This is a genomic window from Melghirimyces profundicolus (assembly GCF_003054245.1).
GTDB classification, from domain to species: Bacteria; Bacillota; Bacilli; order Thermoactinomycetales; family DSM-45169; genus Melghirimyces; species Melghirimyces profundicolus.
In genome coordinates, this window is the sequence record NZ_QBKR01000010.1 from 1 (window position 1) to 112,206 (window position 112,206).

Consider the following 112,206-nt stretch of genomic DNA (forward strand, 5'->3'; position numbering starts at 1 on the left):
GCTTGGCGCTGGAGGTTGCAGCGGGTTCAGCGAATGGTGATCTTGGTCCTCACCTGTTCTTCCGACTTTCTTCGACAACTTTTTGCGACTTAGCTATAAATCTCAAAGCAGTACTAGAAGCGTTGTGAAAAAGTGAGCGGCAGCATTTACCCAAAACCGCTCCGGCTGCATACACAGAGCACAAGACTCGCCTGGGTCGCTTCGCTCCCCGGTTTCGCTATGCACTCACAGAGCACAAGTCTCGCCTGGGGTCGCTTCGCTCCCCGGTCTCGCTATGCTGTCCTGCTGAGATGGAGACACTGTCCGCTCCGAATCATCCTGCTGCGGGCAGGGGCAAATGCCTTCGGATGCAACACAGAGAAGCTTTTGCCCCTGAACGCCCTTGCGGGCTGATTCTCCGCCGGGCAGAACAGCAAAGTCGCTATTTTGGGTAAACGCTTCCCCATTTCTCGAAACGAACATTCAATCACAACGCTTCTAGTCTTGCCTGGGTCGCTCCGCTCCCGGTCTCTCGTTCGCCGCCGGGGGTTTTTCTTTTTGGTGAAGAATCGGGTCCGCTGCTTGTATCGCCAGCGCCGGATGGATAAGATGTCAATGAGGTGAAAACATGGAACGGTTGCAAAAAGTGATGGCCCGGGCGGGTGTGGCCTCCCGACGCAAATGCGAGGATCTGATCCGGACAGGAAAGGTTCGCGTGAACGGGGAGACCGTGACGGAGCTGGGTTTCAAGGTGGATCCGGATTGGGACCGGATCGAGGTGGAAGGCCGCTCTGTGCATCCCGAGCGAAAACGGTATTTCCTTTTCCATAAACCCCAAGGGGTGATCACCAGCATGTCCGACCCCCAAGGAAGGCCCACGGTGGCGGATTATTTCCGGGAAGTAAAGGAGCGGGTTTATCCGGTGGGGCGTCTCGATTACGACACCGGGGGGGTGTTGCTTTTGACCAATGACGGGGACATGGCCAACCGTCTGGCCCATCCCCGGCATGAGGTGGATAAAGTGTACCGGGCCCGGGTGAAAGGGGTTCCCGGGTCCGAAGCCTTGGAACAGTTGAGGAAAGGCGTCATGCTCTCCGACGGCCGGACCGCTCCCGCCAAGGCGAGGCTCGTCCGGATTTTCCGTGGACAGGCCCTCCTGGAATTGATCCTTCATGAAGGGCGCAACCGCCAGGTCCGACGCATGTGCGAGGCGGTGGGTCATCCGGTGATCCAGCTCACCCGAATCCGGCTGGCCTTTCTGACGTTGGAACGATTGAAACCGGGACAATACCGGGAGTTGACCGCGGAGGAAGTCGTCCGGCTGAAGAAGCTTTTCCCACGCTGATTCTCCCCACCTTTCAAACAATCTTCATACAGCGGCTCTGACGGGCGTGGACCGTGGCGTTATAATAGAACGAAGAGATTGCGCCTCTTACAGCCAAGACGGAACCTTGCTGGAGTCGGTTACCGAGACGGGGGTGAAACGATGGAAAATACCAAATGCGATTGCGGACACAATAACCCCGTGGGTACGGTTTTATGCGAGTACTGCGGGAAGCCCCTGGACGAAAGCGGCCGCTCCGACCCACCTTTGGAGATGCGTTACGAGGGAAGGGCCCGGCGTTCCCAGACGCGGAACACCACCCTGTTTGACCGGGTATGGAATTTCTTTTCCTCGGTGAAAGTCGCCATATGGATGATCCTGATCACGCTGGTGATCTCCATTTTGGGCACGCTTCTTCCCCAGGAACAATCCATTCCTTCCAACCGGCCGGAAATTTATTATGCTCAGAAGTACGGTGTTTGGGGGGACTTATTTTACCGTTTCGGTCTGTCAAACCTTTACGAGTCGCCGGTGTATATTGCGCTATTGGCTGCCATCGGCATTTCGCTGGTGGTTTGCAGTCTGGACCGGGTGGTTCCCCTGTACCATGCGTTGAAGAACCAAAAAGTAACCAAAAGCCCGGTCTTCATCACACGCCAGCGGGTGACCCGGACGGAACCGGTTTCCGTTGGAGAAAAGGAGGCCCTCCTGGATCGCCTGGCGGAGAATCTGAGTGCGAAGCAATACCGCATTCGCCGGGAAGGGGATTCCATCCTGGCGGAGAAAGGGCGTTTCAGCCGTTGGGGGCCTTACATCAATCATATCGGTCTGATCCTTTTTCTTTTCGGTGTGCTGATGCGTCACCTGATTCCGGGCTGGTATCTGGACGAATCGGTGTTCGTCCGGGAGGGGGAGACCGAAAAGCTTCCCGGATTGAACTACTACGTCAAAAACGAGAAGGCCTCCATGGAACTGTACGATCCCGGGGAAATGCCCCCGTCCTCGGAGAACCGTCAGCCTGTGGTGAAAAAGTACGAAACGCGGGCAGTACTCTATGAAAAGGACAGGGAAACCGGAACGTTGAAGGAGGTTACCCGGGGGTCCATCAGGGTCAACCACCCCCTGGAACACGAAGATCTCCAACTGTTTCAGGCCGACTTCAACACCGAAACCCGGGCCATCCTTCTCAACGTGAAGGACAAGAAGAAAGACCGGGTGGTGGACACGATCCGGGTGGATCTCTTCGACCCCAAACCGGAGTACAAACTGAACGGCGGGGTGAAGGTCAACATTTTGAATTACTTTCCCGACTTTGTGATGGAAGGGAACCGGCCCGCGACCAAGTCCGAAAACCCCAACCGGCCCGCCTTCATCTTCTCGGTGGATGCCCCCGGACTCAAACAACCCGAAAAGTCGTGGTTGATCTCGGGAGCCAACCTGGATGACATCAACCGGGAAAACCGGTATGAGATGGAGCTGAAAAAACTGGAAACGGTCAATGTCTCCGGGTTGATGGTTCGCATCGACAAAAGCCTGCCGGTGATCTTTCTGGGCGGGATCATTTCCATGATCGGGCTCGTGATGGGCTTTTTCTGGCACCATCGCAGGGTCTGGGTCCGCTGGAAGGAAGGAAACCTTTACATCGGTGCTCATACCAACAAGAACTGGTTCGGCTTGAGAAGAGAGCTGGAGCAGGCTGCCGAAAAGGCGGAGCTGCCACTTTCCTTCAGTCTGGAGAAACGTTAGGAGGATCAATATGATCAAGGTCATGGAATATTCCCTCCTGGCCACCTTTTTCTTTTACCTCTTGTCCACTGTCGCCTTTGTGATGGCGGTGACCGGGAAGGGATCCCGTGCGGGTAAAGAAGTGCACACCCGTCTCTGGGGACGCCGGGGGATCGCTCTGGCAATCGGAGGGGTGGCGCTTCACGTGCTGTTTATCGTGAGCCGGGTGCTGGTGGGAGGGCATTTCACCAGCAACCTGTTTGAGTTCACGGCATTTTTGTGCTTTGCGATCGTTTCCTCCTTCATCATCCTTTATTTGATCTACCGGACGATCACGCTGGGGGCCTTCGTCATGCCCCTGGGCGTGATCATGCTGGCTTATGCTTCGGTTTTTCCCCGCGATGTGGAGCCATTGATTCCGGCCCTGCAAAGTTACTGGCTTCATATCCATGTCACCACCGTGGCGCTGGGGGAAGGGGCCCTTGCCGTCGGGTTTGTGGCCGGATTGATCTATCTGATCCGCTGGGTCGGGGAAAACCCGCATTCGGCCACCGCCACCTGGCTGGAAGTGATCCTGGCCATCATCTTGATGGTGGTCGGTTTTGTCCTGAGCTCCTTCATCTTTGGAGCCATGGATTACCAGGCCGCCTTCCAGCATAATTTTGAAGGACGGATGGTGGTACAGGAATACCGGATGCCCGCGTTCGTGGGGCCTCATGAAGGAGTCACTCTGCAAGCGGATTCTTTTCTCGGGTGGAAAGAACCTCTCATGGAAGCCCCCTCCTGGATGAAAGGGGAGGAGGCGGCCAAGAAGCTGAACTCGGTCATTTGGTCCGTTTTATCCGGCCTTCTTCTGTATGGGCTCCTTCGGGGGATCCTCCGTAAACGGGTGTATGAAATCCTCCACCCGTTGGTGAAATCCCTCCATCTGGAAACGGTGGATGAGATCAGCTACCGGGCCATCGCCATCGGATATCCCATTTTCACCCTGGGCGGGCTGATCTTTGCCATGATCTGGGCCCATGAAGCCTGGGGCCGTTTCTGGGGTTGGGACCCCAAAGAGACCTGGGCGCTCATCACCTGGCTGTTCTACAGCGCTTATCTCCATCTCAGGCTCTCCCGTGGATGGCACGGTCTGAAATCTTCCTGGATGGCGGTGGGCGGTTTCGTGGTGATCCTCATCAACCTGATCGCCATCAACCTCGTGATTGCGGGTCTGCATTCGTACGCGTGATGTACGCGTGATTAAGAACCATGCAGAATATGGTATGATATAGGTAAGGACTACCCATCTTCGGTTTCGCCAGAGAGGTGAATCGCGTGGAAAAACAGGAACGAATCCTGGTTGTGGATGACGAAGCCCGGATTCGCCGCCTGCTCCGAATGTATCTGGAACGGGAAGGTTACGAGATCGACGAAGCGGAAGACGGCGATATCGCGTTGAGAAAAGCGATGGAAGAGGACTATGATCTCATTCTTTTGGATTTGATGCTTCCAGGCATGGACGGCTTGGATGTATGCCGGGAGATCCGCAACCACAAGGCCACTCCGGTGATTATGCTGACGGCCCGGGGGGAAGAAGGAAATCGGGTGGAAGGCTTTGAAGCCGGAACGGACGATTATGTCACCAAACCTTTCAGCCCCCGGGAACTGGTTCACCGGGTGAAGGCGGTTCTGAGGCGGGCGTCCGCCACGGCGTTTTTGTCGACGGAGACGGATACCCACAACGTGATTGTTTTTCCCGACCTCACCATCGATCACGATGCCCATGAAGTGAGGGCCGGAGGGGTGGAAGTGTCACTCACGCCCAAGGAATACGAACTCCTTTATTACTTGGCCTCTTCTCCGGATAAGGTGTTCACCCGGGAGCAACTTCTGAAGGACGTATGGAACTACGAGTTCTTCGGGGATCTGCGCACGGTGGACACCCACATCAAACGGCTCCGGGAAAAACTGAACCGGGCTTCCCCGAAAGCGGCGGCGATGATCCATACCGTATGGGGAGTGGGTTACAAACTCGAGGTGCCGAAAGAGTGATCTGGCGGAGTGTCGTCGGCAAGCTGTGGTTGACGATCATCGGTTTGGTCACCCTCGTGTTGCTGGTGCTGAGCCTGTTTTTGATGGATCAGATCATCTCGGCCTATTATCAGGCGGAACTGGACAATATGAAAGAGCTGGCCGGCCAGGTCCGGGAAGTCCTGGAGCAGCCGGAAAGCAAGGACCGGGCGGAATACCTCCGCTCGGTTTTAAAGGTGGCGGAACTGTATGAAACCTATACCATCGTGCTGGGACCCGACGGCTCGGTTAAGCCGATGGGGACTTCCCCCAACGTTCCCGATATTCCCTGGCAGGATATTCTGGAACAAACGGAGATGAAACGGGTCTTCCAGGGCACCCCCCAGTCCCTCCGAACCCGGGTGATTGTGGAGGATGAGGGGAAAGCGTCCTTTCCCCTGTTCAAGGATGAAGTGATGATGGTGGCCCTTCCCATCCAAAAAGGGGAAAAAGTCACCGGAGCGGTGGTGATGTATCGGACTCAGGGGCAGCTCTCCGAAAAGGAAATCAAAAAGCTGATCTTTTTCTCGGCCCTCATCGGTATCTTTCTGACGACGATTTTTGCTTTCTTCCTGTCGACACGGATTACCCAACCCCTGATCCAGATGAAACGGGCAGCCGAACGGATGGCGAAGGGTCAGTTTTCTGCACGGGTCCCCGTCCGCTCCCATGAACGGGATGAAATCGGTGATCTGTCCGCAGCCTTCAATCGGATGGCCGCCCAGTTGGAGGGGTCGGTCCACGCCCTTTCCCAGGAAAAAGAACAGCTGGCCAGCATCCTCCGGAGCATGGCCGACGGAGTGATCACCATGAACGCCGAAGGGCAGGTGATCGTCACCAACCCTCCCGCGGAAAAATTGCTGAAAGAGTGGCGGGAAGAAGAGGGCGACCCGGATCTCCCTCCCCAGCTGGACCGGTATCTCCCTCAAGTGTTGAAAGAGGAGAAAGAGGTGTTCGGTGACATCAACGTCCACGGTCGCACCTGGGCTCTGGTCATGGCTCCCCTTTACGCCCGGAATCAGGTGCGGGGAGCGGTGGCCGTCCTCCGGGATGTGACCGAAGAACGCCGGATGGACAAACTGCGCAAGGACTTCGTGGCCAATGTTTCCCATGAACTGCGGACACCGCTGTCCATGCTGCAGGGATACTCGGAGGCCTTGGTGGATGATATCGCCTCCTCTCCGGAAGACCAGCGGGAATTGGCCCGGGTCATTCATGATGAATCCCTCCGGATGGGCCGACTGGTCCGGGAACTGTTGGACCTGGCCCGGATGGAAGCAGGACACATCCGTCTCGAACCCGCGCGGGTGAACATTGCCGAACTGGTTCGCCGGGTGGGACGTAAATTTCATGCCATCGCCCGGGAACAGGGGGTGGAGATGGTTCTCGATATTTCCGACGACCTGGACAGCGCCTGGTGGGACGAAGACAAAGTGGAACAGGTGCTGACCAACCTGACGGACAACGCGATCCGGCACACCCCGGAAGGGGGTCGAGTGATGATCTCAGCAGCCCCGGGGGATCAATCGGTGCTGCTGACCGTGGAGGATACCGGCAGTGGGATTCCTGAAGAAGACCTTCCCTTCATCTTCGAGCGGTTCTACAAGGCGGACAAAGCCCGCACCCGGGGCCAGAGCGGAACCGGGCTGGGACTTGCGATTGTCCGCCACATTGTGGAAGCTCACAACGGTTCCGTCACCGCCAAAAGTAAAGAAGGGGAAGGCACCCGCTTCCTGGTGCAACTTCCCCTGGAAGGACCCGCCGACCGGCAGGAACCGGAATGAAATAAGCGTCTCCCGGGAGAGGGAGACGCTTTGTTATTTATTTCTGCATCCCGGGCGGGACTTGGGGCCGGAGGATCACTTGGTTGTAGATGACACCTTCGGGGGCCGTGACCATGTTCCAGATGGCCTGGGTCACCTGTTCCGCGGTAAGGGCGTAGGATTTGGGATTCTCGAAGAATTCCGTTTGGATGGAGCCGGGACAGATGGTGTTCACCTTGACTTCATCTTTTTTCAACTCCTGGGTCAGAACGTCGGCCAGGGCCATCATTCCAAATTTGGAGGCGCAGTATCCACCTCCGCCGGGAAAAGTCACGGTTCCGGCGACACTGGAGACGTTGACGATGTGCCCTTTGGTCTTTACCAAGTGGGGGATGGCGTATTTGGAGGCGAGGAAGGCGCCCCTCAGGTTGACGTCCATCATCCGGTCCCAGTCCTCCACCGACAGGTCCCGGACAGGGTCGAACCGCCCCACTCCGGCATTGTTCACCAAAATGTCCAGGCGTCCGAACCGGTCGACGGATCGATCCACCAGCTCTTTCACTTGATCGGCCTGGGTGATGTCACAGGGAACGGGGAGGATGTGACCGGGGTATTCTTTCGCCAACGCTTCCAGCTTATCCCCGCTTCGGGCCCCGATGGCCACCTTGGCTCCGCCCTCGGCAAAACGCCGGGCCACAGCGGCGCCCAGTCCTTTGCTGGCTCCGGTGACAATGGCCGTTTTTCCCTTCAGATCCGCCATGAACCAACCTCCTTTGATATGCAAACTTCCCCTGTCACTTTACCCGAAAAGGCCGGGGGTCAACCTTCGGTCCCGTGATGAAAAATCCACCGGTGAGGCCGGCAGGCGGCGTTTACAGATCGATCGCCGTCACATTTTGGATTTCGTCCAGTTCCTCCAAGGTTTTCAGCAATTCCTCGGAGATCGGTTTGTCCACATGGAGCATCATGATGGCCCGGCCGCCGATATCTTTCCGTCCCACCTGCATGGTGGCGATATTGACATCGTGGTTGCCCAGAATGGTGCCCACCCGGCCGATGGCGCCAGGGCGGTCGTGGTGATGGATCAGGAGCAGATGACCGTCGGGCTGGACATCCACCGAATATTGGTCGATTTTGACGATCCGGGGTCCCAGGCCGTTCAACAGAGTGCCGGAGACCAGGGTCTCTTTCGCGTCGGTCCGGATTCCCACATGGATCAGGTGGGTGAAGCCGTGACTGCGGGAGACTTTCTGTTCGGTCACTTTCACGCCCCGTTCCCGTGCCAGATAGGGGGCGCTGACATAGTTGACGTCGGACAGGTAGTGGGAAAGAGCGCCCTTGAGGATGATCCGGCTGAGGGGGGCGGTATCCATTTCGGTCAGCTCGCCGGAAACGGTGATTGTGATCTCTTCCAAAGCTCCCTCGGCCGTCTGAATGGCGAACCGGCCCAGTTTTTCCGCCAGTGTTTGATAGGGGCGCAGCTTTTCCTGGAGTTCCGCCGGAATGGACGGGAGATTGACCGCGTTTTTAAAGGGTTCATCTCTCAGGATATGAAGAATTTCTTCGGATACGTCCACGGCTACATTCTGCTGGGCTTCCCGGGTGGAAGCGCCCAGGTGAGGGGTGGCGATCACCTGGGGCAGCGAGAAGAGCGGGTGTTGACCCGGCGGTTCCGTCTCGAATACATCGAGGGCGGCCCCGGCGACTTTTCCGGTTTGGATGGCGTCATAGAGCGCCCTTTCGTCAATGATTCCTCCCCGGGCGCAGTTGAGCACGCGAACTCCGTCCTTCATTCGGGCGAAAGCGCCGGCATCGATCAGGTGCCGCGTTTCCTTGGTGAGCGGGGTATGGACCGTGATGAAGTCGGAGCTGCGGATCACTTCGTCCATGGTGGCTTTACGGACCCCGACCTTCTCCGCCCGTTCTTCGGTCAGGTAGGGATCAAAGGCCACCACGTTCATGTGGAATGCCCGGGCCCGCTTGGCCAGCTCTGCCCCGATTCGGCCGAGACCGAGGATGCCCAGGGTTTTGTTGTTCAGCTCCACGCCGACGTAGTCTTTTCGTTTCCATTCTCCCCGGATGATCGACTGGTAGCTTTGAGGAATGTTCCGGGCGAGGGAGATCAGCATGGCAAAGGTATGCTCCGCGGTGGAGATCGTGTTGCCGTCGGGGGCGTTGACCACGACGATCCCGCGGGCTGTGGCAGCGGGGACATCGATGTTGTCCACGCCGACTCCGGCCCGGCCGATCGCTTTCAGCTTGCGGGCCGCCTGGATCACATCCGCAGTCACCTGGGTCTGACTGCGGACGATCAAGGCATCGGCGTCGGCGACTTCAACCAGCAGTTCTTCTTTTTTCAGATCCGTTTTTTGGACCACTTCCACATCCGGGGCATTTAACAATTGTTCAGTTCCCTGTCTGCTTAACGGATCGGTGATCAGCACGCGAAACACGAATCCATTCCTCCTCCGCTGCTTGGGTTCCGGCTCCGGTCTCCACCGGAGCACCGATGCGGGCCAGCGCCACTTCCAATGCCGACAGGGTGGTCAGCACATCCAAGGGATCGGCGTAGCCCATGTGTCCGATCCGGAAGATCTTTCCCTTCAGGTGCTGTTGTCCGCCGGCGACCCGAAGACCCAGACGGCGCAATTCTTTCCGGAGGTCTTCGGAGGACCAGGTCTTTCCGCCCTTCACGGCGGTCACGGTGGGAGAGGCATCCCGGTCTTCGGTCAGGAGTTCCAGGTCGAGAGCCCGGATGCCGGCCCGGGTCATTTCCATCATCAGACGGTGACGGGAAAAGACGGTTTCCATCCCTTCTTCATCCAGCATGTCGAGAACTTCTTTCAGACCGAACAACAGGGAAACCGCCGGCGTGTTGGGGGTGGTGTCCTTCTCCAGGCTCTTTCGATAGTTGGAAAGGTCCAGGTAGAAGCGGGGGTGCGGATTGGTTTCCATCGCATTCCAGGCCCGGTCGCTCACCGCCGCGAAGGCGAGTCCGGGAGGGAGCATAAGGGCTTTTTGCGAGCCGGCTACGAGGATATCGATCCCCCATCTGTCGGCTTCGGCGGGGACGCCACCCACGCAACTGACCCCGTCCACGACGGTGAGCGCCTGTGTCCGTTCCCGCACCCGCCCGACCAATTCGCGGATGGGGTTGAGCACGCCGGTCGACGTTTCGCAAAACGTGAGGAAGACGGCTTTCACCCGGGGATGTTGTTCCAGAAATGCGTCCAGTTGCTCCGGATGGCAGGCCTTTCCCCATTCGACATCCAACCGGTGAACCTTCACCCGCATGGAATTCAAGATGTTGGCGAAGCGGTCGCCGAAGGCGCCGGTGACCACCACCGCTGCTTCTTCTCCCTCGGCAAGAAGATTGGCGGCGGCCGCTTCCAGGGCGGAGGTGCCGCTTCCCGTCAAGAGCAGAACGGGGTTTTGGGTGCCGAAGACGGGACCGAGGCGGCGGCTGACTTCCCGAACCAGTCGGGAACAGTCGGGATCACGGTGACCGATCATCGGGCGGGACATGGCGAGCTGCACCCGGGGCGGGATGGGGGTCGGCCCCGGGATCTGAAGACGGTATTTGTCTTTTAGCATGGTTTCTGTCCTCCTTTTCTCCTCTTCCTATGAAGAAAGGCCTTTCATCCGCACACTGCCGCCAAGACAGCGAGGGACGAAAGGCCGTGTTGCCACCCTCATTTACCCCGACCTCACGGTTCGGGGCCTCAACGGGTCGAATCGACCCGGGGGATAACGGTCCGCCGATCCGGCCTACTTCAGGGTTCAGCCGGATGACTCGGGAGTGCTCCGTCACGGCAGGAACACCGATTCGCAGCGACCATCGGTTCTCTGCAGTTCCTTTTTTCCGCAACTTGGCTCCGTCATTGTCCGTGATTTAGGAGTATTTCCGCAAAAGATGTAATTACTCTAACACGGTGAAGCAAGAGTGTCAACAGGTGGAATCCAAAAACAAGTCCAAAAGATCAACCGGTTGTGATACCATGGCCATGTGCCGAAACCGGGATCGAGGGGAGAAAGGAGGGTGTGGATGCCAACGGTGAAGGACGTGGATTTATCCCGTCTCAACCGGGAGCAGCGGGAGGCGGTTACCGCGGAAGGGAAGGCCGTGGCGGTTTTCGCGGGCCCTGGAAGCGGGAAAACCACGGTGTTGACGAGCCGGGCGGCCTGGCTTCTTCAGCAGGGGGTGACAGGCGGGCGGATTCTGGTGGTGACCTTCACCCGGGCGGCGGCTCGGGAAATGAAAGAGAGACTGGCCTTTCATACCGCCGCGGCCCGCGACCTGACCATCGGAACATTTCACTCCGTCTTTCTCCGCCTCCTCCGTGAGTCAGGAATTCCGGTTCCCCGACTCATCGGGGAAGGGGAGCAGGCCGGCATGTTGCGGGAACTGTTGGCGGAAAAAAAGCGGCCGTGGGATGAAGATGCGGTTTCCGGCTTTCTCGGACAGATCGGATATTGCAAGAACCATCTGATGTTGCCGGAGCGGATGAACGTCCGGAAGGAGAAGAACATCGCGTTTCGGGACTTGTTCCATGCCTACGAGCGTCTGAAGGAAGATCGGCGGGTGTGGGATTACGACGATATTTTGATTCAGTTTTACCGACTTTTGCGGCGACCGGGATCCCATTCGTTCCGGAATCGATACTTACATATTTTGGTCGATGAATTCCAGGACATCAACCGGGTTCAGTGGGAATGCATCCGTCTTCTCCTCCCCCCGGAAGGCCGGCTTTTCGTGGTGGGAGACGATGATCAGTCCATTTACGGGTTTCGGGGGAGCGATCCCGGCTACATGCTGGAGCTGGTCCGTTCGTTTCCCGATGCCCGCCGGATCGTCCTGAAGACGAACTACCGGTCGACGGAGGAAATCATCCGGGCGGGACAGCACCTGATTGCCCACAACCGACATCGCCAACCGAAAGAGCTCACAGGGGTCGGGGTGCGGGGATCGGAGTCCCCCGTTTGGATGGAACCTGCCGACGAAGAAGAGGAGGCCCGCTGCATCCTGGAAGCGTTGCGGGACGGGAAGGAGACCGCGGTGCTGTATCGGACCTCCACTCAGGCACGCGCCATGATCGACGCCCTGGTACAGGAGAACGTCCCCTTCAGCGTAGCTGCCGGGGATGCCGCCTTTTATCGGCGCTGGCAGGTGGTCGACGTGCTCAGTTACTTGAAGCTGGCGGAAAATCCCGATGACCTGGATGCCCTTGTCCGGGTGATCAACCGGCCGAAACGGTACCTGTTCGGGGATGAATGGATGGACGGTTTGTGGTTTCTCTCCCGGAAGACCGGCCGGTCCCTTCTGGAATGCCTGCCGGAACTGGAAGGACTGGAAGGGTATCAAAAAAAACACCTGTCACGGATGGTTCGGGAAGTCGCCATGCTTCGGGAACTTTCTTTGACCGAGGCGGTGGAGCGGATCCGGCGGAACATCGGGTACGACGATTTCCTCTCCTCCATGGCCCGGGATCTCGGCCAAGATCCGGCGAGCCTGAGGGAACCGGTGGAGGAACTTTCCGTGGCGGTTCGGAGGCACCCCGACGCCGCCTCGCTTCTTTCCCATATTCAAACCGTGGAGCAGCGGGTTCGGGAAAAACCGGAACATCCGCAGGTCCGACTGATGACGTTTCATCGGTCCAAGGGGTTGGAATTCGACCGGGTCTTTCTGATCGGGCTCCATGCCATGGTGATCCCCCACCGCCGGAGCCTTCAGGTTCCGGAAAAATGGAAAAGCCGGGCATGGGAAGAGGAGAGGCGGCTTCTCTATGTCGGGATGACGAGGGCACGCCGGGAACTGCACCTGTCTGTCAGTCAGACTCGACAAGGCAGACGGGTTGGACCTTCCCCGTTCCTGAAGGAACTGGGTTACCGGGGAGGAGAACCGCCCCCCGAAAGAACGGAGCCTTCACAAATCCCCCGGAACCGCCCGAACCCGGAACAGCCTCAGTTGCGTCACCGAAAGGAGCCGGTCAGGATCGGCGACGAACTGATACACACCCGCTGGGGAGAAGGGCGGGTGACCGGGATCATCCCTCTCGATGGAACGGCTCCCGGTCGGAAGGTGGCTCTCCGCTTTGAAACGGAAACGCGCACACTCCATTACGAGCTGTCCCGCCATCTGGGCCTCCTCAAAAGGACGGAGGAATCATGAGAAAAGCCCTTTCAGCACAACAAACAACCCCGGCCCAACCAGAGGGGATCCGGGGTTGTTTTTTTCGGTGGCGACCCGAAAGCGCGGCTGAATTTCCGTTCAGCCGTTGTAACGTTTCAAGCTGGCTTCATACAGTTCGCGAGCCACTTCAATGCCCTTCCAGCCTTCAATCCGGGTTTCTTTGTTTTCGAGGTCTTTGTAGACCTGGAAGAAGTGTTCGATTTCTTTCAGGGTGTGAGCCGGCACATCCTCCAAGGACTTCACGCCGTTCCAGCGGGGATCTTCCACAGGGACGCCCAGGAGTTTTTCATCTTTTCCTTTGTCGTCGGACATCAGAAGAACGCCGATGACACGGGTTTCGATGACGCAACCCGGAAAGGTGGGAAAGGTGGTCAGTACCAAGATATCAAGAGGGTCCCCGTCTTCCGCCAGGGTTTTTTCCAGGTAGCCGTATTCGGTGGGATAATGCATCGGGGAGTAAAGCACCCGGTCCAGCCGAAATACCCCTTCTTTCTTGTCATACTCGTATTTGTTCTGGCTTCCGGTGGGAATTTCGATAAAGGCGTCCACAACCAGTTCGTTTTGCGCCATCTGTCACTACCTCCTTGGCTCTCCGATATATGTAATGACCTTTCAGGTTCCATTCTCCATTGTATTCTCTTTTTTTAGCGGAATCAATTCTGTGTTAAAATGGGGGAAGTCACACACGGAGAAACGGAGAGGGATTTATGTCGGAAGAAGAATCGGAGCATCGGATCGGAGCCCGGGTCTTTGCGGAGCGGTATCGCCGGAGAAAACTGGGTGACGCTCAGCTCGTGGATGTTCGGGAGCCGGAGGAATGGGAGGTGTACCACTTGGAGGGGGCCCGGCTGATCCCCCTTCAAACCCTTCCCCGGGCGCTGGACCGGTTGGATCCAAAGCGGAAAATCTATGTGTTCTGTGCTCACGGGGTGCGCAGTGTCCACGCTGTGAATGTTTTGTACGGCCTCGGTTTCCGAAATGTCGTCCATGTGGACGGGGGGCTGGCGGAAGTCATGCTTCATCTGGAGGGAAAATAAAGAAGGCTGTCCGGTGTTCCGGCAGCCTTCTTTTGGGAATCTATGATTATTCTTCCACTTTGATCGAATCCGTGGGGCAACCTTCCATGGCATCGTGAACATCTTCATGCAATTCTTCGGGAACTTCGGCGGTTCCCGTATTGTCGTCGAGAATCACGTAGGCGATCCCGTCCTCGTCGTAGTCGTATACATCGGGGGCCGCTGCCCCGCATGCCCCACAGGCGATACAAGTGTCTTTGTCAACCCAAGTGCGCATGAAAATCCCCTTCCATATAATAAGTCCCGTTGGCCTCCCACCCAGACATTGTAGAACGGTTTTCGCGGTTTGTAAAGAAGGGGAGCGGGAGAGCATGAATGCGGAAAAGGGGGAAACCGGTGGACTCACGGGATGAAAGGCTGTTGTTTTGGAACCTTTGTCTCACTCAGGTTCTGGTGACATTGGCGGCTTTGGGTCTGCTGGCCTATCAGGGTCGTCTCGGTTGGGAATTATGGATGCCGGCGGGTTGGGATATGTGGTTCGCAGGTCTGGCGGCCGGGCTGACGGTGGTGGCGGCGGATCTGTTTCTGTACCGATCCGTTCTCCGGAAATGGCTGGATGACGGTGGGTTGAACAAGCTCTTGTTTGGGAAGATGTCGCCAGGGGGCATCGTGTGGGTCTCGGCCGGGGTGGCGGTGTCGGAAGAGATGTTGTTTCGGGGGGCTCTTCAGTATTGGTTGGGAATCCTTTTAACCAGCCTTCTTTTTACCCTGATCCACTTCCGTTATCTGAGAAGTTGGCTGATGACCGCGCTGTTGTTCGCGGTGAGTTTGTTTCTCGGATGGGTCACGGAAGTCAGTGGCAGCCTGGTTCCCGCGACGATGGCCCACTTTACGCTGAATCTGGTTCTCGGGCTGTTGCTTCGCTTCGGAAAAGTCCGGTAAGCATGTGGACAAGGGGTGGGGGATATATTGTAATGAAAGGAGGGGGTTGGCTCTGACCGGGATCCTGATTCGGACGGCCTTCGGGTGGGTGGCGTCGGCTTTGGCTGTGCTGTCTTTTCCGGACCTCCCGATGGAGGCCCCCGCGATTTGGCGATATTTCAATCTGAACTTCCTGATTGCCCTGGGACTGTCGGTCGTGGCTGCGTGGCAGTCAGTCAAGGCGGGAAGGAAGGCGGTCTCGCGCTGGCTGTACCTTCCGTTGCCCCGGAAGTCCCTGTCCCGTCTGAAATTTTTGCTCCCCCTGCCCCTGGTTCTGTCGGCGGCCCTTTATCTTTCGGTGGAGCTTCCCCTGACGGGAGCGGCGACGGTGATGTTTTTTGCGTTCCGGGAGATCCGGGACTGGAGGAAAAAACAGAAGGCGATTGAACAACCCCGAAAAAGTCGGGCAGGCTGACTGAAACCGAAGCCCCCCCTTGACAAGCCTGGGATTCTGTAATAAAATCCTAAAGTGTCTCTTCTGCGGAGAGGTGTCCGAGAGGCCGAAGGAGCACGATTGGAAATCGTGTAGGCGGTTACCACCGTCTCGAGGGTTCGAATCCCTCCCTCTCCGCCATGTTTTTGACAGACGGAGAGATACCCAAGTGGCCGAAGGGGACGGTTTGCTAAACCGTTAGGGGGCCGTTTGGCCCCGCGCGGGTTCGAATCCCGCTCTCTCCGCCATCTATTTTTGTGGCGGCGTGGCTCAACTGGTTAGAGCGTACGGTTCATACCCGTAAGGTTGGGGGTTCGAGACCCTCCGCCGCCACCATCTCCGTTACGGGAGGAAACCTGATGGGGATTTTGCCACTTTCACAGGGGGATGAATGAAACGGGAATCCGGCTGGAAAGCCCAGGGTTCTTTTTTTATATAACCTCTGTGCCCCTGATGATGGAGAGATGCACGGAACGGGAAGTTTGTGTATGATGAAGTGGGAGAAGACAAAGAAAAGGGGACCTGACCGCGTAACGATCGATGCCTCACCCTCATACGTTGTATTGTGCGGGTCTCCAGCGAGGGAGGGTAAACCATGCGTGTCGAGCGACTCAGCCGAGACAAAATCCGCTTTTACTTATCCATGGACGATTTGATGGAGCGGGGAATCGAAAAAGAGGACATGTGGCGGGACATCCCGAAAGTACATGAGCTGTTTAACGATATGATGGATCAGGCTTATCAGGAGCTTGGTTTTGAAATTTCCGGCCCCGTGGCCGTGGAGGTCTTTGCTCTGCCGGCGCAGGGAATGGTGGTCGTTGTCACGCGGGGCAGAACGCCTTCCCCCAGCGACTTGGATGAGCTGGATGGGGATGATATGTACGAATTGGAAGTAACTTTGGAAGAGAGCGACCAAGTTATTTTTCAGTTTCAGGATTTCGAGTATCTGGTGCAGGCTGCAAGGGATGTACAGCCTCTGATGGGCAACGCCGGCAGGGTGTACGCCTATCGTGACCGGTACTTTCTGGTCCTCGACACCGATATGGAAACCGAGACCTTGCAACAGGGGATCGCTGTTCTGTCCGAGTTCGGAGAAGCTTCCACTGTGACCGAACATGTCCTTCAAGAATACGGGAAAACCATTTGGGACCAGGAAGCAGTCGGCGAAATTATCCGCTATTTTTCCTGATCCCGTTTGAGACGATCGCGGCTGAAAACCCGCGATCGTTTTATATTTATATCAACTCCGTTGACGATATGACGTTTGCCTTTCCGGCGGACTGATAAAATTCCGTTGTCCGCAAAAGTTGCCAGTCTCCGTCCAAAACCCCGGGAAACACGCGCTCAACGGAGAGGTGTTGAGTCCGGTGACATCGCAGGGCTTCCATGATTTCCCGCCTCCAGGGAGCCACCGGGATGCGATGAGTGATCTCCCGGTCGGGGGTGGTGTGGGCGGCCCGGATGATTCCGGTGGATTGGGGGATGACAATATAGTACAGGAAGGGTTGGTGAACATTTCCCAACCGGGCGACCGCTTCCCGGGTGGCGTGTTGAATCACTTGATGATCGGGGTGTCCCGAAATGCCGTGAGGGGGAAATGTGACCACCGCATCGGGTTTTTCCCGACGGATGCGCGCTTCCACATCACCCACCAGTTGATCAAAAGGAGCTTCCCGAAGTCGTCCGTCCCCGTAATCACGCAGGATCACCCGGTCAATCCCCAATACGTCCGCCGCTTCCGCCAGCTCCTTTTCGCGAACCTCTCCGAGCTGTTCCTTCGGGCAGAGGGCCGGGGTGCCGGGGTGGCCCGCTTCCCCTCGTGTGGCGCAAAAGAGTACCGTTTCGCAGTCAGGCCGGCGGGCGTACCGGACGATGGTGCCGCCGGTTGCGAAGGTTTCGTCGTCAGGGTGGGCGAAGACGAACATCAGCTTTTTTGTCATGAGAAAACCTCCTTTTAATCCCATCCATTATACCGGATGGGAAGGCACTCCTCCAGTTTCCGAGAGCCGGCAAGAAAAAGAAAAAGTCCGACAGGAATTGGTGTTCTCTTCGCAGAGCCAACTGGTGTATACTTGATTATGAATTTATGGGAATCATTCTTTTTGAGGTGGTCAGGGATGGAACAACAGTCGGAAGCTTCCAATCATGAACGGATGGAAGAGAATTTGGATGTCCTCATCTCCACGCAAACCGTGATTAAACGCGCCCTGGATAAGTTGGGTTATCCGGGTCAGGTCTTCGAACTCCTGAAAGAACCTCTCCGTGTCATGCACGTACGGATCCCCGTGCGGATGGATGACGGAACCGTTCAGGTCTTCACCGGTTACCGGGCCCAGCATAACGATGCGGTGGGGCCGACAAAAGGAGGGGTGCGGTTTCATCCGGATGTTACCGAAAGTGAAGTGAAGGCGCTTTCCATCTGGATGAGCCTGAAAGCCGGGATCGTGGACCTGCCCTACGGAGGCGGAAAAGGCGGGATCATCTGCGACCCCCGGAAGATGTCCTTCCGGGAACTGGAACGCCTTTCCCGGGGTTACGTCCGTGCCATCAGCCAGATCGTCGGACCCACGAAAGACATCCCGGCACCGGATGTTTTTACCAATTCCCAGATTATGGCCTGGATGATGGATGAGTACAGCCGGATTCGTGAGTTTGATTCCCCGGGATTCATTACCGGAAAACCGTTGGTGCTGGGAGGGTCCCGTGGCCGGGAGACCGCCACCGCCAAGGGTGTGACGATCATGATCCGGGAAGCGGCCAAAAAGAGAAACCTGTCCATGAAGGATGCCCGGGTGGTTATCCAGGGGTTCGGAAACGCGGGAAGCTTTCTGGCGAAGTTCATGAGCGATTCCGGAGCCAAGGTGATCGCGATCTCTGACGCCTACGGTGCCTTGTACGATGAGAACGGGTTGGATATCGATTATCTGCTGGATCGCCGCGACTCTTTCGGCACGGTGACCAACCTGTTCAAGAATACGATCACCAATCAGGAGCTCTTGGAGCTCGATTGCGACATCTTGGTGCCCGCCGCGGTGGAAAACCAGATCACGGCGGCCAATGCCCACCGGATCAAGGCCGACATCGTGGTGGAGGCGGCCAATGGTCCGACCACCCTGGAGGCGACACGAATCCTCAGCGAACGGGGAATTCTGCTGGTCCCCGACGTCCTGGCCAGTGCAGGGGGAGTGACGGTCTCGTATTTTGAATGGGTGCAGAACAATCAGGGGTATTACTGGTCGGATCAAGAAGTGGAACAAAAGCTGGAAGAGATTATGGTGAAGGCTTTTGAAACCGTCTACCAAACGTCCCAAACGCGGAAAGTTGACATGCGGCTTGCCGCCTACATGGTGGGTGTACGCAAAATGGCGGAGGCGTCACGGTTCCGCGGTTGGGTATAAATATAAGAGTGAAAAAGGACAGAAAGGCACCGTTCACAGAAGGTGTTTTTCTGTTTTCCTGTTCAGCGAGGAGGATGAGTCTTGAGAGATCTGATCGTGATCGGGGCGGGCCCTTGCGGATTGTCCGCCGCCACTGAAGCCAAAAAGCGGGGACTGGAACCCCTGGTGATCGAGAAGGGTTGCATCGTCAATTCGGTTTATCACTACCCCACCCACATGCAGTTTTTCAGCACTCCGGAACTGTTGGAGATCGGGGGTCTGCCGTTTGTGACGGCGGGGGAAAAACCGAGTCGGCAGGAAGCTCTCAAATACTACCGTGCGGTGGTGAAAGCTTACGATCTGGACGTCCGCACCTATGAGAAAGTGACCGGGGTGGAGAAAGGAGACGGAACCTTCACCGTCCGAACGGAGAAGCAAGGGAAGGGGCGCACCTACACTTCCCCTCATGTGGTCTTGGCCACCGGGTACTACGATTCGCCCAACAAGCTGAACATCCCCGGAGAGGAACTTCCCAAGGTTCATCACTACTATACGGAAGGTCATCCATACTCCGGCCTGAACGTGTTGGTGATCGGCGGGAAAAACTCCGCCGTTGACGCCGCCATGGATCTTTACCAGGCAGGGGCCAACGTGACGATGGCCTACCGGCGCGAAGCTTTTACGGACAGTGTGAAAGCCTGGGTGAAACCGGTGATCGAGAGCGCGATCAGGAAGGGTTGGATCACCATGCACTGGAACACCGTGGTGAAGGAGGTCCGGGAGCATGAAGCGGTTCTGGAAAAAGAAGGCGAAACCTTCACCATTCCCAACGATGTCGTTTTTGCCATGACCGGTTATCATCCCAGAACGGAAATGCTGAAGAAACTCGGGGTGGGGTTTCATCCGGACAGCGGAGCCCCTGTCCATGATCCGGAGACGATGGAGACGACAGTACCCGGACTCTACATCGCCGGAGTGATCGCAGCCGGATTCGATGCCAATTCCATCTTCATCGAAAACGGGCGGTATCACGGCGAAAAAATCGCCGCCCACATCAGCCGGAAAAGGCAGGTGGCGGCGACCTGATCCTCTATTGCTCATCGTAGTGCTCACTGAAAAAGGACTGGAGGACAGCCGGTTCCCGGCTGACATGAAGCGCGACCATCAATTGGATTCGCGCTTTTTGTCCGTTCAGCCCGTTGGAAAAAATCATGCCCCAATCCTTCAGCTGCTTGCCTCCTCCCTTATACCCGTAACTGTCTTCCACGAATCCGTTGTAGCAGCGGGACACCAGCACAGCGGGAATGCCCCGGTCAAGGGCTTCCTTCAGGGCGGGAAGCATCGCCGGTGGCAGGTTGCCCTGTCCCAGTGCCTCCAGGACCAGGCCGTTGGTTCCCGAATCCAGTGCGGCGCGGATGAACAGGTCATCGGTGCCGGCTGCGGCCTTGATCAGATGGATGCGGTCCGTGGGGGGAAGCTGGGGAAACAGCCGGCTTCGTTTCAGGGACTGGTGGAACACCAGGTCTTTTTTGGTCAGGCTCCCGATCGGTCCCTGGGCGGGGGAGCGGAATGTGGCCACATTGCTGGTGTGGGTTTTGGTGACTTGGCGGGCGGCGTGAATTTCATCGTTGAACACGACCAAGGTTCCTTTGCCCCACGCTCCCGGGTGGGCGGCGGTACGGACCGCATTCACCAGGTTGAGGGGTCCGTCCGCTCCCAATTCATTCTGGCTCCGCATGGCTCCGGTCACCACCACGGGTTTTTCACCGGGGACGGTTAAATCCAGAAAAAAAGCGGTTTCTTCCAAGGTGTCGGTTCCATGGGTCACCACCACCCCGTCGATTTCGTCGCGCTGAAGATGGGAAGTGACCCGTTCCCCGATCCGATACATCCATTCGGGGGTGATATGGGGACTCGGCAAGTTGCAGAAATGGTCCATTTCCACTTGGGCGTGGCGGGAAACCACCGGAAGGACGGACTGCAACGCTTCCGATCCTTTGGGTTTAAGGCTGTGGGTTTTTTCGTCTTCTGCCATGGCGATGGTTCCGCCGGTGGTGATGACTGCGATTCGTTTCATGTCTCTCCTCCGGTTGGTTTTACGAAGTCCATTGTTTTTATCATATTACATACGGTGGCAAAACCCAAGAAGCGGTTAATAGAGGCGGTTTCCGTCCATAATGGAGGGAAACGGCATCAACATATCTGGAAAACGGCCGGAAAACGGAGGGACACGATGGGAGAACGTCGATATCTGGTCCGAATCCGTTGTAAACAATGCGGTGAACGTTTTGTTCTGAAAGGCAGCATGAAGAAGGGAAAATTGGATACGGGATTTAAACAGTGCCTCTGTGAGAACAATGATCCCGCCGGGTTCGAAATTACATCAGAGAGGCTGTGAAGAGCCGACCGCCCAAGGTCGGCTCTTTTGATTGCATAAAGGTGGGAATCGACGCTCAAACTATCTTCGAAGAATCAAAGGGAAGGAGGTCGAACAACCAATGGGCCAAGGTCCTGCAAGGATGTCTCATCATCTGCCTCCTACTGTACCTTCGCCGCGGTGGCGGACGCCAGATCTGGCTGTCTCCCGATCCCCCTCCGAGCGAATGCGGGATGCCATGAACGGCTGGGATCCGGCCCGCGGAAAGGTTGATGATTTCGACTCCGATACCGCCACTGCCGGATGGATGGAGTCTGTCCGCGAAACACATTTTTTTGAGAATAAGGAGTGATTCAGTCGTGTACAGACGAATCGCCGCCGTGCTCTTTCCTGTGACCGCGCTGGCTTTGATCGGGGCAGCGGTCTGGGGATACCAGGAAAACCAGGAAAAGAACAGCTTGTTAATCAAAGCGGAAAACCAATATCAACGGGCTTTTCACGACCTGAATTTCCATATGGACAAACTGCAGGATGAACTCGGGAAAGCCCTTGCGCTCAATACCCGAAAGCAGTTGTCCAATTGCATGACCGATGTATGGCGGCTTTCATTCGCCGCACAAAACGATGTGGGTCAGTTGCCGCTTTCGATGATGCCTTTTGACAAAACCGAAGCGTTCCTTTCCCGGATCGGGAATTTCACCCACCGGGTAGGGGTTCGGGATTTGGATAAGAAGCCCCTCACCGATCGGGAGTACAATACGCTTCGCACCCTCTACAAGCGGGCGGGCGCCATTCAGAAGGATCTGCAAAACGTACAGTCCCAGGTATTGTCCAAAAATCTCCGCTGGATGGATGTCGAACTGGAGATGGCGGCCGAAGACAAAGCAATGGACAACACCATCATCAACGGGTTCAAAAAGGTGGATAAACTGTCCGAAGGCTATGAAGAAGTGGACTGGGGCCCCAGCGTCAACAACTTGGAGTCCAATCAACGGAAAAAGACGGCCCGATTGAAAGGAAAGCCTGTAACCCCGGCGGAAGTGAAAGAAAAAATGGCAGACATCCTGGATCGTCCTGACACCCGGGGGATGGAAGTGGTCCGGAATCGAAAAAACGACACGCCGACCTACAGTGTTCGGGTCAAAGCCAAGAACGGCCGGGAGGTATTCGCCGACGTGACCCGAAAAGGGGGGCATGTTCTCTGGCTGAACTACGACCGGCCCGTCAAAAACCGAAAACTGAATTTGGAACAAGCTCAGGCCGAAGCCATCCGGTTCCTGGACCGGCTGGGTTATCCGGAGATGGAAGCGATCCACTATGACGAAACCGGGAACATGGCGGGGATCACATTCGTCCGAAAGCAGGGCAATGTCTTGATCTATCCCGAATCGCTCGTGGTCAAAGTGGCTCTTGACAACGGAGAGATCACCGGTTATCAGGGGGATAACTACGTTTTCAATTACAAGGCGAACCGAAACCTGAAACCCAAATTGACCTTGGCGGAGGCCCGGAAGTCGGTCAACCCCAGGTTGAAGGTGAAGGAATCCAGGCTGGCCGTGATTTTCGGGGAAAACGGAAAGGAAACCCTTTGCTACGAATTCTTGGGCCAATTGGGGAAAAGTCGGTACCGTCTCTTCATTAACGCCCAAAACGGGGACGAAGAGGCCGTTGAGAAAATCAAGGACCAGAATCTGAATACCCTGTAGATCAAAGAAAGGGGCCGGCCCGGGAGCCGGCCCCGGCCTTTTGACAAAATCGCCTGAAAAAATGGTTTCAGTCGTTGCAAGCCTTTTACCTTTATGGTATCCTAAAGAAGAACTCATACAAGGGAATACATAGCGAACCAACCATTCGCGTCGTCGCTGGCCTAATGGATTTCCAACAGGAAATTTACCATTCAATCGAGATGAATCAAATACCGTTCATCCGCTCTGAGCAGGCCATGTCCTGCTCTTTCTATTTTTTTATCCCTTCTGTTGTAGGAGGACCTGTCGCATGAGTCGTCTGTCGATCGCGATCGACGGCCCCGCGGGAGCCGGAAAAAGCACGGTGGCCCGCCAGGTGGCCGGGAGACTGGGCTTGACCTATGTGGATACCGGCGCCATGTACCGCGCCATCACGTGGAAAGCCCTGAAAGAACAAGTGGACCTCAGAGATGAACAAACCGTCTCCCGCCTAGCACGGGAGACTGAGATCCGGTTGACCCCGGGAAAGGATGGAATGGAGGTCTGGGTGGACGGGGAAAGGGTGACCCGGGCCATCCGGACTCCGGAAGTCACCTCCCATGTTTCCCTCATCGCCGGACAGCAGAGGGTCCGGGAAGTGCTGGTCGATAAGCAGCGGGAGATGGCCAGCCGCGGAGGCGTTGTGATGGACGGCCGGGACATCGGGACCCACGTTCTGCCCGATGCCGATGTGAAGGTATTTCTGACAGCCTCCATCGAGGAGAGGGCAAAACGGCGTTACCGCGAGCTGGTTCGCCGCGGTTACAAAGTGGACTGGGAAGAGTTGAAGGAAGAGATCCGGATCCGGGACGAAAAGGACCGGAACCGGGAACATTCACCCTTACGTCCGGCGGAGGATGCCGTTCACCTGGATACAACAGGGCTGTCGATTGAAGAAGTGATTCGGGCGATCCTGGATCTCTCCCGAAGCAAAGTGGGCGGTGTGGAGTAAAACATGTGGTACCGATGCTTTCATTTTTTATTCCGGGTCCTGTTCTCCACCTTATACCGGGTGGAAATTCGGGGGGCGGAAAATATTCCTTCCTCGGGTCCCGTGGTTGTCTGTTGCAATCATATCAATACTCTGGATCCTCCCCTTCTCGGCTCGGCGATGGAGCGCCCTGTCCGTTTCATGGCCAAAAGGGAACTCTTCGATATTCCGGTCCTTTCTTTTCTCATCCGGCGTTTCGGTGCATTCCCCGTAAACCGGGGTGCCACGGATAAGCGGGCACTGAAGCAAGCCCTGGAGGTTTTGAAACAGGGGGAGGTTCTCGGGGTGTTTCCCGAGGGAACGCGATCCAAAAGTGGCAAACTGGGTAAGGCCCACACCGGCGCCGCGTTCATCGCTCTGAAAGGCGGGGCCCGGTTGGTTCCCGCCGCCATCATCGGCCCATACCGCCTTTTCCGCCCGATCCGGGTTCACTTCGGTTCTCCGATGGATCTGGAAGATTACCGGGGAGAACGGCTGACTTCAGAGACCCTTCGGAGGGTGACCGAAAAAATGATGGAAGAGATTCAGGACCTTCTTTCGGGGGCCTGTCGGAAATGAAGGCGTTGTTTCTTTGCCTTCCGGCTGTTGCTTTGGTGTTCTTCTACCGCAGCATCATCACCTCGAGCGGATTCCGCAGAGGAGTCGGGAGGTCGGAGGTTCGGCGGCGGTCCCGTCGCTTCACCTTTTGGGTCGTGAGCTTCGCGGCCGGTCTCACGCTTTTCGCCGCCGGGGTCAGGGTGGGATTGATCGGCGGGGCGGTTGCCTTGGGCGGCGGCTTAATTCTGGCCGGTGCACTGACCACAGGATTAATGAAATTAAGGGACTGGCTTTCTTAATTTCATTGTTCATCTCTCCGTACCGGGGAGATCATAAATCTTCGTTGATTTTTTGTAGGTAAATGAGGAGGTTGTCGTTCATGGTGGAAGAAATGAAATCCGAGATGGCGGAAGTGACTCCTTTGAACCGCGGGGACATTGTCAAGGGGAAAGTGACCAAGGTGGAAGACAATCAGGTGTTGGTGGATGTCAATTACAAGTTTGACGGCGTCATCCCGATCTCCGAACTCTCCAGTCTGCATGTGGATAAAGCTTCCGATGTGCTGTCCGAAGGAGATGAAGTGGAGGTAAAAGTGATCCGCATCAACGATGAAGAAGACAAACTGATCCTTTCCAAAAAAGCGGTGGATTCCGATCGCGCTTGGGAAGAACTGCAGCAAAAATACGAAAGCGGGGAAACCCTGGAAGCGGAAGTGGCCGACGTTGTGAAGGGCGGTCTGGTGGTGGACCTGGGTGTTCGCGGATTCATTCCGGCCTCCCTGGTGGAACGCCACTACGTCGAAGATTTCTCCGACTACAAAGGCCGGACCCTCAGCCTGAAAGTGGTTGAAATCGATCCGGCCAAAAACAAGCTGATCCTTTCCCGGAAAGCGGTTCTTGACGAAGAAGCCGAGCGGAAAAAACAGGAGACCCTGGACAGCCTGGAGCCGGGCCAGATTCTGGAAGGAACCGTCCAACGTCTGACCGATTTCGGTGCTTTTGTGGACATCGGGGGCGTGGACGGCTTGGTGCACGTTTCGGAGTTGGCCTGGACCCGTGTGGAGCATCCTTCCGAAGTGCTTTCCGAAGGTGACCGGGTGAAAGTGAAAGTGCTGAAAGTGGATAAGGACAATGAACGAATCAGTCTCAGCATTAAAGAAACCCAACCGGGCCCCTGGGACAAAGTCTCCGATGCCATTCAGACAGGGGATGTCGTCAAAGGCACGGTGAAACGCCTCGTCTCCTTCGGCGCTTTCGTCGAGGTGTACGACGGGGTGGAGGGTCTGGTTCACATCTCCCAGATCTCCCGCCGCCATATTGCCTCTCCTTCCGAGGTTTTGGAAGAAGGACAGGAAGTCCGGGTGAAGGTACTGGATATGCAACCGGAACAAAAACGGATCAGCCTCAGCATCAAAGAGGTGGAACAGGAAGAAGCCCGGGAAGAGCTGAAGAACCTGGATCGCAACAACAACGGGATGAACGTCACCCTGGGCGACGTCTTCGGAGATCAGCTCCGTCGTCTGAAGTAAGGAACTTACGGACGAACCTCCGGCCATATGCCGGGGGTTTTTTTATGGCTGAAACCGGTCAACAACAGACATACTAAGGGGGAAAACCTTGAGGAGGAAGGGAAGATGGTCGCGGGAACCCTGACCGTACTGATCTGTCTGTCCATGGCCGTCCTGATTCAGACGGGCTGGTTTCCTTTTTTGGAAGAGGAGTGGGGCACCAAAAAAGAATGGTTGGCCTTGGGTCTGTTCCTGGAAGCCTTATTTCTCCGGGTACTGATCCCGCCGGCCGGGCCGGTTCAGGTGCACGTTGGAATACTGATGTTGCTCCCCTTGTTGAACCGGTGGTGGAAACGGAGAAAAGAGAACGGTCTGATGCTCACTTCATCCGCTTTTTTTGCCGGAGCGATTCTTTTTCTTCTTCGGGAGCTTTACTGGATCGAACCGGTTGCTCAATGGGGCGGTCCGCGGGGAGGTGGATTGCTGATCACTCTGGCGGTGGCCCTTCTTTCTTCCTCATCCTTGTCAGACCGGTTGATGGTGACCGTGGGGGGGATGTGGGCCGGGGAAGGCATGTTTTTGTCCTTCCACCGGAGAGAGCTGAACCCGGTCTCCTTCGGGGAAGCCGATTTTCTCGACTTTCTGTGGTCTGCAATGGTGCTCACTCTTCTCCTTCACGTGGGATTCAAGCACGCCCTGCATTGGGTTCGGAATGTGAAAGGACTGACATGAGAGAGGATGGAAATCGATGACCCACAGCTATACGATGGCGGTCGTGTTCGGGTTGATAGCCGGTTTCCTGTGTCGGATCCGGATGCTTCGGACCGACTTCCGGCAATACCCCACATACCCGCACGGAAGGGTCATCCATCTCTCCTTGGGACTGATCGCCGCGGGACTCGGGGCCGTGGCTGTCCCGGCCCTGTTTGAAAAGAACTACACGGCAATCACGTTTCTGGCCCTTGCGGCCCAACAATTCCGGGAAGTCCGGAACATGGAAAGGGAAACGCTGTCCAAATTGGACGAGATGGAACTGGTAAAGCGGGGAGCGACCTATATCGAAGGGATCGCCATGGTATTCGAAGGAAGGAACTTCCTGGTGATCCTTTCCGCTTTTCTCACCTCCCTGGCTGTAATGATCGGCCGTTGGCCCTGGGGGATCTTGGTCGGACTGGTTGTGGTGGGATTAACCGGGTGGCTTCGTTCGGGAAAATCCCTTGATCAGATTGCGGATGTCCAAATTGCTTCCGTAAGGTTGAAAGGCCCCAACTTGTATGTGGATGACATTTACATCATGAACATCGGACTGGAAGACAACCGCCGGCGGATTCGGGAGCACGGAGTGGGGGTCGTGGTGGTTCCCAAGGATCGTCACAGCCGGTTTACGTTGGCCAACACGGGGCAGCGGCAGGCCATCCTTCACGATGTTTCCGTGGTGCTCGGGGTATTCCGGGACACGGGTGAACCCTCCCTGGTTCCCCTGATCAAACGGGACCTGAATGACGGCCGGTTGGGAGTCTTTCTTTTGCCGGAAGAGAAGGATCCTGAAGCGGTCCTCGAAGTGGTCCGTCGTGTGCCGGTGTTGGAAAGTGCGGTCCGCATGCCGTTGACACCATCCCGGAATCAGCGATCAACCTGAAAAGGAGGGTTGGGGAATGGGTACCACCTTCGAAAAAACGATCTTGGCCGTCGTTTCCAGCAACCGGGAACAAGTGGCGGGGGGGGCTCCTCTTTTTTATGAGAAAGATCGGAAACAGGTTCAGGAAACCGCGTTTCTTCTGGAAAAAATCCTGGACGGGATGGCTCACGAACTGAACGACCACACCATGATCATTGTGCGCCACGGATCGTGACCGCGGGGAGAGAGAAGTGACTCCTTTACTCAGAAATGGGGGGATGAAAGACTCTCCTCCCTGAACATCATGAAGGGGGAAGTGTGGGCTTTAAACCCCTTCTGTGATAGAATCATACTGGTCGGCCTGAAAAACCTGAGGGATCGGATTTTGCGGACGGCCCCTGAAAATGTCGAGGAGAGGAAATCACCCATGAGTTTGCCTGTCGTTGCCATTGTCGGCCGCCCCAATGTAGGCAAGTCGACGCTGTTCAACCGAATTGCAGGAGAACGGATTGCCATCGTGGAAGATAAACCGGGGATCACCCGGGATCGGATATACAGCCGTGCCGAATGGAACGGCCGAGCCTTCCATCTGATCGATACCGGCGGCCTGGAGTTCGAGGAAAAAGATGAAGTGTTGGAGCATATCCGTCACCAAGCCGAACTGGCCATCGAAGAAGCGGATGTCATTCTGTTCGCGGTGGATGGACGTGTGGGCGTGACCGCCACCGATGAGGAGGTGGCCCGCCTGCTCCGCCGGTCTGGAAAGCCCGTGGTGCTCGCTGTGAATAAACTGGACCATTTCAAGCACCAGGACCAGGCATATGAGTTTTATCAACTCGGCTTCGAGGAGGTAGTCGCCGTCTCCTCTCTTCACGGGATCGGGACGGGAGATCTTCTGGATGCGGTGGTGAGCCGTTTTCCGGAACGGGAAGAGGAAGAATACGACAAAGATACCATTCGCGTAGCCATCATCGGCCGCCCCAATGTGGGCAAATCGTCTTTGGTCAACCGGATTCTCGGGGAGGAACGGGTCATCGTGAGTCCCGTGGCGGGTACCACCCGGGATGCCGTCGACACCCCTTTCACCTATGAAGAACAGGACTATGTCATCATTGACACCGCAGGAATGAGAAAACGGGGGAAGGTTTACGAATCAACGGAAAAGTACAGTGTCCTTCGGGCCGTCCGGGCGATTGAACGCTCCGATGTGGTGATCGTCGTGCTGGATGGAAGCGAAGGTGTGACGGAACAGGACAAACGGGTGGCCGGAATCGCTCATGAAGCAGGCCGGGGAGCCGTTTTGGTTGTCAATAAATGGGATGCGGTGGAAAAAGATCATCAAACGATGCAGCGTTTCACCCGGACCATCCGGGAGGAATTCGCCTTTATGGATTACGCGCCGATTCTGTTTATCTCCGCCAAGACCGGACAACGCGTCACGCGGGTTCTCCCGGCGGTGAAGGAGGCCGCGGACCAACACGCGATGAGGATCCCCACCGCGGTGTTAAACCAGGTCCTTCGGGATGCCGCCATGTCCACCCCTCCATCCACGGTTCACGGGAGGAGGGCCCGTATTCAGTACGGGACTCAGGTATCCGTCAAACCACCGGTGTTCGTGCTGTTTGTCAACGATCCCGAGCTGGTGCATTTCAGTTACATAAGGTATCTGGAGAACCAGCTCCGGGAAGCCTTCGGTTTTGTCGGAACGCCGATCCGGATCTTGTTGCGAAAGAAAAAGAAAGACTGAAAAACAACGGGAGAGGAGGGGTTCACATGGGTGTCTCCATCCTTGTGGTGGTACTCTCATACCTGATCGGCTCCATCAGTTTCAGCTACTGGATCACCCGCCTGCTCAAAGGAATCGATATCCGGATGCACGGAAGCGGCAACGCGGGCGCGACCAACATGTTGCGAGTGGTCGGCAAAGGTCCGGCGATTGCGGTTTTCCTCTTGGATGCGCTGAAAGGGGTGGCCGCCGTCGGGCTGGCAGCCGGACTTTCGGAAAATGCCGCTCTCATGTTTTTGGCGGGCATCATGGCGATTATCGGCCATAATTGGCCCGTATTTCTCGGGTTTCGGGGCGGAAAAGGGATTGCGACCACGATTGGGGTGACGGCGACTCTGACGTTTTTGGCTGCCTTGATCTCGGGGGCGGCGGCCATCCTGGCCATTATCCTTACCCGTTATGTCTCGTTGGGCTCCCTGATTTTCGCCGCTGGTCTGCCCCTGATGATCATGCTCTTAAATTATCCGGACTCTTATTTTTATCTCAGCCTGATCATCACGGTAATGGCTTTTATCCGCCATTTCGCCAACATCCGACGGTTGCTGAAGGGGACGGAAAGCAAACTGGGCGCAAGCGGGGGACAACAGAGATAGCAGACGGAGGGCAAAGGTCATGACCAAAAAGAAAGCGGCCGTCCTCGGGGCGGGCAGTTGGGGAACCGTCCTGGCGGCGGTATTGGAAGACAACGGACTGGATGTGACACTGTGGGCGCGCCGGAAGGAGCTTGCCGCCGAAATCAACCGGCAGCGGACGAACAGCCGGTATCTTCCGGATATCCACCTTCCGGAGGCCTTGAAAGCCGTGGATTCCATCGAAGAGGCCGTGGCGGGGAAAGATCTGGTTTTATTCGTGGTTCCCTCCCATTCGATGCGGGCGGTGGCCAAAATGGCCGCGCCTCATTTGGGGGAAGAGACTGCGGTGATTCATGCCGCCAAGGGGTTTGAGCTGGGTTCCCTCAAACGGATGTCCGAAGTATTGGAAGAAGAGCTCCCTGCTTCCAACTCGGAGCGGATCGCTGTTCTCTCCGGTCCGAGCCATGCCGAAGAGGTGATCCGGAAGTCCCCCACCGCCGTGGTGGTGGCCTCCAACCATCCGTCCGCCGCGGAAGAGGCTCAGTCTTATCTTATCAACTCGTATTTCCGGGTTTACACACATCCCGATGTGACGGGGGTGGAAGTCGGCGGCTCCCTGAAGAACATCATCGCCCTGGGGGCCGGACTGACAGATGGACTGGGGTTTGGCGACAATGCCAAAGCGGCCCTGGTCACCCGGGGGTTGGCTGAAATGGCCCGCTTGGGGATGGCGATGGGAGCCAAGCCGATCACCTTTGCCGGCTTATCCGGCGTGGGGGATCTCGTGGTGACTTGCACCAGCCGTCACAGCAGGAATTGGCGGGCCGGACATCTTTTAAGCAAAGGCATCGGTCTGGAAGAAGTATTAAAGAGAATGGGAATGGTGGTCGAAGGGGTGAAGACCACACAGGCCGCGATCGGGCTGGCGGAGAAGAACCGGGTGGAGATGCCGATTGCCCGGGAGTTGTACGCGGTTCTCTTCGACGGGAAGCATCCCCGGCAGGCCGTGGAAGATTTGATGGCCCGGGGGAAGACGGATGAGATGGAGGAGATGATCCGGGGGGAGCGGGAATGAGCCTATTATCCGCCGCATTGTTGCAAAGCGGGTCTTTTTCACATACGCTGTAGTACATCCGGTTTCATCCGCCAACGACAGCGCAGGCTCTTAGCTAAGGGGAACAGGGACCAGCAGGTGCTCGGGCGGAATCCGGAAATAAAACAGGGGTAACGCCGAAAGCGTTACCCCTGTTTTCTTTTTCGTCCCCGTTCGTCGGCCTCATATCCGGAGGTTTTTGCTTGCGTGAATTCGGTCATCATCTGCCTGAAAAAAGGAGATTGCAAAAATTTCAGCATTTGGGGAATGTCGATATTCTGCAGGAGGGTGGAAAGAGAGCCTCCTTGGCCCGCTTCTTCATCGGGGCCCGGGAGGTTCAGGCGCGGAATCTCCTCTTCTTCGTGGCGGTTGGGTTTCACCAACCGGAGGGGCGGACGGAACCGCCGGCGCGGAAAGGCACGACCCTGCCCGACAAAATGGTTGGCGATTTCGAACATTTGATATGCATTGTCCATGATTTTTTCGATCCGTTGAAGGGATGAACTCAAGTCCTTCAAAGTGGAACGAAGGGTATAGAAACCGTTGATCATTTTGCTCAGGTCGATCGAGGACAGATCCAATGGTTTTTCCGGTGGCGGGGTCGACCGGGTCTGTCGTCGGGTCCGTCTCGGCTGGCGGCGTTTGGACGGCCTCGGGGACCGCTCTGTTCGCATTTTTTGATTCGGCAAGGCTGATCTCCTCCACTTCGGGCTGTTGTCTCCCTATCCTATGCGTTTATCCCGGGCGGAGATATGGACAGGAGCCCGGAAGATTGGTGGGCGGGTGTGGATTTGCTATACTGGGTTTAGCATGAAAGAAGGAAGATGATGCACTTGGATGCCATGATCAGTATCATCCTGCTGTTGGTTGCCAATTTCATGATCGCTTGGACGCGTCAATTAAGCACCGGCTGGGTGCGTGTCGTATTGTCCATCATCGCCGTGCTGCTTTTGGTGCCCGCATTCCTGTTCGGGATCCGGGCCATTATCTGAAAAGCAAGGGACGAAAGCAGGAGGGACTCTGATGAGCCGATGGAAGAAGGTGGCTGTATTTTTGACCGGCCTGCTGTTGTTGGCCGGCTGTGTCCGAACCGAGGAGTTTAACCGACAGGTTTCGGAGAAACTGCCCGAAGAGGTGCAGGAGGTCCAGACCGCTGTCGATTTATACAGGGCGGAGAATAACGACGTGCTTCCGCTTAAACCCCCGCAGGGACCGACTCTGTACCAGAAGTACATTGTCGATTTCTCCAAACTGGAGCCCTATCTGGGGAGCGTACCCTCCAATTCCTTTCAGAAAGGCGGAAACTTCGTTTTTGTCGTCGTCGACCCCGGCAAGAAGCCGAAGGTGAAAGTGATGGACCTCCGGGTGACCGAGAAGCTTCGGGAACTTCAGGGGCGGGTGAATGTCTACCGCGAGGAACATGGAAATCCGCCAACGGGGAAGAAGGAAGGGGAAGGGCTTTACGCCCTCGACTTTGAAAAGCTGAAGACCGACCCCGTCACCATTCCCAGCCCGTACCATTCCCAGCTTTCTCTGCCGCTGCTGGTGGACCGGAAAGGCGTAGTCCACGTGGATTACCGCATGGATGTGGTGCGGATGATGGAGGAATCAGGGAAAGAGCCGGGTAAAGGGGAAGACCTGAGGCGGTTGTTGGTCCGCGATTCTCTCATTGTGCCCGCATACTCGCCCCGGATGGAACTGAAAAAGGGAGATCCGGTGCTGAAGATGGAAGAATAAACCGCCGCGGCCGGTCATAAACAAGTAGACAAAGGATATGGAAAAGCGGGGAGATTGGTCGTGGGAACATTGGAAAATCTTTTGATCCACCTTATTGCCGTTCCGGCGATTTTCCTCCTGGGACGGTTGTCCGCTGTCAAAGTCACCGGGTTTCGCATCCGGAAGCATCGGGCCGGCGACCCCCCCGAATGGGGAAATGACCGGATCCCGCGTTGAAAGACTGTCCGTTCTCGGACAGTCTTTTTGTTTTTTGCCCGGGAACGTTCATAACCGGGAAACCCCTTCATATATTTATAGTGTCCAAATTCCATTGGAGCGTATAGAGGAGGCGGTTCTCCTTCGCACCGACGACACGAAGGTGGGAGCCGGAACACTTGAGGGAGGGGTTCTGAGTGAAGAGAGTCGATATCTTCAAAGATATTGCCGAACGAACGGGAGGAGATATTTATTTGGGTGTGGTCGGTGCGGTTCGCACCGGCAAGTCCACCTTTATCAAACGTTTCATGGAACAAGTGGTGATTCCCAATATCAGCGAGGAAGCCGACCGCGCCCGGGCCACGGACGAATTGCCCCAGAGCGGGGCGGGTAAAACCATCACCACCATCGAGCCGAAATTCATTCCCAACCAGGCCGTGAAGATCCAGGTGAGCGAAGGCATCGACATCAATGTTCGGTTGGTTGATTGCGTCGGATACGCGATCAACGGGGCCAAAGGATATGAGGATGAATCCGGGCCCCGGATGATCAACACCCCCTGGTACGAAGAGCCGATCCCGTTCCAAGAAGCAGCGGAGATCGGTACCCGGAAGGTGATTCAAGAGCATTCCACATTGGGGGTGGTGATGACCACCGATGGATCGATTACGGACATCCCCCGCGAGGATTATGAGGAAGCGGAGGAGCGGATTGTCGAAGAAATGAAGGAAGTCGGCAAGCCCTTCATCCTTGTCCTCAACTCCACCCGTCCCTACAATGAAGAAGTTCAGGCGTTAAGGGATGAACTCGCGGAAAAATACGACATTCCCGTACTGGCCATCAGCGTGGCCACCATGGGGGAAGAGGAAGTATACAGTATATTGAAGGAAGTGCTGTTCGAATTCCCCGTGCACGAAGTGAACGTGAACCTTCCCAGCTGGGTGATGGTGCTGGACGAAGAGCACTGGCTGAGACAGGATTTTGAAACCTCCGTGCGGGAGACGGTGAAAGATATCCGGCGTCTCCGTGATGTGGACCAGGTGGTGGGCCACTTCTCCCAGTACGAATTCATCGATCGGGCCGCCCTTTCCGGAATGGATATGGGTCAGGGAGTGGCGGAAATTGATCTCTTTGCGCCGGATGAGCTGTATGACCGGATTCTCACGGAGGTTGTGGGTGTCTCCATTCGCGGAAAAGATCATCTTCTGCAGTTGATGCAGGAATTCTCCAAAGCAAAGCGGGAATACGACAAGGTTTCCGAAGCCATTCAGATGGTCCGGACCACCGGCTACGGGGTAGCGGCACCCACATTGGAGGAAATGGAGTTGGATGAGCCGGAATTGATCAAACAGGGGTCCCGTTTCGGTGTGCGCATGAAGGCGACCGCCCCTTCGATTCATATGATCCGGGTGAGCGTTCATTCGGAGTTCGCACCCATTATCGGCTCCGAGCGACAAAGTGAAGAACTGGTCAATTACCTGATGCGGGACTTCGAATCGGATCCTTTGAGCATCTGGGAATCCGACATCTTCGGACGGTCCCTCCATTCCATCGTCCGGGAAGGGATCCAGGCCAAACTGTCGATGATGCCGGAGAATGCCCGTTACAAACTCCAGGAAACGTTGGAGAGGATCATCAACGAAGGTTCCGGCGGATTGATCGCCATCATCCTATAACTCCTCCCCAATTCCAACTCCCTTGAAAAGCGCTCTGAAATGGAGTGCTTTTTTGCTTTTTTGGGCTGAAACCCGCGTAAACACTTGATATCGCACGGTTGAGTGTATTACTATAGGTTTGTCCCGCCCGGGAGACGGGCTTGGGATGTATAGGTTCGGCAGGAACGGTGAAACATGGGTTTAGAACCGAATCACCCGGAGGGGAGGTGAGGGTTTTGAACAAGACGGAACTGATTTCCCAAGTTGCTGAAAAAACCAACATGACCAAAAAAGACGCGACTCAGGCGGTGGATGCCGTGTTGGATGCGATCACCGAAGCGCTGAAAAACGGTGACAAGGTGCAGCTGATCGGGTTTGGTAACTTTGAAGTGCGTGAACGTGCCGCCCGCAAAGGCCGCAACCCGCAAACCGGCAAGGAAATCGATATCCCCGCCAGCAAGGTGCCCGCTTTCAAACCGGGTAAAGCGCTGAAAGACGACGTCAACAAGTAAGCGGAAGGGATGGGTACATACTTCTCACCCGGGGGGGCGGTTGTGTGCCGCTCCCCCTGCACTGGGTACAGTCGGGTGTGGAAGGTGTTTCCTTTTCGCGGACTGTACCAGAAGGCCCCGCGGGGCCTTTATTTTTTCACGGACCGGATTTGCCCGTCACTGCCGGGTGAGATAAAATAGGATCCCGTGGCAGACCATGCACTTGAAGCGTTGTGAAAAAGTGAGCGGCAGCATTTACCCAAAGCCGTTCCGGCTGCACTCACAGAGCACAAGTCTCGCCTGGGTCGCTTGCGCTCCTTGGTTTCGCTATGCACTCACAGAGCACAAGTCTCACCTGGGTCGCTTGCGCTCCCTGGTCTCGCTATGCTGTCCTGCAGAGATGGTTGCACTGTCCGCTCCGAATCATCCTGCTGCGGGCAGGGGCAAATGCCTTCGGATGCAACACAGAGAAGCTTTTGCCCCTGAACGCCCTTGCTGGCTGATTCTCTGCCGGGCAGGACAGCAAAGTCGCTATTTTGGGTAAACGCTTCCCCTTTTCTCGAAACGAACATGAAATCACAACGCTTCTTGATAATACAGAAAGAGTTCCAGGATGGAGGCGAAGGGGATGGAAGTCAACCACGAAAAGATTCAGAAGGCAGTCCGCATGATCCTGGAGGCGGTGGGGGAGGATCCCGACCGGGAGGGACTGAGAGATACACCTGCCCGCGTGGCACGGATGTATGAAGAGGTTTTTTCCGGTATGAATGAAAAGCCGGAGGAGTATTTCTCCACTCTGTTCAGTGAAGATCACGAGGAAATGGTATTGGTCAAAGACATTCCGTTTTTCTCGATGTGCGAGCATCACCTGGTTCCCTTTTACGGGAAAGCCCATGTGGGTTACATTCCCAAAAGGGGCAGGGTGACGGGCTTAAGCAAACTGGCCCGGGCGGTGGATGCGATTGCCCGTCGTCCCCAGCTTCAGGAGCGGATTACTTACACTGTCGCGGATTCAATCGAGAAAACCCTTCAACCCCATGGGGTGATCGTGGTGGTGGAAGCGGAGCATATGTGCATGACCATGCGCGGGGTGAAAAAACCGGGTTCCCAAACGGTCACCTCCGCCGTGCGCGGCGTTTTTGCAAAAGATCCGGCCGCCCGCGCGGAAGCGTTCAGTTTGATCGGCACCGGAAAAAAATGATTCAAAAAACCCGACATAAACCCTTGACACTTATCCGGAACCGGGATATACTAATCAATGTCGCTTCGATGAAGCAAACATCGACAGGACATGACGGGAATATGTCGGGCTATGGCGCAGCTTGGTAGCGCGCTTGCATGGGGCGCAAGAGGTCGTCGGTTCAAATCCGGCTAGCCCGACCAATCAGAAAGCTCTCCAGGCAAGGAGAGCTTTTTTCTTTCTCCCGCATCACTCTTGCAAAGGAGGCTCTTTTCATGGGTGGTCCAAATGGGGAATTTTTCCTCGTGAAGGCAAAAGAAAACGGCGTGAGCGTGATCGGTCTGACTCGCGGCAAAGACACCCGGTTTCATCATTCGGAGAAGTTGGATAAGGGGGAAGTGATGGTGGCCCAGTTCACCGAACACACTTCCGCTGTCAAAGTCCGGGGAAAGGCGCTGATCATGACCCCCTTCGGAACGATGGACACGGAAGAAGAGGATTGACCGGCTGAGGCATGTTCTCCCTCCCTCCCACCATACAATGGTAATGAGAGACAAGGAGGGGATCGGGTGGCGAACGTGGCCCAGAGGTTGTTTGCTTCGATCTTCATTTCCCTGATGGCCGCCGGTCTTTTGTCCCTGTTACCTGCATTGGACGGGCAGGATGGCCGAAGCGGGGGCATTCCGGTGTTTGGTTCGCATAAACCGCGGGTGCTCACGGAGGACACTTTGGTGGATGTTCTCCTGCATCAGCCGGCCGGGTTTCGGGTGGTTCATGCAGATTGGGACGGGAGCCGGCTTTTGTTGAAGCTTCGCCAGACCGAGGGCGCGGAGGAAACGCTGTACCGGACCATGGTGGAGTGGCTTCGCGGCACCTTGGTTTATACCTCCAACGTGAAAGCCGTCGTGATGGAGGTGTTCCCCACGGAAGGGGAGACCAAGGTCATTGTCCGTGCCCGGAGGGGAGATCTGGCCTCCGATCCGTCGATGGAAGGTGCGGAAAAAATGCCGGCCTCAAGATACCTGAAGCGGATGTTTCACCTTTCGAGGGAGCGGATCGACCGGTAGAAAGTGCCGTGTCGCTCATGAGAAAGTGTGTTATACTGAATGGGAATGTTCTCATTTGACTGCAGTTGAGCGGGGGGCTCATCATGACCACGATCTCCGAGGAAGTGGACCGGATCGCGGCGGAAATCGACCGTCAGGTCCGTCATCCTTTTTTGGAACGATATATTCACCGGCAGGAAGTGCCGGTCCCTTTTGTGAGAGTGCTGTATCTCATGATGCGTGCACGGGGGCTCCCCGAGGACCGGATCCGGCTGTACTGCGTCACGACGACGCTTCTCCAGATGGGCCTTTCGATCCATGAAACCGTCACCACGGAGAGGGAAACGGAGGCCGATCGCTTGCGTTCCCGTCAACTCACCGTGCTGGCCGGTGATTACATGAGCAGCCTGTTTTATAAAAATCTGTCCGAAGCGGGGGAAATCGAAGGGGTGGCCCGCCTGTCCAGAGCCATTTGCGACATCAACGAAGCCAAGATGGAGCTGTACGGTTTCAGGAATCAGTCCGAGATTTTTCCGTCCGTGTTCCTCCGTCTCGCCAAGAGGATCACCGGGGGCTTGGTGACGCATCTTTCCCATTTTTTTTGGGAGGATCCCGGAAGGGACAATCCGTGGGATCCGTTGGCGGAGAATCTGCTCCTTCTCTCCGGATGGACCGGGCTGAAGGTGCCGGCGGCGGAGACAGCCGGCGGGGTTCCCGAAACCCTTCTGCGTTCGTTGGCGGCGGAGACCGTCCGGCAGCTCCGGAAGGTACGCCCGCTGGAGATCCGCCATGAGCTGATGGACTGGTTCCGGGGGACGTTAACCCTTCGGTTGGGCGAATCCCTGGTCCGGGAGGGCTGAGACACGTGCACAGAGAAGAAACAAAAACCCAGTTTGTTCACCGGGTGTTTGAGGACATTGCCAAGAATTACGACCGGATGAACACGTTACTCAGCTTCCGCCGGCACAAAAGCTGGCGGAAATTTGCCATGAAAGAAATGGACGTTCAACCGGGGGATTCGGCGATCGACGTCTGTTGCGGGACTTGTGACTGGGCCATCTCCCTGGCCGTTTCCTCCGGGAGCGGAAAGGTTGTCGGCCTGGATTTCAGCCGGAATATGCTCCGGGTCGGGGAGGAGAAGCTGCGGAAGCGGGGATTGGACAAGCAGGTGGAGTTGGTTCATGGAGATGCGATGGAACTGCCTTTCCCCGACAACCATTTTGACCATGCCACCATCGGTTTTGCCCTGCGCAACGTCCCGGATTACCGTCATGTTCTCCGCGAGATGGCCCGGGTGGTCAAACCCGGGGGCCAAGTGGTCTCCCTGGAACTTTCCAAGCCCACCTGGCCCCCTTTCCGTTCGGTCTATTATCTTTATTTTCAACGGGTCCTTCCCTTTTTGGGGAAACTGTTCGCCAACCGTTACGAGCAGTATAAATGGCTTCCCGAGTCCCTCCTGGATTTTCCCGATTACAAGGAATTGGCCCGAATCATGGAAGAACAAGGGTGCTTTGACCGGGTCCAGGTGCATCCGTTGACCGGGGGAATCGCCGCGCTTCACATCGGGACCGTGAAATCCTGAAGGTGGGAAGCCGGGGAGGGATGGAGGTAAGTTTTGTGCAAACCAAGGTGAATAGTATGAAGCTGGCAGACATCTATAAAAATCTGAGAAGCGATTTACGGGAAATCGAGCGGGAGTTGGAATCCTCCATTCAAGCGGAGCACCCGGACCTGAACCGTTCCGCCATCCATCTGTTGGAAGCCGGCGGGAAGCGGATGCGGCCGGTTTTCGTTTTGTTGGCGGGCAAGTTCGGCCACTACGAAGTGAGTCGGTTGAAACAGGTGGCCGTCCCTCTGGAACTGATCCATATGGCCACTCTGGTCCACGATGACGTGATCGATGATGCGGCGACCCGGCGGGGACGGGCCACCGTCAAGGCGAAGTGGGACAACCGGGTGGCCATGTATGCCGGAGATTACCTTCTCGCACGGTCCCTCGACATTGTCAGTCGGGTCGGGGACCCCCGGGCCCACCGGGTGTTGTCCCGGGCGATCTTTCAAATGTGCAAAGGGGAGATTGAACAAATCCGGGACTTTTACAATCCCGACCAGTCTCTCATCCGCTATTTCCACCGTATCCGCAGGAAAACAGCGTTGTTGATGGCCATCAGCTGCGAGCTGGGTGCTTTGGTCAGCGGGGCGGAATCCCCGACGGTCCGCCGGTTGCGCCTGTACGGATACTTTGTGGGGATGGCTTTCCAGATCACGGACGACGTGCTGGATCTGACGGGAGATGAAAAGACTCTGGGTAAGCCCGCCGGCAGCGACCTCCGGCAGGGGAACCTCACCCTGCCCGTGATTTATGTTTTGAAGCGGGGGCCCAAGGCGGAGCGGGAACAAATCTTGGCGTATCTCCGTTCCCGGGGGACCGACGGATCCCTTCCCGTCATCCTGGAAGGGATCCGTCGGTCGGAAGGGATCGATTGTGCCCACCGACTGGCCCGCCGTTATCTGGATAAGGCTTTGTCCATGCTGGAGGACTTGCCGGAAGGGGAGCCGAAGGAATCCCTCCGTCTCATCGCCGAATTTGTGGCCCGGCGTTCTTATTGAACCTTCGGGTTTGATTCGGCTGTTTCTTTTTGTTAACATTTTGATGGGTTTTTCCGGCTTCGGGATCGGCCCGTTTATGGTGTTATTTTACATCTTACATATTGGAGGATCAGCAAACATGGAAAAAACGTTTATCATGGTGAAGCCTGACGGAGTCCAACGGGGTCTCGTCGGGGAGATCATCGCCCGTTTTGAACGGAAAGGATTCCGGATGGAAGGCGGCAAGCTGATGACGGTCCCCCGGGAACTGGCGGAAAAGCATTACGCCGAACATAAAGATAAGCCGTTCTTCGGAGAGCTGGTGGACTTTATCACCTCCGGTCCGGTATTTGCCATGGTGTGGTCCGGTGAAGACGTGATTGCCACCGCCCGACAAATGATGGGCAAGACGAAACCTTCGGAAGCGGCCCCGGGTACCATTCGCGGCGATTTCGGTCTCACGGTGGGCAAAAACATCATCCATGGTTCCGACTCGCCGGAGAGCGCCGAGCGGGAGATCGGGCTTTGGTTCAAGGAAGAAGAGATCTCTTCCTATGAAAAAACGATCGAGACTTGGGTCTATTAAGATTTTCCACCCCCTCTTCACGGGAAGGGGGTTTTTCTTTTTCATGAAATAAATTTAAACTTGTTTGCACCACAAACAAAACCCCGGGGAAAATCCCCTTTTTCCCCTTAAGGTCCTGTGTTATCATACTTCTAACTTTACCGAAATACAGTATGCACTGAACATTTGCACCATCCAAACTGAGAGAGGACGGGAGTCACAGCATGCGTTATCTGACGGCGGGGGAATCCCATGGACCCCAATTGACCTTGATCGTGGAAGGGCTGCCCAGCCGGTTGCCTTTTTCGAAGGAAAAAGTGGACGAACAGCTCGCCCGGCGGCAGAAAGGGTACGGACGCGGACGGCGGATGAAAATCGAATCCGATGAAATTCGAATCTTGTCCGGTGTCCGGTTCGGCAGGACAACGGGGGCGCCGGTGGCGCTTTCCATCGAAAACAAGGACTGGAACAAGTGGTCGGATGTGATGGGCGTTCATCCCGACAGGGAGAAAGCGGCGAAACGGCGGGTTTCCCGTCCCCGGCCCGGTCACGCGGACTTGAACGGGGCGATCAAATACCATCACCGGGACATGCGGGACGTGCTGGAGCGTTCCAGCGCCCGGGAGACGGCGGCCCGGACGGCCGCGGGAGCGGTGGCCCGGCAGCTTCTGGAGTATTGCGGGATCCGTGTGGCCGGTCACGTGGTCCGAATCGGTTCCGTCGGCACCCGCCGTCTGGAAGAGTGGAAGGCGGAGGAGATCGCGAAAAAGTCGGAGGAATCTCCGGTTCGTTGCCTGGATCCGGAAGCGGAGAAAGCCATGATCCAACGGATCGATGAAGCCAAGCAGGAAGGGGACAGCCTGGGCGGCGTGGTGGAAGTCATCGTGGAAAACGTCCCCGTCGGCCTTGGCAGCCATGTGCACTGGGACCGAAAGCTGGACGCCCGGATTGCCCAGGCCATCGTCAGCATTAACGCCTTCAAGGGGGCGGAAATCGGAATCGGCTTCGAGGCGGGAGAGCGGAAGGGATCCGAGGTCCACGATGAAATTCTGTGGTCGGAGGAGAAGGGCTTTCACCGGGCCACCAACCGCCTCGGCGGCTTTGAAGGCGGGATGACCACCGGGGAGCCGATCGTGGTGCGCGGCGTCATGAAGCCGATTCCCACCCTTTACAAACCGCTGAAAAGCGTGGACATCGACACCAAGGCTCCCTTTGAAGCCAGCATCGAGCGTTCGGATAACTGCGCGGTTCCAGCCGCCAGCGTGGTGGCGGAAAACGTGGTGGCCTGGGAGGTGGCCCGGGCCCTTCTGGAAACCTTCACCGCCGACACCGCGGAAAATCTCTTACGGGAAGTGAACCGGCGACGGGAGGAGGCACGGAATTTTTGAGATGAAAACCCTGATGGTACGCACGAAGGAACGGGAGTATCCCATCCATATCGGCCCGGGTTTGCTTTCTTCCCTGCCCCGGTTCCTGGAAGACATCGGCTGGACCGTTGAGAAGCGCCTTATGCTGGTGACCGATGACCAGGTCGGACCTCTGTACGCGAATCGGGTCCGGACCACGCTTGCCTCAAAGGGTTACCGCGTCCACGTGGCCACAGTGGAAGCGGGGGAGGGGGCCAAAACCCTCCGCCGGTTGGAGGAGCTGACCACGGTGTGCCTCCGGGCCGGACTGGACCGGACCGGAGGGATTCTGGCTCTGGGTGGCGGTGTGGTGGGGGACCTGGCGGGATTCCTTGCCGCCGCCTACATGCGGGGCATTCCTTTCGTTCAATTGCCGACCACGCTTCTCGCCCACGACAGCAGTGTGGGGGGGAAGGTGGGCGTCAATCATCCGTTGGGAAAAAACATGATCGGCGCTTTTCACCAACCTTCACTGGTGGTCTTTGACGTGGACACGCTGAAGACCCTGCCGCGCCGGGAAGTTTCCAACGGTTTTGCTGAAGTGGTGAAACACGCCTTGATCCGGGATCCGAAGTTTGTGCGTTGGCTGGAGGAGAACAGCGGTTCCCTGATGGAACTCCGACCGGAACCCCTTACGGAGGCGGTGCTGCGCGGGTGTTCCATCAAGGCGGAAGTTGTCTCAAAGGATGAAAAGGAAGCGGGCTTGCGTGCGGTGCTGAACTATGGTCACACGCTGGGTCACGCACTGGAAGCGGCGGCCGGCTATGGAACTTGGTCCCACGGAGAAGCCGTGGCGGTCGGAATGGTCGGTGCGGCCATGCTCGGGGAAGAATTGGGACTCTGTCCTCCCCTGGCGGAACGAACCCGCCGGATCCTGAAGGCGTTCGGACTTCCCACCCGCCTGGACGGGGATTTTGACGACGACGATCTGCTGGAACGGATGCGGCGGGACAAAAAAGCGGAACGAGGATCTTACACCTTTATCCTCCCTCGGGATCTCGGGCGGGTGGAGATCGTCCGGGGAGTGGAAGAGGAACCGGTCCGTCGGGTTTTGCGCCGGCTGAGAGGTGGAGAGCGATGAGTGTTCGCGGAATCCGTGGAGCGACGACCGTGTCCGCGAACGAGGAGCAATCGGTTTTGGACGCGACCCGGGAATTGTTGGAAGCCATCGTGGCCAAAAACCGGATCCAACCGGATGATATTGCCAGTGTCTTTATTACCATGAGCCCGGATCTGAACGCCACTTTTCCGGCACGGGCGATTCGGGCGATGACCGGGTGGGAGGCGGTTCCCCTGATGTGTGCCTCGGAGATCGATGTTCCCGGCGCTCTGAGCCGCTGCATCCGGCTGATGGTGCTGGTGAACACAGACCGGACCCCCTCCGAGATCCGCCACGTCTATCTCGGGAAAGCGCGTCGGTTGCGTCCCGACCTGGCGGAAAAAGGGCCGGATGATTGTTGACAGAAAAATGGTTCTCCAGTAAAGTATGGGTTAAGCCGAGAGCTGAGTGGAGACAAGAGATGAGCGGAGACAGTCGAGCAGAGGAGAGCGGAGTTGGAATCGTACGGATGATCCGACCAAAGCCTCTGTGCTTTGGTCTTTTTTATTTCCCCCGCATGCCGTCCTCTGTCGCGGTCTCCCGTCTCCGAAGGGAATCACCTGAGGAGGGAGAACTCGTGTATACCCCCCCGTTTGACGAAGTGCGGGAATACGCCCGCCATTATACCACCATTCCCATCATGAAAACGCTGTTTGCCGATACGGAAACCCCGATCCGGTTGTATCAGCGACTGAAGAAAAAATCCGGCGCTTTTCTGTTGGAAAGTGCGGAAAGGCGGGGCCGGTGGGGAAGATATTCCTTTATCGGAACGGATCCCTTTTTGATCTTCCGGTGCACCGGAAACCGGGCAGAGATCATGGAAAGGGGGGGGATCCGAACCTTTCACACAGAGAACCCCTTCGATACCCTGGAGGGGTTGCTGGCTGAATATCGGTCCCCCCGTTATGACGGAGCGCCGCCCTTCCTCGGGGGAGCCGTCGGCTATGTGGGCTTCGATGCCGTCACCCACTTGGAGCCGACCGTGCCCCGCGGCGGAAGCCCGTACTCCCGCGATCTTCATCTCATGTTTTGCGACCGCCTGGCCGTTGTGGACCACCTGAAACAGGAGTGGATGCTGGTGGCCAACCTCCATGTTCCGCCGGGTACCGGCGAAGAAGATCTCTCCCGGGCTTATGAGGCCGTCTTGCGGGAACTGGACCGCTGGACGGAGGAGCTCCTTACCGGGGAACCTTCACCGGCGGTTTTTCCCCCGGTCCATTCCGACGAAGGGGAGGCCGATTTCGACCGGGCCGTCCCCAACATGACGAAAGAAGGGTACTTAAACCGGGTCAAGCAGGCGAAGGAGCACATCGCGAGAGGGGATGTGTTCCAAATCGTACCCTCCCAGCGGTGGGAATGGAAAGAGCCGCCTTCTCCGCTGGAGGTTTACCGGGTTCTCCGGGTGATGAATCCTTCTCCCTACATGTACTGCCTCTCCATGGGGGACGAAGAGGTGGTCGGCGCATCGCCGGAGTTGTTGGTCCGGGTGGACGACGGAGAGATCGAAACCCGTCCCATCGCCGGGACCCGGCCCCGGGGGAAAAACGCCCGGGAAGATGCGGAGTTGGGCGAGGAGCTTTTGGCGGATGAAAAAGAGCGGGCGGAACATGTGATGTTGCTGGACCTGGGCCGGAACGACCTGGGGAGAGTCTCCCGGTACGGGACCGTTCGGGTGACGGAAGAGATGGAGGTGGAGCATTATTCCCACGTGATGCATCTGGTTTCCCACGTCAAAGGACAACTGGCAAAGGGGATATCCCCTTTGAAAGGCTTCACTTCCTGTTTTCCCGCCGGAACGGTTTCCGGAGCTCCCAAGGTGAGGGCGATGCAACTTTTGTCCGGGCTGGAACCGGAGAGCCGGGGGATCTACGCCGGAGCGATCGGTTACTTCAGTTTCACCGGCAACCTGGACACTTGCATTACGATCCGGACGATCCACTTCCGGGAAGGTTCCGCCTGGATTCAGGCCGGCGGAGGGGTGGTCGCCGACTCCGACCCGGAACGGGAATACGAGGAATCGCGGAACAAAGCACGGGGGTTGATCCGGGCTTTGACACTCGCGGAACGGATGTTCAGCCCCGTCCTTCGATGACCGATCGAACCAGAAAGGAGAGCCGAGCATGGTACAGCAGAGCATAGCCAAGTTGATCGAACGAAAGGATTTGAGTCGCCGGGAATCCGAAACGCTGATGTCCGCAATGATGGAGGGACGGCTTTCCTCCGCCCAAGCCGCCGCGGCGCTGACCGCCCTCCGCATGAAGGGGGAGACCGTGGAGGAACTGGCCGGGCTGGCCTCGTCCATGCGTTCCCAGGCGCTCCGTTTTCCCCGTCCCTTGACGGATGCAGTGGATACTTGCGGAACCGGCGGCGATGGAGGGAAGACCTTCAACATCTCCACCGCGGCAGCCATCGTTGCTGCCGCCGCCGGCGTTCCGGTGGCCAAGCACGGTAACCGGGCCGCTTCCGGCAAAAGCGGGAGCGCCGATGTGCTGGAGGCACTCGGGGTGGGAATCCAGCTGACCCCCGAGGAAGCGGAACGGGCCTTGGAACGAACCCGCATCTGCTTTCTCTTTGCCCCCCTGTTCCATCGGGCCATGAAAAACGTGATGCCCACCCGCAAGGAATTGGGATTCCGCACCTGCTTCAATCTGCTGGGCCCCCTGGCCAACCCGGCGGGGGTGAAAAAGCAGCTGGTGGGGGTGTTTGATCCAACCCTGACGGAGACCCTGGCCCGCGTACTTCTCTCCCTGGGAGCGGAACGGGCCATGGTGGTGGCGGGTCTGGACGGCATCGACGAGATCACGCTGACGGGGGAGACCCAGATCAGTGAAGTCCGGGACGGGTCGGTTCGCACCTACCGCATCACACCGGAAGAGCTGGGGCTTCAACGGGTTCCGCTGAAGGCGTTGGGCGGAGGGGATCCTTCGGAGAATGCCGGGATCATCCGTTCCGTTCTTCAGGGGGAAAAGGGTCCGAGAAGGGACGTGGTCTGTGCCAATGCCGGAGCGGTTCTCACCATTGCCGGCCACGCAAGCTGTCTGCAGGAAGGCATCCACCTGGTTTCCGAGGCGATCGACGACGGCCGGGCGGAGGCCAAACTGAAGGAGATGGCCCGGAGCGGGAAGGAGGTTTCCCATGTTTCTTGAGAAGATCGTGGAAACCAAACGGGAAGAGATCCGCCGATTGGAAATCAGCCTGAGCCGGCAAGATCGGGAACGAGCCCGAGGTTTACCGCCTGTGCGCTCCCTGAAAGGCGCCCTGACGGACGGGAAGGCGAAACCCGGCTTGATTGCAGAGGTGAAGCCCGCTTCTCCGTCCAAAGGGGAGATCCGCCCGGATACCGACCCCGTGGCTACCGCCCGGGGTTACGAGGAAGGAGGGGCGGCGGCGGTTTCGGTATTGACGGAAAAAACCTTCTTCAAAGGGCGGCTGGAATCGCTTCAAAAGGTGAAGGAAGCGGTTCGTCTGCCCGTATTGAGGAAGGATTTCATCCTGGAGCCCATCCAGCTCTGGGAGAGCCGCCTGGCCGGCGCCGACGCCGTTCTGCTGATCGCTTCGCTCCTGGAGGAAGACCGCCTCCGCACCTTGGTGAGGGAAGCGAAGGCAACGGGGCTGGAGGTGCTGCTGGAGGTCCACGAAGAAGAGGAGCTGTCCAAGGCGCTGGCGGCGGAACCGGATGTGTTGGGAATCAATAACCGGGACCTCCGAACGTTTGTGACGGACCTGGCGGTGACGGAACGGCTTCTGCCACGGATTCCCGGGGGAATTCCGGTGATCGGGGAAAGCGGGGTTCATTCCCGGAAGGACTTTGACCGCTTGGTCCGGGCCGGAGTGCACGGCGTCTTGATCGGGGAATACCTGATGCGTCAGGAGTCTCCGAGGAAGGCGGCGGAGAGCCTGACGGTGGGGGGTTCCTCATGAGAACCTTTGTCAAGCTCTGCGGCCTTCAAACCCCGGAAGATGCGGAAAAACTGGAGGGGATCGATGCGGATGCCGCCGGCATGATTTTCGTTCCCGGACGGAAACGGACGGTAAGCCCGGAACGGGCGGCGTCGATCGTTTCCCGGCTGCCTGCCGGGATCCGGTCGGCAGGGGTGTTCCTGAATCCGACCCGCGACGAAGTTCTCCGAGTGTGGGACCGGGTGGAGCTGGATCTCATTCAGCTCCATGGATTGGAAGAGCCTGAGTTTTGTCGGTGGCTGAAAGAAAATCTGGGTGGGCGGATCGTGAAAGTTTTTTTCGCCGGCAAAAAATCGGCCTTCCCTCCCGAAGCTTACGCCCGCTGGATTGATGCGGTTCTGATCGATTCGGTTGCCGGGACGGACAGGGGGGGGACCGGGAAGACGTTTGCGTGGAATCTCCTCCCGGAAGAACAGAAACGGTGGGAGGCTTGGGGCATTCCTGTCTGGGTGGCCGGCGGGCTTCATCCGGACAATGTGAACCGCCTGCTGACGGAGCATCTCCCGCACGGGGTGGATACCTCGAGCGGGGTGGAGACGAACGGAGAAAAAGATCGGGACAAAATGAAGCGATTTGTGGAGAGGGTGAGACGGCATGACCGTAGAGTCCATTGACCATCTTCAGGCCGGTGCCCCCGGTCGCTTCGGCAACTTCGGGGGTCGCTTCGTCCCCGAAACGCTGATGACGGCTCTGGACGAGCTGGAGGAAGCTTACCGGGAGGCCTGTTCGGACGGGGAATTTCAGGGAGAACTGAAGGCGCTTTTGAGCGAGTATTCCGGAAGGCCGACTCCCCTCAGCCTGGCGGAGAGGCTGACGAAACAGGTTGGCGGTTCCCGGATCTATCTGAAGCGGGAAGATCTCAATCATACCGGAGCCCATAAGATCAACAATACGCTGGGTCAGGGGTTGCTGGCCAAGCGGATGGGCAAGAGAAAACTGATCGCCGAGACCGGGGCCGGACAGCACGGCGTGGCCTCGGCGACGGTGGCCGCCCTTTTGGGGATGGAGTGCAAAGTCTTCATGGGGGAAGAGGACGTCCGAAGGCAGAAGCTGAACGTGTTTCGGATGGAGCTTCTCGGGGCGGATGTGATCCCGGTCACTTCGGGCAGCCGCACGTTAAAGGACGCCACCAATGAAGCGATCCGCCACTGGGTCTCCCATGTGGAGGACACCTTTTATCTGATCGGTTCAGTGGTGGGTCCTCATCCCTATCCGGAGATGGTGCGCAACTTCCAGCGTGTGATTGGGGATGAGACCCGGGCCCAGCTGCTGGAAAGGGAAGGGAGACTGCCTGACGACGTGGTGGCCTGCGTGGGGGGCGGTTCCAACGCCATCGGGATGTTCACGGCCTTTCTCGGAGACTCCGGAGTTCGCCTTCACGGCGTGGAAGCGGCGGGGGAAGGGCTGGACACGGAAAAACACGCAGCGACCCTGACGAAGGGGAGCCCCGGGGTCATCCACGGGTCGCTCACCTATCTCCTGCAGGACCCTCACGGCCAGGTGCTCCCCGCCCATTCGATCTCGGCGGGTTTGGATTATCCGGGGGTCGGTCCGGAACATTCCCACCTGAAAGAGACGGGACGGGTACGCTACACGACCGCAGAGGATCGGGAAGCACTGGAAGCCATCCGGCTGCTTTCCCGGACCGAAGGGATCTTGCCCGCGCTGGAATCGGCCCATGCGGTGGCGGAAGGGGTTAAAATCGCCGCAAAGGGAAAACCGGAGTCCATCGTGGTCATCTGCCTCTCCGGTCGGGGAGACAAGGATGTGGAATCGATCCGCCAAGGATTGGAGGGAGAAGGCCATGCGGTTGGATGAAGCGTTCCGGGCGGCCGGCCGGCGTCCCTTGATTCCTTTTATCACCGCGGGGGACCCGGATCTTGGCACGACCCTGGAGCTGATCCGAATTCTGGATGAAGAGAAGATGACGGCGATCGAACTGGGGGTCCCCTACTCCGACCCCCTGGCCGACGGTCCCGTGATCCAGGCTGCATCCGGACGGGCTTTGGTCCACGGAGTCACCCTGTCCACGGTGCTTGAGCTGGCCTGTGAAGCGAGGAGAAACGGGGTGAAGACGCCGCTGGTTCTGTTTTCCTATTACAATCCGATCCTGCAGTACGGACCGCAAGCCTTGATCACCACTGCTGCGGAGGCGGGGGTAAACGGGATGATTATCCCGGATCTCCCATGGGAAGAGGGGCGGGAAATCGCCGAGTCCGCCCGGGTCCACGGGGTGGACCTGATCCCGCTGGTGGCTCCCACTTCCCGGGAGCGGATCCGCCGGATCGTCTCCGATGCTCAGGGGTTCGTCTACTGTGTCTCCAGCCTGGGGACCACCGGAGTTCGCAGCCGGTTTGACCTCGGAGTGGACGATTTTCTCGATACCGTGCGAGAGTGGAGTCCGGTGCCGACGGCGGTGGGATTCGGCATATCCAAAGCGGAACATGTCCGCCGGTTTCTGAAACATGCTGATGCGGCTGTCGTGGGAAGTGCCCTGGTTCGGGAAGTGGAACGGGCGGGAGAGGCCTTTTTCGATCCCGCACGCCGGGAGGAAGCGTTGGAAGGAATCCGGCGCTTTGTCCGGGAGTTGGCAGAACCCCGATCCACCGTGGCCTCACGGACCTGAGACCCTGCCCGTCCTGTTGGACGGGCATCGACGTTTTTTCCGTTGGGCTTTTGGACGAACGTATTGTAAGATAGAGAGAAAATGAAGAGTGGGGAGGAACCGATCGATGAAACCGAAACGGACCTTGGTGGGATTGCCCGTCTATCAGCCGGGAAAACCGCTGGAAGAAGTGAAACGGGAACTGGGGCTTTCCGAAGTGATCAAGCTGGCTTCCAACGAGAACCCCTTCGGTTGTTCTCCGAAGGTTTGGGAGAGCCTCAAGGAAGAGGAATCTTTTACGGCGATGTATCCGGAAGGCCTGGCCCCGGAGCTTCGGGAGGAACTGGCCGGACATCTCGGGGTGGCTCCTTCGAAGCTGATTTTCGGCAACGGGTCCGACGAAGTGGTCCAGATGATCGCCCGGACGTTTATGGAACCCGGTGATGAGGCGGTCATGGCGGATATCACGTTTCCCCGGTACAAAACCCAGACGGTGATTGAAGGGGGAACTCCCGTGGAGGTGCCTCTTAAAAACGGGGTTCACGACTTGAAGGGAATGGCCCGTGCGATCACGGAACGGACCCGGATCGTCTGGATCTGCAATCCGAACAACCCCACCGGCACGATCATCCGCCGGGAGGAGCTGGAGTCTTTCCTGGCCGAGGTGCCGGAGGATGTCCTGGTGGTGATGGATGAAGCCTACCATGAATATGTGGACGATCCCTCTTATCCTGACACGGTGTCCCTTCTCGACCGGGATCCCCGGCTGATCGTGCTTCGCACGTTCTCCAAGATCTACGGCTTGGCCGCCTTCCGGATCGGTTACGGGGTGGCCGCGGAAGCGGTGGTGACGGAGTTGAACAAAGTGCGGGAACCCTTTAACGCCAACCGGCTCGCCCAGCGGGCCGCCCTTGCCGCACTGGGGGATCAAGACTTTGTCCGTCGCTGTTTTGAGGCCAACCGGGATGGAATGAAACAAATCCAGTCCCAGCTGGACGAATGGGGGCTTCCCCACTTCCCCTCCCAAGGGAACTTCCTTCTGCTGGATACCGGCCGTCCGGCCGAAGAGGTCTTTCAATGCCTGCTCAGGAAAGGCGTGATCGTTCGGTCCGGAGCGGCCCTGGGTTACCCGACCCACCTTCGGGTGACGATCGGAAATGAGAAGCAGAATGAACGCTTCTTGGATGAGTTGGCCCAATGCCTGGGGAAACGGCGGGATTAAGATGAAAAAAGCAGCCGTATTGGGGACGGGTCTGATCGGCGGCTCCCTTGCCCTCTGCCTGAAGGAACGGACGGACATGGAAGTTCACGGTTATGATTCTTCGGCGGAGTCGGTTCGGTTGGCCGAAGCCTCCGGGGTGGTTCACCGGGGACACACAGAACTGGAGCCGGCCGTGGAGGGAGCGGACGTGATCTTTCTGGCGGTTCCCGTAGGGAGTGCCCCGGGGCTATTGGAATGGCTGGCGGGGCTTCCCCTGAAGCCTTCCTGCATTGTCAGCGATGTGGGGAGTACCAAGGGAAAAATCGTGGAACACGCCGGCCGGCTTTCCCGTCTCGGGGCCACTTTCATCGGAGGGCATCCCATGGCCGGGTCCCATCGTTCCGGTGTGCAGGCGGCCAGTTCCCTCCTGTTTGAAAACGCCTATTATGTGCTCACCCCGATTCCAGCCACGCCGTTGTCCGAGGTTCAGAAACTGAGCCGCCTGCTGGAGAAGGCCACCCGTGCCCGACTGGTCATCATGGATCCGGCACATCATGACCGGGTGGTGGGAGCGATCAGTCACCTGCCCCATATTTTGGCGGCAGCCCTGGTCAATCAGGTGGCTGACTACAATGCTTCCAACGAATGGTTCCATCGCCTGGCGGCGGGAGGTTTCCGGGATCTGACCCGGGTGGCGGCAAGCGATCCGGTGATGTGGAGGGATATCCTTCTCAGCAACCGGGAGGCGGTGCTGGACCTGTTGGAGGACTGGACCGAGGGGATGCGCCGGATCCGGGAAGCGGTTCACAACAGCGATGCCGGGCGGATCGAAGGGTTTTTCCGCCGGGCGAAGGAAGCCAGGGAAGGACTTCCGGAACGCCGGAAACCGGGAATGATCCCGCCCGCCCACGAAATTTACGTCGACGTTCCCGACATTCCCGGAGAGATCGCCGGGGTGGCGCATCTTTTGGGGGAAGAGGGCATCAATCTGCGCAATATCGGGGTGATGGAAAATCGGGAGGACCGGGCCGGTGTATTGCGGTTGGTTTTGAATACCGAAGAGGAGAGGGAAAAAGCGGAAAAACGGTTGAAAGCCGGAGGGTACCAGGTGTTCACCTCTGAATGATCCAATCGATTGAACCCAAGAAGCGTTGTGAAAAAGTGAGCGGCAGCAGTTACCCAAAGCCGCTCCGGCTGCACTCACAGAGCACAAGTCGCGCCTGGGGTCGCTGCACTCCCGGTCGCGCTATGCACTCACAGAGCACAAGTCGCGCCTGGGGTCGCTGCACTCCCGGTCGCGCTATGCACTCACAGAGCACAAGTCTCGCCTGGGTCGCTTGCACTCCCGGTCGCGCTATGCACTCACAGAGCACAAGTCTCGCCTGGGTCGCTTGCACTCCCCGGTCTCGCTATGCTGTCCTGCAGAGGTGGTTGCACTGTCCGCTCCGAATCATCCTGTTGCGGGCAGGGGCAAACGCCTTCGGATGCAACACAGAGAAGCTTTTATCCCTGAACGCCCATGCAGGCTGATTCTCCGCTGGGCAGGACAGCAAAGTCGCTATTTTGGGTAAACGCTTCCCCTTTTCTCGAAACGAACATGAAATCACATCACTTCAAGGGAGGACCGGGAATGGGCTTGTTGCGGATGAAAGAGAGAAGCAGGTTGTCCGGGACGATCAGTGTCCCGGGGGACAAATCGATATCCCACCGCGCCGTCATGTTCGGTTCCGTCGCCCGGGGGACGACCCGGGTCGACGGATTTCTTCCCGGTGCGGATTGTTTAAGCACGATGGAATGTTTCCGAAAGATGGGGGTGGAGATCCGACAGGAGGGCCCCACTTCCCTGGTGATCACGGGAAAAGGCTGGGAAGGGCTGAAGGAGCCCCGCGAGGTGCTGGATGTGGGAAATTCCGGAACCACGATTCGCCTGATGCTCGGGATCCTGGCCGGTCGCCCCTTTCACGCCGCAGTGACGGGGGACGAGTCGATTGCCCGTCGTCCGATGGACCGGGTGGTGCGGCCGCTCCGTTTGATGGGTGCGAGGGTGGAGGGACGTGCCGAAGGCTCCTTCACCCCTCTTTCGGTACGGGGGGGAGGGTTGAAGGGAATCCACCATCAAAGCCCCGTCGCCAGCGCTCAGGTCAAGTCCTGTCTCCTTCTGGCCGGATTGCAGGCGGAAGGGATCACCCGGGTGGAAGAGCCTGCCCTTTCCCGGGATCATACCGAACGGATGCTGACCGCCTTCGGCGTGAAGGTGAAGCGGGATGAGAAGGGAGTTGCCGTGGAAGGGAGGCAAACCCTCTTCGCCCGGGACGTCCGGGTGCCGGGGGACATCTCGTCGGCTGCTTTCCCCATTGCAGCGGCGTTGATCACACCGGACAGCCGCCTCAGGATCCGGAACGTGGGCCTCAATCCGACACGGACGGGGATCCTGGATGTGTTTCGTCAGATGGGCGGTGAGATTGAGATCCGTCACTCGGGGGAATGGTGCGGGGAACCCGTAGGCGATATTATCGTCTCCCACAGCTCTTTGAAAGGGATGGAGGTGGGGGGAGAGATGATTCCCCGGCTCATCGACGAGATCCCGGTTCTCGCGGTGGTTGCGACCCAGGCTCAAGGAGAGACGGTCATCCGGGATGCGGCTGAGCTGAAGGTAAAGGAAACCGATCGGATTGCGGTGACGGCTGCTTTGCTTCGAAATCTGGGGGCCCGGGTGGAAGAGACCGATGACGGGATGATCATCCGGGGAGGGACCCGACTGAAGGGGAACCGATGCGACAGCCACGGAGATCACCGGATCGGCATGGCCGCGGCGGTGGCCGGTCTGGTGGCCGAAGGAGGCGTTACCGTCGAACGGGCGGAGGCGATCAATGTCTCGTTCCCCGGATTTGAAGAATTGTTTTCGCGACTGTGAAAGAAGACAGTTGAATCAGAATATTGTAAATATGCTGTTGACACCAGCGGTTTGCTTGCTTATACTAAATGCATAGTATGGTTTCTCTCCACTCCTATCCATTATGGCACATTGGTGCAACCGCCCGGAACGGGCGGTTCTTTTTTTGTCCAACCTGTCATAAGCGTAACAACAGGGGGGAGGATTATGAGGGGAAGAGCCGCAAGATTGGCCATGGAGATGGGTTTCGTGTTGGCGTCGGTCGCCGCACTGAAAGAGTGGGTGTTTCCCTTCTTCATCTGGCAGTGGTTTCCCGCTGCAGATACCGCTTCTGCGATGTTGGAGTGGATCCTGATCGTGGTGGGAGTGATCACCTGTTTTCTGTATCTCGGCTTGGGGTCTTCCTCCAAATACATATACGGGCTTGCGCCGGTGTCTTCACTGGGGGTGTTTTTGGCTGTCCATCTTCCCCTGCTTCTGCCGCTTCTTCTGAGGGAGAATTCCCATGCCTGGTGGTGGCATCGAATCCCGGCCGCCTGGGGAGCGTTGATCGGGGACGGGGTGGAGCTGTTCACCCCCGACCGGTGGGAAATGGATCCTCTGTCCGTCTCCGCTTTTTCCTGCCTGTTGTTCCTGATGGGAAGGTGGGTCAAGGTGGAGGGGGAAGAACGGGTCCGAAGAATCGGAACGCCCCGGGGCGGTTGGCCGGATCCGGACCGGAAAACCTTTGGGAAGGATTCGGCCCCGTGATTGTCCGGCGGGGTTCCCGGCGATCAAGCACTTCAATCGAACCGGTCAACCCGCTCTGGGAATGGATTACGGTTCATCAGCGGGTCACGTGGCGACTCAGGCCTTTGTCGAATCTTTTATTCCAAATTCCGAATATCAGGGACATGCCGGGATGACCCGGGGTTGACGATTCCGTCGAAATGGTCGGAAGTGAGCCGGGAACACCGCTTCAAAATGGATAAGGCTAAGGCTCCGCGAAGGAGTTTTTTTTTGGTTAAAACCCAACGTAAATTGTAAACAAGTTTGCAAAGCAAACATAGTGCGATTGCATGTATGCAAAGCTTACCAATCAGCCATGCTAAGGACAGGAAAAGGTTTGGAGCGGAAAATGAGGGGCTTTTCGAAATGAATTTTGCCGATCTGCTTACCTATGCGGACATTGATCATTTAAAACGAATGGCGTTTCATTACGGATGCGGGGGAGATGATCACTCCAAGAACGGGCTGATCACCTCGCTCCTGTATCACCTGGGAGGCTCTTCCCGGCTGAAAGGGGAGATGGAATGCCTTGACTCCGCCGAATTTCGATTCCTTCAGCAGCTCTTTTTCGATTCCCGCAGCGTATTCAGCCGGGAAGAGTTGCTGGGCAAAGGGCGGGTATCCTTGACCTGCGACGATGAAGAGTCTCCCCGGGACCTGGTGATTCTCGGTCTCCGGAAGGGTTGGCTTTTTCCCGGGGTTTCCGGGAAAAACAAAACGTTTTTCGAGATTCCCGATGATCTCCGGCGCCGATTCCTGAAGCTTTTCGCCGAGAAATACGGCGGCGGATCGGAAGAGCCGGTGCCCGCCGCCTATCGGAACGAAGAAGGCCTGTTGGCAGAAGACTTGGGTCTTTTTCTCCGTTTTCTTGCCCGGCAGGATGTATCCTTGACCATGGACGGGGCCATTTACCGTCAGCAGCAAAAACAGATCCTCAAGTGTTTTCACGTGTCGGAGGAACCCGTTTCCGGCAAGGGGTGGCGTTTCGGCTTTGGGAGACGCTACCATCAGTACCCCGACCGGTTTTCACTGTTGTATGACTATGCCTTTTACCAGGGGTACATCGTGGAAGACCAAATGGAGGGGTCTTTGCGTTTAAGCGAGGCGGGAGCGGGGAAAGTGGGTGAGCAAAAGCGGGAAAAGGAGGGAGAAATCTATCGTTTCTGGCTCCGGTTGTACCGCCGGCCGATCCCCCATCTCACCATCATTGTCAAGTGGATCGATCTCTTGTGCCATCAGCGGTGGCAACGGGCAGAAACCGTGGAAAAAGTGGTGCGTCACTGGATCCAACCTTTTTACTATGAATCCGGGGCAGACCTCTTCCGTCGCATCCTCCGCATGCTGATGCATCTGGGTTTTTTGTGCATCGGAGAAACGGAATCCAGGGACGTTCTCATCCGGATGAACCCGTCGGGGCATGCCCGGATTGCCGGCATTTCCGGTTTCACCGAGGACAACCTCTCTTCCGAGTACACGGATGTTTACGGGGTTCAATAAATTTGTCCCACAGGCAGGAAAAGCCCCCGATTCTGTGGAATAAAAATAAAAACCGCAAACATAGTTATTAGATACGATAACATCCACCGAATCACACTCATCGCACAAAGTTCAAAATATTCTCTATCCGGGATGGGGGGATGAGGATGGGCGAATGTGTCACGGTCTCGGAAAAAAAAGAGTTCATTCAGTGGTTTTTGAATCGATATGAGCTCGCGAGGCGTGAGGCAGCTTGGCTTCTGAATTACCTTTGTTCCGATGATCAACTGCTCAAACGAACCCATTTTGTGGATAGTTTGCGCCATTTGTCGAAAACGCTTCTGATTTCCACCCGTTGCGTACGGATGACGCCCTTTCGGTTCACCAAAAACAAGCGGGTCAGTGCCGACGTCGAAACGGCTTTCTACGATCTCCGATCCAACAAGAAAGAGGATCTTTATATCAGCCTCAGTTTCAAAGATAAGTCAACGTGTCCCGAATATGCCGCCGTATTGGAGGTTAATCCCATGGAAAGACAAGATCTTGTTCAGGACACCCTGCTTGGTTTGCTGGCGGAGATGATCCTCGATGAATCGGTTCGCGACTTCAGGAAGAAGGAACTGTATCGGCGCATTGACGCGGCGTTGGAAAACGGGGACGAGGAGCAATTCTTACAATTAACCGAACAATGGTTGGAGATTGTGGAAAACAGGTATTAAATCCGATATAATGTCCGGCAGGCGCCGGGCTTTTTTTCATTTTTCGGGGAGGGATGCAGATGCGGCTTTCCAGCCTGAACCAAGCGGATTGGTACCGATGGGCTCCCTATGTGGATTCCCTTTTGATCCCTCTGTACAGCGTGCGGATTCCCGGCAAACAACCGGACTTGGGGGAAGCCGAGCAAATCCGGGAAGTGGCCGACCGGACGGAACGGTCACTGACCGGGCGACTGCTCCTGCTGCCGGCGATTCCCTACGGGGTGGAGGATATCGGACTTCTTCGCAGATATGTGGAAGCGATCATGCAGGACTTGCACAAGAGCGGTTTCCATCATCTCTTTCTGCTCGCGCCGGATTTTTACCGCGATGGGTTAAAGGCCGAAAGGGAAGATCCGTGGGAGCTTCTCACTCTTCCGCCGGAAGGTCGGATCCCGGCGGAAGAGCTGGCCGAGTCGGTTGTCCAACAGATCGTCACTCATTGGGAACAAAACTCGCGGAATGAAGAAAGGGATTTCAGGAAAAAGTAGTACCGATCGCGCAAGAGGAGTTCCGGCCCGTTCTTGACATTGCTTTGACGGGTTGGCTATCATGAGTATGTCCTAGTAATCCTTATGGTTCCGGTCCGGTTGGACGTTATGTCGCATAGAGGGAGGTCGGAAGAGTCTTGAGCGAAAAAGAAAGCCAGCGGAAGCCGGGGATGTCACGCCGTCGGTTTTTGACTTACACCATCGCGAGTACCGGCGGTTTTCTCGCGTCCGGCGTGCTGTACCCGATGATCCGCTTTGCTGTCGACCCGCTCCTGCAAAAGGGAACAGAAACCGAGTTTGAAGACGTCGGACCGGTGGAGGAATTCGGGAAAGAACCGAAGAAAGTCGAATTCTTCATTAAACGGAAAGACGGCTGGTACCAGAAAGAAGGCGGGGAAAAGGCGACAGCCTGGGTCCTGAAAATCGGTGGAGAGATCCTGGCGCTTTCCCCCATCTGCAAGCACCTCGGGTGCACCGTCAAATGGGAGGGGGGCGGCTTTCAAAATCAGTTTTACTGCCCCTGCCACGGAGGTCTTTACACCAAAGACGGGATCAATGTTCCCGGTACCCCGCCCAACGCTCCGCTCGATACTTACGAAACCAAAGTGGAAGGCGGGAGACTCCTTTTGGGTCCCATTAAGCAACGCGGGGGAGGTGCCTGATCATGTTGAAAGCGGCTTACGAGTGGTTGGACAAACGATTGGACATCACCCCCATGTGGCGTGACATTGCCGACCATGAAGTTCCGGAACACGTCAACCCGGCTCACCATTTCTCGGCATTCATTTACTGCTTTGGTGGGTTAACCTTTTTTATTGTGGTCATCCAGATCCTGTCCGGCATGTTTCTGACGATGTATTACGTTCCGGACATCGAAAATGCGTGGAAGAGCGTCGATTACCTTCAAAATGAAATCGCGTTCGGCCAAATCGTCCGGGGGATGCACCACTGGGGGGCCAGCGTATCGATCGTGATGCTGTTCCTGCATACCCTTCGGGTTTTTTTCACGGGGTCATACAAACATCCCCGCGAGTTCAACTGGGTGATCGGGATGCTTCTCTTCTTCACCATGTTGGGGCTGGGCTTTACGGGGTATCTGTTGCCCTGGGACAACAAAGCCTATTTCGCCACCAAGGTGGGCATTGAGATTGCGGCCAGCGTCCCGGTGATCGGCAGCGCCCTCGCCACGTTTCTTCAGGGGGGAGAGGTCGTCGGGGCGCAGACGCTGGCGCGGTTCTTTGCCTTGCACGTCTTTTTCCTCCCCGCCGCCCTGTTGGGATTGATGGGCGCCCACTTCTTCCTGATTCGGAAGCAAGGGATTTCGGGGCCGTTATAAGCCGAGGTTAGGGGGGAAAACAAACAGATGGCACACAATCATGACGGCAAGGATAAACAGGTCCACTTTGTCGGTGACTCCCGGGTGGCCAGACGGAACGAAAAGATGGTCCCCAAGGATTATTCCGAGTTTCCCGGTAAGACGGAAGCTTTCTTTCCGAATTTCCTCCTGAAGGAATGGATGGTGGCCGTCGTCGTTCTCGTCGGTTTCATGGCGCTGGTGATGGCCCATGAACCGCCGCTGGGGGAACAGGCCGATCCGACCAATACCGGCTTCCTTCCGGTTCCGGACTGGTACTTTCTGTTCCTGTATGAACTGCTGAAGTTTAAGTGGGCTTCCGGTCCCTTTGTGGTCATAGGGACGGTGGTGGTTCCCGGTCTCCTGTTCGGCGGATTGCTCCTCGCTCCCTGGTTGGACCGCGGGAAAGAGCGCCGTCCGGTCAAACGGCCGGTGAGCACCGGGATTGCGCTGTTGTCCCTTTTGGCGATCGTCGTGCTGACCTGGGTTGCCTGGGATGAGCACGAAAAGCAATTGGCTTCCCAACCGAAAGGGGACAGTGAAGACGCGAAAATCGTCCATCCAGAGGATCCCGCTTATGAGATCTACAAGAACAACGCCTGCGTCAACTGTCACGGTCAAAAGCTGGAAGGCCTGCAGGGCCCTTCGCTCCGCGGAATCGGCGATGCCTACACCACGGAAGATATCCTCAAGATCATAAACGAAGGGAAAGGGCAGATGCCCGCGGGCATGTTCCAGGGGACCGAAGAAGAAAAACGACAGCTGGCGGAGTGGTTGGCCAACCAGGATCCGCCGGAGGAAAAGGAATCGCAACAGTAAAGGCGAAAATCTCCCGGGCCCGGTCCCTTTCGGGATCGGGTCTTTTTTACATCGAGCAAAAGAGAGGGGGGAGTCCATGCCCATCCCCTGGTGGTGGAACCGTCTGACGGGGGAACTGGACCGCAAACGATTCCTGTGGCTTTTGCTGATGGCCAACTTTCTGGGAAGCATCTACGGTTTCTACTGGTACAAGAATCAATTGGCGGCCACGCCCGGTTGGTGGAAATGTTTCGTTCCGGACAGCCCCACGGCGAGTGCGGTGTTCACGGTGGTGCTCCTTTTGTATGTGTTCCGGAGACGAAGCCCGTTTTGGGAAGCCTTCGGTGCGGTCACCCTGTTCAAGTACGGGATTTGGGCGGTCGTGATGATCCTGGCGGGTGCTCTTCGTTCTCCGGATCCTTTCCTCGAATCCCTGACCTGGACGGACTGGATGCTGATGGGCTCCCATCTGGGAATGGCTTTTGAAGGGATTCTTTACAGCCGCTTTTTCACCTTTGGCGCCAGGGAGCTTTTTCTGGTCGGCGCTTGGACGCTGCTGAATGACGCGGTGGACTACGGCCTGGACCTCCATCCCTGGCTTCCCGCGTCCCTGGCGGGGACGGAAGCCGTTGTCGCCGTTTTCACGGTGGGGATGAGCCTGACCAGTCTCCTCCTTTTCGCCGCTTTGGTCCTGCCGGACCGGGAAGAGCGGAAACGGGAATATCCGTATTGGTTGGGAGTAAGAAGGAAGCGAAATATATAAACAAGTTTGCATCGCAAACAGAAGTCCGGGAAACAGAAACGGACCCGCAAGGGTCCGTTTCTGTTTCAACGGGGGAAAGATCGGCTCTTTCTCATGTTTGTACAGGCCCTGCATAGGATCTATATAAACGGGTTCTGTCCGGAGGGAGGGGATGTTGTGTCTCGGATTCTGTTGGCCGGTGTCGTCCTGGTGCATTTCATTCTTTTCACACCGGCGGCGGTCTTGGGCAAAGAAGAAAGTCCGGTGCAGCATTGGGCGGATGAGGCGGTGGAAATTCACCGTCTTGTGGAAAAGGGGGAGCTGGAACGGGCGAAGGGGAAACTCGAAAATTTGGCGGATCGCTTTTCCAACGGCGATTTCTCCCGTATCCGTCTGTCGGTGGAGGGAATGGAGGCGCTGTCGGATACATTGGTGGAGCTGGACCGGGAACTGGTGAGGGTGATGCCCCGCCCCGACCGGCTTTTGGTCGCCTCGAAACGGATGATGCTGGCATTCGATGCCCTGGCCCACCCCCGTCAACCGCTGTGGCACCAATACGAGTCGGTGTGGAAGGATGATGTGACGTCGGTGAAACAAAGGATGAAAAAAAACCGCCCGGAGACGGTTCGTTCCGCGGTCGGAACATTGGTGCGTCATTACCGGACGGTGGAACCGGCCCTGTATGTTTCCAGAAACCCCGAAACGGTGGGTGCGGTGAGCACCCTTGTTCATTCCCTTGAACGTCAGGCCGGCCGAAAACCGATGAAACCGGCCCTCCTGACGTCCACCCTGAAACAGTGGGAGCGGATGATCCGTCCGCTGATTGACGGGAAGGAACAGGATGTGTTGGCTTTGGCCCATACGGGAATGCCCGCCTGGCCCAAGGCAGCGTTGACTCTCGGAGGGATCATCGCCTGTGCTCTGACCTATGTCAGCTGGCAAAAATACCGGCAGTCACGGGTTTTTGTTCACCGAAGGAGCTAACTTTTGTCGAAGGTGAATCCTTCTCCCAGCACATCCCGGACATCATGGACCACAACAAAGGCGTAAGGGTCGACGGAATGGACGAGTTGTTTCATCCGTGTCAATTCGTTCCGGCCGACCACCACATAAAGGACCTCTTTGTCGGAACCGGTGTAGCCTCCCCTTCCTTTCAACAGAGTCACCCCGCGATCCATCTCCCGGGTGATTTTGTCGGAGATGGAGACGGCGGAGTTGGAGATGATGGTGGCGGCTTTGGCCGTGTCCAATCCTTCCACCACAAAGTCGATCACCCGGGCCCCCACAAAAACGGCCACCACGGTGTACATCGCTTTTTCCCGACCGATAAAGAAAGCAGAGACGGAGATCACCACCAGGTCAAACAGGAACATGGTCCGGCCGATACTCCAGTCGAGGTATTTGTTTCCGAGGCGGGCAATGATATCGACGCCGCCGGTGGTGCCCCCCGTTCGGAAGATGAGGCCGAGCCCACTTCCGACCAACACGCCGGTGTAGAGAGCGGCGAGCAACGGGTCGTTTACGGGTTTATAGTTCCCTTCGGTCAGCCAGAGAGTGAGAGAGACGGCGACCGTACCGAAGATCGTATAAATGAGCGTCCGTTTGCCGAACACTTTGTACCCCACGACGAAGAGGGGGATGTTAAGAACGAGAATCACGGCCCCGGGAGAGAATCCGAACAAATAATACAGAATGAGAGAGATTCCGGTGAAGCCGCCTTCGGAGAGTTTGTTGGGGATGGCGAAGTAATTCACCCCCAGAGCGAATATGAAGGATCCGAGGATGATCAACAGGACGGGTTTGACGTGTTTCTCCATCTCTGAACCTCCTTAGTGTACGGGAGCGATTCTTATGTAAATCAATCACACCTCTGAATTCCCGCTTTATTATAACACCCTCCGGGGTTCCGGCGATGAGTCGCGTTGAACCCCGGCTTTTTTATTATCGGTCAAGGGAGCACATGTCACCCGTCCTCTTGATAAGTTTGTCTTCCCCGACCGGATCGGTTACCATGGAGGGGGATTGAGAGGGGGGGGAAGATGGACGATACAACGATGAAAGAGATGCAGCGGCAAGTGGATCGCTATATATCCCAGTTCAAAGAAGGGTATTTTCATCCTCTGTCCATGCTCGCACGGATGACAGAAGAAGTGGGGGAACTGGCCCGTGAAGTGAACCACCGCTTCGGGGAGAAACCCAAAAAGGCGACGGAGCCGGATCGCAGCATGGAGATGGAGTTGGGAGATCTGCTGTTCATCCTCATCTGTTTCGCCAACTCACTGGAGATCGACCTGGATGAATCTTTCCGGTTGGTCATGGAAAAGTATCAAACCCGGGATGCCGACCGTTGGACCCCGGTTGATCCGGAGGACGCTACATAAACCATATCATGGCATAAGGGAGGGAGGTGCATTCGGCGGACATTCCGCCGGATGCGCGGCAAGATGAATCCAATTCACATCGTCGTCGCCGGTGCCACCGGCCGGATGGGCCGGGAGACGGTCAAGATGATCACGCGGGAAAAACATCTGAAGTTGACGGGAGCCGTCGCCCGCAGCCGGAAAGGAGAAGATGTGGGCACGGTGATCGGTCTGGGCGAACTGGGGGTGACACTGACGGACTCCCTGGAAAGCGCCCTGGAAGCGGGACAGCCCCATGTGCTGATTGACCTGACCACTCCGGAAACGGTAAAACGCCACATGGAACTGGCGATCGATGCCGGAGTCCGGCCCGTGGTCGGCACCACGGGCCTGACCGAAGAGGAAATCAAGGACTTGGACCGAAAATGCCGTGAGCGGGACTTGGGCGGGATCATTGCCCCCAATTTTGCCGTGGGAGCCGTCCTGATGATGGCTTTCGCCTCCAAAGCGGCCAAGTACCTGCCCGATGTGGAAATCATTGAAATGCATCACGATCAAAAGCTGGATGCCCCCTCCGGCACGGCGATGAAAACGGCGGAATTGATCTCCCGGGAACGGGAGGAGAAAAAGCAGGGGCATCCCGAAGAGAAAGAAATTCTGGATGGGGCCCGGGGCGGATACCGACAGGGTTTCCGCATTCACAGTGTGCGGCTTCCGGGACTGGTGGCTCACCAGGAAGTCTTGTTCGGGGGTCCGGGGCAGCTCTTGACCCTCCGCCACGACTCGATGAACCGGGAATCCTTCATGCCGGGGGTCAAGCTGGCCGTAGAAGAAGTGATGAACCGGACCGGTCTCATCTATGGTCTGGAAAACCTCATGGAGCTTTAGGATGACAGCCGATGGGTAATTCCATTCCCCGCTTTCCCCTGCTGTGGGGAGAGACGCCCCTGGAGCCTCTCCCGAGGTTGGCCGCCCGGATCGGGGTGAAAGCGCTCTGGATCAAGCGGGATGATCTGACCGGCGTGGCCCTCGGCGGGAACAAACTGCGGAAGTTGGAATATCTCCTCGGGGAAGCGAAATCCGGAGACTGCGATCTGATCATAACCGGGGGAAGCCCCCAGTCCAACCACGCCCGTTTAACCGCCGGCGCGGCAAGAAAAGCTGGTCTGGAGACTTGGTTGTGTTTTGCGGGCCGGCACCGGGGAAAAGAACAGGGAAATCTCTTCCTGGACCGGTTGTTCGGTGCGACCACGTTTCTCACCGGGGTTTACGGCTCCCGAAACCTGCTGGTCGAGATGGAAAAAAAGGCGGCCATTGCCCGTGACCGTGGCCGAAAGCCTTACGTGATCCCTGTGGGAGGATCCACTCCGACAGGAGATTACGGGTACGTGGAAGCCTGGAGAGAATGGCGCTCTCAAGTCTCTCGCCGGAACCTGCCTTCCATCGACACGGTGGTGTTGGCGGCGGGCAGCGGCGGCACCCTGGCAGGCCTTCTCGCCGGAAAAACGATTCTCCCCGCTCCCGTTCACCTGATCGGGGTCAGTGTCTGGCAAAAGGAGCCGGTGCTCCGGGAGGAAGTGATCGGACTGGCCAACGGGGTCCTGAAACGGATGGATCGTCCGGAACGGGTGAACGAGGGGGAGGTGCACGTGACCGACCGCTATATCGGTCCCAAATACGGCGTGCCTTCGGAAGGAGGGATCCGGGCGATCCGTCTGTTGGCGGAGACGGAGGGTTTGCTGGCCGACCCGGTCTACACCGGAAAGGCGCTTCACGGATTGATCGATCTGGCCCGACGGGAGAACTGGACGGACAAGTCCGTCCTCTTCTGGCACACCGGGGGATCGCCGGCCCTTTTCACCCACGCGTCCGCCTTTACCCAGGACGGATCCCAAAGATAAAAAGGAGTGTCAAATAAACCCCCGCAGGGGTTTATTTTTTTTTGCCCGAATCGACGGTTTCAAGGTAAACAAGTTTGCGAAACAAACAATAATCACGTTGGAGTACATACCAAGCGCAGAAAATCGGCCTTTGAATACGAAAACCAGTTTGTATCACAAACAATTTGACATCCAGAGTCCGCAACTTCCAAAAGCCGCGGTTTCTTGATTTCGCCTCTCGAAATCGAATATAATGAAATCGATTCACAAATAGGTGATTCAACGGACGCAGTTGTTCCCGCGCGGTAGGCGATTCACTACTGGGTGGGTTTTTTCACGCATCTTTCACCTCGGAGAGATCGGGAGGGGACGGGATGAAGATCGCACTGATTGCCCATGACAAAAAGAAGGAGCAAATGATTCGATTCACGATCGCTTACCGGGAATTGTTGAAAAGCCATACGTTGTATGCGACGGGAACAACGGGAATGAAGATCGCTGAGGCCACCGGCCTTTCCGTTTACCGCTTTCTCTCGGGACCGCTGGGCGGGGATCAGCAGATCGGCGCTTTGATGGCGGAAAACCGTCTGGATTGCGTCATCTTCCTGCGGGATCCCTTGACGGCCCAACCCCATGAGCCGGACATCCTGGCCTTGTTGCGCCTGGCCGATGTGCACAACGTTCCGGTGGCGACCAATCTGGCGGCGGCGGAAGTGCTGATCCGTTCGATCCAACAAGGAGATTTTGAATGGAGAACCTTGATCCAAGAACGGTAAGATAAAGGAGATCAATCATGGAACAAGTGAAAATTCTGGCTTTTGGAGCTCATCCCGATGATGTGGAAATCGGGGCGGGGGGGATCCTTGCCCGTCACACCGCCCAGGGTATTCGGGTTGCGATCTGCGATCTGACCGACGGGGAGCTTTCTTCCAACGGCGATGTCCCCACCCGCCGGCAGGAGGCCGACCGGGCGGCGGAAATTTTGGGGCTGGCCGGCCGATATCGGCTGGGATTTCCCGACAGGGGGCTTACCGGCACACGGGAGCAGATCGACGAAATGGTCCGGTTGATTCGCCGGCTCCGCCCTCAGGTGGTGCTGGCTCCCCACTGGGATGACCGTCATCCCGATCACACCGCCTGCAGCCGGTTGGTGAAGGAGGCGGTTTTCGATGCCGCCGTGGGGAAGAAAGCGGCGGAAGACGGACAGGAACCCCACCGGGTGCAGCAACTGTTTTATTATTTTATCAACCAAACGGGGAAGGCCGATGTCATCGTTGACATCACTGAGGAATACCCCCGTAAAAAAGAGGCGATCCTGGCTTTTGAGAGCCAGTTTGTGCCGGGTCCCGGAAGAACGGAGACGCCGTTGAACCGCCCCACGTATCTCGCAATGGTGGAGGGACGCGACCAGATCTGGGGACATCAAATCGGCACCACCCACGGGGAAGGACTGGTCACTGCCCAGCCGATTCCCCTGAATGGTTTGGTTTAAAGCAAGGGAGGAGACCCATGCGCATCGGAATCACTTGCTATCCCAGTCACGGCGGATCCGGGGTGGTGGCGACGGAGTTGGGCAAGCTGATGGCGGAACGGGGCCATCAAGTCCATTTTATCTCTTATGACATGCCCTTCCGCTTGGGTCGGTTTTACCACAACGTTCATTACCACGAGGTGGAAGCCAACCGGTATGCGGTTTTTCGTTTTCCCCCTTACGACCTGGCGTTGGCCAACCGGATGGCTCAAGTGGCCAAAATCCATCAGCTTGACCTTATCCACGTTCATTATGCCGTCCCCCATGCCCTCTGTGCCTACCTTGCCAAAAAGATGGTCGGTGACTCCCTGAAGGTGGTGACCACCCTTCACGGGACGGATATTACCGTCCTCGGGGAAGATCCGTCGCTCAAAGACATCATCTGTTTCGGAATCAACCACAGCGATGCCGTTACCGCCGTGTCGGACGACCTGGTCCGGCAGACCCGGGAACTGTTCTGCGTCGACAAACAACTGACCCGGATCTACAACTTTGTGGATCCCCGGGTATATCAGCCGCTGGATGTTTCCGACATCCGCTCCGAGTACGCGGCAACGGAGGAAAAACTGCTCCTGCATATTTCCAACTTCCGGGCGGTGAAGCGGACCACGGATGTGATCCGGATCTTTGAAAAAGTACAACAGGAAGTGGCCGCCCGTCTCATCCTGGTGGGCGAGGGTCCGGAATGGTCCCGGACCGTCCAGATGGTTAAGGAGTTGGGGCTGGAATCCCGGGTGATGTTTCTGGGCAAACAGGACGAAGTGGCCCGGCTGATCTCTCTGGCTGACCTTCTCCTGCTTCCCTCCTCCAAAGAGAGTTTCGGCCTGGTTGCCCTCGAAGCCATGGCCTGCGGGGTGCCCACCGTGGGTTCCAATGCCGGGGGCCTTCCGGAGGTGGTGGTTCACGGGGAGACCGGATACCTGGCGGAGATCGGGGACACTGAGGCCATGGCTGCCCAGGCGGTCCGTTTGCTGTCCGATCCCGTGTTGTACCGCCGTTTTTCGGAAAACGGAGTGAGGTTGGCGAGGGAACGGTTTTCCGCTGAAAAAATCGCCGGTCAATACGAAGATCTATACCGCCAGGTGATCGGGAAATGACCGAGGTCCGGGAAGCCGCCTTCAAGGTGTTGGCCCGGTTGGAGAAAGCCGGCCATCAGGCCTACTTGGTCGGGGGATGTGTCCGGGACCGGCTCCTGGGGATGGAACCGGCGGATTACGATATCGCCACCGACGCCCGTCCGGAAAGGGTGCAGGCGCTGTTTCCCAAAACGGTGGCCACCGGATTGAAGCACGGCACCGTGACCGTTCTGATGGACGGGCAAAGCGTGGAAGTCACCACCTTCCGCAGGGAAACCGGCTACCGGGACCACCGTCGCCCCGACCGCGTCAGGTTTGTAACGGAACTCCGCCAGGATCTGTCCCGCCGGGATTTCACCGTCAATGCGATGGCGGAAGATCGCCGGGGCCGCCTCCATGATCCCTTCAACGGAGCGGCGGATCTGAAGCAAGGAGTGATCCGGACGGTGGGGAGAGCGGAGGATCGCTTTGCCGAAGATGCATTGAGAATGATCCGGGCCCTTCGCTTCTCCGCGCAGCTCGGGTTCCGACTGGAAAAGAAGACCCGGACGGCCCTGGAGCGGCAAAAACCACTTCTCCGCCACCTGGCGGTGGAACGGGTGACGGGGGAGCTGGAGAAAGTGTGGAAGGCGGAGGAACCTTCACGGGCCTTGCGTCCGCTTTGGGAAATGGAACTCTTTCCTCATCTTCCGCCCTTTGCCGCCTGGGGGGTTCCCGTACCCGCTCCCCGGATTCCGTTCATTCGGGTGGATACGGCAAAAACCCGCCGAGCCCGCTGGTCCCTGTTTCTCCACCTGTGCGGAGTGAAAGGGGAAGAGGCGGAACGCCGGTTATCCAGTTTCCGTCTTTCGGCCAACGAGGTCCGGGCGATCAGCACCATACACCGGCTGGCAGTGAACTGGGACCTTTCCCCCCAAGATGTGGTCACGGGAAAGAAGCGGCTGCTCCGTCACGGGTTCGAGCCCTTGGAAGCGGCACTCACCGCCGCCGCCCGGATACGGGGGTGGGAATCCGCCGAAGAAGCGGTTCTCCGGTCCGCCCTTCACCGGTGGCACCGGGAGATGCCGGTCCACCGATTGGAAGAACTCCGGTTGAACGGACAGGAGTTGATCCGGGCGCTTCACCAACCTCCCGGACCGTGGGTGGGGTCGGTGCTGCAATCGTTGTTGGAAAAAGCGGCCCTCGGGGAGGTCCCCAATGAGAGGGAGGCGCTGATCAGGGAGGGACGACGCCTTGTCGAGCCGAATACGTGAACAATTGTTATCCCTGCTTCTTCATAACACCGACTCATTTATATCGGGCGAGGAGATCAGCCGCCGGCTGCAATGCAGCCGGGCAGCGGTCTGGAAACAGATCGAGGAACTCCGGAAGGAAGGATACCAGATCGAAGCCCGTCCCAAAAAAGGGTACCGGCTCGTTCACCGGCCGGACCGGGTGGCCCCTGAAGAGCTGAAACCCCACCTTTCCACCCGGCGGTTCGGCCGCCGGATCCTGTACCGGCAGAGCCTTCCGTCCACCCAACCCCTGGCCCATGACTGGGCCCGGCAGGGGGCCGAAGAAGGGGCATTGATCATCACGGAAGAACAGACCCAAGGCCGGGGGCGGATGGGACGGGTCTGGCATTCGCCGCCCCACAGCGGCATCTGGATGAGCCTGATCCTGAGGCCGCCGGTTCCCCTCGCTCAAGCCCCCCAGCTGACCCTCTTGGCGTCCGTGGGATTGACCCGTGCCCTCCGGAGAGAAACCGGCTTGGATATCCAAATCAAGTGGCCCAATGATCTTCTGATCGGGCGCAAAAAATTCTGCGGGATTCTGACGGAAACCCGGGGGGAGCAGGACCGGGTCCAGTATGTGGTTCTGGGAACGGGCATCAACGTCAACGTGTCCGGGACTCATTGGCCGGATGAATTAAAGGATACCGCCACTTCGCTGATGATTGAAGGAAAGCGCTCCTACCGGCGGGCGGACCTGATCGCAGCCATCCTGAAAGAATTGGAAGAGCTGTATGACGGCTATCTCTCCCACGGTTTTGAGCCGATCCGAATCTTATGGGAGGAGTACGCGGGCATGCTGGGCCGGAACGTGCGCACGTTGACCCCCCGTGGGCCCGTGGAGGGGACCGCGGTCGGCCTGGACGGGTCGGGCGCTCTCCTCCTTCGACAGGGAGAAGAAGTGATCCCGGTGTTTTCCGCCGACATCGACTATTGACGGAAAGCATTGTCACCGAAGAGAAGATCGTTTAATCTAAGAGGGAAGCGGTGGCATCCTGCGGGAGCCGCACGCAAAACTCCCTTTTACCATCCGTGTTTTTCATCCTTTTATCCATTCTGCTCTGAGCCCACGGGACGGAGACAGAGGTACCGTCGGAAACGGACGTCTTCTGGACTCCCTTGCGGCCGGAAGGCGTTTTTTGTTGTGTCACCTCTGACTCCGGAGCGTATCACAAGGAGGTTTGTGCCATGTCCGCACAAGGAAATCAAGTGACGCTTCGGACACTGGACCAGATGAAACAGGAACAAACCAAAATCGCCATGGTGACCGCCTACGATTACCCCTCGGCCAAACTGGCGGAAGCCGGAGGAGCGGACCTTCTCCTCGTCGGAGATTCCCTGGGGATGGTGGTTCTCGGTTATGATTCCACTGTGCGGGTCACCCTGGACGAAATGCTTCACCATACCAAAGCGGTGGTCCGCGGTGCGACCCGTCCCCTTGTGGTGACGGACCTTCCCTTCCTGACGGCCCATCTGAGCCGGGAGGAAGCCCTGAAAGCGGCCGGGCGCCTGTTGCAGGAAGGGGGGGCACAAGCGGTCAAAGTGGAAGGCTGCAACGGGGTATTGGAGAACATTCGCGCCTGTGTGGAGGCGGGGATCCCCGTTATGGGCCATATCGGGCTGACGCCCCAATCGGTTCACCAGCTCGGCGGATACCGGATCCAGGGAAAAGATGCAGATTCGGCCCGACGACTGATGGAGGAAGCCAAACGCCTGGAGGAGGCGGGAATTTTCGCCCTGGTGCTGGAATGCGTCCCTGAAGAAGTGGCCGAACGGATCACCGGGGGGCTCACCATCCCCACCATCGGAATCGGCGCCGGACGCGCTTGCGACGGACAGGTCCTGGTGTACCACGACCTGCTTCAATACGGGAGCGATTTGAAGCCCCGTTTCGTCAAAGCCTATGCCCGGACGGGGGAAGAAGCCGTCCGGGGCATCTCCCGGTACGTGCAGGAAGTGCGGGAAGGGATGTTCCCCGGAGAAGAACACACCTTCCACCTTCATGCTTCCGTGGTGGACCGTCTTTACGGCGGGAAAGGGAGGGAACGACCGTGAAAACCGTTCGCACCATCGACGAACTCCGGAAACTTCTTGCTCCGCAAAGGAGAAAGACCTTGGGTCTGGTGCCCACCATGGGTTACCTGCACCGTGGACACCTCAGCCTGATCGAACGGGCGGTGAAAGAATGCGACCGGGTCGTGGTTTCGCTCTTCGTCAACCCGCTCCAGTTCGGTCCGGGAGAAGATCTGGAGCGGTATCCCCGGGATCCGGACCGGGACGTTCGCCTGGCCGAGCAGGCGGGGGCGGACATTCTGTTCGCTCCTTCCACCGCGGAAATGTACCCCGCGGGCGCCCAAACCGTCGTCCGTGTTTCCGGTTTGACCGACCGCCTGTGCGGCGCCTCCCGTCCCGGGCATTTTGACGGGGTGGCCACGGTGGTGTCCAAGCTGTTTCATATCGTGGAACCGGACCGGGCTTACTTCGGACTGAAAGACGCCCAGCAGGTCGCCGTGATCCAACGAATGGTGGAAGACCTCAACTTTCCCGTTACGATCGTTCCCTGTCCCACGGTCCGGGAAGAAGATGGACTGGCCATGAGCTCCCGCAATGTTTACCTGTCGGCGGAGGATCGAAAAAAAGCGGCTTCCATTTACCGTGCCCTCCGGGAAGCGACCCGGAAACGGAAAACCGGAGAGGTGTCCACGGCCTCCCAAGCGGTCCGAATGATCCGGGAGCAGCTGGAAGCCGTCCCCGGTCTCACCGTCGAGTATGCGGAAGTTTTGAGTTATCCCGGCCTGGAACCCGTCAACGAACTGCGATCCCAGCAGGTGATCGCGGCGGTGGCTGTCCGACTGGGACGCACCCGTCTGATCGATAACGTGATTTGGCCGAAAGAGGAGGGATCCCCATGTTCCGCACCATGATGAAATCCAAGATCCACCGGGCCACGGTGACGGAAGCCAACCTCCACTACGTGGGGAGCGTCACCATCGACGAAGACCTGATGGAAAAAGTGGACATTCTGCCCAACGAAAAAGTGCAGATCGTCAACAACAACAACGGGGCACGATTGGAAACCTATGTCATCCCCGGGCCCCGGAACAGCGGCATTATCTGCCTCAACGGAGCTGCCGCCCGTCTGGTACAACCGGGAGACACCGTAATTATCATTTCCTACAGCATCATGACGGAAGAAGAAGCCAAAAATCACCAACCCCGGATCGCCATCATGGGAGAGAATAATCGAGTGATGGAGATGCGAGGGAGAGAAATCCACGGAGCAATCAACTAAAACAGACAAGTTTGCAATATAAACATATCAATCATTCATGGCGGTAAAGATATCCCCAAGGGAGATCTTCACCGCCATTTTTGCATGGTTCGACCCCGGACTTGGAGATACTTTCAGATATCCATCCCTACATGATCACGGGAAAGGAGGGGGAACATGTTCCGGCAGTGGGTGCAGGAAGTGAGAAGGCGTCTTTCCGAAATCGAGGATCAATACGGTCAGGCACCGATTCAGGACCGTAACAGACTCCGGGACGGATTTCGGCGAATCCATCAGGATGTGAATCAACTCCTGGAAGCTTGGGTGAACTTGGAAGAACAAGTGACTGCCATCCTGAAAAAATACCCGGACCTGGCGGCGGAAGAAGAGGAAGTCGGGGAGGAATTTTTCCTGGACAGCCGGGCGGTTCGGGCATTCCGGCAGGGGCAGGGTTATTATCATCTGAAAATGTTTTCCGAAGCCCACCCCTATTTCCGGGAAGTGGTGGAGAAAGAACCGGATTTTCTCCTCGGCCGGCTGTATCTCGCCCTGAGTGATTTCCAGCAGGGGAAACTGGTGGATGCCCAACGGGAGTTCCAATTGGTGGCAGGCATCACCGAACTTCCCCAATTCCAATCGTTCACCCATCACATGCTGGGGTGTATCCACGTCAAAGAAGGGCGGGACGAACAAGGCATCCGTCAATTCGAAAAATCGATCTCCATCGATTCCGACAGTCGGGACACCTGGTTCAACCTGGGGGCTTGCCACTACCGCTTGGGCCGTTACCACGAGGCGATCCCCCCCTTTTTTCATTCCCTCCGGCTGGATGAGGAGGACTGGGAAGCGATGTATTATCTCTCCTGTTGTTACGAAAAACTGGGACAGTGGGAGAGTGTTTCTTACTGGCGAATGGCTTCTTACCACAAAACGAAGCATCCGGCCGTGATGGAGTCCATGGCCCGTTATTTCGAAGAGATCGGGGATCTTCGTCGGGCCGTCCACTGGTACCGAAAATTGGTGACCGCCGATCCCCGGAAAGCCACCGGTTACCATGGTCTCAGCTGGAACCTCTGGCTTCTGGGACAAAAGCGGGAATCCTTCGCCGTCCTTCAGAAAGGGTTATCCCTCGAACCGGAAAACGAAAACCTGCTCTTTACCTATGTGTGGTATCTTCTCCAGTCCGGGGATGTGGAACAGGTGCGAAAGGCTTTGTCCCGCCTGCCGGGAAGGCTTGCCGATCACCCGTTGTGGCTGGTTCTTAAATCCCGGTTGTCCGTTCATTGCCGTGACTATGAAGAAGCGGAAGCCGTAGCCCGCCAAGTGATCGCCTCAGAGGAGCCTCTGGCCCGCTCTCTCGGATATTACCAATTGGGACGGGTCCTTTTGGAGAAACGACAGCCCGATCAGGCGGTGGACTCCTTCCGAAAAGCCCGGGAGCTGAGCCCCCAATGGGAAGAGCCGGTCTTTTACGAGGGATTGTGCCACTTTCTGAACGGGTGCACGGAAGAGACCCGGCAATGCTGGGAAACCATCCCTCTGAAGAATCACTCCGTCGGTTAAGGAGGCCGTCCTACATGCATACCATCTGGAAGGGTTCCATCAGTTTCGGGCTGGTCCACATCCCCGTCCGGATGTTTACGGCCACCCAGGAGAAAAGCGTCTCCTTCCGCAGCCTGCACAAAAAATGCAAAACCCCGATCAAATACAACCGCCACTGTCCCAACTGCGACGTCGACGTTCCCTGGGAAGACGTGGTGAAAGGATATGAATACGGCGACAACCAGTTCATCCTGATGGAAAAGGAAGAGCTGGACGCGATCATGCCGGAGAACCGGAAGTCGATCGAACTCCTGGATTTCGTCAAGCTGGAAGAGATCGATCCCATCTACTTCGACAAAACGTATTACCTCGGTCCCGGGGATCATGGAGACCGAGCCTACTCCCTTCTGCGGGATGCCATGAGGGAAACGGGGAAGATCGGGGTGGCCAAAATCACGATCCGGGCCAAACAGTCCCTGGCGGTCGTCCGTGTCTACCAGCAGTGTTTGGTGCTGGAGACGATTTTTTATCCCGACGAGGTCCGGGATGCCGGACAGGTCCCCGATGTGCCGACCCAGCTGGAGTTGCCCGATAAAGAAATGGATATGGCCAAGCAATTGATCGATAACCTGACAACGGAATTTGACCCCGACAAGTACCAGGACGAATACCGTCAGGCGTTGCAGGAAGCGATCGAGAAGAAGGCCAAGGGGGAAGAAGTGGTCGAAGCCCCCGAGAAGAAACCGGAACGGGTGGTCGACTTGATGGAAGCCCTGAAGGCCAGTCTGGAAGAGTCGGGGGGGAAAAAGGGGAAGAAGGGAACCAAAAAGAAAAAGGCCGCCAAATAGGGCGACTCATTTTCTCCAGTACCGGATGTGGATTTCCTCGTCGGTGGGCCGGGTCTTCACTTCCCGACCCTTCTCATCCCGGAAAACTTCCACTTTTCGGTAGTGTTCCACCCGCCAGTTTTTCTCTTCGGTCGTTCCCTGGTACTCCAGTCGGGTTTCCGGCTGAAGAGCAGCGGATCCGGGACGGGCCATCGCCGGCGTGACACCGCCGGTTTGCACCTGACTCCGGACCGCCAGCACACCGGCCAGCATCAGGTTGATTGCAATCACGGTCACCAAAAGGGCTTGAACCAGGGTGTTTTTTACGGACTCATTCATGAATGCCTGCCTCCTGCGTGTTTGTACATGTTTATGGGCCGAAAAGCCGATTCATACATGGGAGGCAGGCTGAATCAGAGATCCATCCGCATGGGCTCAGGGCATGTCGAGCAAGAACCACAGCGAGATAATGCCCACCGATACATGAAAGGCGGCTTCCAGCCAATTCGGCGAAGAGGATTGGAAGTATTGCACCACGCGGTATGCGGAACGGATCAGGATGATGATCAGCGCAATCTGGACCAGCAGCACCGGCATAAAAAAACACCTCCCTTCCGAAACTAAATTATTCGGAGCGGAGGTGTTTTTATGCCGGGAATCGGGGGGGACCCTAGGAAGAACGGGATAACTGAGAGGGAGTGATATCCGTGATCCGTCCGATCATCCCCATGGAGCCGGTTTTCCGGGAGGACGTGTTCCAATCCGACCAATGGCTGTACCAGATCAAGTGGGATGGGGTACGGATGCTGGCCTTCCGGGAAGAAAAGGAGATCGAGCTATACAATCGGAAGGGCCGGCGCCGGACCCACTGGTATCCCGAGGTGACGGAGGCGGTCCGCCGGCTGGACTGCCGCTCCGCTGTCCTGGACGGGGAGATCATCGCACTGGAGGAGGGGAGACCCGATTTTTTCCGGGTGTTGAAACGGGAACTCCTCTCCGATTCCCGAAAACTTCCTTCTCTCATTCAAAAGGTACCGATTCAGTACATTGTGTTCGACCTTTTGTACCTGGACGGGGAGGAGTTGACGGGGAAACCCCTCCGGATCCGGCTGGAAGCGTTGTCCCATCTGTTTGACAACGGCGGGGCGGACCCTCTTCACCTCTGCGATTCCTTTGATGACGGACCCGGTTTGTGGGAGGTGACGGGCGAGCGGGGGTGGGAAGGAATCGTGATGAAAGAGAGGGAAGGCCGATACCATCCCGGACGGAAGCATCCCACCTGGCAGAAGGCGAAGCATTTTCAGTCCCTGACGGCAACGGCGGTCGGGGCCCTGTACCGCGGAAACGTGGTTCACTCACTCCTTTTGGGGATGTGGGACAACGACCGGTGGATCTATATCGGTCGGGCCGGATCCGGCCTTTCCGGGGAGGAGCGGCGGATGCTCACGAATGCGGTTCCATCCCTTCGAAGGGAAAGCCCTCCCGTAGCCAACCCCCCGAAAGGGAGAAACCCGGGGGTGGTTTGGATGGAACCGTTGCTTCGGATGGAAGTCAAGTTCCTGGAATGGACTCCTCACGGGACACTCCGTTCACCGGTGATTGTCGGTTTTCGCCTGCCGGAAAAATAAGAACAACCCGGAGGCTCCGGGTTGTTCGGGTCTTCCTTCACCAAAAAGGACGGAAGGGGCCGAAAAACGGGGATCCGAAGGGGAAGAAAGGGAAAAACGGAAACCCGAAAAAGGGGAAAAAGATGTTGGTTTGAGCGTCTTCGCCATAACCGCCGTAATCATAACCGTCATCGTGGCCATACCCGTAACCGTCTTCCATGTCAGAGACCAAGGCCGGGTTGTGGTCAAAACCGGCGTAAGGATCGGAGAAGGCTCCCTGGAAATCATAAAGGGGGGGAGCATAGCTGTATGTCGGTGGTCCTTGGGCTCCCGGTGCCGGTTGGGAACCGGGGGTGGGCTTCCATTCGTCGTTCTGGGACATGATGATTCCTCCTCATTGATGATCTCTCTATCCACTAAGCAATGTATGAAGAGAAGTCGGAATGGGTCATTTGTCCCGGTCAATTTGGGCTCACGAGAACAGGAGGAGGCGAGATGCAAGACCGTCATGTACGGATCGAAGGAAGGGAAATCAAGATTTCCAATCCGGATAAACGGCTGTTTCCCGACTGGACCAAATGGGAATGGATTCTGCATTTGACCCGGTTGGCTCCGTACCTTCTTCCCTATGCCCGGGGGCGGTATCTGACGACGATCCGTTACCCTGACGGGGTGGAGGGGAAATCCTTTTATCAGAAAAACATACCCTCCCACGCTCCGGAATGGGTCCAAAGCGTCCGTTCGGGGGATGTCCGCTACATCCTGCTCCAGGATGCTCCGACCCTGATCTGGCTGGGAAACCTCGCCAGCCTGGAGTTCCATGTCTCCTTCGACCGGGCAGAGCGGCCGGGATACCCCACGGAGCTGGTCTTTGACATCGACCCTTCCGTAAAAGACTTCCAAGCGGTGATGGAGACGGCCCTCCTCACCCGGGAGGCGCTTTCTTCCATGGATCTCGACGGTGTGGTCAAAACCTCCGGGGCGACCGGGCTTCAGATTTACGTTCCGATCCAGCCCCGGTTCTCCTTTGAACAGACCCGTCGGATCAGCGAGTTCCTGGCCCGCTACCTGCGCGATCGCCATCCATCGCTCATCACGCTGGAACGGAAGGTAAAAAATCGCGGCCATCGGGTCTACTTCGATTACCTTCAACACTGGAAGGGAAAATCCCTGATCACCGCTTACTCGCCCCGGGCGCGTCGGGAGGCCACCGTTTCGGTTCCCCTGGAATGGGTGGAGTTGAAACCGGGACTGACCCCTCAAGATTTCACCCTGGAGACGGTTCACCAGCGGCTGGAAGAAAAAGGAGATCTGTTTGCCCCGATTTCCCGGCCGAACCATCGATACGATCTGTCCGACATCCTTCGGTTCCTCCGGTGAAAATTCGCTCTTTTTCCTTGCGCAAAGGAAAGAACTGGGGTATGTTGGGGTTACACCCATGATGCAACCTATCAAAGGGGGAAGGCGATGAAACGGCTCTTGACCCATGCTCGCATCCTGACGATGAAAAAAGGGGATTCACCGGTTCGGGACGGATACCTCCTGATGAACGGAGACACCATCGCCCAAGTGGGGGAAGGGAATCCCCCTTCGGACTGGGATGAAGTGACGGACATGAAAGGGAGGCTGATCCTTCCGGGGTTCATTAATACCCACGGCCATGCGGCAATGACGCTTCTGCGCGGATACGCCGATGATCTGCCGCTTCAGACCTGGCTGGAAGACAAAATGTGGCCGATCGAAGGAAAATTCGGCCCTCGTCAGGTGAAGTGGGGAACGTCACTGGCCGTGATCGAAATGATCCGGGGAGGGACCACCTGCTTTGCCGACATGTACGACCACATGGAAGAAGTGGCCCGGGTCGTGGAGGAAACGGGGATCCGGGCCAGCCTCTGCCGGGGCGTCATCGGGCTGGGAAATGAAGCGGAGCGGGAAGCCAAACGGCGGGAATCGGTCCGCTTCGTCCGGGATTGGGACGGACAGGCCGACGGGAGGATCTCTGCGATGATGGCTCCCCATGCTCCCTATACCTGTCCTCCCGCCTACATTGAAGCCATCGTGGCGGACGCGGCGGAAGCGAATGTCCCGATCCACATTCATCTGTCGGAGACCCGGGCCGAAGTGGAACAAAACGTCAAAGATTACGGCCTTCGCCCAGTGGAGCACCTGAGAAGGCTGGGCGTGTTTGATCGTCCGGCCTTGGTCGCCCACGCCGTTCACGTGACGAAGGAAGAAATTGGAATCCTCGCCGAACACGGGGTCAAAGTCTCTCACAACCCCGGAAGTAACCTGAAACTGGGCAGCGGCATCGCTCCCGTCCCCACCATGTTAAAGAGAGGCCTGCGACCTTCTCTGGGAACCGACTCCGCCGCCAGCAACAACAACCTCGACATGCTGGAAGAAATCCGGTTGGCCGCCCTGATCCACAAAGGAGCCCACATGGATCCGGAAGCCGTCCCCGCGGAGACCGCTTTGGAAATGGGCACCTTGTACGGAGCCGAATCCCTGTTTTGGGATCACGAGATCGGGACCCTGGAACCCGGTAAGAAGGCGGATCTGATCTCTTTGGATCTCGACGGTGCTCACATGCAACCTCCCCACGATCTCTTGTCCCACGTGGTATATGCCGCCGGCAGCGCCGATGTCCAGGATGTTTTTGTAAATGGACGTCCGCTGATGCGAAACCGGGAACTCCTGACCATCGACGAAGAGAGGGTCAAATTTGAAGCGAAGGAGGCTTACCGGGAAGTGGCGCCATAAAAAAGCCGCCGGCCGGCGGCAAAAAAATCAAGGCGGGAAGTATAGGCAGGAGAAAATTAGTCAGACTAAAACATAACTTTAACTTTGCATATCGATATCCAGGTGGAAACGCAAAGGAATTTCCAGCGGCGGATCCTCAAACCACCACTTTCTCGAGGAGGGAGAAGCCCAGGATTCTGCGTGCAGGTACGTTTGGATCCGGTTCCATTCCTCACCGGAAAAATGGGGTGCCAGCTCGTCGCAGATCCACCTGGTGGAAAGGGTAGCATCCATCGGCTCACCTCCTTGCGTACGAATAGTATCACCCTGCCTTTCCCCGATATGTCTAACACATTTTTCACGGTATGCCCGCCAACCGCTGTACGGCGGGCTTTTTTCCGTTTTCCGGGGTGATATTTGGCACAACCGGTTCGTACACTGTTTAAAAAGACGGAGGAGGCGCAAACTTGGTTGGCAGCAACCGGATCAGGGGATGGTTGGCGGCGGTGGTGTTGGTTCTCACCCCGGGTTGCACTTTCGGGGACCTTCCCGCCGGCGGGGCCGCCGGGGAAGAGAGGATGGATCAAGATCCCACCGAACGGCTTTTTCAACGAATCGATCAGCAATTGGCCCGTCCCGTATACGATTTCAGCCTGGCCATCGATTCTTTCGAATTCACGGGACAACAGAAAGGGGAGAACTGGTCGCTTCAGAGCAAACATGAAACAGAAAAGCCGGTTCGGGTGGTGAAAAAAGGAAATACCATCACCCTGACCCACGGCGACCAAACCGAAAAATTGAAAACCCGCCAATTCGGCCTTCTCTCCCCCCGGGATCACCTGGAATTGGTGAAAGCTTCGGTGCTTCGGGTGAAACTTCTCCCCCCCGATCCAAAGGACGGCACCAAGGGGATGAAAGCGGTGTTGTCCAGCGAGGAAATCGGGGACAAACTGGGGCATTGGATGGGTCATTCTTTTGAATCCGGCGCGGCTTTTCAGGCCTCCCGAAAATTCCGGGTGGTCTACCGCTTCCGGTATCATCCCCGAGAGGAGGGGTTGGACCGCCTGACCCTTCGGATTGAGCCCCTGAAGGGGAAAAAGGGGAGGCAAAAGATTGAATACCGTTTTGAAAAACCTTGAGAACGTTCAAGGTTTTTCTTTTCCCAGATTTATCCTTAACACGATGGGTATATATATTATGATATACTATTACCAGTCGGCTCAAACAGTAGAGTAGAAAGGGGGCTGGGCATCAGTGAACATCCGCTGGAGGATTGCGGTATTGACTCTGTTTGTCAGCCTCTTTGCATTATTTGGAGGTTTTTACGGATATCAATGGTACAACGTGGAAAAACCGATCCGCGAAACGGTCGAGCATACACCCCATGTTCATTTGAAAACCCTGTCGGTTCAACCGGACCGCATCACCCTGCGATTCAAACCGGACCCTGAATTTTCCCTGGTGTCGGATTATCTTCCCCTGCGGGAGAAAGTGAAAGCCCACGCCGGGGACCGGAAACTCGACATCCATTTCGCCGACCGGCCGGATTCGTCACTGCGGGATGCTTGGAACCGGATGTCCTTCGGCGTGAAGGAAGGGATCGCCCACCGCCGTTACACGGCCATTCCCGAAACGGTGGAGAAGGTGGCCAAAAAGGAAGGCATCCGATACCGCCTGAGTATGGACGCCGGGTATGTCTATGTTGAACTGCACAAGGGAGACCGGTTTTTGTATCAAGTGCTTCCTCTGAATAAAGCGGAAGGGGAGGTGAACAATAATGGGTAAAGGAATTGCGATCGGAGTTGCTCCGGCCCTCCTCTTGTTCCTTGTCCACCTCGGTTACAGCCCCCTGCCGCTGATCGTGCTGGGGGGCCTTCTCGGGCTCATCTATTATTTTGTGCTCCGTCCCGGCGGCCAAATGAGCATCGGCCGAAGCAAGCGGTTGCAACGGAAAGACTCCGTCCCCCACATCTCCTTCAGGGATATCGGGGGTCAAAACCGGTCCAAAAAAGAACTGGAAGAGGCGCTGGATTTCTTGATTCACCGGGACAAGACCCATCATTACGGCATCCGTCCCATCAAAGGGATCCTGTTGTCGGGGCCTCCCGGAACCGGTAAAACCCTGATGGCCAAAGCGGCCGCCCATTATACCGACTCGGTGTTCGTGGCCACCAGCGGAAGCGAGTTCGTGGAAATGTATGTGGGGGTCGGGGCTCAGCGGATCCGGGAACTGTTTCAGGAAGCCCGGAACCAGGCCAAAAAAAACCGGAAAAACAGCGCCATCGTCTTCATCGATGAAATCGACGTGATCGGTGGACAACGGGAAGGGGCCCAACACCGCGAATACGATCAGACACTGAACCAGCTGTTGACGGAGATGGACGGCATCAGCACGAACCAGGACGTCCAGATACTGGTGATCGCCGCCACCAACCGGAAAGACATGTTGGATTCGGCTCTGTTGCGCCCGGGTCGGTTCGATCGGCACATCACCGTCGATCTGCCGGACAAACAGGCCCGGATCTCCATCCTGAAACTTCACACCCAAAACAAACCCTTGGCCGAGGATGCCGACATCGTGCAAATTGCCGATGAAACCTTCGGTTTTTCCGGTGCGCAGCTGGAGAGCCTGACCAATGAAGCCGCCATCTATGCGCTTCGGGACAACAGCGACGTCATCCGTCAGGAACACCTCTCTCAGGCGATCGATAAAGTGATGATGGGAGAGAAGACCGACCGGGAAGCGACCCAGGAGGAGCGGGAACGGGTGGCCATCCACGAACTGGGCCACGCGATCGTGTCTGAGTGGGTCCGTCCCGGCTCCGTGTCCCAGGTTTCCCTGTCTCCCCGGGGACAAGCTCTGGGATACGTGCGTCATCATCCCGGTCAGGACCGATACCTGTACACGCGAAAACAGATCGAAGACCAAATCATGGTCTGTCTGGCGGGAGCGGCGGCGGAAGAGAAAGTATTTCAGAACCGGTCCACCGGCGCCCAAAACGACTATGAACAGGCCAACCGGTATATCCGTACGATGATCGATGCGGGACTGTCCGATCTGGGCATCATCAACAAAGAACTGGTCAGCAACGAGACCCTGCATAATGAATCCGCCAAAATCCTGAAGGAATTACACGAAAAGACCGTTCAGCTCCTGAACCAATACACCCGTGTGTTCGAAGAAGCGCTCTCGGTCCTGCTGAAGGAGGAAGTCCTTTCGGGGGAACAATTCCGTCGATTGCTGAACGAATACACCACCCAACCATCCGCCACCACCGGCAGCGGATAAGGTCGGACCGAAAGGAGAATCAGTCGTGTCGGATTTTCAGCATATCGTGGTCTATGGTGGTGGCACGATGGGCCAGGGCATCGCCGAACTGCTTTCCAAAAAGGGGTTTGAAGTGACCGTCATCGAAAAGACCCGGGCTCTGGCGAATCAAGCACGGCACCACATCGAGCTGAGCTTGAACAAGCAGCTTTCCAAATGGGGGATCACCCAGGCGGAAAAGAAAATCATTCTGTCCCGGATTGACTTCACCAATGAGGATACCGTCCTGGAACGGGCCGACTTGGTGATTGAAACGGTAACGGAGGATCTGCAGGAGAAGAAAAAGGTGTTTGACCGTTGTGACCGGTTTTGTCCGATGGACGCCATCCTGTCCAGCAACACCTCCACCCTCAGCCTGACGGAACTTGCGGCCGTCACCCGTCGACCGCAACGGGTGATCGGCCTTCATTTTCTCCACCCGATTACCCGGCTGGATCTGGTGGAGGTTGTGCGTGGCCTGAAAACGGAGGAGGAGACGGTTCGGCGGATCCGTCAATTTTTGGAGAAATTGCACCTCACCGCCATCGAAGTTCACGAGTCACCCGGGTTCGTAACGACCCGCCTGATCGTCATCCTGATCAACGAAGCGCTCTACACCCTGATGGAAGGGGTGGCCACGCCGGAGGACATCGACACGGCCATGATCCGGGGGTACCAATTTCCCTACGGGCCCCTGGAAATGGCCGACCGATTCGGTCTGGACTCGGTCCTGGCCTCCATGGAACGCCTCTTCCGGGAATACGGGGACCCCAAATTCCGTCCGGCCCCTTTGTTAAAAAAGATGGTGTGGGCCGGTCAACTGGGGGTCAAGACCGGAGAGGGATTCTTCCGATACGATGAGGACGGGGACCGGCTCAGGGAGGACGTCCGATGAATGTTCTGGTCATCAACTGCGGAAGTTCGTCGATCAAATACCAGCTGTACCGTATGGAAACGGAAGAGGTCCTCTCCAAGGGGTTGGTGGAACGGATCGGCTCCGACCGTTCCATCGTCCATCACACCGTGAATGGACGGGAGCCCTGGGTGGAAACCGCGGAAATTCTGGATCACCGTCAGGGACTTTATCAGGTGCTGGCCCTCTTGACCGACCCGGAAAAGGGGGTACTGGAGGATGCCGGGGATGTGGATGCCGTCGGGCACCGGGTGGTACACGGAGGGGAGAATTTTTCCTCCGCTGTTGTGATCGATCAGGAGGTGTTGCGCGGCATCCGGCAGAACGTGGATCTGGCTCCCTTGCACAATCCTCCCAACCTTTCGGGCATCGACGCGGCCCGGCACAACCTTCCCCATGCCACCCACGTGGCCGTCTTCGACACGGCCTTTCACCAGACGATGCCGGATTATGCGTATATGTACCCTCTCCCCCGGGTCCTATACCAGAAACACCGGATCCGCCGCTACGGATTTCACGGCACATCCCACCAATACGTCGCCGAACGGGCGGCGGAATTTCTCGGCCGGCCGCCGGAAGAGTTGAAGATCATCTCTTGTCATATCGGGAACGGGGCCAGTTGTACAGCGATCGAAAAGGGCCGATCCGTGGACACGACCATGGGAATGACCCCCCTGGAAGGTCTGATGATGGGAACCCGTTGCGGGGACATCGATCCGGCGATCGTTCCCTATGTGATGGGAAAGGAAGAGTTGACCCTGGCCGAAGTCAACTCCATGATGAATAAACACAGCGGATTATTGGGGGTTTCCGGGATCTCCAGCGATATGCGGGAAATCTCCGAAGCTGCTTTCAACGGGGACAAGTACGCCCGGCTGTCGCTGGAGATGTATACATACCGTCTTCGGAAGGCGATCGGTTCCTATGCGGCGGTGATGGACGGGGTGGACGTCCTGATTTTCACCGCCGGTGTCGGGGAAAACGCTTCTTTGGTCCGGGAGTGGACCTGCCGGAATTTGTCGTATCTGGGCCTGGAACTGGATCAGGAGAAAAACGCGGATTTGCCGAAAGGTCCCCAGAGGATCAGCACGGACCGCTCCCGGGTGAATGTTCTGGTCATCCCCACAGACGAAGAACTGATGATCGCCCGGGAAACCCGACGGTTGGTCCAGCAGGAAGAACAAGGTTGATTGCCTGTGATACAATGGGGGTGGACAGATCGAACAGAGAGGAGAAACCATTCGGAATGAAATTATCCCGACGGGTACAACAGTTGACTCCTTCCAAAACGATTGAAATCACGGCAACGGCCAAAGCATTGAAACAGGAAGGCCACGATGTGGTGGTGCTGGGAGCCGGTGAGCCCGACTTCAACACGCCGGAACACATCCTGGATGCCGCGGTGGAGGCGATGAAAGAGGGCCGGACCAAGTACACCCCGGCCGGCGGCGTGCCCGAGCTGAAGGATGCGATCACGGAAAAGCTTCAGCGGGACAACGGCTTGACGTACAGCCGGGACGAAGTGATCGTCACGGTCGGGGCGAAACATGCGCTGTACAACCTGTTCCAGGTGATCCTCGACCCCGGTGATGAGGTGGTCATCCCCTCTCCTTACTGGGTGAGCTACATCGAGCAGGTGAAGTTGGCCGGCGGCGTTCCGGTGGTGATCGACGGAACAGAGGAGAACGGCTTCAAGATCACGCCGGAACAGCTGAAGTCGGCGATTACCGAGAAAACCGTCGCCTTTCTGATCAACAGCCCTTCCAACCCCACCGGGGCGATGTACCGTGAGGAGGAACTCCGTTCCCTGGGGGCCGTCTGCCAGGAGCACGATCTGCTCATCGTCTCCGATGAAATCTACGAGCACCTGATTTACGGGGACGAAAAGCATACCAGCATAGCGGCAATCAGCCCGGAACTGAAAGTGCGGACGGTGATCATCAATGGGGTTTCCAAAACCTACTCCATGACGGGGTGGCGGATCGGATACGCAACGGGAGACGCCCGCATCATCCGGGCGATGTCGGGCTTGTCCAGCCACAGCACCTCCAACCCCACTTCCGTGGCCCAGTATGCCGCCCTGGAAGCCCTCAGGGGAACCCAGGAGCCGGTGGGTGAAATGCTCGCCGCATTCCGAAAGCGGCGGGATTATGTCGTCGACCGGATCTCCCGCATGCCGGGAATCCGCTGTAACGTACCCCAAGGTGCCTTCTATGTCTTCGCCAACGTGATCGATGCGGCCCGAAGCACCGGCTACCCCGACACCGACCAATGGGTCAAGGCCCTCCTGGAGGAAGAGAAGGTGGCCCTGGTCCCGGGGGCAGCCTTCGGCTCCCCGGACCATGTCCGCATCTCCTACGCCACCTCGATGGATCAATTGGAAAAAGCGATGGATCGCATCGAGCGGTTCGTCACCTCTTCCTGACCTCTTCCCCCCTGTCCGGCGGACAGGGGGGATTTTCTGTGCCGAGCCCGGGCCAAGAAAGCTCATGTGGCCCGGGCACAAGACTTTCGAGGAATGGAGGACGGTTTGCGACTGACTTTTGAGAACTCACATGCGGGGTGCCACCGGCTGATTCGGTGGATTCGAACCCTCGCATGAGAAAACGCACGTCCTGTTCAGAGTGGAACCAACCGGCCACTACGGACTCCCCTTGGCTCAACTCCTGAGTTCAACCTCCAATTCGCCAAGCTACCATTCCCGAGATTGTTTCACGAGGCGATTTAGCCGAAGCAAATGCCATTTAGTCCTCTAGTCGGAAAACATCATGCAGGGAATTCAACACCCCTCTTGTGTGGATTGTTTGTTTGGCCGCTTACGATTTCCACAAGAGCGGTTGAGTTCCTTTTCTATTGGCTGCGTTTTTCAGGGGAAACTAATTAATATGGAGTATACTCATCGAGTTTTCCCGGATCGATAGATCTGTATTAACCGGTATGTAACCTAATTGCCTGCCCATTGACACAATTTGGCCTTTGTGATGAAACTCATGAGTTGTAGTCTTCCGGAGTTAATGTTTCACAATACTCAAACAACACTTCCCTGGTCCAACGAATCCAGTCATACTGTTTTACTAATACATTCATTGATTTCACTCTCCTCAATGGATTTTGGGATTTTGATTTTTAGATAATTCCGGAAGGGGGAGAAGACCGCCTCCCGGGAATCGGCAAAAAAAAGCCGCTTGTGGCGGCTTCTTCAGTGCAACTCCCGGAACAACCCGATCACACGGCCAAGAATCGTCACTTCGGGAAGGAGGAGCGGTTCCATCTGATCGTTTTCCGGTTGAAGGCGAACGTGATCTTTTTCTTTGTAAAAGCGTTTGACGGTGGCTTCATTGTCCGGGGTCATGGCCACGACCATGTCTCCGTTGTCAGCGGTCTGCTGTTGCCGGACCAGCACATAGTCCCCGTCCAGCACGCCGGCGTTGATCATACTGTCCCCGCGGACGGAGAGAAGAAAGACCGTGTCTTCCGGGCCGACCAACCGGCGGGGGAGGGGGAAATATTCCTCCACATTTTCCACGGCGGTGATCGGTTCCCCGGCAGTCACTTTCCCCACGAGGGGAACCAGGGCCGTGTGGGCGGCCAGGTCGGGCATCTCCCGTGCTTCTTCGCCCAGCACTTCGATAGCCCGGGGTTTGGTGGGGTCCCGCCGGATCAATCCCTTCTTTTCCAACCGGGCCAGGTGGCCGTGGACCGTGGAGCTGGAAGCCAGACCGACCGCTTCCCCGATTTCCCGGACGGAAGGGGGATAGCCTTTCTCCCGCACCTCCTGCTTGATATAATCCAAAATGGCCTGCTGCCGCGGTGATAACTTACTCACATGATCCTCTCCTTTCCGTGTGGTTCCGTAGGTGCCCGAACATATGTATTTCTTTCAGTATACACGATGACCTCAAAAAGCACAAACATCAGTTCGAAGTTCTCATCAGAAATGCCTTTTTGGGTCCACCCGCAATTGAAAAACCAGACACGACCTGACACGGTGTTTTTCATCTCAGGTTTGACAAGATATTAGCTGAGTTGGACTCCTTTTCCAGCTCGTGACGAGTTGACAGTTTCAGATATACGGAGTAGTCTGTATGTAACCGGTTACATCATTCGTCGGTTTTTTTACTTGAGTGTGTGTAACCGGTTACAGACGGAGGTTCAGAGGCTCAATGACAACGATTCGAGATGTCGCTGCCCGGGCGGGGGTTTCCGTGGCCACTGTTTCCCGGGTCCTGAACGGAAGCGGATATGTAGGCAAAGATACGGAAATTCGTGTGAAAAAAGCGATACAGGAGTTGAATTACCGGCCCAACACCGTCGCCAGAAGTCTGGCCAACCGAAAAACAGGGACCATTGCGGTCATTCTGCCGGACATCATGAACCCGTTTTTCTCGGAACTGGCCCGGGCGGTGGAGGATACGGCGCGGGACGGGGGCTTTACTGTCATCTTCTGCAACTCCGATGATCTGGGTACGAGGGAGCAGCACTATATCGAAGTGCTCCGACAGAAATACATCGATGGAATCATTTTTGCTTCCAATTCCATGGGAGAAGACGATATCGTGTATATGAACGAAAACAGGATCCCCATCGTCGTGCTGGACCGCGCCCCGGGCAAAAGCGGTTGCACCGTGATCCGTTCCCAAAACGCCGCAGGTGCGGTGATGGCGGTGCGTCACTTGATGGAAACGGGGTGTCGTAAAATCGCCCACATCGCCGGACCCGGAGAATTGATCACGGCACAGGAACGTTTGAGAGGATACCGGAAAGCGGTGAAAGGGTTCACGTGGTTTGATGAGTCCCTGATCGTCCCCGGCCATTTCTCCATCCGCGGAGGGGAACGGGCGGTTTCCGGGTTGCTGGAACGTCATCCGGATGTGGACGGTATCTTCGCCGGCAACGATCTGATGGCGATCGGCGCCCTGAAAGCCCTGCAAAGGATGGGTCGCAAAATCCCCCGCGATATCTCGTTGTGCGGATTTGACGGAGTGGAGATGTCGGAATGGACGGAACCGGAGTTGACCACCATTGCCCAGCCGATTTACGAGATGGGCCGAAAAGCGGCGACCCACCTGATTGCAAGGATTCGGGGGAAAGCGGTGAAAGAGGACATCCTGGAACTGGATGTCCGCCTTGTCGAGCGGAACTCCACAAGGAGGCGAAAGAATTGAAGCAAGGACGTGTGGCGGTGATCGGAAGCCTGAATATGGACGTGGTGGTTCAAACGAAACGCCCCCCCCGAATGGGGGAGACCGTGATGGGGGAGACGGTCCATTTCATCCCCGGGGGCAAGGGGGCGAACCAGGCCGTGGCCGCGGCGAAGCTGGGAGCGGAGACGAGCATGGTCGGGGCGGTCGGGGACGATCCCTTCGGCCAATCGTTGGTGCAGTCGCTGCAGGAAAACGGGGTGAAGGCCAAAGCGGTGAAAACCGTACCCGGTTTTCCAACCGGGGTGGCCACCATTCTGCTTTCCGGAGGTGAAAACTGCATCGCCGTGGTTCCCGGAGCCAACAGTCAGTGTCTCCCTGCCGACGTGGAAGCGCACCGGGAGCAAATCGCAACGGTCGACGTCGTCCTCCTTCAACTGGAGGTTCCCCTGGAAACCGTTTTGGCTGCCGCCCGGACCGCCAAAGAGCTGGGAAAAACCGTGATTCTGAACCCGGCCCCTGCCCGGGAACTTCCGAAGGAACTGTACCGCCTGTCCGATGTCATCACCCCCAACCGATCCGAGCTGGAATTTTTGACGGAACGGTCCGTGGAAGGAGACGGGCTGCAACAGGCGATGAACCGGCTCCGGGAGAGGGGGGCGGGATGTGTCGTGACGACGCTGGGGGACCGGGGAGCCGCCATTCTCTCGAAGGAGGGATTTCAAAGGGTGCCGGGCCATCCGGTGGAAGTCGTCGACACCACCGGTGCGGGGGACGCCTTCAATGCCGGATTGGCCTGCGGTCTGTCCGAAGGGATGGACCTCTTCCGGGCGGTCGGGTTTGCCGGCCGCGTCTCCGCCCTGGCCGTCACCCGGCTGGGAGCGCAGGAGGGGATGCCGGGCCGCAGGGAAGTGGAGTCCTTTATCCCCGTTGAAAAGGAGGAGGGAGACCATTGAAGAAGACCACCTTGCTGAACAGTCACCTTTCCCGTGTCATCAGTGAACTGGGGCACACCGACCGGATCGTGATCGGGGATGCGGGTCTTCCCTCGCCGGAGGGAACGGAACGGATCGATCTGGCCGTTTGTCCGGGTGTTCCCGGGTTCCTGGAAACCCTGAATGCGATCCTGTCGGAGATGGAAGTGGAAAGAGTGATGGTGGCGAAAGAGACGGCGGAAGTGAGTCCCCGACTGGAGCAGGAGTTAAAAGGAATCCTTTCGGAAGTCGAGTGGGAACACATTTCCCATGAAGAGTTGAAAAACCGTTCCCGGAGTGCGAAAGCATTGGACCGCACCGGGGAATTCACGCCATACGCCAATGTCATTCTTCAGGCCGGAGTCGCTTTTTGAAAGAAGGTGAGACCATGACAGCTCCGCTTTTGGAGATGGAGGGGATTCAAAAGGAGTTCTCCGGTGTGCGGGTGCTCTCCGATGTACGGTTTTCGCTCCGTCCGGGAGAAGTTCACGCGCTTATGGGAGAAAACGGGGCCGGAAAGTCCACCCTGATGAAAATTCTGGGGGGAGTGTACGAAAAGGACGGGGGAACGGTGCGGATCCACGGTGAGGAGCGGGAGATTGCCAATCCGCGCCGGGCCGGCTCACTGGGAATCGCGATGATCCACCAGGAATTGAACCTGATCCCCCATCTCACGGTGATGGAGAACCTGTTCCTCGGACGGGAATTCGTGTACGGCCGATCCGGATGGATCCGGTGGGAACGGATGCGGAAGGAGTCACGAAACTGGCTGGAACGGCTGGGGGTGGACATCGATCCGTCCCGGAAGGTGGGAGAGTTGTCTGTCGGTCAGCAACAGATGGTGGAGATTGCCCGGGCTCTCTCCCTCGAAGCGAAAATTTTGGTGCTGGACGAGCCGACGGCGGCCCTGACCAACCGCGAAATCGACTCTCTGTTTGAAGTGATCCGCTCTCTCCGAAAGCAGGGGGTGGGGATGGTGTACATTTCCCACCGAATGGAGGAAATCTTCGGAATCTGCGACCGGATCACGGTCCTCCGGGATGGGGAGTACGTCGGCACCCGTTCGGTGGAAGAGACGGACATGGATGAGCTGGTGCGGATGATGGTGGGCCGGGAAGTTCAAAACCGCTATCCGCGTCAACCGGTGGCACCGGGGGAAGAGCGTCTTCGTGTCGAGGGTTTGACCCGCCGGGGGGAAGTGGAGGACATTTCGTTTTCGATCCGCGCCGGTGAAATTGTGGGTCTGGCCGGTCTTATGGGAGCGGGACGCACGGAGACGGCGCGGCTGATTTTCGGGGCCCGCCAACCGGATCGCGGGAGTGTTTGGGTGAGCGGGGCGAAAGTTCGGATCCGAAGGCCGGAAGACGCCATCCGCCACGGGATTGCTTTCGTCACGGAAAACCGAAAGGATGAAGGGCTGGTGTTGCCGCTTTCCGTCCGGGAAAACCTGTCTCTTCCCAATCTGGCGGCCCTGTCCTCCAAGGGCATCATCCGCGGCAGGAAAGAAGAGAGTCTGGCCCGGCAGCAAGTAGAGCGGTTGTCAGTGAAAAGCGCCGGGTTGGAACAGGAGGTCAAGACACTCTCCGGAGGAAACCAGCAAAAAGTGGTGATCGGCAAGTGGCTGGCCACCTCGCCCCAAGTGCTGATCCTGGATGAACCAACCCGGGGGGTGGATATAGGGGCCAAGGAAGAGATTTACCGCCTGATGGACCGCCTTGCCCGGGAGGGAATGGCCATTCTCCTCATTTCTTCGGACCTGCCGGAAGTGCTGGGGATGAGCGATCGGGTGCTGGTGATGCACGAAGGTCGGCTCAACGGTGAATTTACACGTGAAGAGGCAACCCAGGAAAAAGTGATGACGGCTGCCTCGGGAGGTGAAGTGACATGCAGACTCCCTTGAATCCTTCAGCCACCCGGGTGGGTCTGGCACAAAAACTGGGTCCACTCCTGGGGCTCGGGATCATCGTGGTCGTTTTGTCGATTATCAGCCGCGATTTCCTGAGTTTCACCAATATCTTCAATGTTCTGCGGCAGATTTCCATCAACGCTCTCCTGGCTTTCGGTATGACCTTTGTCATCCTGACCGGGGGGATTGATCTCTCCGTCGGGTCCATACTGGCCCTTTCCGGTGCTTTCAGTGCCGGGATGCTGGCCGGGGGCATGGATCCGTTTCTGGCCGTGCTGACCGGAGTGGCGGCGGGGACTTTGATGGGGGCCGCCAACGGGGTGCTGGTAACCAAAGGGAAAGTGGCGCCCTTTATCGCCACGTTGGCTACCATGACGGTTTACCGGGGGCTGACCCTGGTTTACACCGAAGGGCGTCCCATCGCTTTTAACAACGATGTTTTTGCCATGCTCGGGAAAGGTTATTTTCTCGAAATCCCGATCCCGGTTCTCTGGATGCTCGGTTCGTTTTTGATCCTGTACTTTGTGCTGAAAAACATGACCTTCGGCCGTCACGTTTACGCCATCGGAGGAAATGAAGAAGCGGCCATGCTCTCGGGGATCCGAACTCATCGGGTGAAAATCGGTGTCTACGCCATCAGCGGGTTCTTCTCTTCACTGGCCGGGATCATCCTGACCTCCCGGCTCAGTTCCGCCCAACCGACGGCCGGTACCACCTACGAGCTGGACGCCATCGCCGCCGTGGTCCTCGGGGGAACCAGTCTCGCCGGTGGACGGGGATGGATCACCGGAACCCTGATCGGGGCGATGATCATCGGCGTGTTGGACAACGGTCTCAATCTGATGAATGTCTCCTCCTTCTACCAACAGGTGGTCAAAGGGGGCGTCATCCTCCTGGCGGTCTTACTGGACCGTTCCCAGAAATCCTGATTCGGACTGAACTTTTCCTATTTCAAACGAGGGGGAATCGAAATGAGGAAAATGGGGCTCATGTTGTTGGCCGCGATGCTGGTCTTCGGTGTTCTGGCGGGCTGTTCCAGCCAATCCACGCTGGAACAGGAAGAGAAGAAAAAGGACGACAACATCAAGATCGGGCTGTCCGTCTCCACTCTGAACAACCCGTTCTTCGTCTCCCTGAAAGAAGGAGCGGAACAAGCGGCCAAGAAAGCCGGAGCGGAACTGGTCGTTGCCGACGCACAGGACGATAACGCCAAACAGTTGAACGACGTGGAAGACCTGATTCAGAAAAACGTGGACATTCTGTTGATCAACCCCACCGACAGCAAAGCCATCGCGACCGCAGTGGAATCCGCCAACCAGTCCAATATCCCCGTCATCACGGTGGACCGGGAAGCGGAAGGGGGAAAAGTGGTGGCTCACATCGCTTCCGATAACGTGGAAGGTGGGAAAATGGCCGGCGAGTTCATCCTCGAACAGCTGAACGGAAAAGGGAATATTGTCGAGCTGGAAGGAATCCCCGGGACTTCCGCAGCCCGTGACCGGGGTAAAGGATTTCACCAGGCGGTAGACGGCAAGGACGGGGTGGAAGTGGTCGCTTCCCAGCCGGCCAACTTCAACCGGGCCAAAGGCTTGACCGTGATGGAGAACATTCTGCAGAGCAAAGACGACATTCAGGCAGTTTTCGCTCATAATGACGAAATGGCTCTGGGAGCCGTCCAAGCCATCCAGTCCGCCAAAAAGGACATCCTGGTCGTCGGCTTTGACGCCACCGATGATGCCGTGAAAGCTGTTAAAAAAGGGGAAATGGGAGCCACCATCGCCCAAAAGCCCTCCGAAATCGGAAAAACGGCCGTGGAAGTCGCCGTGAAAGCGGCCAAAGGAGAAAAGGTAAAGAAATTTTATCCTGTGGAACTGGAACTGATCACGAAATCATGAACCTTAACTGCCCAAAAGGGCGGTTGAGTTAATGACAAAGCCCTGGGCCGAATTTCGCCCAGGGCTTTGTCCGGTTTCGGCGATGAAGGAAGTCGATGGTACCCGAAAGTGGCCGTGTAGACAGCCAAGTAGCAGGACTCATCTCCAGAAGCGTTGTGATTTATTGTCAGGCTCAGAAGAGGCGAAATAGCAACTTTGTCCTGCCCAGCGGAGAATCAGCCAACAAGGGTTTCAGGAGCAAAAGCTTTTCTGTGTTGCATCCGCAGGCGTTTTGCCCCTGCCCGCAGCAGGAAGATTCGGAGCGGACCGTGCAACCATTCCTGCAGGACAGCATCCAGTGGTTATTTTATTCTATCTGAATAAGTCCTAAAAGGAGATTACCATGGAAGCAAACAAGAAGATGGAGATGTTTCAATTTTTAGCGGGTATTTTCCACCAAGATATTGAATCAACTGAAAAGGCGTTGGAGGAATACTTGGAAGAGAACTCAACAGAAGTTATTAAGCAGGATGCAGAGTTGATACAACAATTCATGGATTGGGAAGCGTCTGAGAATGAGAAAAACGAATTCATCGAACAACATACTTGGATTTATTTCCCTGAAATGAAACAACCCCCAATCTCGTGGTTAAGGGACGTAAAGAGCCTAATGTTAAAAAAGGTTAACGAATGAAACAAAAGACCTCCTTCATATGAAAAGGGTGGCTATCCGATAATTGGTGATAAGGCTGTTGATGAGTAGAATCACTTTTTAATTAGTTACCCTTGAAAAAGTCCCGTTCGTAGATCCTGATCCACAATATACAGAAAGGAGACCCGCCTCATGAAGTCTCATATTCTGTTCTTTGATGAAGTGGATCGTTCCAGTCTTCCGCATGTCGGCGGAAAGGGGGCCAACCTGGGCGAACTGAGCAAGGCCGGTTTTCCGGTGCCGGGTGGTTTCTGTGTGACCACCTCTGCTTATCAAGAATTCATCGCAACCAGTCCCGATATGGAGGCGTTTTTTGAGTTATTGGACGCACTGGACCCCAATGATTTGGAACCATTGCGGAAGTTGGGAGAACGGATTCGTAGTCATTTGCAGCAACTCGAGATCCCGGCACCGTTAAGAAAGGAAGTGATTCATGCCTGGGAATCGGTGGGGAAAGAGTCTGCTTATGCCGTCCGTTCCAGTGCCACGGCTGAGGATCTGCCCACTGCATCGTTCGCAGGTCAGCAGGATACTTACTTGAACATCCGGGGACGGGATGAATTGCTGCGACACATCCGGAAATGTTGGGCCTCGTTGTTCACGGATCGGGCCATCTCTTACCGGGTGAAAAACGGGTTCGATCATCGTCAGGTCTACCTGTCGGTGGTGGTGCAACGGATGGTGAACCCGGAAATCGCAGGCATCATGTTTACTGCCGATCCTGTGAATGGGAATCGCAAGGTGGTTTCCATCGATGCCAGTTTCGGATTGGGGGAAGCCATCGTATCCGGCATGGTGTCGGCAGATCTGTACAAAGTGAAAGCCGGTCAAATCATTCATAAAAACATATCGGAAAAGAAAATCGCAATTTACTCACTATCTGAAGGAGGGACAGTGAAAAAAGACTTGCCTCCAGAGCAACAAACCAAACAGGTCCTGACGGACAGCCAAATTTTGCGTTTGGCTGAACTGGGAAAAAGAATCGAGAAGCATTTTGGCTCCCCGCAAGATATTGAGTTCTGTATTGAAAACGGAAAGATCTTTGTTGTGCAAAGCCGGCCGATCACTTCGCTGTATCCTCTGCCCGATCTTCCGCAAGAACCGCTCCGTGTCATGTTCTCATTCGGCCATGTACAAATGATGACCGATGCCATGAAACCGTTGGGGATTTCGGTCTTGCGAACCATTTTTCCGAAACATGTTCTTTTAGAAGCCGGGGGACGTCTTTTTGTTAATCCCACGGAAGTGCTTCGCACCAAGCTGGGAAGAAAAATGCTGCCCATTGCTTTCAAGAATTTAATTGATGAAGCGCTCAGCCGTGAAATCAGTGAAGTCATTCAGCGGCCTGAATTTCTCCAAGTTCCCCCTAAACCGGGTTTCGTGAAGTCCGCACGTCGTTTCGTTGCCCCGATCATTAAAGAGGTGTGGAAAAATCTTTTCAAGCGTGACCCGAAATCAGCAAAAGGCAAAGTTGAAAGCTTCATGCAGAACAAATGGAAAGAGGTCAGAGAAGATTTGCAGGGTGTAAGCGGGGCTGAACGCCTGGAAGCGGTTCAACATCAATTAAGCACTTTCGGAAAGGCGATGTTGCAGAACATATTTCCATACGTCATTTGTTTCCCGATCTCATTCCTCTTGTTAAAGAGAGCGCTGATTCGCTGGATCGGGGATGACCAAAAACTGCATCCGTTAAATAAATCACTCCCCGGCAATATCACCAGCGAGATGGGCCTGCAAATTGGCGATTTGGCCGATCTGGTCAGGGAACTGCCAGAAGTGAAGGAGTATCTGAAACATGCAAATGACCACACCTTCTATGAAGGACTATTCAACGTTCACGGGGGAGAGAGGTTTAAACGGGCATTTGAAGATTTTATTTCCAGATATGGACATCGATGCCCGGGTGAAATTGACCTGACAAGGCCCCGTTGGCGTGAAGCACCCACCCAATTGGTTCCGGCCATCCTGGGACATATGCGCAGTGTGAAGCCGGGAGAACATCGGCAAAAATTCATTCAAGGAGAACAGGAAGCCCGAGAAGCTGCGCAACGGATTCTGCACCAGGTTGGACCTCGCGGTTTGAAGTTCAGACGGCTCCAACGTCTCATAGACGTATACCGCCATCTGGGCGGGCTTCGGGAGCATCCCAAATATCTGTTAACGTTGATTTTGGATGAATGCAAAAAAGCCATCACGGCTGAAGTGGAAGAACTGGTGAAGAAAGGGATTTTACAACAAGCAGAAGATGTATTTTTCTTAACTCTTGACGAGCTGATTCAACTCGCAAAAGGGGAGTTTCCACACGATGTCTCTTCATTGGTTACTAAGCGAAAAGAAAAATACGAACGGCATCAATCGTTGAACCCGCCCCGGGTGATGACGAGTGAAGGGGAGATTGTAACCGGTTCCCGCAGGAAAGGGGAATTCCCCGAAGGGTCCCTTGTCGGAAGCCCCGTTTCCTCAGGCGTTGTGGAAGGAAAAGCCCGGATCATCCTGAAACCGGAAGAAGCCCACCTTAACGAAGGGGAAATCCTCGTGGCTCCTCATACCGACCCCGGTTGGACTCCTTTGTTTCAATCAGCCAAGGCATTGGTAACCGAGGTTGGCGGATTGATGACACACGGAGCCGTTGTGGCTCGGGAATACGGGATCCCGGCAGTAGTGGGAGTGAATGATGCCACCAGGAAAATCATGGACGGGCATATCATTCGTGTGGACGGAAACCGGGGATTTGTGGAGATTTTAAGCGATAAAAATGAGTAGGCATGGACCTCAGACTTACGGGTCCGATAATAGAAAGAACAAGGGATCATTGATGATCCCTTTTCAGTTTCAACGCACTGTTGCTTTCGGCAAGGGAGTTAACTCAAATAGAACCATATTCAGGAGGATGTAAACATCCCCGCCGGTTCAGCTAAAAACCCCGATGACCTCGGAGGTGAAGCTTCGGGGGCCACGCATAACAAGGGCTTTTCATGTGAAAATGCTCTAGCGACTGTTAATCAGATGTTTGGGATACACCTTTTCTCCCGTGATAATCAAAACGGTCATTCCGTTTTTTGTTCCGGCACCCCGTTGTTCTCCATGATCCCAATAAACCCCTTCGCCTTGGTGTATATTCACCTTCCGCTCACCGTTTGTGATCCAACCCTCACCATCAATCACCAATGACAGTTCAGGAGAAGCATTTTTATGCAATTCTATAAGCCCATTTTCTTTAACATAGAGAAATGCAACCGATACTTTTTCGGGTTCCTTTACAATTCTTGTTAATCGCACATTGGAACTGTTAAATTGTTCAGCCAGCTTGCTTACACTTTTGTCATATTTAAAGACTTCCATGGTTATCACCCTTTAATCAGGTATGCCCAAAATACCCTGTTGTGTATACCAAGATATTCATAAGGCAATGAATTAATATGAGGTGATCCATGTGAAGCAAAAAAGTGCTGCTGAATCCAAAACCGAATTAACGGATATCATTTTACCACCGCAAACAAACCACCATGGAACCATATTTGGTGGAGAGGTGATGTCTTATATAGACCGAGTGGCTGTCATTTGTGCATCCCGGCACGCAAACGCACCTGTTGTCACTGCTTCATTTGACAGCATGGATTTTCTTTCCCCTTTAAAAGTGGGAGAATGCATTATTTTATCAGCGATCGTCAGGTGGGTTGGTAAATCCTCAATGGAGGTTCAGGTGATTGTTGAAGGAGAAGATCTTGTTAACGGAACCCGGCATATCACAGGGGTCTGCTTCGTGACCATGGTGGCTGTAAATAAAGAAGGAAAAGCGATAGATGTTCCTCCACTAAAATTAAATACCGAAGAAGAACACTTTCAATTCGAACGGGGAAAGGAAAGAGCCTTGAGACGCAAAAGGCGCCGAAAAGGTTATCATTGATTGCTGAAGGAAGCCTCATCCGCCCCGCACCAAGGCTTTTTTAATCCAATCTGCCCACGGCACCGGCACTCTTGGATGCCAGAGCCTTGGGGCGGGATCTGGAAGCTCAAATTCAGTTTTTACCATTTTCAGGAATAATCGCCCGGGAACGGGACGGGGCGAAATCCTTAGCCCGACCTGCCAGTTAAGTTTATCTCGACCTGTTGAAAAAATCTGAACCTGCGAACGTACATACCATCCTTGCTGAACAAACTGGAGTTCCGGTCCACCGAAGCCGCCAAGCCGATGCTGGAAGCGAAATGAACGCTTCCGGAAAGCGGAAAGTTCCTGAAGACGCTCCCTTGGACTTCGTACCCAAGCGATGGGAGCCGCGTGTGAGAGGTCCGACGTGGTAACTATCACACAGCAGAGCCCCGCCCGGGCCGTATAAGCGGCCAACGAAGCGCCCGCGTTGCCGCTGGAAGCGGCAGTAGTAACTACCGAACCCCCCTTGTCGATCGCGCGGGCCACCACCAGGGGACTCATACGGTCTTTGTGCGAACCCGTGGGGTTTTGACCTTCCATTTTGACGCCCATCCATGCAAGTCCCATTTGTCGTGTGAGGCCTTCCAGCTCGACATGGGGGTACCCCCTTCTCCGAGGGACGGGAACGATTCATACGGGAGAAACGATTTATACCGTCGCATGCCGTTTCCGGTATAGCGGACGGCGGTATCTCGTGTGGAGTCGTAAATTATTTTCACAATGAAGGCATGCCCTTTTTGCCTGCATGCAGGACATCCATCCAACATGTTACCCATTACGTATCCGGTTCCGCAACGAAGGCAGGAAAGCCCTGCGACACTGGGGTTCAACAATGTCATTTCTACCAAAATGGAAGGTTTGGAATGGGGAAACGGATGAAACCACCTCTTGTGGGAATTCAGTGGCGGATGCTTGATTTTTTGCCTGAGTGGGGCGATTTCCTGCACATCAATCATTATATTAAATATATTTAGTAGATTTTATATAGACAAAATTATTATAAAAATTGTAAAATAAGAACGAAACCGGCTGCTAAATTTTGTCGGTTAAATTAGAATAAGGAGAGGAATTGGGTGACTCGCTTTCAGTCCAGTTTTCGAATTCTGTTGATCATGGTGTTGGCCTTGGCTTTCGTTGTACCGATGGTAACTCCCTCAGAAGCCCATGCCTACAACTGGAGTCGGACCCTTCAACAAGGAGACAGCGGTTCGGATGTAAAGGAATTGCAAATCCGTGTTGCCGGATGGGCGGCGAACAGTCCGTCTCAAACCTATGTTGCGGTGGATGGTCAATTCGGACCCAAAACAGAAGCCGCTGTTAAACGTTTCCAAAGCGCCTATGGCTTGACTGTCGATGGCATCGTCGGTCCCCAAACCCAAAGTGCTTTGAACAGCCTTGAAGATTCGGACGGATCGACTGCCCACTTTGCCTGGAGTGAATTCCATTCCAAAGACGGAAGTGGATTTTCTGGCGGCAAGGTAGGTTCCGCCACGGTAAAAGAAAACGTGCGTCGCCTGATGTACAAGCTGGAAGCCCTTCGAAAAAAAGCAGGCAACTCCCCTGTATATATCAATTCCGGTTTCCGCAGCATCAACCACAACTCCAATGTTGGAGGTGCTTCCAACAGTCAACACATGTACGGGATCGCAGCCGATATCGTTGTCAGCGGAAAATCCGTTTATCAAGTGCGGGATCTTGCCCGTACCTGCGGTTTCAGTGGAAATAAGCGTTACAGCAGTTTTAATCATGTAGACAGCCGGATCGAATATCCCTACGGGGCTCAGTCCTGGTGGTGGGAAGGCTAATCCCATCACCACTGGGGGGTGTATTAAACCTGGAGGGGCATTTCAGGTTACCGCTCTTCAGGATTGAGAGTGAGAGGAGAAGAACCGGGCGTTGATTGCTCTATATCAAAAAATATCCATGAACCGGAGTCTTAATGGGGAGGATCAGCAATGATCGAGAGGAAAAAACCGGAGACGTGGAGATATAACATGAGCAAAATCAACCGTGACATCCATCCGATATACCGTGAAATTGGTTGCTGCGGAAGGGTTTCCGCCGTCAAAAGAAGCCGTTGAAAATTGCATGTAGACATGCGTGGGGAAATACTACCATTGCAAGATGCAGCTTCGTACTTTGGATTCATGAAGTTCGAGTCAGCGATCTACGTACGTTTGAAAAAGAAAGGAGAGGGTCATAGCGGGGAGAGACAGAGAAACTCCGCGGAACAACACCGGCTCCCTTACGTTAAGGGAGCCGGTGATTTTGTGTCCAAAAAGTCCAAAGCAGAGTATACCCTTAACCCCAAATGTACTTTTCCTGATGGAAGATGCCGAATGGAAGGAGGATTGGGTTTTGATGTGCATCCCGGATGTTGCGAAGGACTTTCATAATGGGGTAGATCCGGTACCCATTCACGCAGTTCGCTACAATGTCCAGAATGAAGGATGGACACCCCGCAGCTATTTTGGGTAAACGCTTCCCCTTTCTCGAAACGAACATGAAATCACAACGTTTCTGAAGCCAAGACGCTTTGAAAAAAGTAAAGTATTTAACCCATCGTGCACGGGAGACCACATCTTCTTTGAGCGCCCCGAACTTCCTCCGATCGATAAAGAACCCCGCCTCTGCGAGGGGGGTCACCGGTACTGGATGTAGGTAATCTCCTTTTTCAGTTCACCCAGTCCTTCCATGGCATGAAGCACGATCACCGGGACCACATCATCCTTGCTGGTGTCGGAAAGGGCGATATTCACCAGCTTGATGTCGTGATAGAGAAAAGAGAAATCAATCTGGTGGCTGACTTCTCCTGAGTTGACCGACTCTTCCACTTTCCTCAGGTCGTTGTTCAGCTTATTCAGTTTGTCCACCAGCCTTTGCTTCATCTCCCGGTTCAGTTTATAGTTGGAGTAATGTTCCATCGTGATCTTGTATGTTTCGGAGATTTCGTTCAGGATCCGCATGCCTTTTTCTTCTTTGAACCGGTCGATATAAACCTGGGTCTGATATTCCCGGTAGTAGCCGTTGGCCACCAGGGTGACAGCGATGACGGAAAGATATATCAATCCCGTGCGCAGAACGAACTTCCACTGATCTTTCACAAGGTCCCCTCCCGGCCTTTCTCTTTTGTTCCCATGTATATGGACAGGGGGAGGGGGTTATGATTGTCCGTTACGAGCAATGAATCCCGTCTTGACAAGGGGGTACGGCAACGATTGGAGAAATGGGGGGCCACTCTGGAAGTTCAATCTTGACACATTTGAAGGAGGCGCAACATGAAAAAGGTTGTCGACACCCCCCGTGGAAAAATCGAGTATCGTATGGAAGGAAAGGGAAAGAACACCATCCTTGTGCTTCACGGCGGCCACCATCACTGTGAAGCACCTGTTCCTCACCAAGAAAAGCTGATCAATTTGGGGTTTCGGCTGCTGATTCCCTCACGTCCCGGTTACGGTCTTACACCAGTCTCTGCTGGACGGACAGCAGAGGACTTTGCTGACTCCCTTGTTTGCTTGCTGGATCAACTGAAAATCCCCCGGGTCATCGTGTTGGCCATTTCAGCTGGCGGGCGAACCGCCCTTCAGTTAGCCGGCCGCCATCCTGACCGGGTGGAAAAGCTGGTTTTGCAGTGCGCTTTGACCCATGACCGCTGGTTGAGCAACAAGATGCGCCGGATTTCCCGAGTGTTGTTTCATCCCCTTACGGAGAAGGGCGTCTGGACACTCTTTCGTTGCGTTTTAAAGCTGAATCCCGAAGGGACAATGAAATTCATGATGAAACAATTGACCACTATGCCAGTGGAAAAAGCTCTGGCGGCGATGGATTCAGAACAAAAAAGAAAAGCTGCTGACTTTCTCCGATGTAACAGGTCCGGAAGGGGGTCTTCATCACACGCCCGGGGACCTCTCCCGAATTACCGCTCCCACCCTGATCATTCACAGTCGGTTTGATAAAAGTGTCGATCTTTCTCATGCCCAATATGCCTTTGAAAGAATCCCGCGAGCCGAATGGTTTCTTTCGGATGCGGAGAGCCACTTGATATGGTTTGGTCCACACCGACATCTTATTGAGGACAAGCTTACCGGATTTCTCATGAATCAGGAGCCTTAGGAAATTTCCACCCCGATCCTCAGAGGATCGGGGTGATTTCGGCCATCGATCTTTTTCGGTATCACATCACCCGGGGCATTCCGCCGGGGGTGTGGAAGACCCGGACGGATAACGGTTCGGCCCCTTGTTACTGCCGGGCGGATCGGATGTCCCGGATAATCTCCTCGTAGTCCGGGTTCATCCCGTTGTATTGGTGCAAGACCCGGCCGTCCGGCCCGATCAGATAAAATGATGTCCCGTGAATCACCTGATCATTTTCCGGGTTGTGCCGCACCGTCATTCGGAAGGAAGACTCGGCAAATTGTTGAATTTCCTCAAAGGAGTAGCCGGTTAAAAAGTGCCAATTGGAAAATTCCGCCTCGTGTTTCTTTCCGAAGCGCTTCAAGGCTTCCGGCGTGTCCCGCTTGGGATCGATGCTGAAGGAGACGATTTCCGCCTCCACTCCGGATTCTTTCATCTTTTCCTGCAATTGGGCCATGTTGGCGGTCATCGGAGGGCAGACCGTGTTACAGTTGGTGAAGATCAGGTCGGCGATCCACACTTGACCCTCCAGATCCGATCGACCGAAGGGTTTCCCGTTCTGGTCCGTGTACGTAAAATCGTCCACTTTCCAGTTCAGTGCTTGCTTTTGCTGGGAAGACGCCGACTCCTCCGAAGCGGTTTCAGGTGTATTGGCCAAGGTGATCAGCAGGACAATGCCGATCAACAGACCGGCTCCCAGTAAACCCAGTCCCCAGAGAAGACGCTTTTGCTGCATGGTCGTTCACTCCTTCGACTCAGCCTGAACTTCCAGCGTTCGGGCCGGTTTCATCACATGGCTGCCTTTGGCGGTCACGTGATACATCACCCGGTACGTTCCCGGCTCGTTAAATGTCTTTTTCACTTGGTATATCCCGTCTCCCTTGAATTCGGCGGGAAGTTTTTCATGTTCGTTTTTGCCGGCGCCTTTCTCCCAAACTTCAAATTGCACATCATCCGCGTCGTTCACGGGCTTTCCCTCGTGGGTGATGGTCACTTTCAAGGTTGTTGGGGTCCCGGCGGTGGCCTGTTCCGGTAAATCGAATTTCACCTTGGGCGGGGTTTGAACTTCCGCCGATTCCGAAGAGGAATGGGAGTGACCCTCGTGCCCCCCGTGGCTTTCCTTCGATACGTTTCCGCAGGCGGCGGTGAGACCCGCCACGAATACAGTCAGCAGTAAAACCAGCACGCTTCGAACATTTCGGTTCATGTCTGATCCCCTCCCGATTTCGAACATCCGCAGCCACACCCTTGCTGCATCCCTAGCTGCAACGCATCCATCGCTTCGGCAAAGGGGAGGACTTGCCCCCCGAACCCTTTAACGAATTTTTCCGCGTGATCCCGGCGCTCAAAGGCTAACGCCTGGGGTTGACAACAGCGGAGATCCACTTCCGTATCCAACACGTACCAGGCCCGTGTGGCGCTGATGGTGGTGTTGGTGAAAAAATCCTGGCACATGGCTTGAACTCCTTCGATCCCCACTTGACGATGTCGCAGCAGCCCGCAGTGGGGGCAGCAAGCGGATTCAATCCGTTGGTCCGGCAAGGCCAAGCGATAGACCAACCGTGGATCCGTGGGCCGGTTGCACAAGACACAACCGTCGGACGATCCGGCGGGCTCGGATTCCGCCGCCCAGGTAATGCCCCCGTGGGTTTTCTCGATTTCTCCCTCTTTCAGCAGCGGTTTCAGATCCCGGTAGATGGTCATTTCGGATACCTTCAATTCCCGGCTGAGATCGGACACTTTCACATGCCGGCGCTCACGGACAATCGCCCGGATCCGTTCCCGCCGTTCGGTGGGCAACATCCGACTCCCCCCCTGTGTGGTCTTCGTAACAAAATACAACAAATGAAACTAACAGTAGTATACCGATATCCAGCAGGATCAATCGACCCATTCGTCGAAAATAGTGTGACAAACCGTTGTGAATTTCACATTGCGGAGTCCTTCACAGGGAATCCGGTGCGGGTTCGATCCCGGAATCCTCAGGAAGGTTGTCCGCTTCCCGCCGGTCTTTGTCCCGTTCTTTCCGGACCCAATGAAAGAAGATGTATCCGATCGCCCCGATATACACGACTTCCTGTATGATCTTCATGATGACCCCACCCAGTTGCTGGTCATCGTAGGGCGACAGAACCGGAAAGAGCTCGGAGGGTTCCCGGGCCAATTCAAACATCGGCGTGTTGGCAAAGATGATCAAGGCGCAAACCGGAGTGAGGAGCACCACGTTGGCGATGAGGTAGCCCATTTTCCGTAACTCGCTCAACCGGTTCATCTCCGGAACCGGACAGGTCACGGGCCACCACATCACCAAGGCCGATCCCAACAGAGCAAGGTGGGAAACGATGTGAAGCGCCTCAGACGCCATAATCCGATCGAAGATCCACGGAACGTGATAGAGCGATATCAGGCCGTTAAAGAGAAAGAGGGAAAAGATGGGCCGGGTGAGAAACCGCAACCCCCGTTGTACGAGTGAAAGCCGGACCAGCGGCCGCCACATCCAGGCCGGAAAGCTCAGCAGCAGGAGAGGAGGCAGGACGATGTACAGAAGTGACATTTGCAGCATGTGAATACTGAACAACTCGTGGGCGATCAGGTTCAAGGGACTGCCGAGAGCGAAGTAGTAGATGAGAAGCGAGAGAAGAAAAAATATCGGGTATCTCACGGGAGTGCTTTGGGGTCTCCGGCGCCTCCACGGATGGGTGACCCCCAAATACCCCGCGGCCAGTCCCAAAAGAAGAAGGTTTAATGGCAGATTCCAGTTGGACGGATAAAGAAACAACGAAAGCAAGTTATTCATGGAGGTCCTCCTTTTTCGCCACAAAAATAACAGATCCTCACATCATCTTTTACTTCAAATGTCGTATCCTTTGCAATGGATAACTTGTGTCAATCTAAAAACCCGGGAATGGATTCATCAATTGTTCACATCAATCCACAACGAGGGAGATCACGAGGAGGGAGTTCCGATGACGGTTTGGGAATGGACGTGGGTCGCCGCTTTGGGGTATATGGTTGGTGGAAGTCTGGTGGGATGGAGAAAGCAATGGTCCGATCAGGGGCTGAAAGTGTGGTTTGCGGTGAGCACCGGCCTGTTGTGGGCGGTCGCTTTGGGCGGGATGCTGCCTCATGGTTGGACGGAGGCGCCGTATCCTCCGGTATGGGTTTTGGCGGGTTTGCTGACGGCTTTCGTCTTTCAACAGGGGTTCGGGAGGTACCGGGAAGGGGATCAAAGAGCATCCGTTGCTGTATGGAGTGTGCTTACGGGCATGGGGATCCACGCTTTTTTTGAAGGAGTGGCCTTGGGAGCGGGGTTCCAGACGGATGTTCACTTGGGAATGGCGGTCTTGTTAGGTCTGATCCTCCACAAAGTTCCGGAAGGAATGGCGATCGCATCTCTCGCGATGAGCAATGGGGGAACCCGGAAAAAGGGGATGGGATTCGTTCTTCTCCTGGGGCTTTGTACTGTGATCGGAACGGGAACGGCGTGGGCGGCTTCTGGCTTGATCCAGATCGGAACGGGCATTCCCCTTCTGTTTTCCGCGGGGATCCTGATCTATATTACTGGAACGGAATTGTGGCCGAAGGTAAACGAACAGGAAAGTCGGCGAAGCATCGGATGGGTTCTCTCGGGCGTATTGGTGTATGGGCTGTTAGGTTGGGGGAGCCATCTTCTTGCTCCAAACGCTTCCCATGGTCATGTCACTTCGGAAGCGTCCGCTTCTCATTCCCATGCCCACCATCACCATTCCGTACCCCCGGTGGAGAAGCCGGAAGGTGAACCCGCACCCAAAGTGAAATTGGAAGTCCAACCGGATGCCGAATCCGGTTGGAACGTCCACGTTGATACGTCTCATTTCCGTTTCACTCCGGAACAGGTGAACAAGGAGGACCAATGGGGAGAAGGGCACGCCCATTTGTATGTGAACGGAAAAAAAGAAGCCCGTTTGTACGGGCCATGGTACCATTTGGAGAAACTGCCTCCGGGGACCCAAACGGTTCGAGTGGAGCTGAACAGCAATCAGCATGCGCCTTATGTATCCAACGGGAAAAGAATCGGGGACCAGGTCACCATCCGGGTTGAGGGCGAAAGAAAATAATGATGCCGATTCAAAGAGACGGAATCGCTTATATACACACTATAATGGATTGCAGTAATTACAAGACAGGAGTATCTGAATGTGAGAAGCTACATAGCAAAAAGCTGATTGGTCGTCGAAGCATGGCCGGTTCTCCTCCTACAACGAAAGAAAAGCGCGAAGGAACGGCCTTCGCGCTTTTTTAGCAACCGTTACGCGAACTGTTCTTTTTTTTGAGCGGCCAGGATCTCTTCCGCGCCGGGCAGATCATCGAACCAGGAAGCATCTTCCGGCAGGTCCAAAACCATGAACTTCCCGTAGTAATCCGGGTGGCGGGCCTGGTGGTACTTGAGATAGATTTTGTCGCCCTCCACGGCCAGGATTTCGATTTTCCCAGACGTGTGGCTCATGGCGTAACGGACCCGTTTGCCGAGGCCGGAGGTGAGGGCCTTGGCTTGCTCGATTTTTTCATAGGCTTCCCGGAAGCTGAGGACGAAACTGGCATTTCCGGCAACGGGGCGGTTTTGGAAGAAATAGTAGGGGGTCACCCCGGCCCAGGATAATTTGTCCAGGAGTTCGGCCAGGACTTCGGGGTTGTCGTTGATTCCTTTCAGCACCGGCGTCTGGTTGACCAGCACGACCCCGGCCCGTTGAAGGACGTCGATCGCCCGATAGGCTTCATCCGTCAGTTCCCGGGGGTGGTTGAAGTGGGCCATCACATGGATCCGTGCGTCGGGACGGGAGAATTCGGACAGGGTTTGAATCAGTTCTTCATCTTCATAAATCCGCATCGGATTGAAAGAAGGCAGTTTCGTGCCGAAGCGGATGATTTTCACGTGGGGGATTTCCCGCAGGCGTTCCAGGATGCCCCGGATTTTCCTGGTGGCCAGGATCAGGGAGTCGCCTCCGGTGAGGAGAACGTTGTTGATCTCCGGGGTGTTCCGGATGTATTCGACCCCCGGAGCCACATCCAGGGATGCTTCGTGGACGTCGTTCCGGAAGAGGCGCTTGCGGAAGCAGAACCGGCAGTAGGCGCCGCATACTTCCGAGACCAGCAGCAGGGCGGTGGTATCGTACTTATGTTGGCACCCCGGCGCAGCATAGTTTAAGTGTTCGTCGGAGGCGTCCCACTTTCCGTACTCATCCAGTTCGGCGTCGTTGGGGATGATCAGTTTGCGGATGGGGTCCTCGGGGTCGTCCCAATCGATCAGGGAGAGGTAGTAATCGTTCACCCTGAATACGAATTTGTCGGTGATTTCAGTCAACTTTTGCCGCTCTTCCTCAGGGAGCGTTTCGATTTTACGGATGTCCGTGATGTAACGCGGACGCGGCATCAGATCCCTCCATTCCAGGTAAAATCATATACCTCTATCTCATTCAACGGAGATGTCCGAAATTCCTTTATTTTCGGGGATTTAGATAAAAACGGGACCCCCATGGCGTCCCGTTTTTATCGTCTGTTATCCAGTCCGAGGTAGTCGAGAACATCGGAGACGGCTTGTTTTCCCTGATCGATGCAGTCGGGAAGGCCGATGCCTCCGTAAGAGGAACCGGCGGGAAAGAGGCCCGGAAGTTGTTCGCGGCAGGTATCCAACAACTGTTCCCGCCACCGGACGTGTCCCACGGTATACTGGGGCATGGCCCGCCGCCAGCGTGTGATGCGCGAAAACTCCGGAGAGGCGTCCAACCCCTGGATCCGTTTAAGGTCGGAACGAACCCGGGACAGAATGGTTGGATCCGGTTCCTCCACGATGGCGTCGTCACCGAAACGGCCCACGTAGCAACGGATCATCGCTTTACCCGGAGGGACGGTGTGGGGCCACTTTTTGTGGGTCCAGGTACAGGCCGTCAGGGTGGTGTCTTCGCGCCGCGGCACGACGAAACCGGTTCCGTCCGGGGCGGCGGGGAGCGCTTTCGCATCAAAGCCCAAGATCACGGTGGCCACCGAGGTGGCAGGGACCGGATCCGGATGCTCCGGCAGCGGGGCGGCAGGGAGGAGGGCTTTCATCCGATCAAAGGGAAGGGCCAGGATGACGCCATCGGCCTGGATGACCCGGTTGGACTCCAGAACGAGAAGATACCGGCTTCCTTCCTTAATGAGCCGGGTGAGGGGATTTCCCTTGATCACCGCTTCTTCCGGCAGTTGTTTTTCCACGGCCTCCACCAGGCTGGAGAGCCCTTTCTTCAGGGTCAGGAACTGTCCCTTGGACGGGGCTTCCTTTTTCCGGGGAGCACGGGTGCGTTTCAGCCCGAGAATCAGGCTTCGGTGTTCCTCCTCCAGTCGGGCGAACTGAGGAAAGGTGGCCAACAGGCTGAGTCGGTCGATGTCTCCGGCGTAAATCCCGGAGAGGAGGGGTTCAATCAGGTGGTCAACCACTTCGTCCCCCAACCGTCTCCGAAAGAACGTCCCGACGGAAAGGTCATCGGGGTTTTGCCGCCGGGGGAGGAACAAGTCTCGGATGGCCCGGAATTTACCGGCGGAAGAAAACAGTTTGGAGAGGGCAAAAGGTGTGATCCGTGTGGGGATGCCCATCACGGCCCCTTCCGGGATGGGAAGAAGCTCCCCCTGATGGAGAATGTAGGCCTGGCCGGCACGGTTATGGACCAGTTCCTTCTCCAACCCCAAGTCGACGGCCAGCTGTTTGGCGGAGGGTTTCCGTGCCAGGAAAGAGTCGGGTCCCTGCTCCATGATAAAGCCGCCCCTGTGTTCCGTCCGGATTTTTCCGCCCAGGCGCTTTTCACTTTCCACGAGAACCAGGTCAAGGGGGATGGAACGTTCCTTCGCTTCTTTCTGCAGGTAGAAGGCGGCGGAGAGACCGGTGATCCCGCCGCCGACAACGGCAACCCGCCACCGTTTCATTGTGACCTCCGGCTGACGTCAGCCCATTTTTCGGAAACGACATCCGCCAGGCACTCGATAAATTCCGGCCGGGCATTGGGCATGGGCGGACGGTAATAATCGGCGCCGATCTCATCGCACACCATCCGGCATTCATAGTCGTTGTCGTAAAGAACTTCCAGGTGCTCCGCGACGAAGCCCAGGGGGCAATAAATAAAGGAGGTGTACCCCTTCTCTTGGTGAAGCTCCCGGGTGAGGTCCTGGACGTCGGGACCCAGCCAGGGCTCCGGCGTGTTACCCGCGCTCTGCCACCCGATGGCGTAATCCCGGATGCCGGCCCCCTCCGCCACCAGGCGGGCGGTTTCTTCCAGTTGCCGGGGGTAGGGATCCCCCGCCTGCAGGATTTTTTCCGGCAGGGAGTGGGCGGAGAAAATGGTCACGGTCTGTCCCCGCTTTTCTTCCGGGATTCGCTGAACGGTTTCCTTCACTCGTTTGACCCAGTAGTCGATGAACTTGGGGTGTTTGTACCAGCTGTCCACGGTATGGATCCGGGGGCCGCCCTGTTTTTCGGCTTCCGCCAGTGCCCGGCCGTTGTAGGATTTGACGCTGAAGGTGGAATAGTGGGGGGCCAACACGAGGCTGACGGCTTCCGTGATGCCGTCAGCCGCCATCTTCCGGACGCCGTCTTCGATGAAGGGGTCGATGTGTTTCAGTCCCAAATAGGCCCGGAATTGCCCATCGCCGTATCGTTCGTTGAGCCGCTTTTCCAACGCGGCCACCTGTTCGTCGGTGATTCGGGCCAACGGTGAGATACCTCCGATGGCTTCATACCGCTCCTTCAGGTCCTGAAGCAATTCTTCGGGGGGTTTTCTCCCCCGACGGATGTGGGTGTAATAGGGTTCGATCTCTTCGGGGCTGCGGGGGGTACCATAGGCCATCACCAACAGCCCGATGGGTTGGTTTGTCATGGAGCGTCACCTCAATTCCGCGTGTATTCGTGAACGAAGCGGGTCAGGCGCTGCAGGGTTTCCACCCGGACCTCGGGAAACGTGCCGTGGCCCAGGTTGAAGATGTAACCCGGGGCAACCTTTCCCTGATCGAGAATTTCTTTGGCCTTCGCTTCGATCATCTCCCAGGGAGCCAGCAGGAGGGAGGGGTCGAGGTTTCCCTGAAGGGACTTGTCAATCCCCATCTCCCGGGCTTGCCGGATGGAGGTGCGCCAGTCCAAGCCGATCACGTCGACGGGAAGGCGATTCCATTCTTTCAGCAGGTGACCCGCCCCGATTCCGAAGCAGATGACGGGAACCCCGGTGGCCTCTTTCACTTCGGCGAAGATCCGGTGCATCACCGGGGCGACATAGGTCCGGTAATCGTCGGCGTTGAGTGCCCCCACCCAGGAGTCGAAGACCTGGACCGCATGGGCGCCGGCCGCCACCTGGGCCTTGAGATAGGCCACGGTCAGATCGCCCAGTTTGTCCATCAAGGCTTGCCAAGACTCCGGTTGAGCGTACATAAAGCCTTTGGTCTGATGGTAGTTTTTCGAAGGCCCGCCTTCGATGATGTAGCTGGCCAGGGTGAAGGGGGCCCCCGCAAACCCGATGAGGGGAACGTTCAGTTGTTCGGTGGTGAGCAGGCGGATGGCTTCCAACACATAGGGGACATGCTCTTCGGGCTCCAGCCGCCCGAGGCGTTCCACATCGGCCGGGGTCCGCACCGGATTGGAGATGACAGGGCCGACGCCGGGGCGGATCTCCACTTCGACCCCGACGGGTTTCAGCGGAGTCATGATGTCGGCGAACAGAATGGCGGCATCGACTCCCAGTTGTTCCACCGGGAGACGCGTCACTTCGGCGCATACTTCCGGGATCTCACTCATTTCAAAGAAGGAATACCGCTCCCGGATTTTCCGGTATTCCGGCTGATACCTTCCCGCCTGACGCATGTACCACACGGGTACATAGGGGGTCGATTCCCCGCGGCAGGCCTTCAGGAAGGTGTCGTTGAAGTGGGAACTGGCCATGACGACACACCTTTCGCTGTTTAGAAGAAGTATCAAAAAAGATTTCCTTTTATTATTACCATAACGCTTTCCCCGTCGGTCATACAGGGCTCGGAGGAAAGTGTCATGAAATCGACCCGGATCCGGCCGAAAAGAGTGATCCGGGTCGACAGAACCATTTCCCAATATACCACAAAGGGGCCCCCAAACAGAATAAAGCCGGCGTCGGGCGCCGGCAATTTCAGTATCGAACCTCAAAGGTCCGGTAGCGGTCCGTCGGTTTCTTCTCTTTCGTTTCCAAGCGTTTCACCTGTGAAGCGGGGCTGCCTTTCCGGACGGCTTCCACAAACCGTTCCATCTTGGACGCGGGGCCTTGGGCGTCGATCTCCACCGTCCCGTCGGGGCGATTCCGAACCCACCCCTTTACTCCGATGGATAAAGCCGCCTTCCTTGTGTAATGGCGGAATCCGACTCCCTGCACCCTTCCGTGGACCATGATGTGGCGTCTCTGCATCAAATCATCCTTTCCACGATTCCTTTACCCGCTCCCGGCCGGAATCATAACATGCCGTCCAGCCGGTCCAAGGCTTTGTCCCGTTCCGAATCGATCACGTGGGTATAGATCTGTGTGGTCTGAATGCTGGAGTGTCCCAGAATTTCCTGCACCACCCGCAGGTTTTCCCCGTTGGAGAGGAGAAGGGTGGCCAGGGTGTGACGCAGTTTGTGAGGGGAGATCGTAGCCGCCTTGGGCGGCAGGTTGGCTTCCTGAACATATTTTTTGAGGGCGTCGGAGACTCCCTTCCGGCTCATCCGGGTTCGGTTTTTGTTCAGGAAAAGCGCATCTTGGTGATCCGGGGGGACATTTTCCGTCGGCCTGAGCTTCATGTACTCCCGAAGTGCCTCATAGGCGGTTTGGTTCAGCTTCAGCATCCGTTCTTTGTCTCCCTTTCCCATCACCACGACGCGGGCGGTGTCGCGATCGGGCTGGATGCTGTTTTGGTTGAGCCCGACCAACTCTGACACGCGGATCCCCGTGTTCAAAAAGAGGAGCAGGATCGCCCGGTCCCGCACTTCATACCAGGTGCACTTCCGCCGTTTCTGTTTCCGATGGTATGCCTCCACAGCCTTCACGAGCCGGAGAGCTTCCTCCCGGGTGAGAAAGACGGGCACTTTCTTTCGGTTGCGCGCTTTCAGAGTGGCGTCCGCGTATTCCTCCATCGGATCTTTTTCCAGCACCCCGTTTTTGACCAGGTAGCGGAAAAGGGAGCGGAGAGAAGAGCGTTTCCGTTCCTTTCCCGCCCGGGTGTTTTCCCGGAAATGCTTCCGTTCCACCCAATCCTCGCAAACTTCTCCGGTGGCCGGGTCCGTCCGCTTCACCTTGACCCGGACCGTCCGCTCATAGCCGATTTCGATCCGGCGGAAAAAGCGGCGAAGGGTTCGGGACGTGATTTCCTCCAGGTCGATTCCCTCTTTTTCGAGAAAGTCGAAGAACAGGGAGAAATCGTAGGCATAGTTGGCGATGGTTTGTTGACTTCGTTCCGCACTGATCATCTCCAGAAAAAACTCCTGGACGTCTTCCGGAAACCGGATGATGATCCGGTTGACATTCGCCGGCAGGCGCCGGGAGAAAGGAAACCGGGACATGAAATCCCTCCGAATTTTTTGTTACGTTATACATATACCACGGATTCCCGGAAAATACCACGGGATCAGAAGGAAAATCGTCTTGATCTCAAAAAGTAAAGGACTGAACGAAAACCGTAAACATGAAATGGGGGATGGGGATGGGGCTTTAAGACACCGAAGAAGACACCGAAGAAAATCTTTAAAAAAAGGACGGTATCATCGGATCGGGGATCAAAAGGATCGAAAGAAACGGATTCATGTACACAAGCCGATGGAGACGAGTCGGGGTATATGGGGAACCCGTTGGATTTGGAAGAAGGGAGGAAACCCGAAAAAGGACGGAGCGCCAAAACTGCCCTCATGCAACTGATCAGCATTCCCGTGATGTTCGGGCTTCTCATATTGGCGGCTTCTTATTGCGAACGGTAAGTGATGAACAGGCCCTTCAGGGTCTATTTTTAAACTTCTAACTTCCGATACGGCACCATTATCGGAAGTTAGAAATCGGACGAGGGGAAATCAGCCAAATCTCATCGTGTCGAGGATATGGATCAACTCGCCGGGGTATTTTCTCGGCGGATTCTCGAAATTAAACCTTGGAACGAAAAAAATGGGA

General features: G+C 56.4%; 118 protein-coding genes, 4 tRNA genes and 1 pseudogene. 95 read left to right on the plus strand and 28 right to left on the minus strand.

The annotated features are described in order from the left end of the window. Positions 1–607: 607 nt before the first annotated feature. The 5 genes from C8P63_RS08280 (at position 608) to C8P63_RS08300 (ending at position 6,867) form a co-directional block, all read left to right on the plus strand. The gene (locus tag C8P63_RS08280) at positions 608–1,324 is read left to right on the plus strand and encodes a pseudouridine synthase (protein WP_108023094.1); all 717 of its coding nucleotides are present in this window, start codon (positions 608–610) and stop codon (positions 1,322–1,324) included. A gap of 141 nt (positions 1,325–1,465) precedes the next feature. After that, positions 1,466–3,049 (plus strand): cytochrome c biogenesis protein ResB, encoded by a 1,584-nt coding sequence (resB, locus tag C8P63_RS08285; protein WP_108023096.1) that lies wholly within the window; start codon positions 1,466–1,468, stop codon positions 3,047–3,049. A 10-nt stretch (positions 3,050–3,059) separates the two neighbouring features. Then, positions 3,060–4,262: a c-type cytochrome biogenesis protein CcsB gene (ccsB, locus tag C8P63_RS08290; RefSeq protein WP_211308263.1), complete on the plus strand. Its 1,203-nt coding sequence runs from the start codon at positions 3,060–3,062 to the stop codon at positions 4,260–4,262. A gap of 86 nt (positions 4,263–4,348) precedes the next feature. Continuing rightward, complete coding sequence (locus C8P63_RS08295; RefSeq protein WP_108023100.1) at positions 4,349–5,065, plus strand: response regulator transcription factor; 717 nt, start codon at positions 4,349–4,351, stop codon at positions 5,063–5,065. Further along, complete coding sequence (locus tag C8P63_RS08300; RefSeq protein ID WP_425437271.1) at positions 5,062–6,867, plus strand: ATP-binding protein; 1,806 nt, start codon at positions 5,062–5,064, stop codon at positions 6,865–6,867. The genes C8P63_RS08295 and C8P63_RS08300 overlap by 4 nt, the downstream gene beginning before the upstream one ends. A 37-nt stretch (positions 6,868–6,904) precedes the next feature. Here the strand turns inward: C8P63_RS08300 and C8P63_RS08305 are convergent, their stop codons facing one another. The 3 genes from C8P63_RS08305 to C8P63_RS08315 form a co-directional block, all read right to left on the minus strand. Continuing rightward, the gene (locus C8P63_RS08305; RefSeq protein ID WP_108023104.1) at positions 6,905–7,606 is read right to left on the minus strand and encodes an SDR family oxidoreductase; all 702 of its coding nucleotides are present in this window, start codon (positions 7,604–7,606) and stop codon (positions 6,905–6,907) included. A 112-nt stretch (positions 7,607–7,718) separates the two neighbouring features. Next, positions 7,719–9,299, minus strand: coding sequence for a phosphoglycerate dehydrogenase (serA, locus tag C8P63_RS08310; RefSeq protein WP_108023106.1), 1,581 nt, complete (start codon positions 9,297–9,299; stop codon positions 7,719–7,721). After that, positions 9,253–10,440, minus strand: a complete 1,188-nt coding sequence (locus C8P63_RS08315; RefSeq protein WP_108023108.1) for a pyridoxal-phosphate-dependent aminotransferase family protein — start codon at positions 10,438–10,440, stop codon at positions 9,253–9,255. The genes serA and C8P63_RS08315 overlap by 47 nt, the downstream gene beginning before the upstream one ends. 451 nt (positions 10,441–10,891) lie before the next feature. Here C8P63_RS08315 and C8P63_RS08320 point away from each other — a divergent pair, with 451 nt between their 5' ends. Further along, positions 10,892–13,015 carry an ATP-dependent helicase gene (locus tag C8P63_RS08320; protein WP_108023110.1) on the plus strand — a complete coding sequence of 708 codons (2,124 nt, stop codon included), beginning with the start codon at positions 10,892–10,894 and terminating at the stop codon, positions 13,013–13,015. Positions 13,016–13,114: 99 nt separating this feature from the next. Here the strand turns inward: C8P63_RS08320 and C8P63_RS08325 are convergent, their stop codons facing one another. Beyond that, positions 13,115–13,606: an inorganic diphosphatase gene (locus tag C8P63_RS08325; RefSeq protein ID WP_108023112.1), complete on the minus strand. Its 492-nt coding sequence runs from the start codon at positions 13,604–13,606 to the stop codon at positions 13,115–13,117. Between the two features lie 137 nt (positions 13,607–13,743). Between C8P63_RS08325 and C8P63_RS08330 the strand changes: the two genes are divergently transcribed. Further along, positions 13,744–14,073, plus strand: a complete 330-nt coding sequence (locus tag C8P63_RS08330) for a rhodanese-like domain-containing protein (RefSeq protein WP_108023114.1) — start codon at positions 13,744–13,746, stop codon at positions 14,071–14,073. A gap of 46 nt (positions 14,074–14,119) precedes the next feature. Here C8P63_RS08330 and C8P63_RS08335 read toward each other — a convergent pair whose 3' ends face one another. After that, the gene (locus C8P63_RS08335; RefSeq protein ID WP_108023116.1) at positions 14,120–14,329 is read right to left on the minus strand and encodes a ferredoxin; all 210 of its coding nucleotides are present in this window, start codon (positions 14,327–14,329) and stop codon (positions 14,120–14,122) included. 119 nt (positions 14,330–14,448) lie between these two features. Here C8P63_RS08335 and C8P63_RS08340 point away from each other — a divergent pair, with 119 nt between their 5' ends. From C8P63_RS08340 to C8P63_RS08365, 6 genes are all read left to right on the plus strand, one after another. Beyond that, positions 14,449–14,994: a CPBP family intramembrane glutamic endopeptidase gene (locus tag C8P63_RS08340; protein WP_170109570.1), complete on the plus strand. Its 546-nt coding sequence runs from the start codon at positions 14,449–14,451 to the stop codon at positions 14,992–14,994. Between the two features lie 46 nt (positions 14,995–15,040). After that, entirely contained in the window at positions 15,041–15,448 is a 408-nt protein-coding gene (locus C8P63_RS08345) for a hypothetical protein (RefSeq protein ID WP_108023120.1), read from the plus strand. A 67-nt stretch (positions 15,449–15,515) separates the two neighbouring features. Continuing rightward, positions 15,516–15,607: transfer RNA gene (locus tag C8P63_RS08350), tRNA-Ser, on the plus strand. A gap of 14 nt (positions 15,608–15,621) precedes the next feature. Then, a tRNA-Ser gene (locus tag C8P63_RS08355) sits at positions 15,622–15,714 on the plus strand. An 11-nt stretch (positions 15,715–15,725) separates the two neighbouring features. Next, a tRNA-Met gene (locus C8P63_RS08360) sits at positions 15,726–15,802 on the plus strand. Positions 15,803–16,061: 259 nt separating this feature from the next. Then, positions 16,062–16,655, plus strand: a complete 594-nt coding sequence (locus C8P63_RS08365) for a genetic competence negative regulator (protein ID WP_108023122.1) — start codon at positions 16,062–16,064, stop codon at positions 16,653–16,655. A 46-nt stretch (positions 16,656–16,701) separates the two neighbouring features. On the opposite strand, the gene C8P63_RS08370 is transcribed toward C8P63_RS08365, so the two are convergent. Next, positions 16,702–17,406, minus strand: coding sequence for a PIG-L deacetylase family protein (locus C8P63_RS08370; protein ID WP_170109571.1), 705 nt, complete (start codon positions 17,404–17,406; stop codon positions 16,702–16,704). A gap of 177 nt (positions 17,407–17,583) precedes the next feature. On the opposite strand from C8P63_RS08370, the gene C8P63_RS08375 reads away from it, so the two are divergent. Both C8P63_RS08375 and C8P63_RS08380 read left to right on the plus strand, forming a co-directional pair. Beyond that, positions 17,584–18,864 carry a Glu/Leu/Phe/Val family dehydrogenase gene (locus tag C8P63_RS08375; RefSeq protein ID WP_108023126.1) on the plus strand — a complete coding sequence of 427 codons (1,281 nt, stop codon included), beginning with the start codon at positions 17,584–17,586 and terminating at the stop codon, positions 18,862–18,864. An 81-nt stretch (positions 18,865–18,945) separates the two neighbouring features. Further along, on the plus strand, positions 18,946–19,929 hold the full coding sequence (locus C8P63_RS08380; protein ID WP_108023128.1) for a YpdA family putative bacillithiol disulfide reductase: 984 nt from the start codon (positions 18,946–18,948) through the stop codon (positions 19,927–19,929). 4 nt (positions 19,930–19,933) lie between these two features. On the opposite strand, the gene C8P63_RS08385 is transcribed toward C8P63_RS08380, so the two are convergent. Then, entirely contained in the window at positions 19,934–20,920 is a 987-nt protein-coding gene (locus C8P63_RS08385; protein WP_108023130.1) for an asparaginase, read from the minus strand. A gap of 659 nt (positions 20,921–21,579) precedes the next feature. Between C8P63_RS08385 and ypeB the strand changes: the two genes are divergently transcribed. The 11 genes from ypeB (at position 21,580) to C8P63_RS08440 (ending at position 31,030) form a co-directional block, all read left to right on the plus strand. Beyond that, positions 21,580–22,926, plus strand: a complete 1,347-nt coding sequence (ypeB, locus tag C8P63_RS08390; RefSeq protein WP_245920791.1) for a germination protein YpeB — start codon at positions 21,580–21,582, stop codon at positions 22,924–22,926. 289 nt (positions 22,927–23,215) lie between these two features. Further along, a complete protein-coding gene (cmk, locus tag C8P63_RS08395; RefSeq protein WP_108023133.1) occupies positions 23,216–23,896 on the plus strand; it encodes a (d)CMP kinase in 681 nt (226 codons plus the stop codon). A 3-nt stretch (positions 23,897–23,899) separates the two neighbouring features. Further along, positions 23,900–24,493: a lysophospholipid acyltransferase family protein gene (locus C8P63_RS08400; RefSeq protein WP_108023135.1), complete on the plus strand. Its 594-nt coding sequence runs from the start codon at positions 23,900–23,902 to the stop codon at positions 24,491–24,493. Then, on the plus strand, positions 24,490–24,771 hold the full coding sequence (locus C8P63_RS08405; RefSeq protein WP_108023137.1) for a hypothetical protein: 282 nt from the start codon (positions 24,490–24,492) through the stop codon (positions 24,769–24,771). The genes C8P63_RS08400 and C8P63_RS08405 overlap by 4 nt, the downstream gene beginning before the upstream one ends. 80 nt (positions 24,772–24,851) lie before the next feature. Next, positions 24,852–26,000, plus strand: coding sequence for a 30S ribosomal protein S1 (gene rpsA, locus C8P63_RS08410; RefSeq protein WP_108023139.1), 1,149 nt, complete (start codon positions 24,852–24,854; stop codon positions 25,998–26,000). Between the two features lie 105 nt (positions 26,001–26,105). Beyond that, positions 26,106–26,711 (plus strand): YphA family membrane protein, encoded by a 606-nt coding sequence (locus C8P63_RS08415; RefSeq protein WP_108023141.1) that lies wholly within the window; start codon positions 26,106–26,108, stop codon positions 26,709–26,711. Positions 26,712–26,727: 16 nt separating this feature from the next. After that, entirely contained in the window at positions 26,728–27,618 is an 891-nt protein-coding gene (locus C8P63_RS08420; protein ID WP_108023143.1) for a YIEGIA family protein, read from the plus strand. A gap of 16 nt (positions 27,619–27,634) precedes the next feature. After that, a complete protein-coding gene (locus tag C8P63_RS08425; protein WP_108023146.1) occupies positions 27,635–27,832 on the plus strand; it encodes a capping complex subunit for YIEGIA in 198 nt (65 codons plus the stop codon). Positions 27,833–28,024: 192 nt separating this feature from the next. Beyond that, complete coding sequence (der, locus tag C8P63_RS08430) at positions 28,025–29,344, plus strand: ribosome biogenesis GTPase Der (protein WP_108023322.1); 1,320 nt, start codon at positions 28,025–28,027, stop codon at positions 29,342–29,344. 26 nt (positions 29,345–29,370) lie between these two features. Then, positions 29,371–29,976: a glycerol-3-phosphate 1-O-acyltransferase PlsY gene (plsY, locus tag C8P63_RS08435; protein ID WP_108023148.1), complete on the plus strand. Its 606-nt coding sequence runs from the start codon at positions 29,371–29,373 to the stop codon at positions 29,974–29,976. A 19-nt stretch (positions 29,977–29,995) separates the two neighbouring features. Next, positions 29,996–31,030 carry an NAD(P)H-dependent glycerol-3-phosphate dehydrogenase gene (locus C8P63_RS08440; protein WP_108023150.1) on the plus strand — a complete coding sequence of 345 codons (1,035 nt, stop codon included), beginning with the start codon at positions 29,996–29,998 and terminating at the stop codon, positions 31,028–31,030. A 164-nt stretch (positions 31,031–31,194) separates the two neighbouring features. Here the strand turns inward: C8P63_RS08440 and C8P63_RS08445 are convergent, their stop codons facing one another. Then, entirely contained in the window at positions 31,195–31,737 is a 543-nt protein-coding gene (locus tag C8P63_RS08445) for a hypothetical protein (RefSeq protein ID WP_146172144.1), read from the minus strand. A gap of 138 nt (positions 31,738–31,875) precedes the next feature. Between C8P63_RS08445 and C8P63_RS19060 the strand changes: the two genes are divergently transcribed. The 34 genes from C8P63_RS19060 (at position 31,876) to C8P63_RS08605 (ending at position 61,038) form a co-directional block, all read left to right on the plus strand. Beyond that, a complete protein-coding gene (locus C8P63_RS19060) occupies positions 31,876–32,040 on the plus strand; it encodes a hypothetical protein (protein WP_170109572.1) in 165 nt (54 codons plus the stop codon). Positions 32,041–32,071: 31 nt separating this feature from the next. Beyond that, entirely contained in the window at positions 32,072–32,785 is a 714-nt protein-coding gene (locus C8P63_RS08450) for a hypothetical protein (RefSeq protein ID WP_108023155.1), read from the plus strand. 60 nt (positions 32,786–32,845) lie between these two features. Further along, on the plus strand, positions 32,846–33,001 hold the full coding sequence (locus C8P63_RS19065) for a hypothetical protein (RefSeq protein ID WP_170109573.1): 156 nt from the start codon (positions 32,846–32,848) through the stop codon (positions 32,999–33,001). A 176-nt stretch (positions 33,002–33,177) separates the two neighbouring features. Beyond that, complete coding sequence (gene spoIVA, locus C8P63_RS08455) at positions 33,178–34,656, plus strand: stage IV sporulation protein A (protein WP_108023157.1); 1,479 nt, start codon at positions 33,178–33,180, stop codon at positions 34,654–34,656. Positions 34,657–34,871: 215 nt separating this feature from the next. Next, positions 34,872–35,147: an HU family DNA-binding protein gene (locus tag C8P63_RS08460; protein ID WP_108023159.1), complete on the plus strand. Its 276-nt coding sequence runs from the start codon at positions 34,872–34,874 to the stop codon at positions 35,145–35,147. 607 nt (positions 35,148–35,754) lie between these two features. After that, entirely contained in the window at positions 35,755–36,327 is a 573-nt protein-coding gene (gene folE, locus C8P63_RS08465) for a GTP cyclohydrolase I FolE (RefSeq protein ID WP_108023161.1), read from the plus strand. A 105-nt stretch (positions 36,328–36,432) separates the two neighbouring features. Then, positions 36,433–36,509: transfer RNA gene (locus C8P63_RS08470), tRNA-Pro, on the plus strand. A gap of 72 nt (positions 36,510–36,581) precedes the next feature. Further along, entirely contained in the window at positions 36,582–36,809 is a 228-nt protein-coding gene (mtrB, locus tag C8P63_RS08475; protein WP_108023163.1) for a trp RNA-binding attenuation protein MtrB, read from the plus strand. A 66-nt stretch (positions 36,810–36,875) separates the two neighbouring features. Then, a complete protein-coding gene (locus C8P63_RS08480; protein WP_108023165.1) occupies positions 36,876–37,373 on the plus strand; it encodes a hypothetical protein in 498 nt (165 codons plus the stop codon). Between the two features lie 83 nt (positions 37,374–37,456). Further along, positions 37,457–38,212: a heptaprenyl diphosphate synthase component 1 gene (locus C8P63_RS08485; protein ID WP_108023167.1), complete on the plus strand. Its 756-nt coding sequence runs from the start codon at positions 37,457–37,459 to the stop codon at positions 38,210–38,212. Beyond that, positions 38,209–38,934 (plus strand): demethylmenaquinone methyltransferase, encoded by a 726-nt coding sequence (locus tag C8P63_RS08490; protein ID WP_425437273.1) that lies wholly within the window; start codon positions 38,209–38,211, stop codon positions 38,932–38,934. The genes C8P63_RS08485 and C8P63_RS08490 overlap by 4 nt, the downstream gene beginning before the upstream one ends. Positions 38,935–38,990: 56 nt before the next feature. Then, entirely contained in the window at positions 38,991–39,962 is a 972-nt protein-coding gene (locus C8P63_RS08495; RefSeq protein ID WP_108023171.1) for a polyprenyl synthetase family protein, read from the plus strand. Positions 39,963–40,080: 118 nt separating this feature from the next. After that, positions 40,081–40,527, plus strand: a complete 447-nt coding sequence (gene ndk, locus C8P63_RS08500) for a nucleoside-diphosphate kinase (RefSeq protein ID WP_108023324.1) — start codon at positions 40,081–40,083, stop codon at positions 40,525–40,527. Between the two features lie 203 nt (positions 40,528–40,730). After that, a complete protein-coding gene (gene aroC / locus C8P63_RS08505) occupies positions 40,731–41,894 on the plus strand; it encodes a chorismate synthase (protein WP_108023173.1) in 1,164 nt (387 codons plus the stop codon). A 1-nt stretch (position 41,895) separates the two neighbouring features. Continuing rightward, positions 41,896–42,993: a 3-dehydroquinate synthase gene (aroB, locus tag C8P63_RS08510; protein ID WP_108023175.1), complete on the plus strand. Its 1,098-nt coding sequence runs from the start codon at positions 41,896–41,898 to the stop codon at positions 42,991–42,993. Continuing rightward, positions 42,990–43,373 (plus strand): chorismate mutase, encoded by a 384-nt coding sequence (aroH, locus tag C8P63_RS08515; RefSeq protein WP_108023177.1) that lies wholly within the window; start codon positions 42,990–42,992, stop codon positions 43,371–43,373. The genes aroB and aroH overlap by 4 nt, the downstream gene beginning before the upstream one ends. Positions 43,374–43,588: 215 nt before the next feature. Next, positions 43,589–45,103: an anthranilate synthase component I gene (gene trpE, locus C8P63_RS08520; RefSeq protein WP_108023179.1), complete on the plus strand. Its 1,515-nt coding sequence runs from the start codon at positions 43,589–43,591 to the stop codon at positions 45,101–45,103. 28 nt (positions 45,104–45,131) lie between these two features. Continuing rightward, on the plus strand, positions 45,132–46,157 hold the full coding sequence (trpD, locus tag C8P63_RS08525) for an anthranilate phosphoribosyltransferase (protein ID WP_108023181.1): 1,026 nt from the start codon (positions 45,132–45,134) through the stop codon (positions 46,155–46,157). Then, positions 46,147–46,932 (plus strand): indole-3-glycerol phosphate synthase TrpC, encoded by a 786-nt coding sequence (gene trpC, locus C8P63_RS08530; protein ID WP_108023183.1) that lies wholly within the window; start codon positions 46,147–46,149, stop codon positions 46,930–46,932. The genes trpD and trpC overlap by 11 nt, the downstream gene beginning before the upstream one ends. Then, positions 46,929–47,585: a phosphoribosylanthranilate isomerase gene (locus C8P63_RS08535; protein ID WP_108023185.1), complete on the plus strand. Its 657-nt coding sequence runs from the start codon at positions 46,929–46,931 to the stop codon at positions 47,583–47,585. The genes trpC and C8P63_RS08535 overlap by 4 nt, the downstream gene beginning before the upstream one ends. After that, positions 47,566–48,789, plus strand: a complete 1,224-nt coding sequence (gene trpB / locus C8P63_RS08540) for a tryptophan synthase subunit beta (RefSeq protein ID WP_108023187.1) — start codon at positions 47,566–47,568, stop codon at positions 48,787–48,789. Before C8P63_RS08535 ends, trpB begins: the two co-directional genes overlap by 20 nt. Continuing rightward, positions 48,737–49,597, plus strand: a complete 861-nt coding sequence (gene trpA / locus C8P63_RS08545; protein ID WP_245920793.1) for a tryptophan synthase subunit alpha — start codon at positions 48,737–48,739, stop codon at positions 49,595–49,597. The genes trpB and trpA overlap by 53 nt, the downstream gene beginning before the upstream one ends. 106 nt (positions 49,598–49,703) lie before the next feature. Beyond that, on the plus strand, positions 49,704–50,798 hold the full coding sequence (hisC, locus tag C8P63_RS08550; protein WP_108023191.1) for a histidinol-phosphate transaminase: 1,095 nt from the start codon (positions 49,704–49,706) through the stop codon (positions 50,796–50,798). Next, positions 50,746–51,903 (plus strand): prephenate dehydrogenase, encoded by a 1,158-nt coding sequence (locus C8P63_RS08555; protein ID WP_245920794.1) that lies wholly within the window; start codon positions 50,746–50,748, stop codon positions 51,901–51,903. The genes hisC and C8P63_RS08555 overlap by 53 nt, the downstream gene beginning before the upstream one ends. 510 nt (positions 51,904–52,413) lie before the next feature. After that, positions 52,414–53,691, plus strand: coding sequence for a 3-phosphoshikimate 1-carboxyvinyltransferase (gene aroA, locus C8P63_RS08560; protein ID WP_146172148.1), 1,278 nt, complete (start codon positions 52,414–52,416; stop codon positions 53,689–53,691). A gap of 186 nt (positions 53,692–53,877) precedes the next feature. Beyond that, a complete protein-coding gene (locus C8P63_RS08565; RefSeq protein ID WP_108023193.1) occupies positions 53,878–54,420 on the plus strand; it encodes a hypothetical protein in 543 nt (180 codons plus the stop codon). Positions 54,421–54,804: 384 nt separating this feature from the next. After that, a complete protein-coding gene (locus tag C8P63_RS08570; protein ID WP_108023195.1) occupies positions 54,805–55,935 on the plus strand; it encodes a hypothetical protein in 1,131 nt (376 codons plus the stop codon). 146 nt (positions 55,936–56,081) lie between these two features. Beyond that, positions 56,082–56,633: a ReoY family proteolytic degradation factor gene (locus tag C8P63_RS08575; RefSeq protein WP_108023197.1), complete on the plus strand. Its 552-nt coding sequence runs from the start codon at positions 56,082–56,084 to the stop codon at positions 56,631–56,633. A 59-nt stretch (positions 56,634–56,692) separates the two neighbouring features. Further along, positions 56,693–57,160, plus strand: a complete 468-nt coding sequence (locus C8P63_RS08580; protein WP_170109574.1) for a DUF2487 family protein — start codon at positions 56,693–56,695, stop codon at positions 57,158–57,160. Between the two features lie 137 nt (positions 57,161–57,297). Beyond that, complete coding sequence (locus C8P63_RS08585; protein WP_108023201.1) at positions 57,298–57,822, plus strand: Rieske (2Fe-2S) protein; 525 nt, start codon at positions 57,298–57,300, stop codon at positions 57,820–57,822. A gap of 2 nt (positions 57,823–57,824) precedes the next feature. Then, positions 57,825–58,496 (plus strand): menaquinol-cytochrome c reductase cytochrome b subunit, encoded by a 672-nt coding sequence (gene qcrB / locus C8P63_RS08590; RefSeq protein ID WP_108023204.1) that lies wholly within the window; start codon positions 57,825–57,827, stop codon positions 58,494–58,496. A gap of 27 nt (positions 58,497–58,523) precedes the next feature. Continuing rightward, positions 58,524–59,333 carry a menaquinol-cytochrome c reductase cytochrome b/c subunit gene (locus tag C8P63_RS08595; protein WP_108023206.1) on the plus strand — a complete coding sequence of 270 codons (810 nt, stop codon included), beginning with the start codon at positions 58,524–58,526 and terminating at the stop codon, positions 59,331–59,333. 76 nt (positions 59,334–59,409) lie between these two features. Further along, entirely contained in the window at positions 59,410–60,075 is a 666-nt protein-coding gene (locus C8P63_RS08600; protein WP_108023208.1) for a DUF1405 domain-containing protein, read from the plus strand. Between the two features lie 156 nt (positions 60,076–60,231). Beyond that, entirely contained in the window at positions 60,232–61,038 is an 807-nt protein-coding gene (locus C8P63_RS08605) for a sporulation protein YpjB (protein WP_170109575.1), read from the plus strand. Here C8P63_RS08605 and C8P63_RS08610 read toward each other — a convergent pair. Beyond that, the gene (locus C8P63_RS08610) at positions 61,035–61,871 is read right to left on the minus strand and encodes a YitT family protein (protein ID WP_108023213.1); all 837 of its coding nucleotides are present in this window, start codon (positions 61,869–61,871) and stop codon (positions 61,035–61,037) included. The two genes, C8P63_RS08605 and C8P63_RS08610, sit on opposite strands and share 4 nt — an antisense overlap. A 222-nt stretch (positions 61,872–62,093) precedes the next feature. Here C8P63_RS08610 and C8P63_RS08615 point away from each other — a divergent pair, with 222 nt between their 5' ends. The 13 genes from C8P63_RS08615 to ku all read left to right on the plus strand — a co-directional run bounded on the left by C8P63_RS08615 (position 62,094) and on the right by ku (position 73,833). Then, on the plus strand, positions 62,094–62,435 hold the full coding sequence (locus C8P63_RS08615) for a nucleotide pyrophosphohydrolase (RefSeq protein WP_108023215.1): 342 nt from the start codon (positions 62,094–62,096) through the stop codon (positions 62,433–62,435). A 63-nt stretch (positions 62,436–62,498) separates the two neighbouring features. Continuing rightward, positions 62,499–63,302 (plus strand): 4-hydroxy-tetrahydrodipicolinate reductase, encoded by an 804-nt coding sequence (gene dapB / locus C8P63_RS08620; protein WP_108023329.1) that lies wholly within the window; start codon positions 62,499–62,501, stop codon positions 63,300–63,302. 11 nt (positions 63,303–63,313) lie between these two features. Beyond that, positions 63,314–64,315, plus strand: a complete 1,002-nt coding sequence (locus C8P63_RS08625; protein WP_108023217.1) for a D-cysteine desulfhydrase family protein — start codon at positions 63,314–63,316, stop codon at positions 64,313–64,315. Positions 64,316–64,668: 353 nt separating this feature from the next. Beyond that, positions 64,669–65,070 (plus strand): methylglyoxal synthase, encoded by a 402-nt coding sequence (gene mgsA / locus C8P63_RS08630; protein WP_108023219.1) that lies wholly within the window; start codon positions 64,669–64,671, stop codon positions 65,068–65,070. A 17-nt stretch (positions 65,071–65,087) separates the two neighbouring features. Next, a complete protein-coding gene (gene bshB1 / locus C8P63_RS08635) occupies positions 65,088–65,786 on the plus strand; it encodes a bacillithiol biosynthesis deacetylase BshB1 (RefSeq protein WP_108023221.1) in 699 nt (232 codons plus the stop codon). A gap of 17 nt (positions 65,787–65,803) precedes the next feature. After that, entirely contained in the window at positions 65,804–66,922 is a 1,119-nt protein-coding gene (bshA, locus tag C8P63_RS08640; RefSeq protein ID WP_108023223.1) for an N-acetyl-alpha-D-glucosaminyl L-malate synthase BshA, read from the plus strand. After that, positions 66,919–68,154 carry a CCA tRNA nucleotidyltransferase gene (locus tag C8P63_RS08645; protein WP_108023225.1) on the plus strand — a complete coding sequence of 412 codons (1,236 nt, stop codon included), beginning with the start codon at positions 66,919–66,921 and terminating at the stop codon, positions 68,152–68,154. The genes bshA and C8P63_RS08645 overlap by 4 nt, the downstream gene beginning before the upstream one ends. Then, positions 68,135–69,109: a biotin--[acetyl-CoA-carboxylase] ligase gene (locus C8P63_RS08650; RefSeq protein ID WP_108023227.1), complete on the plus strand. Its 975-nt coding sequence runs from the start codon at positions 68,135–68,137 to the stop codon at positions 69,107–69,109. The genes C8P63_RS08645 and C8P63_RS08650 overlap by 20 nt, the downstream gene beginning before the upstream one ends. A gap of 251 nt (positions 69,110–69,360) precedes the next feature. Then, complete coding sequence (gene panB / locus C8P63_RS08655) at positions 69,361–70,227, plus strand: 3-methyl-2-oxobutanoate hydroxymethyltransferase (protein WP_108023229.1); 867 nt, start codon at positions 69,361–69,363, stop codon at positions 70,225–70,227. Next, positions 70,224–71,096, plus strand: a complete 873-nt coding sequence (gene panC / locus C8P63_RS08660; RefSeq protein ID WP_108023231.1) for a pantoate--beta-alanine ligase — start codon at positions 70,224–70,226, stop codon at positions 71,094–71,096. The genes panB and panC overlap by 4 nt, the downstream gene beginning before the upstream one ends. Then, a complete protein-coding gene (gene panD / locus C8P63_RS08665) occupies positions 71,081–71,464 on the plus strand; it encodes an aspartate 1-decarboxylase (protein ID WP_108023233.1) in 384 nt (127 codons plus the stop codon). The genes panC and panD overlap by 16 nt, the downstream gene beginning before the upstream one ends. 156 nt (positions 71,465–71,620) lie before the next feature. Beyond that, entirely contained in the window at positions 71,621–73,006 is a 1,386-nt protein-coding gene (locus C8P63_RS08670; RefSeq protein WP_108023235.1) for a tetratricopeptide repeat protein, read from the plus strand. A 14-nt stretch (positions 73,007–73,020) separates the two neighbouring features. Continuing rightward, positions 73,021–73,833, plus strand: a complete 813-nt coding sequence (gene ku, locus C8P63_RS08675; protein ID WP_108023237.1) for a non-homologous end joining protein Ku — start codon at positions 73,021–73,023, stop codon at positions 73,831–73,833. 6 nt (positions 73,834–73,839) lie between these two features. On the opposite strand, the gene C8P63_RS08680 is transcribed toward ku, so the two are convergent. Together C8P63_RS08680 and C8P63_RS19070 are read right to left on the minus strand one after the other, a co-directional pair. Beyond that, positions 73,840–74,151: a hypothetical protein gene (locus C8P63_RS08680; RefSeq protein WP_108023239.1), complete on the minus strand. Its 312-nt coding sequence runs from the start codon at positions 74,149–74,151 to the stop codon at positions 73,840–73,842. A gap of 96 nt (positions 74,152–74,247) precedes the next feature. Then, positions 74,248–74,409 (minus strand): hypothetical protein, encoded by a 162-nt coding sequence (locus C8P63_RS19070; RefSeq protein ID WP_170109576.1) that lies wholly within the window; start codon positions 74,407–74,409, stop codon positions 74,248–74,250. A gap of 110 nt (positions 74,410–74,519) precedes the next feature. On the opposite strand from C8P63_RS19070, the gene ligD (C8P63_RS08685) reads away from it, so the two are divergent. Next, positions 74,520–75,440: a non-homologous end-joining DNA ligase gene (gene ligD / locus C8P63_RS08685; protein ID WP_108023241.1), complete on the plus strand. Its 921-nt coding sequence runs from the start codon at positions 74,520–74,522 to the stop codon at positions 75,438–75,440. Positions 75,441–75,477: 37 nt separating this feature from the next. Here the strand turns inward: ligD (C8P63_RS08685) and C8P63_RS08690 are convergent, their stop codons facing one another. Then, positions 75,478–75,801, minus strand: coding sequence for a hypothetical protein (locus C8P63_RS08690; RefSeq protein ID WP_108023243.1), 324 nt, complete (start codon positions 75,799–75,801; stop codon positions 75,478–75,480). A gap of 113 nt (positions 75,802–75,914) precedes the next feature. Here C8P63_RS08690 and ligD (C8P63_RS08695) point away from each other — a divergent pair, with 113 nt between their 5' ends. Then, the gene (gene ligD, locus C8P63_RS08695) at positions 75,915–76,799 is read left to right on the plus strand and encodes a non-homologous end-joining DNA ligase (protein ID WP_108023245.1); all 885 of its coding nucleotides are present in this window, start codon (positions 75,915–75,917) and stop codon (positions 76,797–76,799) included. Positions 76,800–76,886: 87 nt separating this feature from the next. Then, a complete protein-coding gene (locus C8P63_RS08700; RefSeq protein ID WP_108023247.1) occupies positions 76,887–78,179 on the plus strand; it encodes an amidohydrolase in 1,293 nt (430 codons plus the stop codon). Between the two features lie 78 nt (positions 78,180–78,257). Here C8P63_RS08700 and C8P63_RS08705 read toward each other — a convergent pair whose 3' ends face one another. Beyond that, the gene (locus C8P63_RS08705) at positions 78,258–78,452 is read right to left on the minus strand and encodes a hypothetical protein (protein WP_108023249.1); all 195 of its coding nucleotides are present in this window, start codon (positions 78,450–78,452) and stop codon (positions 78,258–78,260) included. 173 nt (positions 78,453–78,625) lie between these two features. Here C8P63_RS08705 and C8P63_RS08710 point away from each other — a divergent pair, with 173 nt between their 5' ends. The 6 genes from C8P63_RS08710 (at position 78,626) to C8P63_RS08735 (ending at position 84,803) form a co-directional block, all read left to right on the plus strand. Next, on the plus strand, positions 78,626–79,297 hold the full coding sequence (locus tag C8P63_RS08710; RefSeq protein WP_108023250.1) for a hypothetical protein: 672 nt from the start codon (positions 78,626–78,628) through the stop codon (positions 79,295–79,297). 115 nt (positions 79,298–79,412) lie between these two features. Continuing rightward, the gene (locus C8P63_RS08715) at positions 79,413–79,943 is read left to right on the plus strand and encodes a hypothetical protein (RefSeq protein ID WP_108023252.1); all 531 of its coding nucleotides are present in this window, start codon (positions 79,413–79,415) and stop codon (positions 79,941–79,943) included. Continuing rightward, on the plus strand, positions 79,936–81,447 hold the full coding sequence (locus C8P63_RS08720; RefSeq protein WP_108023254.1) for an AAA family ATPase: 1,512 nt from the start codon (positions 79,936–79,938) through the stop codon (positions 81,445–81,447). The genes C8P63_RS08715 and C8P63_RS08720 overlap by 8 nt, the downstream gene beginning before the upstream one ends. 25 nt (positions 81,448–81,472) lie before the next feature. Continuing rightward, positions 81,473–82,360 carry a 3-hydroxyacyl-CoA dehydrogenase family protein gene (locus tag C8P63_RS08725; RefSeq protein ID WP_281258696.1) on the plus strand — a complete coding sequence of 296 codons (888 nt, stop codon included), beginning with the start codon at positions 81,473–81,475 and terminating at the stop codon, positions 82,358–82,360. Beyond that, positions 82,357–83,568, plus strand: coding sequence for an acetate/propionate family kinase (locus C8P63_RS08730; protein ID WP_108023256.1), 1,212 nt, complete (start codon positions 82,357–82,359; stop codon positions 83,566–83,568). Before C8P63_RS08725 ends, C8P63_RS08730 begins: the two co-directional genes overlap by 4 nt. Before the next feature lie 56 nt (positions 83,569–83,624). Beyond that, complete coding sequence (locus C8P63_RS08735) at positions 83,625–84,803, plus strand: pyridoxal phosphate-dependent aminotransferase (protein WP_108023258.1); 1,179 nt, start codon at positions 83,625–83,627, stop codon at positions 84,801–84,803. Positions 84,804–85,254: 451 nt separating this feature from the next. Here the strand turns inward: C8P63_RS08735 and C8P63_RS08740 are convergent. Together C8P63_RS08740 and lexA are read right to left on the minus strand one after the other, a co-directional pair. Then, a pseudogene (locus tag C8P63_RS08740) lies at positions 85,255–85,389 on the minus strand (DinB family protein); the annotation flags it as partial. 188 nt (positions 85,390–85,577) lie between these two features. Next, positions 85,578–86,204 carry a transcriptional repressor LexA gene (gene lexA, locus C8P63_RS08745; protein ID WP_108023260.1) on the minus strand — a complete coding sequence of 209 codons (627 nt, stop codon included), beginning with the start codon at positions 86,202–86,204 and terminating at the stop codon, positions 85,578–85,580. 337 nt (positions 86,205–86,541) lie between these two features. Between lexA and C8P63_RS08750 the strand changes: the two genes are divergently transcribed. The 8 genes from C8P63_RS08750 (at position 86,542) to C8P63_RS08785 (ending at position 95,748) form a co-directional block, all read left to right on the plus strand. Next, on the plus strand, positions 86,542–87,543 hold the full coding sequence (locus C8P63_RS08750; RefSeq protein ID WP_108023262.1) for a LacI family DNA-binding transcriptional regulator: 1,002 nt from the start codon (positions 86,542–86,544) through the stop codon (positions 87,541–87,543). Then, positions 87,540–88,475 (plus strand): ribokinase, encoded by a 936-nt coding sequence (rbsK, locus tag C8P63_RS08755; RefSeq protein ID WP_108023264.1) that lies wholly within the window; start codon positions 87,540–87,542, stop codon positions 88,473–88,475. The genes C8P63_RS08750 and rbsK overlap by 4 nt, the downstream gene beginning before the upstream one ends. Beyond that, the gene (gene rbsD / locus C8P63_RS08760; RefSeq protein ID WP_108023266.1) at positions 88,472–88,867 is read left to right on the plus strand and encodes a D-ribose pyranase; all 396 of its coding nucleotides are present in this window, start codon (positions 88,472–88,474) and stop codon (positions 88,865–88,867) included. Before rbsK ends, rbsD begins: the two co-directional genes overlap by 4 nt. Positions 88,868–88,881: 14 nt before the next feature. Beyond that, complete coding sequence (locus C8P63_RS08765) at positions 88,882–90,393, plus strand: sugar ABC transporter ATP-binding protein (RefSeq protein WP_108023333.1); 1,512 nt, start codon at positions 88,882–88,884, stop codon at positions 90,391–90,393. Further along, on the plus strand, positions 90,378–91,328 hold the full coding sequence (locus tag C8P63_RS08770) for an ABC transporter permease (RefSeq protein WP_108023268.1): 951 nt from the start codon (positions 90,378–90,380) through the stop codon (positions 91,326–91,328). Before C8P63_RS08765 ends, C8P63_RS08770 begins: the two co-directional genes overlap by 16 nt. Before the next feature lie 42 nt (positions 91,329–91,370). Then, a complete protein-coding gene (gene rbsB, locus C8P63_RS08775) occupies positions 91,371–92,294 on the plus strand; it encodes a ribose ABC transporter substrate-binding protein RbsB (RefSeq protein ID WP_108023270.1) in 924 nt (307 codons plus the stop codon). Positions 92,295–92,676: 382 nt separating this feature from the next. Continuing rightward, entirely contained in the window at positions 92,677–92,967 is a 291-nt protein-coding gene (locus C8P63_RS08780; RefSeq protein ID WP_108023272.1) for a contact-dependent growth inhibition system immunity protein, read from the plus strand. Positions 92,968–93,117: 150 nt separating this feature from the next. After that, positions 93,118–95,748, plus strand: coding sequence for a phosphoenolpyruvate synthase (locus C8P63_RS08785; RefSeq protein ID WP_108023274.1), 2,631 nt, complete (start codon positions 93,118–93,120; stop codon positions 95,746–95,748). A gap of 225 nt (positions 95,749–95,973) precedes the next feature. Here the strand turns inward: C8P63_RS08785 and C8P63_RS08790 are convergent, their stop codons facing one another. Next, positions 95,974–96,327, minus strand: coding sequence for a hypothetical protein (locus C8P63_RS08790; protein ID WP_108023276.1), 354 nt, complete (start codon positions 96,325–96,327; stop codon positions 95,974–95,976). 91 nt (positions 96,328–96,418) lie between these two features. Between C8P63_RS08790 and C8P63_RS08795 the strand changes: the two genes are divergently transcribed. Next, complete coding sequence (locus C8P63_RS08795; RefSeq protein WP_108023278.1) at positions 96,419–96,892, plus strand: acyl-CoA thioesterase; 474 nt, start codon at positions 96,419–96,421, stop codon at positions 96,890–96,892. A 15-nt stretch (positions 96,893–96,907) separates the two neighbouring features. Here the strand turns inward: C8P63_RS08795 and C8P63_RS20020 are convergent, their stop codons facing one another. Further along, entirely contained in the window at positions 96,908–97,483 is a 576-nt protein-coding gene (locus C8P63_RS20020; RefSeq protein ID WP_108023280.1) for a pyridoxal-phosphate dependent enzyme, read from the minus strand. Positions 97,484–97,989: 506 nt separating this feature from the next. Here C8P63_RS20020 and C8P63_RS19755 point away from each other — a divergent pair. Next, on the plus strand, positions 97,990–98,721 hold the full coding sequence (locus C8P63_RS19755) for a D-Ala-D-Ala carboxypeptidase family metallohydrolase (RefSeq protein ID WP_281258697.1): 732 nt from the start codon (positions 97,990–97,992) through the stop codon (positions 98,719–98,721). A gap of 837 nt (positions 98,722–99,558) precedes the next feature. Here the strand turns inward: C8P63_RS19755 and C8P63_RS08815 are convergent. Further along, entirely contained in the window at positions 99,559–100,020 is a 462-nt protein-coding gene (locus C8P63_RS08815) for a hypothetical protein (protein WP_108023284.1), read from the minus strand. A 174-nt stretch (positions 100,021–100,194) separates the two neighbouring features. On the opposite strand from C8P63_RS08815, the gene C8P63_RS08820 reads away from it, so the two are divergent. Next, positions 100,195–100,869: an alpha/beta fold hydrolase gene (locus C8P63_RS08820; RefSeq protein WP_108023286.1), complete on the plus strand. Its 675-nt coding sequence runs from the start codon at positions 100,195–100,197 to the stop codon at positions 100,867–100,869. 287 nt (positions 100,870–101,156) lie between these two features. On the opposite strand, the gene C8P63_RS08825 is transcribed toward C8P63_RS08820, so the two are convergent. The 4 genes from C8P63_RS08825 to C8P63_RS08840 all read right to left on the minus strand — a co-directional run bounded on the left by C8P63_RS08825 (position 101,157) and on the right by C8P63_RS08840 (position 103,847). Further along, the gene (locus C8P63_RS08825) at positions 101,157–101,786 is read right to left on the minus strand and encodes an SCO family protein (protein ID WP_108023288.1); all 630 of its coding nucleotides are present in this window, start codon (positions 101,784–101,786) and stop codon (positions 101,157–101,159) included. Between the two features lie 6 nt (positions 101,787–101,792). Next, positions 101,793–102,257, minus strand: coding sequence for a FixH family protein (locus tag C8P63_RS08830; protein ID WP_108023290.1), 465 nt, complete (start codon positions 102,255–102,257; stop codon positions 101,793–101,795). Next, positions 102,254–102,853 (minus strand): DeoR family transcriptional regulator, encoded by a 600-nt coding sequence (locus C8P63_RS08835; protein WP_211308264.1) that lies wholly within the window; start codon positions 102,851–102,853, stop codon positions 102,254–102,256. The genes C8P63_RS08830 and C8P63_RS08835 overlap by 4 nt, the downstream gene beginning before the upstream one ends. A gap of 142 nt (positions 102,854–102,995) precedes the next feature. After that, complete coding sequence (locus C8P63_RS08840) at positions 102,996–103,847, minus strand: cytochrome c oxidase assembly protein (RefSeq protein WP_108023292.1); 852 nt, start codon at positions 103,845–103,847, stop codon at positions 102,996–102,998. A 169-nt stretch (positions 103,848–104,016) separates the two neighbouring features. Between C8P63_RS08840 and C8P63_RS08845 the strand changes: the two genes are divergently transcribed. Beyond that, on the plus strand, positions 104,017–105,147 hold the full coding sequence (locus C8P63_RS08845) for a ZIP family metal transporter (RefSeq protein ID WP_170109577.1): 1,131 nt from the start codon (positions 104,017–104,019) through the stop codon (positions 105,145–105,147). A 191-nt stretch (positions 105,148–105,338) separates the two neighbouring features. On the opposite strand, the gene C8P63_RS08850 is transcribed toward C8P63_RS08845, so the two are convergent. The 6 genes from C8P63_RS08850 to C8P63_RS08875 all read right to left on the minus strand — a co-directional run bounded on the left by C8P63_RS08850 (position 105,339) and on the right by C8P63_RS08875 (position 111,608). Further along, positions 105,339–106,460 (minus strand): KamA family radical SAM protein, encoded by a 1,122-nt coding sequence (locus tag C8P63_RS08850; protein ID WP_108023296.1) that lies wholly within the window; start codon positions 106,458–106,460, stop codon positions 105,339–105,341. A gap of 116 nt (positions 106,461–106,576) precedes the next feature. Continuing rightward, positions 106,577–107,986, minus strand: a complete 1,410-nt coding sequence (hemY, locus tag C8P63_RS08855) for a protoporphyrinogen oxidase (RefSeq protein ID WP_108023298.1) — start codon at positions 107,984–107,986, stop codon at positions 106,577–106,579. After that, complete coding sequence (hemH, locus tag C8P63_RS08860; protein ID WP_108023300.1) at positions 107,983–108,933, minus strand: ferrochelatase; 951 nt, start codon at positions 108,931–108,933, stop codon at positions 107,983–107,985. The genes hemY and hemH overlap by 4 nt, the downstream gene beginning before the upstream one ends. Before the next feature lie 11 nt (positions 108,934–108,944). Continuing rightward, the gene (gene hemE / locus C8P63_RS08865) at positions 108,945–109,985 is read right to left on the minus strand and encodes a uroporphyrinogen decarboxylase (protein WP_108023302.1); all 1,041 of its coding nucleotides are present in this window, start codon (positions 109,983–109,985) and stop codon (positions 108,945–108,947) included. Positions 109,986–110,205: 220 nt separating this feature from the next. Continuing rightward, positions 110,206–110,478, minus strand: a complete 273-nt coding sequence (locus C8P63_RS08870) for an acylphosphatase (RefSeq protein WP_211308265.1) — start codon at positions 110,476–110,478, stop codon at positions 110,206–110,208. A 44-nt stretch (positions 110,479–110,522) separates the two neighbouring features. Next, positions 110,523–111,608, minus strand: a complete 1,086-nt coding sequence (locus C8P63_RS08875; protein ID WP_108023306.1) for a tyrosine-type recombinase/integrase — start codon at positions 111,606–111,608, stop codon at positions 110,523–110,525. Between the two features lie 273 nt (positions 111,609–111,881). Here C8P63_RS08875 and C8P63_RS19075 point away from each other — a divergent pair, with 273 nt between their 5' ends. Continuing rightward, positions 111,882–112,019, plus strand: a complete 138-nt coding sequence (locus C8P63_RS19075) for a hypothetical protein (RefSeq protein ID WP_170109578.1) — start codon at positions 111,882–111,884, stop codon at positions 112,017–112,019. Positions 112,020–112,206 lie beyond the last annotated feature (187 nt).

What these genes read in the sequence shown, in the direction of transcription:
- C8P63_RS08425 (WP_108023146.1), top strand. Translation starts at nt 27,635, where the DNA reads ATGGGTACCACCTTCGAAAAAACGATCTTGGCCGTCGTTTCCAGCAAC.
- C8P63_RS08415 (WP_108023141.1), top strand. Translation starts at nt 26,106, where the DNA reads ATGGTCGCGGGAACCCTGACCGTACTGATCTGTCTGTCCATGGCCGTC.
- C8P63_RS08600 (WP_108023208.1), top strand. Translation starts at nt 59,410, where the DNA reads ATGCCCATCCCCTGGTGGTGGAACCGTCTGACGGGGGAACTGGACCGC.
- mtrB (WP_108023163.1), top strand. Translation starts at nt 36,582, where the DNA reads ATGGGTGGTCCAAATGGGGAATTTTTCCTCGTGAAGGCAAAAGAAAAC.
- C8P63_RS08370 (WP_170109571.1), bottom strand. Translation starts at nt 17,406, where the DNA reads ATGACAAAAAAGCTGATGTTCGTCTTCGCCCACCCTGACGACGAAACC.
- plsY (WP_108023148.1), top strand. Translation starts at nt 29,371, where the DNA reads ATGGGTGTCTCCATCCTTGTGGTGGTACTCTCATACCTGATCGGCTCC.
- folE (WP_108023161.1), top strand. Translation starts at nt 35,755, where the DNA reads ATGGAAGTCAACCACGAAAAGATTCAGAAGGCAGTCCGCATGATCCTG.
- dapB (WP_108023329.1), top strand. Translation starts at nt 62,499, where the DNA reads ATGAATCCAATTCACATCGTCGTCGCCGGTGCCACCGGCCGGATGGGC.
- C8P63_RS19060 (WP_170109572.1), top strand. Translation starts at nt 31,876, where the DNA reads ATGCACTTGGATGCCATGATCAGTATCATCCTGCTGTTGGTTGCCAAT.
- C8P63_RS08405 (WP_108023137.1), top strand. Translation starts at nt 24,490, where the DNA reads ATGAAGGCGTTGTTTCTTTGCCTTCCGGCTGTTGCTTTGGTGTTCTTC.
- C8P63_RS08330 (WP_108023114.1), top strand. Translation starts at nt 13,744, where the DNA reads ATGTCGGAAGAAGAATCGGAGCATCGGATCGGAGCCCGGGTCTTTGCG.
- C8P63_RS08440 (WP_108023150.1), top strand. Translation starts at nt 29,996, where the DNA reads ATGACCAAAAAGAAAGCGGCCGTCCTCGGGGCGGGCAGTTGGGGAACC.
- hemE (WP_108023302.1), bottom strand. Translation starts at nt 109,985, where the DNA reads ATGGCCAGTTCCCACTTCAACGACACCTTCCTGAAGGCCTGCCGCGGG.
- C8P63_RS08720 (WP_108023254.1), top strand. Translation starts at nt 79,936, where the DNA reads ATGGGTAAAGGAATTGCGATCGGAGTTGCTCCGGCCCTCCTCTTGTTC.
- C8P63_RS19075 (WP_170109578.1), top strand. Translation starts at nt 111,882, where the DNA reads ATGGGGAACCCGTTGGATTTGGAAGAAGGGAGGAAACCCGAAAAAGGA.
- der (WP_108023322.1), top strand. Translation starts at nt 28,025, where the DNA reads ATGAGTTTGCCTGTCGTTGCCATTGTCGGCCGCCCCAATGTAGGCAAG.
- C8P63_RS08670 (WP_108023235.1), top strand. Translation starts at nt 71,621, where the DNA reads ATGTTCCGGCAGTGGGTGCAGGAAGTGAGAAGGCGTCTTTCCGAAATC.
- C8P63_RS08690 (WP_108023243.1), bottom strand. Translation starts at nt 75,801, where the DNA reads ATGTCCCAGAACGACGAATGGAAGCCCACCCCCGGTTCCCAACCGGCA.
- C8P63_RS08850 (WP_108023296.1), bottom strand. Translation starts at nt 106,460, where the DNA reads ATGCCGCGTCCGCGTTACATCACGGACATCCGTAAAATCGAAACGCTC.
- C8P63_RS08730 (WP_108023256.1), top strand. Translation starts at nt 82,357, where the DNA reads ATGAATGTTCTGGTCATCAACTGCGGAAGTTCGTCGATCAAATACCAG.
- trpA (WP_245920793.1), top strand. Translation starts at nt 48,737, where the DNA reads ATGTGGAATCGATCCGCCAAGGATTGGAGGGAGAAGGCCATGCGGTTG.
- C8P63_RS08770 (WP_108023268.1), top strand. Translation starts at nt 90,378, where the DNA reads ATGCAGACTCCCTTGAATCCTTCAGCCACCCGGGTGGGTCTGGCACAA.
- mgsA (WP_108023219.1), top strand. Translation starts at nt 64,669, where the DNA reads ATGAAGATCGCACTGATTGCCCATGACAAAAAGAAGGAGCAAATGATT.
- C8P63_RS08580 (WP_170109574.1), top strand. Translation starts at nt 56,693, where the DNA reads ATGCGGCTTTCCAGCCTGAACCAAGCGGATTGGTACCGATGGGCTCCC.
- ccsB (WP_211308263.1), top strand. Translation starts at nt 3,060, where the DNA reads ATGATCAAGGTCATGGAATATTCCCTCCTGGCCACCTTTTTCTTTTAC.
- C8P63_RS08845 (WP_170109577.1), top strand. Translation starts at nt 104,017, where the DNA reads ATGACGGTTTGGGAATGGACGTGGGTCGCCGCTTTGGGGTATATGGTT.
- ligD (WP_108023245.1), top strand. Translation starts at nt 75,915, where the DNA reads ATGCAAGACCGTCATGTACGGATCGAAGGAAGGGAAATCAAGATTTCC.
- aroH (WP_108023177.1), top strand. Translation starts at nt 42,990, where the DNA reads ATGAGTGTTCGCGGAATCCGTGGAGCGACGACCGTGTCCGCGAACGAG.
- C8P63_RS08575 (WP_108023197.1), top strand. Translation starts at nt 56,082, where the DNA reads ATGGGCGAATGTGTCACGGTCTCGGAAAAAAAAGAGTTCATTCAGTGG.
- C8P63_RS08735 (WP_108023258.1), top strand. Translation starts at nt 83,625, where the DNA reads ATGAAATTATCCCGACGGGTACAACAGTTGACTCCTTCCAAAACGATT.
- C8P63_RS08565 (WP_108023193.1), top strand. Translation starts at nt 53,878, where the DNA reads ATGAGGGGAAGAGCCGCAAGATTGGCCATGGAGATGGGTTTCGTGTTG.
- C8P63_RS08280 (WP_108023094.1), top strand. Translation starts at nt 608, where the DNA reads ATGGAACGGTTGCAAAAAGTGATGGCCCGGGCGGGTGTGGCCTCCCGA.
- hisC (WP_108023191.1), top strand. Translation starts at nt 49,704, where the DNA reads ATGAAACCGAAACGGACCTTGGTGGGATTGCCCGTCTATCAGCCGGGA.
- C8P63_RS08610 (WP_108023213.1), bottom strand. Translation starts at nt 61,871, where the DNA reads ATGGAGAAACACGTCAAACCCGTCCTGTTGATCATCCTCGGATCCTTC.
- C8P63_RS08595 (WP_108023206.1), top strand. Translation starts at nt 58,524, where the DNA reads ATGGCACACAATCATGACGGCAAGGATAAACAGGTCCACTTTGTCGGT.
- trpB (WP_108023187.1), top strand. Translation starts at nt 47,566, where the DNA reads ATGACCGTAGAGTCCATTGACCATCTTCAGGCCGGTGCCCCCGGTCGC.
- C8P63_RS08835 (WP_211308264.1), bottom strand. Translation starts at nt 102,853, where the DNA reads ATGTTGCCCACCGAACGGCGGGAACGGATCCGGGCGATTGTCCGTGAG.
- C8P63_RS20020 (WP_108023280.1), bottom strand. Translation starts at nt 97,483, where the DNA reads ATGGGACTTGCATGGATGGGCGTCAAAATGGAAGGTCAAAACCCCACG.
- C8P63_RS08315 (WP_108023108.1), bottom strand. Translation starts at nt 10,440, where the DNA reads ATGCTAAAAGACAAATACCGTCTTCAGATCCCGGGGCCGACCCCCATC.
- C8P63_RS08820 (WP_108023286.1), top strand. Translation starts at nt 100,195, where the DNA reads ATGAAAAAGGTTGTCGACACCCCCCGTGGAAAAATCGAGTATCGTATG.
- bshB1 (WP_108023221.1), top strand. Translation starts at nt 65,088, where the DNA reads ATGGAACAAGTGAAAATTCTGGCTTTTGGAGCTCATCCCGATGATGTG.
- C8P63_RS08700 (WP_108023247.1), top strand. Translation starts at nt 76,887, where the DNA reads ATGAAACGGCTCTTGACCCATGCTCGCATCCTGACGATGAAAAAAGGG.
- C8P63_RS08325 (WP_108023112.1), bottom strand. Translation starts at nt 13,606, where the DNA reads ATGGCGCAAAACGAACTGGTTGTGGACGCCTTTATCGAAATTCCCACC.
- C8P63_RS08535 (WP_108023185.1), top strand. Translation starts at nt 46,929, where the DNA reads ATGAGAACCTTTGTCAAGCTCTGCGGCCTTCAAACCCCGGAAGATGCG.
- C8P63_RS08840 (WP_108023292.1), bottom strand. Translation starts at nt 103,847, where the DNA reads ATGAATAACTTGCTTTCGTTGTTTCTTTATCCGTCCAACTGGAATCTG.
- ku (WP_108023237.1), top strand. Translation starts at nt 73,021, where the DNA reads ATGCATACCATCTGGAAGGGTTCCATCAGTTTCGGGCTGGTCCACATC.
- C8P63_RS08780 (WP_108023272.1), top strand. Translation starts at nt 92,677, where the DNA reads ATGGAAGCAAACAAGAAGATGGAGATGTTTCAATTTTTAGCGGGTATT.
- C8P63_RS08385 (WP_108023130.1), bottom strand. Translation starts at nt 20,920, where the DNA reads ATGAAACGAATCGCAGTCATCACCACCGGCGGAACCATCGCCATGGCA.
- C8P63_RS08335 (WP_108023116.1), bottom strand. Translation starts at nt 14,329, where the DNA reads ATGCGCACTTGGGTTGACAAAGACACTTGTATCGCCTGTGGGGCATGC.
- trpD (WP_108023181.1), top strand. Translation starts at nt 45,132, where the DNA reads ATGGTACAGCAGAGCATAGCCAAGTTGATCGAACGAAAGGATTTGAGT.
- ndk (WP_108023324.1), top strand. Translation starts at nt 40,081, where the DNA reads ATGGAAAAAACGTTTATCATGGTGAAGCCTGACGGAGTCCAACGGGGT.
- C8P63_RS08875 (WP_108023306.1), bottom strand. Translation starts at nt 111,608, where the DNA reads ATGTCCCGGTTTCCTTTCTCCCGGCGCCTGCCGGCGAATGTCAACCGG.
- hemY (WP_108023298.1), bottom strand. Translation starts at nt 107,986, where the DNA reads ATGAAACGGTGGCGGGTTGCCGTTGTCGGCGGCGGGATCACCGGTCTC.
- C8P63_RS08305 (WP_108023104.1), bottom strand. Translation starts at nt 7,606, where the DNA reads ATGGCGGATCTGAAGGGAAAAACGGCCATTGTCACCGGAGCCAGCAAA.
- C8P63_RS08615 (WP_108023215.1), top strand. Translation starts at nt 62,094, where the DNA reads ATGGACGATACAACGATGAAAGAGATGCAGCGGCAAGTGGATCGCTAT.
- C8P63_RS08680 (WP_108023239.1), bottom strand. Translation starts at nt 74,151, where the DNA reads ATGAATGAGTCCGTAAAAAACACCCTGGTTCAAGCCCTTTTGGTGACC.
- C8P63_RS08320 (WP_108023110.1), top strand. Translation starts at nt 10,892, where the DNA reads ATGCCAACGGTGAAGGACGTGGATTTATCCCGTCTCAACCGGGAGCAG.
- C8P63_RS08400 (WP_108023135.1), top strand. Translation starts at nt 23,900, where the DNA reads ATGTGGTACCGATGCTTTCATTTTTTATTCCGGGTCCTGTTCTCCACC.
- C8P63_RS08495 (WP_108023171.1), top strand. Translation starts at nt 38,991, where the DNA reads ATGAAGCTGGCAGACATCTATAAAAATCTGAGAAGCGATTTACGGGAA.
- aroB (WP_108023175.1), top strand. Translation starts at nt 41,896, where the DNA reads ATGAAAACCCTGATGGTACGCACGAAGGAACGGGAGTATCCCATCCAT.
- C8P63_RS08570 (WP_108023195.1), top strand. Translation starts at nt 54,805, where the DNA reads ATGAATTTTGCCGATCTGCTTACCTATGCGGACATTGATCATTTAAAA.
- C8P63_RS08420 (WP_108023143.1), top strand. Translation starts at nt 26,728, where the DNA reads ATGACCCACAGCTATACGATGGCGGTCGTGTTCGGGTTGATAGCCGGT.
- bshA (WP_108023223.1), top strand. Translation starts at nt 65,804, where the DNA reads ATGCGCATCGGAATCACTTGCTATCCCAGTCACGGCGGATCCGGGGTG.
- C8P63_RS08790 (WP_108023276.1), bottom strand. Translation starts at nt 96,327, where the DNA reads ATGGAAGTCTTTAAATATGACAAAAGTGTAAGCAAGCTGGCTGAACAA.
- C8P63_RS08750 (WP_108023262.1), top strand. Translation starts at nt 86,542, where the DNA reads ATGACAACGATTCGAGATGTCGCTGCCCGGGCGGGGGTTTCCGTGGCC.
- rbsB (WP_108023270.1), top strand. Translation starts at nt 91,371, where the DNA reads ATGAGGAAAATGGGGCTCATGTTGTTGGCCGCGATGCTGGTCTTCGGT.
- C8P63_RS08825 (WP_108023288.1), bottom strand. Translation starts at nt 101,786, where the DNA reads ATGCAGCAAAAGCGTCTTCTCTGGGGACTGGGTTTACTGGGAGCCGGT.
- C8P63_RS08375 (WP_108023126.1), top strand. Translation starts at nt 17,584, where the DNA reads ATGGAACAACAGTCGGAAGCTTCCAATCATGAACGGATGGAAGAGAAT.
- C8P63_RS19070 (WP_170109576.1), bottom strand. Translation starts at nt 74,409, where the DNA reads ATGCCGGTGCTGCTGGTCCAGATTGCGCTGATCATCATCCTGATCCGT.
- C8P63_RS08830 (WP_108023290.1), bottom strand. Translation starts at nt 102,257, where the DNA reads ATGAACCGAAATGTTCGAAGCGTGCTGGTTTTACTGCTGACTGTATTC.
- aroC (WP_108023173.1), top strand. Translation starts at nt 40,731, where the DNA reads ATGCGTTATCTGACGGCGGGGGAATCCCATGGACCCCAATTGACCTTG.
- C8P63_RS08555 (WP_245920794.1), top strand. Translation starts at nt 50,746, where the DNA reads ATGAACGCTTCTTGGATGAGTTGGCCCAATGCCTGGGGAAACGGCGGG.
- rpsA (WP_108023139.1), top strand. Translation starts at nt 24,852, where the DNA reads ATGGTGGAAGAAATGAAATCCGAGATGGCGGAAGTGACTCCTTTGAAC.
- C8P63_RS08765 (WP_108023333.1), top strand. Translation starts at nt 88,882, where the DNA reads ATGACAGCTCCGCTTTTGGAGATGGAGGGGATTCAAAAGGAGTTCTCC.
- panD (WP_108023233.1), top strand. Translation starts at nt 71,081, where the DNA reads ATGTTCCGCACCATGATGAAATCCAAGATCCACCGGGCCACGGTGACG.
- C8P63_RS08785 (WP_108023274.1), top strand. Translation starts at nt 93,118, where the DNA reads ATGAAGTCTCATATTCTGTTCTTTGATGAAGTGGATCGTTCCAGTCTT.
- C8P63_RS08870 (WP_211308265.1), bottom strand. Translation starts at nt 110,478, where the DNA reads ATGCAGAGACGCCACATCATGGTCCACGGAAGGGTGCAGGGAGTCGGA.
- C8P63_RS08485 (WP_108023167.1), top strand. Translation starts at nt 37,457, where the DNA reads ATGACCACGATCTCCGAGGAAGTGGACCGGATCGCGGCGGAAATCGAC.
- C8P63_RS08450 (WP_108023155.1), top strand. Translation starts at nt 32,072, where the DNA reads ATGAGCCGATGGAAGAAGGTGGCTGTATTTTTGACCGGCCTGCTGTTG.
- panB (WP_108023229.1), top strand. Translation starts at nt 69,361, where the DNA reads ATGTCCGCACAAGGAAATCAAGTGACGCTTCGGACACTGGACCAGATG.
- C8P63_RS08625 (WP_108023217.1), top strand. Translation starts at nt 63,314, where the DNA reads ATGGGTAATTCCATTCCCCGCTTTCCCCTGCTGTGGGGAGAGACGCCC.
- qcrB (WP_108023204.1), top strand. Translation starts at nt 57,825, where the DNA reads ATGTTGAAAGCGGCTTACGAGTGGTTGGACAAACGATTGGACATCACC.
- C8P63_RS08705 (WP_108023249.1), bottom strand. Translation starts at nt 78,452, where the DNA reads ATGGATGCTACCCTTTCCACCAGGTGGATCTGCGACGAGCTGGCACCC.
- trpC (WP_108023183.1), top strand. Translation starts at nt 46,147, where the DNA reads ATGTTTCTTGAGAAGATCGTGGAAACCAAACGGGAAGAGATCCGCCGA.
- cmk (WP_108023133.1), top strand. Translation starts at nt 23,216, where the DNA reads ATGAGTCGTCTGTCGATCGCGATCGACGGCCCCGCGGGAGCCGGAAAA.
- hemH (WP_108023300.1), bottom strand. Translation starts at nt 108,933, where the DNA reads ATGACAAACCAACCCATCGGGCTGTTGGTGATGGCCTATGGTACCCCC.
- C8P63_RS08645 (WP_108023225.1), top strand. Translation starts at nt 66,919, where the DNA reads ATGACCGAGGTCCGGGAAGCCGCCTTCAAGGTGTTGGCCCGGTTGGAG.
- resB (WP_108023096.1), top strand. Translation starts at nt 1,466, where the DNA reads ATGGAAAATACCAAATGCGATTGCGGACACAATAACCCCGTGGGTACG.
- C8P63_RS08365 (WP_108023122.1), top strand. Translation starts at nt 16,062, where the DNA reads ATGCGTGTCGAGCGACTCAGCCGAGACAAAATCCGCTTTTACTTATCC.